The 115,343-nt window shown below is 48.9% G+C and carries 107 protein-coding genes (1 of these 107 running past the window's edge); 49 read left to right on the top strand and 58 right to left on the bottom strand.

The genetic code is table 11. The annotated features are described in order from the left end of the window. The 3 genes from ACFQRK_RS12045 to ACFQRK_RS12035 all read right to left on the bottom strand — a co-directional run. Window positions 1-375: the 5' portion of a plasmid pRiA4b ORF-3 family protein gene (locus ACFQRK_RS12045; RefSeq protein WP_379006919.1), read on the bottom strand. It extends 207 nt beyond the left edge of the window; only the first 375 of its 582 coding nucleotides appear in the window; its start codon is at window positions 373-375; its stop codon lies beyond the left edge, outside the window. Window positions 376-485: 110 nt separating this feature from the next. After that, window positions 486-860 carry a type II toxin-antitoxin system VapC family toxin gene (locus ACFQRK_RS12040; protein WP_379006917.1) on the bottom strand — a complete coding sequence of 125 codons (375 nt, stop codon included), beginning with the start codon at window positions 858-860 and terminating at the stop codon, window positions 486-488. Further along, complete coding sequence (locus tag ACFQRK_RS12035; RefSeq protein WP_379006916.1) at window positions 854-1,069, bottom strand: hypothetical protein; 216 nt, start codon at window positions 1,067-1,069, stop codon at window positions 854-856. The genes ACFQRK_RS12040 and ACFQRK_RS12035 overlap by 7 nt, the downstream gene beginning before the upstream one ends. 280 nt (window positions 1,070-1,349) lie before the next feature. Here ACFQRK_RS12035 and ACFQRK_RS12030 point away from each other — a divergent pair, with 280 nt between their 5' ends. Further along, window positions 1,350-6,152: a RecQ family ATP-dependent DNA helicase gene (locus ACFQRK_RS12030; RefSeq protein WP_379006914.1), complete on the top strand. Its 4,803-nt coding sequence runs from the start codon at window positions 1,350-1,352 to the stop codon at window positions 6,150-6,152. 64 nt (window positions 6,153-6,216) lie between these two features. On the opposite strand, the gene ACFQRK_RS12025 is transcribed toward ACFQRK_RS12030, so the two are convergent. The 4 genes from ACFQRK_RS12025 to ACFQRK_RS12010 all read right to left on the bottom strand — a co-directional run bounded on the left by ACFQRK_RS12025 (window position 6,217) and on the right by ACFQRK_RS12010 (window position 10,041). Continuing rightward, complete coding sequence (locus tag ACFQRK_RS12025) at window positions 6,217-6,663, bottom strand: type II toxin-antitoxin system HigA family antitoxin (protein ID WP_379006913.1); 447 nt, start codon at window positions 6,661-6,663, stop codon at window positions 6,217-6,219. Between the two features lie 5 nt (window positions 6,664-6,668). Beyond that, window positions 6,669-7,001: a type II toxin-antitoxin system HigB family toxin gene (locus ACFQRK_RS12020; protein WP_379006910.1), complete on the bottom strand. Its 333-nt coding sequence runs from the start codon at window positions 6,999-7,001 to the stop codon at window positions 6,669-6,671. Between the two features lie 73 nt (window positions 7,002-7,074). Beyond that, on the bottom strand, window positions 7,075-7,350 hold the full coding sequence (locus ACFQRK_RS12015; RefSeq protein ID WP_379006908.1) for a hypothetical protein: 276 nt from the start codon (window positions 7,348-7,350) through the stop codon (window positions 7,075-7,077). Between the two features lie 234 nt (window positions 7,351-7,584). Further along, window positions 7,585-10,041, bottom strand: coding sequence for an ABC transporter permease (locus ACFQRK_RS12010; protein WP_379006906.1), 2,457 nt, complete (start codon window positions 10,039-10,041; stop codon window positions 7,585-7,587). A 390-nt stretch (window positions 10,042-10,431) separates the two neighbouring features. Between ACFQRK_RS12010 and ACFQRK_RS12005 the strand changes: the two genes are divergently transcribed. Next, a complete protein-coding gene (locus ACFQRK_RS12005) occupies window positions 10,432-12,279 on the top strand; it encodes a patatin-like phospholipase family protein (protein ID WP_379006904.1) in 1,848 nt (615 codons plus the stop codon). Window positions 12,280-12,371: 92 nt separating this feature from the next. On the opposite strand, the gene ACFQRK_RS12000 is transcribed toward ACFQRK_RS12005, so the two are convergent. Together ACFQRK_RS12000 and ACFQRK_RS11995 are read right to left on the bottom strand one after the other, a co-directional pair. Then, complete coding sequence (locus ACFQRK_RS12000; RefSeq protein ID WP_379006902.1) at window positions 12,372-12,800, bottom strand: DoxX family protein; 429 nt, start codon at window positions 12,798-12,800, stop codon at window positions 12,372-12,374. A gap of 19 nt (window positions 12,801-12,819) precedes the next feature. Continuing rightward, window positions 12,820-13,245, bottom strand: coding sequence for an SRPBCC family protein (locus tag ACFQRK_RS11995; RefSeq protein ID WP_379006900.1), 426 nt, complete (start codon window positions 13,243-13,245; stop codon window positions 12,820-12,822). 240 nt (window positions 13,246-13,485) lie between these two features. Here ACFQRK_RS11995 and ACFQRK_RS11990 point away from each other — a divergent pair, with 240 nt between their 5' ends. Genes ACFQRK_RS11990 through ACFQRK_RS11980 form a run of 3 tightly spaced genes read left to right on the top strand, consistent with a single transcriptional unit; the run spans window position 13,486 to window position 17,069 of the window. Continuing rightward, window positions 13,486-15,048 (top strand): RNA-binding domain-containing protein, encoded by a 1,563-nt coding sequence (locus tag ACFQRK_RS11990; RefSeq protein WP_379006898.1) that lies wholly within the window; start codon window positions 13,486-13,488, stop codon window positions 15,046-15,048. Continuing rightward, on the top strand, window positions 15,045-16,124 hold the full coding sequence (locus ACFQRK_RS11985; protein WP_379006896.1) for a serine hydrolase domain-containing protein: 1,080 nt from the start codon (window positions 15,045-15,047) through the stop codon (window positions 16,122-16,124). Before ACFQRK_RS11990 ends, ACFQRK_RS11985 begins: the two co-directional genes overlap by 4 nt. 33 nt (window positions 16,125-16,157) lie before the next feature. After that, entirely contained in the window at window positions 16,158-17,069 is a 912-nt protein-coding gene (locus ACFQRK_RS11980; protein WP_379006894.1) for an alpha/beta fold hydrolase, read from the top strand. A 147-nt stretch (window positions 17,070-17,216) separates the two neighbouring features. Here ACFQRK_RS11980 and ACFQRK_RS11975 read toward each other — a convergent pair whose 3' ends face one another. Then, entirely contained in the window at window positions 17,217-18,491 is a 1,275-nt protein-coding gene (locus ACFQRK_RS11975) for a hypothetical protein (protein ID WP_379006892.1), read from the bottom strand. A 517-nt stretch (window positions 18,492-19,008) separates the two neighbouring features. Here ACFQRK_RS11975 and ACFQRK_RS11970 point away from each other — a divergent pair. The 9 genes from ACFQRK_RS11970 to ACFQRK_RS11930 all read left to right on the top strand — a co-directional run bounded on the left by ACFQRK_RS11970 (window position 19,009) and on the right by ACFQRK_RS11930 (window position 29,260). After that, window positions 19,009-19,260: a hypothetical protein gene (locus ACFQRK_RS11970; protein ID WP_379006889.1), complete on the top strand. Its 252-nt coding sequence runs from the start codon at window positions 19,009-19,011 to the stop codon at window positions 19,258-19,260. Between the two features lie 315 nt (window positions 19,261-19,575). Continuing rightward, window positions 19,576-20,157 (top strand): RNA polymerase sigma factor, encoded by a 582-nt coding sequence (locus ACFQRK_RS11965; RefSeq protein WP_379006887.1) that lies wholly within the window; start codon window positions 19,576-19,578, stop codon window positions 20,155-20,157. Window positions 20,158-20,227: 70 nt separating this feature from the next. After that, the gene (locus ACFQRK_RS11960) at window positions 20,228-21,076 is read left to right on the top strand and encodes a phosphodiester glycosidase family protein (RefSeq protein WP_379006886.1); all 849 of its coding nucleotides are present in this window, start codon (window positions 20,228-20,230) and stop codon (window positions 21,074-21,076) included. Window positions 21,077-21,098: 22 nt separating this feature from the next. Then, on the top strand, window positions 21,099-22,250 hold the full coding sequence (locus ACFQRK_RS11955) for a FecR family protein (protein ID WP_379006884.1): 1,152 nt from the start codon (window positions 21,099-21,101) through the stop codon (window positions 22,248-22,250). Between the two features lie 250 nt (window positions 22,251-22,500). Then, window positions 22,501-25,800, top strand: a complete 3,300-nt coding sequence (locus ACFQRK_RS11950) for a SusC/RagA family TonB-linked outer membrane protein (RefSeq protein WP_379006882.1) — start codon at window positions 22,501-22,503, stop codon at window positions 25,798-25,800. Between the two features lie 18 nt (window positions 25,801-25,818). Beyond that, window positions 25,819-27,099 carry a RagB/SusD family nutrient uptake outer membrane protein gene (locus ACFQRK_RS11945; RefSeq protein ID WP_379006879.1) on the top strand — a complete coding sequence of 427 codons (1,281 nt, stop codon included), beginning with the start codon at window positions 25,819-25,821 and terminating at the stop codon, window positions 27,097-27,099. A 20-nt stretch (window positions 27,100-27,119) separates the two neighbouring features. Continuing rightward, entirely contained in the window at window positions 27,120-28,025 is a 906-nt protein-coding gene (locus ACFQRK_RS11940) for a phosphodiester glycosidase family protein (RefSeq protein WP_379006876.1), read from the top strand. 129 nt (window positions 28,026-28,154) lie between these two features. Next, window positions 28,155-28,733 (top strand): YdeI family protein, encoded by a 579-nt coding sequence (locus tag ACFQRK_RS11935; protein ID WP_379006874.1) that lies wholly within the window; start codon window positions 28,155-28,157, stop codon window positions 28,731-28,733. Between the two features lie 44 nt (window positions 28,734-28,777). Continuing rightward, entirely contained in the window at window positions 28,778-29,260 is a 483-nt protein-coding gene (locus ACFQRK_RS11930) for a hypothetical protein (RefSeq protein WP_379006873.1), read from the top strand. 13 nt (window positions 29,261-29,273) lie between these two features. On the opposite strand, the gene ACFQRK_RS11925 is transcribed toward ACFQRK_RS11930, so the two are convergent. The 6 genes from ACFQRK_RS11925 to arr all read right to left on the bottom strand — a co-directional run bounded on the left by ACFQRK_RS11925 (window position 29,274) and on the right by arr (window position 33,802). Then, window positions 29,274-30,149, bottom strand: a complete 876-nt coding sequence (locus ACFQRK_RS11925; protein WP_379006870.1) for a lysophospholipid acyltransferase family protein — start codon at window positions 30,147-30,149, stop codon at window positions 29,274-29,276. A gap of 1 nt (window position 30,150) precedes the next feature. Beyond that, window positions 30,151-31,071 (bottom strand): DUF6268 family outer membrane beta-barrel protein, encoded by a 921-nt coding sequence (locus tag ACFQRK_RS11920; protein WP_379006868.1) that lies wholly within the window; start codon window positions 31,069-31,071, stop codon window positions 30,151-30,153. A gap of 129 nt (window positions 31,072-31,200) precedes the next feature. Next, the gene (locus ACFQRK_RS11915) at window positions 31,201-31,956 is read right to left on the bottom strand and encodes a LytR/AlgR family response regulator transcription factor (RefSeq protein WP_379006867.1); all 756 of its coding nucleotides are present in this window, start codon (window positions 31,954-31,956) and stop codon (window positions 31,201-31,203) included. Next, window positions 31,953-32,960, bottom strand: a complete 1,008-nt coding sequence (locus ACFQRK_RS11910; RefSeq protein ID WP_379006865.1) for a sensor histidine kinase — start codon at window positions 32,958-32,960, stop codon at window positions 31,953-31,955. The genes ACFQRK_RS11915 and ACFQRK_RS11910 overlap by 4 nt, the downstream gene beginning before the upstream one ends. A gap of 103 nt (window positions 32,961-33,063) precedes the next feature. Continuing rightward, complete coding sequence (locus ACFQRK_RS11905; RefSeq protein ID WP_379006990.1) at window positions 33,064-33,333, bottom strand: flavin reductase; 270 nt, start codon at window positions 33,331-33,333, stop codon at window positions 33,064-33,066. 55 nt (window positions 33,334-33,388) lie between these two features. After that, on the bottom strand, window positions 33,389-33,802 hold the full coding sequence (gene arr / locus ACFQRK_RS11900) for an NAD(+)--rifampin ADP-ribosyltransferase (RefSeq protein WP_379006987.1): 414 nt from the start codon (window positions 33,800-33,802) through the stop codon (window positions 33,389-33,391). Window positions 33,803-34,563: 761 nt separating this feature from the next. On the opposite strand from arr, the gene ACFQRK_RS11895 reads away from it, so the two are divergent. Then, a complete protein-coding gene (locus ACFQRK_RS11895) occupies window positions 34,564-36,123 on the top strand; it encodes a hypothetical protein (protein ID WP_379006863.1) in 1,560 nt (519 codons plus the stop codon). 183 nt (window positions 36,124-36,306) lie between these two features. Further along, window positions 36,307-36,663: a bleomycin resistance protein gene (locus ACFQRK_RS11890; protein WP_379006862.1), complete on the top strand. Its 357-nt coding sequence runs from the start codon at window positions 36,307-36,309 to the stop codon at window positions 36,661-36,663. Between the two features lie 81 nt (window positions 36,664-36,744). Here the strand turns inward: ACFQRK_RS11890 and ACFQRK_RS11885 are convergent, their stop codons facing one another. The 4 genes from ACFQRK_RS11885 to ACFQRK_RS11870 all read right to left on the bottom strand — a co-directional run bounded on the left by ACFQRK_RS11885 (window position 36,745) and on the right by ACFQRK_RS11870 (window position 39,741). Further along, window positions 36,745-37,407, bottom strand: coding sequence for a hypothetical protein (locus ACFQRK_RS11885; RefSeq protein WP_379006861.1), 663 nt, complete (start codon window positions 37,405-37,407; stop codon window positions 36,745-36,747). A 9-nt stretch (window positions 37,408-37,416) separates the two neighbouring features. Beyond that, window positions 37,417-37,923, bottom strand: coding sequence for an RNA polymerase sigma factor (locus tag ACFQRK_RS11880; RefSeq protein ID WP_379006859.1), 507 nt, complete (start codon window positions 37,921-37,923; stop codon window positions 37,417-37,419). Between the two features lie 62 nt (window positions 37,924-37,985). Beyond that, window positions 37,986-39,041 carry a ribosome small subunit-dependent GTPase A gene (gene rsgA / locus ACFQRK_RS11875; protein ID WP_379006857.1) on the bottom strand — a complete coding sequence of 352 codons (1,056 nt, stop codon included), beginning with the start codon at window positions 39,039-39,041 and terminating at the stop codon, window positions 37,986-37,988. 298 nt (window positions 39,042-39,339) lie between these two features. Continuing rightward, window positions 39,340-39,741: a VOC family protein gene (locus ACFQRK_RS11870; protein WP_379006855.1), complete on the bottom strand. Its 402-nt coding sequence runs from the start codon at window positions 39,739-39,741 to the stop codon at window positions 39,340-39,342. Between the two features lie 162 nt (window positions 39,742-39,903). On the opposite strand from ACFQRK_RS11870, the gene ACFQRK_RS11865 reads away from it, so the two are divergent. The 3 genes from ACFQRK_RS11865 to ACFQRK_RS11855 all read left to right on the top strand — a co-directional run bounded on the left by ACFQRK_RS11865 (window position 39,904) and on the right by ACFQRK_RS11855 (window position 41,854). Continuing rightward, entirely contained in the window at window positions 39,904-40,215 is a 312-nt protein-coding gene (locus ACFQRK_RS11865; RefSeq protein ID WP_379006854.1) for a hypothetical protein, read from the top strand. Continuing rightward, window positions 40,188-40,859: an ATP-binding cassette domain-containing protein gene (locus ACFQRK_RS11860; RefSeq protein ID WP_379006851.1), complete on the top strand. Its 672-nt coding sequence runs from the start codon at window positions 40,188-40,190 to the stop codon at window positions 40,857-40,859. Before ACFQRK_RS11865 ends, ACFQRK_RS11860 begins: the two co-directional genes overlap by 28 nt. A gap of 98 nt (window positions 40,860-40,957) precedes the next feature. After that, a complete protein-coding gene (locus ACFQRK_RS11855) occupies window positions 40,958-41,854 on the top strand; it encodes an alpha/beta fold hydrolase (protein ID WP_379006848.1) in 897 nt (298 codons plus the stop codon). Here the strand turns inward: ACFQRK_RS11855 and ACFQRK_RS11850 are convergent. After that, complete coding sequence (locus ACFQRK_RS11850; RefSeq protein ID WP_379006986.1) at window positions 41,837-42,388, bottom strand: AAA family ATPase; 552 nt, start codon at window positions 42,386-42,388, stop codon at window positions 41,837-41,839. The two genes, ACFQRK_RS11855 and ACFQRK_RS11850, sit on opposite strands and share 18 nt — an antisense overlap. Before the next feature lie 152 nt (window positions 42,389-42,540). Further along, window positions 42,541-43,113, bottom strand: a complete 573-nt coding sequence (locus tag ACFQRK_RS11845; protein WP_379006847.1) for a DUF4142 domain-containing protein — start codon at window positions 43,111-43,113, stop codon at window positions 42,541-42,543. Between the two features lie 354 nt (window positions 43,114-43,467). On the opposite strand from ACFQRK_RS11845, the gene proB reads away from it, so the two are divergent. The 3 genes from proB to ACFQRK_RS11830 are packed head-to-tail and all read left to right on the top strand — an operon-like array spanning window position 43,468 to window position 46,084. Then, complete coding sequence (proB, locus tag ACFQRK_RS11840) at window positions 43,468-44,502, top strand: glutamate 5-kinase (RefSeq protein ID WP_379006845.1); 1,035 nt, start codon at window positions 43,468-43,470, stop codon at window positions 44,500-44,502. Window positions 44,503-44,511: 9 nt separating this feature from the next. Further along, window positions 44,512-45,759: a glutamate-5-semialdehyde dehydrogenase gene (locus ACFQRK_RS11835; RefSeq protein WP_379006843.1), complete on the top strand. Its 1,248-nt coding sequence runs from the start codon at window positions 44,512-44,514 to the stop codon at window positions 45,757-45,759. A 22-nt stretch (window positions 45,760-45,781) separates the two neighbouring features. Then, on the top strand, window positions 45,782-46,084 hold the full coding sequence (locus tag ACFQRK_RS11830; RefSeq protein ID WP_379006842.1) for a hypothetical protein: 303 nt from the start codon (window positions 45,782-45,784) through the stop codon (window positions 46,082-46,084). A gap of 69 nt (window positions 46,085-46,153) precedes the next feature. On the opposite strand, the gene ACFQRK_RS11825 is transcribed toward ACFQRK_RS11830, so the two are convergent. Beyond that, window positions 46,154-46,969 carry a hypothetical protein gene (locus ACFQRK_RS11825; protein WP_379006840.1) on the bottom strand — a complete coding sequence of 272 codons (816 nt, stop codon included), beginning with the start codon at window positions 46,967-46,969 and terminating at the stop codon, window positions 46,154-46,156. Between the two features lie 330 nt (window positions 46,970-47,299). Between ACFQRK_RS11825 and ACFQRK_RS11820 the strand changes: the two genes are divergently transcribed. Beyond that, complete coding sequence (locus ACFQRK_RS11820; protein ID WP_379006838.1) at window positions 47,300-47,899, top strand: O-methyltransferase; 600 nt, start codon at window positions 47,300-47,302, stop codon at window positions 47,897-47,899. Here ACFQRK_RS11820 and ACFQRK_RS11815 read toward each other — a convergent pair whose 3' ends face one another. Next, window positions 47,900-48,271, bottom strand: coding sequence for a DoxX family protein (locus tag ACFQRK_RS11815; RefSeq protein WP_379006836.1), 372 nt, complete (start codon window positions 48,269-48,271; stop codon window positions 47,900-47,902). A 176-nt stretch (window positions 48,272-48,447) separates the two neighbouring features. Between ACFQRK_RS11815 and ACFQRK_RS11810 the strand changes: the two genes are divergently transcribed. The 4 genes from ACFQRK_RS11810 to ACFQRK_RS11795 all read left to right on the top strand — a co-directional run bounded on the left by ACFQRK_RS11810 (window position 48,448) and on the right by ACFQRK_RS11795 (window position 50,513). Beyond that, complete coding sequence (locus tag ACFQRK_RS11810; RefSeq protein WP_379006834.1) at window positions 48,448-48,825, top strand: winged helix-turn-helix transcriptional regulator; 378 nt, start codon at window positions 48,448-48,450, stop codon at window positions 48,823-48,825. Between the two features lie 170 nt (window positions 48,826-48,995). Continuing rightward, window positions 48,996-49,580 carry a dihydrofolate reductase family protein gene (locus ACFQRK_RS11805; protein ID WP_379006833.1) on the top strand — a complete coding sequence of 195 codons (585 nt, stop codon included), beginning with the start codon at window positions 48,996-48,998 and terminating at the stop codon, window positions 49,578-49,580. An 8-nt stretch (window positions 49,581-49,588) separates the two neighbouring features. Then, complete coding sequence (locus ACFQRK_RS11800; RefSeq protein ID WP_379006830.1) at window positions 49,589-50,047, top strand: VOC family protein; 459 nt, start codon at window positions 49,589-49,591, stop codon at window positions 50,045-50,047. Window positions 50,048-50,075: 28 nt separating this feature from the next. Next, on the top strand, window positions 50,076-50,513 hold the full coding sequence (locus tag ACFQRK_RS11795) for a PH domain-containing protein (protein WP_379006829.1): 438 nt from the start codon (window positions 50,076-50,078) through the stop codon (window positions 50,511-50,513). 390 nt (window positions 50,514-50,903) lie between these two features. Here the strand turns inward: ACFQRK_RS11795 and ACFQRK_RS11790 are convergent, their stop codons facing one another. The 5 genes from ACFQRK_RS11790 to ACFQRK_RS11770 form a co-directional block, all read right to left on the bottom strand. Then, entirely contained in the window at window positions 50,904-51,233 is a 330-nt protein-coding gene (locus tag ACFQRK_RS11790) for a YiiX/YebB-like N1pC/P60 family cysteine hydrolase (protein WP_379006827.1), read from the bottom strand. Next, entirely contained in the window at window positions 51,230-51,565 is a 336-nt protein-coding gene (locus tag ACFQRK_RS11785) for a hypothetical protein (RefSeq protein WP_379006825.1), read from the bottom strand. The genes ACFQRK_RS11790 and ACFQRK_RS11785 overlap by 4 nt, the downstream gene beginning before the upstream one ends. 54 nt (window positions 51,566-51,619) lie before the next feature. Then, entirely contained in the window at window positions 51,620-52,480 is an 861-nt protein-coding gene (locus ACFQRK_RS11780) for an NAD(P)H-binding protein (RefSeq protein ID WP_379006823.1), read from the bottom strand. Window positions 52,481-52,667: 187 nt separating this feature from the next. Beyond that, window positions 52,668-52,916 carry a hypothetical protein gene (locus ACFQRK_RS11775; protein ID WP_379006822.1) on the bottom strand — a complete coding sequence of 83 codons (249 nt, stop codon included), beginning with the start codon at window positions 52,914-52,916 and terminating at the stop codon, window positions 52,668-52,670. A gap of 802 nt (window positions 52,917-53,718) precedes the next feature. Beyond that, window positions 53,719-55,083: a Gfo/Idh/MocA family protein gene (locus ACFQRK_RS11770; RefSeq protein WP_379006819.1), complete on the bottom strand. Its 1,365-nt coding sequence runs from the start codon at window positions 55,081-55,083 to the stop codon at window positions 53,719-53,721. A 149-nt stretch (window positions 55,084-55,232) separates the two neighbouring features. On the opposite strand from ACFQRK_RS11770, the gene ACFQRK_RS11765 reads away from it, so the two are divergent. Both ACFQRK_RS11765 and ACFQRK_RS11760 read left to right on the top strand, forming a co-directional pair. Beyond that, window positions 55,233-55,775: a lipocalin family protein gene (locus ACFQRK_RS11765; protein ID WP_379006816.1), complete on the top strand. Its 543-nt coding sequence runs from the start codon at window positions 55,233-55,235 to the stop codon at window positions 55,773-55,775. 180 nt (window positions 55,776-55,955) lie between these two features. Beyond that, window positions 55,956-56,399 carry a DUF6265 family protein gene (locus ACFQRK_RS11760; protein WP_379006815.1) on the top strand — a complete coding sequence of 148 codons (444 nt, stop codon included), beginning with the start codon at window positions 55,956-55,958 and terminating at the stop codon, window positions 56,397-56,399. 135 nt (window positions 56,400-56,534) lie between these two features. On the opposite strand, the gene ACFQRK_RS11755 is transcribed toward ACFQRK_RS11760, so the two are convergent. Both ACFQRK_RS11755 and ACFQRK_RS11750 read right to left on the bottom strand, forming a co-directional pair. Next, window positions 56,535-58,298: a RagB/SusD family nutrient uptake outer membrane protein gene (locus ACFQRK_RS11755; protein WP_379006812.1), complete on the bottom strand. Its 1,764-nt coding sequence runs from the start codon at window positions 58,296-58,298 to the stop codon at window positions 56,535-56,537. Window positions 58,299-58,326: 28 nt separating this feature from the next. Beyond that, window positions 58,327-61,557, bottom strand: coding sequence for a SusC/RagA family TonB-linked outer membrane protein (locus ACFQRK_RS11750; protein ID WP_379006811.1), 3,231 nt, complete (start codon window positions 61,555-61,557; stop codon window positions 58,327-58,329). A 329-nt stretch (window positions 61,558-61,886) separates the two neighbouring features. Between ACFQRK_RS11750 and ACFQRK_RS11745 the strand changes: the two genes are divergently transcribed. Next, the gene (locus tag ACFQRK_RS11745) at window positions 61,887-62,510 is read left to right on the top strand and encodes a GyrI-like domain-containing protein (RefSeq protein WP_379006809.1); all 624 of its coding nucleotides are present in this window, start codon (window positions 61,887-61,889) and stop codon (window positions 62,508-62,510) included. Here ACFQRK_RS11745 and ACFQRK_RS11740 read toward each other — a convergent pair. Continuing rightward, window positions 62,490-63,101 (bottom strand): alpha-ketoglutarate-dependent dioxygenase AlkB family protein, encoded by a 612-nt coding sequence (locus ACFQRK_RS11740; protein ID WP_379006807.1) that lies wholly within the window; start codon window positions 63,099-63,101, stop codon window positions 62,490-62,492. The two genes, ACFQRK_RS11745 and ACFQRK_RS11740, sit on opposite strands and share 21 nt — an antisense overlap. 28 nt (window positions 63,102-63,129) lie before the next feature. Further along, window positions 63,130-63,606 carry a DedA family protein gene (locus ACFQRK_RS11735; RefSeq protein ID WP_379006805.1) on the bottom strand — a complete coding sequence of 159 codons (477 nt, stop codon included), beginning with the start codon at window positions 63,604-63,606 and terminating at the stop codon, window positions 63,130-63,132. Between the two features lie 17 nt (window positions 63,607-63,623). Here ACFQRK_RS11735 and ACFQRK_RS11730 point away from each other — a divergent pair, with 17 nt between their 5' ends. From ACFQRK_RS11730 to ACFQRK_RS11685, 10 genes are all read left to right on the top strand, one after another. Continuing rightward, the gene (locus ACFQRK_RS11730) at window positions 63,624-63,824 is read left to right on the top strand and encodes a hypothetical protein (protein ID WP_379006803.1); all 201 of its coding nucleotides are present in this window, start codon (window positions 63,624-63,626) and stop codon (window positions 63,822-63,824) included. A gap of 51 nt (window positions 63,825-63,875) precedes the next feature. Next, window positions 63,876-64,379, top strand: a complete 504-nt coding sequence (locus ACFQRK_RS11725) for a DinB family protein (RefSeq protein WP_379006802.1) — start codon at window positions 63,876-63,878, stop codon at window positions 64,377-64,379. 148 nt (window positions 64,380-64,527) lie between these two features. Further along, window positions 64,528-65,130 carry an RNA polymerase sigma factor gene (locus ACFQRK_RS11720; RefSeq protein ID WP_379006800.1) on the top strand — a complete coding sequence of 201 codons (603 nt, stop codon included), beginning with the start codon at window positions 64,528-64,530 and terminating at the stop codon, window positions 65,128-65,130. 88 nt (window positions 65,131-65,218) lie between these two features. Then, complete coding sequence (locus ACFQRK_RS11715) at window positions 65,219-66,451, top strand: FecR family protein (RefSeq protein ID WP_379006798.1); 1,233 nt, start codon at window positions 65,219-65,221, stop codon at window positions 66,449-66,451. Between the two features lie 265 nt (window positions 66,452-66,716). Continuing rightward, window positions 66,717-70,037 carry a TonB-dependent receptor gene (locus ACFQRK_RS11710; protein ID WP_379006797.1) on the top strand — a complete coding sequence of 1,107 codons (3,321 nt, stop codon included), beginning with the start codon at window positions 66,717-66,719 and terminating at the stop codon, window positions 70,035-70,037. 18 nt (window positions 70,038-70,055) lie between these two features. Then, window positions 70,056-71,690 carry a RagB/SusD family nutrient uptake outer membrane protein gene (locus tag ACFQRK_RS11705; RefSeq protein WP_379006795.1) on the top strand — a complete coding sequence of 545 codons (1,635 nt, stop codon included), beginning with the start codon at window positions 70,056-70,058 and terminating at the stop codon, window positions 71,688-71,690. Between the two features lie 9 nt (window positions 71,691-71,699). After that, window positions 71,700-74,729 (top strand): PVC-type heme-binding CxxCH protein, encoded by a 3,030-nt coding sequence (locus ACFQRK_RS11700; RefSeq protein ID WP_379006793.1) that lies wholly within the window; start codon window positions 71,700-71,702, stop codon window positions 74,727-74,729. Window positions 74,730-74,749: 20 nt separating this feature from the next. Further along, entirely contained in the window at window positions 74,750-76,069 is a 1,320-nt protein-coding gene (locus tag ACFQRK_RS11695) for a neutral/alkaline non-lysosomal ceramidase N-terminal domain-containing protein (RefSeq protein WP_379006791.1), read from the top strand. Window positions 76,070-76,077: 8 nt separating this feature from the next. Then, on the top strand, window positions 76,078-77,334 hold the full coding sequence (locus ACFQRK_RS11690; RefSeq protein ID WP_379006788.1) for a polysaccharide deacetylase family protein: 1,257 nt from the start codon (window positions 76,078-76,080) through the stop codon (window positions 77,332-77,334). Between the two features lie 58 nt (window positions 77,335-77,392). Then, on the top strand, window positions 77,393-77,977 hold the full coding sequence (locus ACFQRK_RS11685; RefSeq protein ID WP_379006785.1) for a YdeI family protein: 585 nt from the start codon (window positions 77,393-77,395) through the stop codon (window positions 77,975-77,977). Between the two features lie 47 nt (window positions 77,978-78,024). Here ACFQRK_RS11685 and ACFQRK_RS11680 read toward each other — a convergent pair whose 3' ends face one another. The 8 genes from ACFQRK_RS11680 to ACFQRK_RS11645 form a co-directional block, all read right to left on the bottom strand. Then, window positions 78,025-78,267 carry a hypothetical protein gene (locus ACFQRK_RS11680; protein WP_379006783.1) on the bottom strand — a complete coding sequence of 81 codons (243 nt, stop codon included), beginning with the start codon at window positions 78,265-78,267 and terminating at the stop codon, window positions 78,025-78,027. Between the two features lie 20 nt (window positions 78,268-78,287). Next, a complete protein-coding gene (locus tag ACFQRK_RS11675; protein WP_379006780.1) occupies window positions 78,288-78,929 on the bottom strand; it encodes a hypothetical protein in 642 nt (213 codons plus the stop codon). A gap of 28 nt (window positions 78,930-78,957) precedes the next feature. Continuing rightward, window positions 78,958-80,967 (bottom strand): TonB-dependent receptor plug domain-containing protein, encoded by a 2,010-nt coding sequence (locus tag ACFQRK_RS11670; RefSeq protein WP_379006779.1) that lies wholly within the window; start codon window positions 80,965-80,967, stop codon window positions 78,958-78,960. A 113-nt stretch (window positions 80,968-81,080) separates the two neighbouring features. Further along, entirely contained in the window at window positions 81,081-81,797 is a 717-nt protein-coding gene (locus ACFQRK_RS11665) for a LytR/AlgR family response regulator transcription factor (RefSeq protein WP_379006778.1), read from the bottom strand. Next, window positions 81,794-82,819 (bottom strand): sensor histidine kinase, encoded by a 1,026-nt coding sequence (locus ACFQRK_RS11660; protein WP_379006776.1) that lies wholly within the window; start codon window positions 82,817-82,819, stop codon window positions 81,794-81,796. The genes ACFQRK_RS11665 and ACFQRK_RS11660 overlap by 4 nt, the downstream gene beginning before the upstream one ends. Window positions 82,820-82,864: 45 nt before the next feature. Then, window positions 82,865-83,023, bottom strand: a complete 159-nt coding sequence (locus tag ACFQRK_RS11655) for a hypothetical protein (protein ID WP_379006774.1) — start codon at window positions 83,021-83,023, stop codon at window positions 82,865-82,867. Window positions 83,024-83,051: 28 nt separating this feature from the next. After that, entirely contained in the window at window positions 83,052-84,230 is a 1,179-nt protein-coding gene (locus ACFQRK_RS11650; protein WP_379006772.1) for a PepSY-associated TM helix domain-containing protein, read from the bottom strand. A gap of 3 nt (window positions 84,231-84,233) precedes the next feature. Then, complete coding sequence (locus tag ACFQRK_RS11645) at window positions 84,234-86,648, bottom strand: TonB-dependent receptor domain-containing protein (protein WP_379006770.1); 2,415 nt, start codon at window positions 86,646-86,648, stop codon at window positions 84,234-84,236. 146 nt (window positions 86,649-86,794) lie between these two features. Between ACFQRK_RS11645 and ACFQRK_RS11640 the strand changes: the two genes are divergently transcribed. From ACFQRK_RS11640 to ACFQRK_RS11620, 5 genes are all read left to right on the top strand, one after another. Next, on the top strand, window positions 86,795-87,055 hold the full coding sequence (locus tag ACFQRK_RS11640) for a DUF4342 domain-containing protein (protein ID WP_379006768.1): 261 nt from the start codon (window positions 86,795-86,797) through the stop codon (window positions 87,053-87,055). Window positions 87,056-87,094: 39 nt separating this feature from the next. Then, complete coding sequence (locus ACFQRK_RS11635) at window positions 87,095-88,099, top strand: SMP-30/gluconolactonase/LRE family protein (RefSeq protein ID WP_379006767.1); 1,005 nt, start codon at window positions 87,095-87,097, stop codon at window positions 88,097-88,099. A gap of 176 nt (window positions 88,100-88,275) precedes the next feature. Next, window positions 88,276-88,689, top strand: coding sequence for a response regulator (locus ACFQRK_RS11630; protein ID WP_379006765.1), 414 nt, complete (start codon window positions 88,276-88,278; stop codon window positions 88,687-88,689). Continuing rightward, window positions 88,686-89,027, top strand: a complete 342-nt coding sequence (locus ACFQRK_RS11625) for a hypothetical protein (RefSeq protein ID WP_379006763.1) — start codon at window positions 88,686-88,688, stop codon at window positions 89,025-89,027. Before ACFQRK_RS11630 ends, ACFQRK_RS11625 begins: the two co-directional genes overlap by 4 nt. 20 nt (window positions 89,028-89,047) lie before the next feature. Next, the gene (locus ACFQRK_RS11620; RefSeq protein ID WP_379006761.1) at window positions 89,048-90,106 is read left to right on the top strand and encodes an ATP-binding protein; all 1,059 of its coding nucleotides are present in this window, start codon (window positions 89,048-89,050) and stop codon (window positions 90,104-90,106) included. Here the strand turns inward: ACFQRK_RS11620 and ACFQRK_RS11615 are convergent. Then, complete coding sequence (locus tag ACFQRK_RS11615) at window positions 90,103-91,074, bottom strand: Gfo/Idh/MocA family protein (RefSeq protein WP_379006759.1); 972 nt, start codon at window positions 91,072-91,074, stop codon at window positions 90,103-90,105. The two genes, ACFQRK_RS11620 and ACFQRK_RS11615, sit on opposite strands and share 4 nt — an antisense overlap. Window positions 91,075-91,132: 58 nt before the next feature. Continuing rightward, window positions 91,133-93,196 carry a helix-turn-helix domain-containing protein gene (locus ACFQRK_RS11610; RefSeq protein WP_379006757.1) on the bottom strand — a complete coding sequence of 688 codons (2,064 nt, stop codon included), beginning with the start codon at window positions 93,194-93,196 and terminating at the stop codon, window positions 91,133-91,135. A 203-nt stretch (window positions 93,197-93,399) separates the two neighbouring features. Here ACFQRK_RS11610 and ACFQRK_RS11605 point away from each other — a divergent pair, with 203 nt between their 5' ends. From ACFQRK_RS11605 to ACFQRK_RS11590, 4 genes are all read left to right on the top strand, one after another. Next, complete coding sequence (locus ACFQRK_RS11605; protein WP_379006755.1) at window positions 93,400-93,996, top strand: ankyrin repeat domain-containing protein; 597 nt, start codon at window positions 93,400-93,402, stop codon at window positions 93,994-93,996. Then, on the top strand, window positions 93,996-95,051 hold the full coding sequence (locus ACFQRK_RS11600; RefSeq protein WP_379006752.1) for an acyltransferase family protein: 1,056 nt from the start codon (window positions 93,996-93,998) through the stop codon (window positions 95,049-95,051). Before ACFQRK_RS11605 ends, ACFQRK_RS11600 begins: the two co-directional genes overlap by 1 nt. A 116-nt stretch (window positions 95,052-95,167) precedes the next feature. After that, window positions 95,168-96,043, top strand: a complete 876-nt coding sequence (locus tag ACFQRK_RS11595) for an AraC family transcriptional regulator (RefSeq protein WP_379006750.1) — start codon at window positions 95,168-95,170, stop codon at window positions 96,041-96,043. 46 nt (window positions 96,044-96,089) lie between these two features. Next, window positions 96,090-96,848 (top strand): phytanoyl-CoA dioxygenase family protein, encoded by a 759-nt coding sequence (locus ACFQRK_RS11590; protein ID WP_379006749.1) that lies wholly within the window; start codon window positions 96,090-96,092, stop codon window positions 96,846-96,848. On the opposite strand, the gene ACFQRK_RS11585 is transcribed toward ACFQRK_RS11590, so the two are convergent. The 15 genes from ACFQRK_RS11585 to ACFQRK_RS11515 all read right to left on the bottom strand — a co-directional run bounded on the left by ACFQRK_RS11585 (window position 96,845) and on the right by ACFQRK_RS11515 (window position 115,158). Continuing rightward, window positions 96,845-97,921 (bottom strand): dipeptidase, encoded by a 1,077-nt coding sequence (locus ACFQRK_RS11585; RefSeq protein WP_379006747.1) that lies wholly within the window; start codon window positions 97,919-97,921, stop codon window positions 96,845-96,847. The genes ACFQRK_RS11590 and ACFQRK_RS11585 overlap by 4 nt on opposite strands. A 5-nt stretch (window positions 97,922-97,926) precedes the next feature. Continuing rightward, complete coding sequence (locus tag ACFQRK_RS11580) at window positions 97,927-98,907, bottom strand: 3-hydroxyacyl-CoA dehydrogenase family protein (protein ID WP_379006745.1); 981 nt, start codon at window positions 98,905-98,907, stop codon at window positions 97,927-97,929. Window positions 98,908-98,919: 12 nt separating this feature from the next. Then, complete coding sequence (locus ACFQRK_RS11575; protein ID WP_379006744.1) at window positions 98,920-99,660, bottom strand: SDR family NAD(P)-dependent oxidoreductase; 741 nt, start codon at window positions 99,658-99,660, stop codon at window positions 98,920-98,922. Between the two features lie 195 nt (window positions 99,661-99,855). Beyond that, window positions 99,856-100,743 (bottom strand): AraC family transcriptional regulator, encoded by an 888-nt coding sequence (locus tag ACFQRK_RS11570; RefSeq protein WP_379006743.1) that lies wholly within the window; start codon window positions 100,741-100,743, stop codon window positions 99,856-99,858. A gap of 71 nt (window positions 100,744-100,814) precedes the next feature. After that, complete coding sequence (locus ACFQRK_RS11565; RefSeq protein WP_379006741.1) at window positions 100,815-101,588, bottom strand: 3-hydroxybutyrate dehydrogenase; 774 nt, start codon at window positions 101,586-101,588, stop codon at window positions 100,815-100,817. Between the two features lie 11 nt (window positions 101,589-101,599). Further along, complete coding sequence (locus tag ACFQRK_RS11560) at window positions 101,600-102,376, bottom strand: SDR family oxidoreductase (protein WP_379006739.1); 777 nt, start codon at window positions 102,374-102,376, stop codon at window positions 101,600-101,602. A gap of 28 nt (window positions 102,377-102,404) precedes the next feature. Further along, window positions 102,405-103,325, bottom strand: coding sequence for a Gfo/Idh/MocA family oxidoreductase (locus ACFQRK_RS11555; protein WP_379006737.1), 921 nt, complete (start codon window positions 103,323-103,325; stop codon window positions 102,405-102,407). Then, window positions 103,322-104,275, bottom strand: a complete 954-nt coding sequence (locus ACFQRK_RS11550; RefSeq protein ID WP_379006736.1) for an aldo/keto reductase — start codon at window positions 104,273-104,275, stop codon at window positions 103,322-103,324. Before ACFQRK_RS11550 ends, ACFQRK_RS11555 begins: the two co-directional genes overlap by 4 nt. 11 nt (window positions 104,276-104,286) lie before the next feature. Beyond that, window positions 104,287-105,081: an HpcH/HpaI aldolase/citrate lyase family protein gene (locus ACFQRK_RS11545; protein ID WP_379006733.1), complete on the bottom strand. Its 795-nt coding sequence runs from the start codon at window positions 105,079-105,081 to the stop codon at window positions 104,287-104,289. Window positions 105,082-105,138: 57 nt separating this feature from the next. Continuing rightward, window positions 105,139-106,383: an MFS transporter gene (locus tag ACFQRK_RS11540; protein WP_379006731.1), complete on the bottom strand. Its 1,245-nt coding sequence runs from the start codon at window positions 106,381-106,383 to the stop codon at window positions 105,139-105,141. After that, on the bottom strand, window positions 106,373-107,275 hold the full coding sequence (locus tag ACFQRK_RS11535) for a hypothetical protein (protein ID WP_379006730.1): 903 nt from the start codon (window positions 107,273-107,275) through the stop codon (window positions 106,373-106,375). The genes ACFQRK_RS11540 and ACFQRK_RS11535 overlap by 11 nt, the downstream gene beginning before the upstream one ends. Window positions 107,276-107,358: 83 nt before the next feature. Further along, window positions 107,359-108,138, bottom strand: coding sequence for an SDR family oxidoreductase (locus ACFQRK_RS11530; protein WP_379006728.1), 780 nt, complete (start codon window positions 108,136-108,138; stop codon window positions 107,359-107,361). A 21-nt stretch (window positions 108,139-108,159) separates the two neighbouring features. Continuing rightward, window positions 108,160-110,322, bottom strand: coding sequence for an exo-alpha-sialidase (locus tag ACFQRK_RS11525; protein WP_379006726.1), 2,163 nt, complete (start codon window positions 110,320-110,322; stop codon window positions 108,160-108,162). After that, on the bottom strand, window positions 110,306-111,787 hold the full coding sequence (locus tag ACFQRK_RS11520) for a RagB/SusD family nutrient uptake outer membrane protein (protein ID WP_379006723.1): 1,482 nt from the start codon (window positions 111,785-111,787) through the stop codon (window positions 110,306-110,308). Before ACFQRK_RS11520 ends, ACFQRK_RS11525 begins: the two co-directional genes overlap by 17 nt. Before the next feature lie 44 nt (window positions 111,788-111,831). After that, window positions 111,832-115,158 (bottom strand): SusC/RagA family TonB-linked outer membrane protein, encoded by a 3,327-nt coding sequence (locus ACFQRK_RS11515; protein WP_379006721.1) that lies wholly within the window; start codon window positions 115,156-115,158, stop codon window positions 111,832-111,834. Window positions 115,159-115,343: the final 185 nt, after the last annotated feature.

Below are 115,343 nucleotides of genomic sequence, written 5' to 3'. Positions count from 1 at the left end.
TTTACCGCCCAGACAGTAAGCCGTATGGATATCTTTATCGGTAATTTCCTCCAATACGACTTGATGCTGCCAGTGGTCACCGAAATCATATACGTACGTAAACTTATCGTTCACTTTGCGGAAAATGGCACTGATTTTTATTCGACGGGCATCTTTTACCGGCATCTCGTCATTGGGGATTCCGATACCATCTGGGTCGTTCAACCCATGTTTGCCGAATTCAAAAAGGTGGCTATTCTCCCAACCGAATGCGGCTTGGATAGCCATGTGAAGCTGATAAAAATTAAAACCAGCGGGAACGACAATCCGGCGCCAAACGCTCGGCCTGGTTTCCAAAAGCGTGATCTTTAGTTGAAGTGTTTTGAAGCGGGGCATGGCATTTCCTCGATAGCAGCGCAAAAATATATTATGCAAGGCATATTGGAATCAGTATTTCGTCCTTTTCTTTGGCCAATACGGAGTCGCCGTTCGTGGCGCAAGCGGCACTATCGTAGTATTTTCAAGTCGTCGATACGTTTAAAATGCTTTTTGTTCAGGGTTACAATAGGGAGATCGTGCACAAGGCAGGTGGCTGCGATAAAGATATCACGGAATTCAATCATCTGATTCCTTGTACGTAATACATGGTATATTGCTGCTGCTTTCCGAGCAACATCATCAGTAAACGGTAGAATGGTGAAACTTTCGGTGATGACAGTTACATCTTTCTTTTTCTCGGGTGTCGTAGCTCCCATATGAAGTTCATATAAGGTGACGGCTGATAAAAAGACTTCAGCGCTATCGGCTATTTTATAAAGGGTGGTTGACAGTTTATCCTTAGCCCTTAGATGTTCGATAAAAATCCCGGTATCGGCTACCATTGGGGAGGTGTGAGGTTGTCAAATGCTTGCTTGCTATCCTCAAAAACCTGAAGGTCCTTATCCGACCATACGGATACATTGGCCAATTTTGACCTAACCTCCGATATATTCTTTTTGCCAGGCGATTGAAATACCACCCCAAGCTCTTTGAGTAGCTGCTTTACCAAAGCGCTTTTTGTTTCTGGGATATTGATGGTCAACTTTTCCATAATTCAAATTTACGAATATTTTATGATAATCGATAAGACATGTCAGTTCTTACAACGATTCGGAGAGGCTTTAGCATTGTTTTGTGATATCCGATTATATTGGGAACACCAATTATTCTCCTCCACTACTCTTGCTATCTTGCCTTGCAGCGGACCTCCATAAACTATTTGCCTTTTTAATAGACAGCGATTGGAATTCCCAAAAAAGATTATTTTTCGTACTTTCAAGCCGTGGAATACATTTATACCGATGAATTTCCTAGCCAAGTTATTCGCATAAATGAATCGAATTGCATTTATCGATATAGAAGTTGAGCCAACCAATGGAAACATTCAGGATATCGGCTGCGTAAAAAACGACGGTAGTCTATTCCACCGAAACTCGCTTACTGCATTCGCTCAATGTATAGAAGGTGCTCAATTTGTTTGCGGCCACAACATCATTAATCATGACCTCAACTACGTTGGCCAGACACTCAGCGATGCCGGAATAAAGCCCGGGGCGGTCATCGATACGTTATTCCTCTCTCCCCTGCTTTTCCCCTCGAAACCATACCACGCGCTGCTAAAAGACGAAAAACTGCAATATGACGAGGCCAATAACCCGCTGAACGATGCGATAAAGGCAAAAGATTTGTTCTATGATGAGGTTGCTTCTTTCAATCAGCTAGATGAAGGATTCAAGGAGGTGTGTTATTTGCTATTGCACAACAAACTAGGATTCGGCGCTTTTTTTGATTTTTTAAACTACCAGATCCCGGTAACCTCAACCGAAGCCCGTATTCGGGAGCGATTCGGGGAGGTGATTTGCGAAAAAGTGGATCTGCATCAGCCTATTACGGACCAACCGGTGGCCCTCGCCTATTGCCTGGCGCTGATCCATGCGAACAGTCGCTATTCCATTACCCCCAGATGGGTCATAAAGAATTACCCCGAAGTAGAACGCATCATGTTCCGTTTGCGGAATCAGCCCTGCTTAACCGGGTGTAGCTATTGCAACCAGATGCTTGACGCGCATGGCGGGTTGAAAAAGTACTTCGGTTTCGATGCGTTCAGAACGTATGGTGGCGAGCCATTGCAGGAAAAGGCCGTAAAGGCGGCCATCAATAACCGATCGATATTGGCAGTTTTTCCCACCGGTGGCGGCAAATCAATCACATTCCAAGTGCCGGCATTGATGAGTGGCGAGACGTCAAAAGCGCTAACCGTGGTGATATCGCCGCTCCAATCACTGATGAAAGACCAGGTAGATAACCTGGAAAAAATAGGCATTACCGACGCGGTGACCATCAATGGCTTACTCGACACCATTGAGCGGGCAAAATCATTCGAGCGCGTGGAAGACGGTTCCGCATCCATGCTCTACCTATCGCCGGAGTCGTTGCGTTCTCGGACGATTGAACGGTTGCTGTTGGGAAGGAAAATTGCACGCTTTGTCATTGACGAAGCGCATTGCTTTTCTTCCTGGGGTCAGGATTTTCGGGTAGATTACCTGTACATTGGTGATTTCATTCGGTCGATCCAGGAAAAGAAGAACCTGGAGGACAGCATCCCCGTTTCGTGTTTTACCGCTACGGCTAAACAGAAAGTCATCGAAGATATCCGTGCCTATTTCAGCGAAAAGCTGGGGCTTGACTTGGAGCTGTTTACCTCGACAGCATCCCGGACGAACTTGCAATACCAAGTGTTTGAAAAGGGTGACGATGAGGAGAAATACCAAGCGGTAAGGGACTTGATTGAGGAAAAAGACTGTCCGACGATTATTTACGTTTCGAGGACAAGGAAAGCCTACCTCCTCGCCGAGCGCCTTACGGCTGATGGGTTTAGTGCAAAACCTTATCACGGCAAGATGGAGGCACAGGAAAAGACCGCCAACCAGAATGCGTTCTTGGCGGGGGAAGTGCCAATCATGGTAGCCACGTCGGCGTTTGGGATGGGCGTTGACAAGAAAGACGTGGGCCGGGTAATCCATTACGAGATTTCTGATTCGTTGGAGAACTACATCCAAGAGGCCGGAAGAGCTGGCCGTGACGAGAACATCGTGGCCGATTGCTATGTGCTCTACAATGAAGAGGACCTCGGAAAGCACTTCATCCTGTTGAACCAAACCAAGCTTTCGATCAAAGAGATACAGCAGGTTTGGAAGGCCATCAAAGAAATCACCCGATTTCGCTCCACGGTTTCCAACTCGGCATTGGAGATTGCACGCAAAGCGGGATGGGATGATAACGTGGTCGAAATTGAGACGCGGGTAACGACGGCCATTGCGGCGCTGGAGGACGCCGGATACCTGAAGCGTGGCCAGAATATGCCGCAGGTATTTGCGAACAGCATCCTAGCCAAAAGCGCACAGGAGGCCATCGATAAAATACATGCATCACCCCGGTTTACGGAAAAGCAGAAAGAAACGGCGGTTCGTATTATCCGGAAGCTTTTCTCTAGCAAAAGCAGGAAGCAATCGACCGACGACACGGGCGAATCGCGGATCGACTATATCAGCGATCACTTAGGCATTGTAAAAGAGGAGGTTATTGCCATCATCAACCTACTGCGGGAGGAAAAAATCCTCGCAGACGGAAAGGACCTCAAAGCGTTTATCCAAAAAGGCGAAAACCAATCCCGTTCAGAAGATATCGTGAAGGCGTCTTATAAGATCGAGCGTTTCCTTCTTTCACATATGGATGAAGCCGAAAAGACGATTCATTTAAAAGAACTCAATGAAGAAGCTCAAACGACGGGAATAGTCGATTCGACAACCGATAAGATAAAGCGGGTTATCAATTTTTGGGCAATCAAAAACTGGATTAAAAGACATCACCTTTCCTACTCACGAAATCACGTGGCTATTCGCTGTCTGCTCCCGGTAGATATCCTGGAAGACAGATTAAGGAAGCGGTATGAGTTGGCCATTTTCATGGTGAAGTTTCTGCATGAACGAAGCCTCTCGGCGGACCTGGCAACCGAGAACGGGAAAGAAGAAACATTGGTGGAATTTTCGGTACTGGAACTGAAAGAGGCGTTTGAGTACTCGATTGCTGGCTTCGGCACAAAAGTGACCGTAGACGATGTTGAAGACGCGTTGTTTTATCTTTCGCGAATGAGTGCGATAAAAATAGAAGGTGGCTTTTTGGTGTTGTATAACCGGCTAACCATCGAACGCCTCGAAACCGACAACAAGAAGCGCTACACGAAAGATGACTACCAGCGGCTGGATCAATTTTACGAAAACAAGGTGCACCAGATCCATATCGTGGGCGAATATGCGAAAAAGATGATCAACGATTATCGCGATGCGCTTCAGTTTGTGGAAGATTATTTTCAGTTGAACTATAGCTCTTTTTTACGGAGGCATTTTCCGGGAAGTAAGGCCGATGAGCTCAAAGTGAAAATGACACCTGCTAAGTTCAGGCAACTTTTCGGGGAGCTCTCCCCTACGCAATTGAAAATTATCAAAGATAATGAAACGAAGTACATCGTAGTGGCGGCGGGGCCAGGCAGTGGCAAGACCAAGTTGCTGGCGCACAAACTTGCGTCGTTATTGCTGATGGAAGATGTGAAGCACGAGCAGCTCCTTATGCTTACGTTCTCACGAGCGGCGGCGACCGAGTTTAAAAAACGGTTGCTTAAATTGATCGGTAATGCGGCCAATTTTATTGAGATAAAAACCTTCCATTCGTATTGCTTTGACCTGCTGGGTAAAATGGGCAGCCTAGAAAAATCAGATATGATTTTGCAACATACGGTAGACAAAATCCGTAGCGGCGAAGTGGAGGCCAGCAGGATTACAAAGACCGTGCTGGTGATTGATGAAGCGCAAGACATCAACGCCGACGAGTTTAGCTTGATCAAAGCGCTGATGACTAAGAATGAAGATATGAGCGTGATCGCCGTGGGCGATGACGACCAGAACATTTACGAGTTCCGTGGCGCAGACCCCCGATTTCTTCAACAGTTCCTTCAGTTGGATAACGCCATTAAATATGAGCTCATCGAGAATTACCGGAGCCTGCAAAACCTAGTTGGGTTTTCGAATCAATTCGTGCAGCGGATTGGCCAACGGATAAAAAGCACACCTGTGGTCGCAGCTCGAGCAGAAAACGGAAAGATCAAGTTGGTGCGTCACCAAGGCCACAACCTGATCATGCCCTTGGTAAACGACGTCCTAGACACGGGCTTGACCGGCACCACTTGCGTACTAACGAAGACGAATGACGAAGCATCGCAGATAACGGGACTACTATGGAAAAACGGGCTACGGGCAAAGCTGATTCAAACCAATGATGGGTTTAATTTATACAACCTTGCTGAGGTAAGATACTTCTTGGCGGCATTAAATATGGCCGACGATACGTTTTTGATTAGCGACGACAGTTGGTCAGCCGCCAAACGGTCCGTAGCCGATCGGTTTAAGAACAGTACGCAATTGGAGGTTTGCATCAACCTGATCAGCGATTTTGAGGCGACCAACCCGAAGCGGAAGTATCGGTCGGATTTAGCCGTTTTTATCCGTGAATCTAAACTCGAGGATTTCTTAAATCAAAACGGCGAAACAATCTTTGTGTCAACGATCCACAAGGCGAAGGGAAAAGAGTTTGACCATGTATTCATCATGCTCGAACGGTTCATCCCTACCACCGATGAGACTAAGCGCCAGCTTTATGTGGCCATGACAAGGGCCAAGCGGAATCTCACCATCCACGTGAACGCTGATTTCTTAGATAGCATGACCGCAGAAAATTTGGAGAGGGTGATGGATAGGAACCACTATCCGCCGCCGGAAGAACTGGCTATGCACCTCACTTACCAGGATGTATGGCTCGACTACTTCATCAACAAACAGCATTTCGTTTCCCAACTGGTGAGTGGTGATAACTTAATCGTCAGCGGCAACGAATGTTTAATGCCCAATGGGCAACCTGTGTTAAAATTCTCCAAGAAATTCCTCGATCAGATAGCGGCAAAGCGCAAAACCGGCTATGAGCTGAAAGCCGCCAAAGTGAACTTCGTGCTCCACTGGCGAAAAGAGGGTGCTGAACAAGAAATTAAAGTTGTTTTACCGGAGGTGCTGTTTGAGCGGACATAACAATATAACATGGACATACCAATCCGATACCGACCCGCGGGCAACGGGGCCAATCCACAACGGGTTATGGGGCCAGTGACTGTCGAATTTCCTTTGTGAAATTCATCACACTCGCATTTTTGAAATGGCGGTTCTCCGGGACATGGAGTTTGTAGGGCCTATTAAATGCTTCTTGGGCCAGACTAAAGCGGTTGGCCAACTTGCGTATCACTTCTTTGGAAAGTCCTTTTTTGTAATTCAATATATCTGAAACGTATCCTTTGCTGACACCCAAATAATCAGCCAAGTCCTTAGGCCGCAAACCATGATCTTTCATAAGCGATTTCAATAATTCGATAGGATCTATTTCCGTGAAACTATTGTTTGCGGCATCGTAATGCTCAATTAATAATGTCAGCAACTCCACTTCTTCGGAATCGACGGGATCACTCTCAAGCAATGTTTCCAACACGTTACAATAGGCATCATATTGTGCTTTGTCTTTAATAACGCTATATTTCATTGTTGCCATAGTTTCTAATAATCGTTTATTGAGTACTGTGCGCCCGACCCACATAATTTATCGTATTCAGCATGCGTACCTATCCAACATATGAACACGTGAACTTGTGTTGCTCCGAACACGTATTTACAGACCATTCTATAATTATTGCCGCCAATATCAAATACCACCCTGTTACTACCGTTCCCCAATAGGTCTGCGCTACTGAATGTATGTTTTATATCCTGCGGCGACTTCCAATACGCATATTTAATCTTTCCCAACCAATCCCTTAATGAAACCCTGCTTCTGGCATGTAAAGACGCGAATTGTTCTATAGTTTGTCTTTTTATCAAATGTACGCGCATATGATACACAACAAAGGTACAAACAAAAGTTCACAAAAAGAGAACCAACCAAGTTTTTGCTTTAAAAAACACATCACTCCTCCTCGCGGCTATACTCTTCCCAATAAAATGCGGCGCCTTCCGCATCAAGTGTCTTATAGTATTCGAGGAGATTGATAAACACCGTCTCTCCTACTCCAATCGTGACCAGCGATAACAAGGTTTCAAGATAATACTCAATAGATCGCTTATCTTGGCTTTGTCGTTTGATTATTCGGTTAACATCGGCTTCGATTGCAGGTAAATGATGCGAAAGGCTTGCTTTGAATTTGGATATCTCGTTGGAGATATCTTTTACTAAATCGTCCATACGGTTAAGGTATATTGGTATTTCAGTTGGTTAACGCGACAAAGATACGGAAAATTTGGAACGTATCTACTGATGAAACGGTTTCCTGTTTCAACCAACCCTAGCGAGATTAGAAGAGAGAAGACCGTTGTTCCAAAATTAGGTCTGTAATGGCAGATAATCCTAGGAACAGTGACGATCAATATTACGACACCCTAAAAAAAGGGGTTGTATATATTTAATATCTGGTAAACGTTATTCGGCCCGTAAACTCTTTACCGGTTTGGTTACCGCGGCTTTAATCGCATGGAAGCTGATCGTTGCCAGGGCAATGATAGTTGCTGCGAATCCGCCAGCGGCGAATAACCACCAGCTGATGTTGATGCGGTAACTGTAACCTTGTAGCCACTGGTGCATGTAATACCAGACAATGGGTGTAGCAATTGCCAGGGCAATTGCGATGAGTACCACAAATTCTTTGGTAAACAGATAGATGATATTGCCGACATTGGCACCCAATACTTTACGGATACTAACTTCTTTGATCCGCTGCACGGCCATGAATGAAGCGAATCCATACAACCCAAGACAGCTGAGGAAAATGGCGATTGCTGCAAAAATTATATACAATTGCGCAAGCTGATTTTCCTGTTTGTAGAAACTCTCAATTTTCTCATCCAAAAACCGGTATTCATAAACATAATCGGGAAACGTTTGCTCCCATATTTTTTCAATGGATTGCAAGGTGGAAGCCATGTTCGCGGTTGAAAGTTTGATGGAAGCCTGGCGGTACATGGTCGCATTCGTAGCAATAAGCAAGGGGGCTAAGCTCTCATGCAACGGCCTGTCATTAAAATCTTTCAACACGCCAACCACCGGACATTTGATGACACCACCCATGATGCTTATTTCTTTGTTCAGGATATCTTCCGGCTTTTTAAGACCCAAACTTTTCACGAGCGATTCATTCACCAGGAATTCGATTGTCGGACCCGAAGGTTTCAAATTTCTCCCGGCTACCAATTGTAATTGATAAGTGGGCACATAGTCTTGGTCGGCGAATTTGACGATCGCCTGGAAATCTTCATCTTGTAATGCGCGATCAAATCTGAAATTGGTAAACCTGTTATTTTCATCTTCGACCGGGGTGTTGGAGTTGAAACTCACTGCCTGCACACCGTCTGACAACAACTGCTGTCTTAAATAATCCGTCAGCTTACCGCCGGTACTATCCGGACGAAAAGGCACATTTACGATCGCATCTTTATCGAAGCCTAAGGGTCGATTCATGAAATAATTCATCTGCTGTAAAATAATGAGTGTTCCAATGATGAGTGTCTGAGCGATGACGAATTGGAACACGATCAACCCCCTCCGTAATGAAATTCCCTTTGCTGTATTGACCGCGAGCTTACTTTTTAACGCTTTAACAGGATTGAAACGCGACAAAACAATGGAAGGATAAAATCCTGCAAGTGCAGTTACGATCACGATAACCGTTAAAAGAAATACGATGATTGCCGGACTGTACCATTTGAATGAAAGCGAAAGTTCTAAAAGTTGATTGATGTAAGGCACGCTGAGAACGGTAACAGCTGCGGCAAATAATACGGAAATGGTAACGATCAAAAATGTCTCGCCGATGAATTGGATTTGCAATTGAAATTTGTTGCTCCCGAGAACTTTTCTTACGCCCACCTCTTTTGCTCGATTAACGGCTTGTGCCGTAGATAGGTTGATAAAGTTTATGCAGGCAATAAGCAGAATGAAGGCTGCAATCAGCCACAATACATTCAGAAGTTGATGACTGATTGTTTGGTTGCTGTAGTTCCCCGCTTGCGAATCGTAATGCACATCACGTAAGGGCTGTATAACATAGTTGTCCTGCTTGTCGGCCGATTGTACTTTTCGGGCGTATGTGCTTAATTGCTGATTAAAATCGTCGGCGGAAATATTGGGTGGCAACACTACATAACAACCAAAATCAGGTGCGGACTGATTCCAGCCGGGTTGTTGAAATCCGTGTTGTGCATCGCCCGTAAAACCTGTTCCATAGGCAACCACCAGTTTCAGCTGGAAGTCTGTATTCGTCGGTATGGTCGCGAGAACCCCTGAAACCTTCAGCGTTATTGCCGAAAACTGGAACAATCCGGCACCTATATTATAGTATCCCGTCATTTTGAGACTCTTGCCCATCGCTGTTTTCCAGTCGCCGAAATAGGTTTCTGCTACCTCTTTTGTAAGCAAGACATTATTGGGGTCTTTCAACGATTCATACGACCCTGCGATTAAAGGGAAATCAAAAATGCGGAAGAATGAAGGCGATGTATAGAATACGCCGCTTTCCTCTTTGAAATTTTTAATAGGCGTCCCGCTTCCGTCCATTACTTGTAACTCATCATTGTGGCTTGCGTATACGGGGGCCACGTGTTCTAACTGTGGGAATGCCGTTTTCAAGCCTTCGGGCATCTGGAAAGGAACGTTTTTCTCGTACGTGATATTTCCGGCATCTGCATGGTGAGCTGCTGTCAACACACGATAGATGCGGTCTTTCTTTGCATGAAAATTTTCGAAGCTTGTCTGGTATTGGATAACGATAAAGATCATCATACAAACGGCGATACCAACAGCCAATCCTGCAATGTTGATGAGTGTGTAATTCCGGTTGCGGATCAAACTCCTGAATGCGGATTTAAAATAGTTCTTTATCATGGCTTTCGTCTTGTCGTCTATCGTTATGCTACTTTCAGATCTTCTCAATAAAACTGCCAGATAAGTAAACTATTTATATTCAAAATGTTGTGAATTTTTTATCCGATTAGGTGTTCGTATTCGAACACTAGTTGCTCGTATTCGGACAAAAAGGTGGTTCGACGTCCCGTACCAGACAAGTTCTGGCAAATGAAATATTGCTTCTGGCATGCCAGGACTACGTTCGGGGTGGGCTATCGAGGTGGCTACGCCCTATTGAAACGTACGGGTAAGCGATAGAAATATCGCCGGTATATTTTCTACACAAACTTGCTGACATAAAGATATTTAACTATCTTTAGTTTGTTGTATTCGTAGCTATTTCAATGCTGACCCTTTGTTTCTGTACCCATGGCGAAGAAAAACACAGTCTCCGATCTGCCGCAGCACAATCCCTTCCAAAGCATTGCACTCGCATTTTCGGGTGGTGGTTTCAGGGCCGCCGCTTTCTCCTTGGGAGCCCTTAGCTATCTGGAACATTTAACACTGGAAGGCGTACCGCTCACAAAACACATCGGCTACATAAGTTCAGCCTCCGGAGGTACAATTACTAATCTGCTTTACACCTCGGCCATGCACAAGGGTGTCTCGTTCGATGAGTTTTATGAAAAGACCAAGGCAAAGTTAAATGGAGAAGACTTGTTGGAGAATGTCCTTTCCGTATTGAATGACGACAGATACTGGCGGAAAACCGGCGACGAAAAACGCCGGAATCTGATCAATTCCTTTGCAAAAGTCTATGATGATGAATTCTTCCACGGGGAAACGATGGAGGTGTATGCCACCAAAAAATATGTCAAGAAATTTGAGATATGTTGCAATGCGACCGAATTCTACCGAGGCCTCTCGTTTAGGTTTAAAACCGACGGCACAAAAAGCTGGTACCAGGTAATCGGCAATAAATACCTGAGATTTGATGATACACGGATAGACTGCTTTCAAAAACTGAAACTCGCCGACGTCCTAGCGGCCTCATCCTGCTTTCCAATGGGGCTTGAGCCGATTATCTTTCCGGAAGACTTTACCTATAACGATGGTAATAACAAGGTTCTTACCTCACAGGAACTTCGGGAAGCCATAGTATACAGTGCTTATAACGAGAAGGAAATGCATTTGTCTGACGCTGCGCATCCCCTTCAAATCCGTTCATTTGGATTGATGGATGGCGGGATTACCGACAATCAGGCACTAAAAAGCCTGATGCTTGCGGATGAAAAACGGAGGCGGAAACAGAAACCCGATCCATTCGACCTGATGATCGTTACGGACGTTAGCAGCTACTTTATGGATTATTACAAAGTACCGGATCAGAAAGGGGAAAAAGGATGGCGGGGAAAAAGCATTGACTACTATGTTAACCTGTTTCAGAAGGCGGTTAGGTATCCACTGCGTATTCAGAATAGTGCACTGGCAATCGCGATCGCCTGCTTCGCGGTTTCCACGACGGTTGAGAGCCCTTACGCCTGCTATCCGAGCTTGGTTCTCGGTGGAATGGCAACGGCGGTTTTTATGATGATGTGGACGGTCCGAAAATGGCGGGTTACGCGGGAGATTCTGCGGCAACCGGAAAAATTTGACCCACTCAAAATCGTCCGGACGGCCCTTCCCGTGCAATCATTTTCCGACCGGATTATCAACAAAATAATGGATTATTTGAGGCTCACCAAACTTAATGTATTGGAACAGATGCTGAAAGCGCGGATTACTTCCGTGATGAGCATGGTGCTGGATGTGAACCTGAAGCAGGTTAGGCGGCTTATCTATGAAATGTTCTATAACGATGAACGCTGGGAAGACCGGCGCGTGTCAAATTTTATTTATGAATTGAGCGCCTATAATCTTGCGAGCCGTTCCAACCGGTTTAACAATCCCAAGCGCTTGGGTTGGAAAGCGACCGAGGAAGATAAGGCCCTGCTCTGTGAGAATCTGGATAACATTACGCCGATAGCTGAACGGGCAAGAAAAATGGGTACCACCTTATGGTTCGATAAAGAAGACAGGGACAATGATCAACTGGCCAATATAATCAAGACAGGCCAATTCACGACCTGTATGAATTTACTGGAATACGTCATTTCTTTGGAACGCAAAAAGGTAGGCTTGGAAAAGAACCAACTGGACAACGTGCTGATGATCAAAGCGCAATTGGTCAGGGATATTAATTTATTTAAAAGTGATCCAGGTTTTTTATTCCAGTAAAAACGTGAGTGCCTTTTTGCAATCACCCGCAAAGGTGATAAGAATAGCACTCACGTTTATGCTGCTCCTGGAATCCGGTTTTTCGTTTCCCGCTAACGGTTCCCACTAACGGCCAGTTGGTACGGATCAGTTGTTTGATAGTCAGTCTTACCACTCGGTACAAGTTTCCGGCTATACACATACGAAATAGCCAAAATGCCCAGTATCACGAGCGGCAACAACATAAACCCGATAATCTGATCAACGGCTGCGTGACTGATGAATGCAAAGATTAAATTAAAGGTGAGCCCTGCATATGCCCATTCTCTTACTTTGGCGGGCGCGCTAGGAATCGAAATGGCCAAAGCGCCTAGTACTTTGCATATAATTAGCGCATAGGCGAAGTAGTCCGGATAACCTAACGGCCTTGTACCGACTGTCGCCTGGTCTGGAGCAAACAGCAGCGAAACGAGTGGCATTACTCCTTCCCAAAGGAGGATGATGATAGTTGCGATCCAAAAGATGATTCTGTTCTTTTTCATGACTGTAATTATTTAATGATTAATTATTTGTTGATTCAACATATTTCACAAAGTTGTCGAGAATAGCTTGCCATCCCTGCTTCTGGAATTCAGGGTCGTTTTCGGTTTCAGGGTCGAAAATGGTCTGAATGTTGGTCTTGCCATCCTGCTCCGTAAACAGGGTAGAAACCTTCCGGCCATCGGGCATGGTGTAGGCAATTTCCTTGTGCAATTCCACGTGGTCATAAATGCCTTCGAAGTCAAACCCGAAACTGCCGTCCTTGGCTTCCATCCTATTCTTAAATTTACCGCCTGTTCTCAGGTCGTTCTCACTGGCCGGGCAATGCCAGCTCGGATCAGGGGTATTCCATTGCATAATATCGCTTGGTGTGTTCCAGGCTTTCCAAACGTTTGCGACGGGAGCATTTGCTGTTGCCTCTACCGTGATTCTTTTTTCTTCTGTCATGGTTAATGCGCTTTATGTTTATCAATTTGTTTACGATTCAAAGGTACAGCAGGGGAGAAAAAAGCGGCTGTTGTGAAAACGACAACTTCAGGGGCTGATTACGACAAAATAACGGTCACGTGAAGCCGGGGGATAGTTCATGTCCACTACTTACGTATTCATTTCAATTAAAATTGATAAATTTGGGCCGTCGACATTCAATAAACACCTAAGAGAAAACCTTAAATTAATCAGTTGCGCATGCCCTTGCACATTAACATACAAGACCTTATAGCTGGGAGAACAGTCGAAAGCGATCGGATCGAATACAAAAAAGGCTGGAATCCTGGCTCCATCTACCGGAGTATTTGTGCATTTGCCAATGACATTGAGGACATTGGCGGTGGCTATATCATTGTAGGCGTCGAAGAAAAAAACGGAAAGCCTGTATTGCCACCTATCGGGGTAGACGATGAGCAGATCGACCGAATCCAAAGGGAAATGGTTGGATATAATAACTTAATCAATCCGGTCTACTTCCCCAAGGTTGAAATTGAAGAGGTCGATGGCAAAAAAATCGTTGTAATTTGGGCGTTAAGTGGTACAAACCGGCCATATGAAGTACCCGAGGAGATAAAAGCGAAGGACAAACGGCACCAGTATTATATTCGCGTGATGTCCAGCACCGTGAAGGCCAATAAGCAACAACGCGAGGACTTGATAGCGCTAGCCAATAAGGTGCCTTTTGATGATCGACCAAACACATCTGTCAGTGCTGACGATATCTCGTTTACGTTGATCAAAGAACATTTGCGGCAAACCAAAAGTCGCTTGCTGGAATGGGTAGACGACCGCTCCAAAACAGATATCCTTTCACAGATGGAGTTGCTTTCCGGACCGCCGGAACGGTCACACCCCCGAAATGTCGCGTTGATGATGTTTACCGATAACCCGGAAAAGTATTTTCCGTACAGCCGGGTAGAAGTGGTACATTTCCCAAATGGTGCTGACGACCCGACGTTTACTGAAGCCCCTGCCATTACTGGACCGGTACCGCAGATAATCCGCCAAACACTGCTTTATTTAAAGACTGCTGTTCTTCAGGAAAAGATCAGGAAAATACCCGGCCAACCGGAAGCCGTTCGAATATGGAATTATCCTTACACAGCTTTGGAAGAGATTGTGGCAAATTGCCTGTACCATCGGGATTATCAAACGAGGGAACCGGTCGAAATCCGTGTGTATCCTAACTTTATTGTATTTCTTAACTACGGCGGCCCTAGCCGGAACTTTGATCCTAACAAAGTGCAGACTGGTCCACTCTTTTCGCGTCGTTACCGCAACAGGCGGCTTGGCGACTTTCTGAAAGAACTGGATTTGACAGAGGGCAAAGCAACGGGCATCCCTATTATTAAAAGGGCGCTTATAAACAATGGATCGCCCGAAGCTAAATTTGAGACAGATGAAGACCGGTCTTATTTTCAGGTAATACTGAAAATACATCCTGACTTTTTAAACGATAAAGTTGAGGGAGCAATTGAGGGAGCAATTGAGGGAGCAATTGAGGGAGCAATTGAGGGAGTTACAAAACGAGTTAAAGAAAAACTGACTGCCGTGTTATCAATTATCGCTGCGAACGAAGGAAAACGGACTCCAGAATATGCACAAATTACCGGCATAAATGCGAAAAGCCTAGAACGGTATATCACCACACTACGAAACGCGGAATTGATTTTCTTCAGTCAGAAAGCAACTCAAATAGGTGGATATTATTTGACCGATGAGTTACGCTCAAAACTCAGTAATGCAAATAATCAAGAATGAAAGCAAGGCACAACCGCTGGAAAGCTCACGTTAATAAACCGCTAAAAGCACTGGCGTTTATGTTGCTATTTACAATTAAGGCCTTGGGTCAGGTTTCCAATTATGACGACAAGCCAATCAGTATGGCAAAATTAGAGCAAACCATAACGCATGCGATGGACTCATTGGGTGTTCCCGGAATGTCCGTCGCGATCATCAATAAAGGAAAGGTTGTTTATTGCAAAGGATTCGGTTTTGCGGATACAAGCAAAGAGAAAAAAGTAACTGCCACCACATTTTTTGAAGCCGCTTCCCTATCAAAACCGGTATTCAGCTACTATGTGCTGACACTGGCTAAAGAAGGAAAAATTGATTTGACCAAGCCGCTCTACAAATACCTGCTGGAACCCGATATTGTAGACGACCGCTATAAGAAGATAACCGCCGAGATGGTGCTGAGCCATACGACCGGTTTACCAAACTGGCGCGAAACACCAAAAATGGAGTTGGCTTTCGACCCAGGGCAAGGTTTCGCCTATTCGGGAGAAGCTTATATGTACCTGGCAAAAGTTGTGGCTAACCTGAAAAACACAACCCTTTGGCGGCTTGATGAAAACTTTCAACAGGAAATAGCCCATCCCCTTAAACTGAAAGATTTCCATTTTGTGATTACCCCAAAAGTCGGCGCTAAACTGGCAGTCGCTTACCAAGACGGTGAACCGGTGGAAGATACACGCGATCGATCAATGTTTGATCCTGCAGGTGGTCTGTATGCTAACGCACCTAACTTTGCAAAGTTTCTGATCGCCTTGATGAACCAAAAGGAGTCCTACAGCGAGATGTTTAAACCGTTCATTCAACTACCGGCAGACGATCCGCTCAGCAGCCTCTTCGGAATTAGTGCTTGGACGCTTGGATTGGCCGAAATTAAAATCGGACAATCAACCAATTTCTGGCACGGGGGGAACAACCTGGGATATACGTCGTCTTTCATGATCGATCCGACTAAGCAGTTTGGTTATGTATTCTTCACCAATGCTGATCAATGCAACGGAATGAAAAAAGTGTTTGAAACCATATTGTGGAATAGGGATTGAAAGACCAAGTTTAGATTATTAAGAAACACGTTTATGAACCGTATACAGTCTTCAATTGTTTTATTGCTCATCTGCGTTGGAATGGGTGCTCAAGGCCAATCAAGAATAAATGATTACCTGACGACCGATGATGGCACAAAGTTATTTGTTAAAAAATCCGGCAACGGGCCAATCTGTATTTTTATTCACGGAGGCCCGGGAGCCTGGAGTAAGTCTTTTGAAAGGTTGAAGGGGGAAAATTTGGAGACGAATCTGTCGATGGTATATTACGATCAACGAGGGTGCGGCCGTTCACAGAAATCTGCAAGTGGAGATTATTCCCTGGAAAGAATGGTTAAGGATATTGATTTAATTCGCAAGCACTATGGCGCGGCAAAAGTGTATTTGATGGCCCATTCGTTTGGAGGTATTCTAGCTTTAAATTATGCGCTGAGTCATCCTGACTGTGTTGAGAGGTTGATCCTAGCAAATTCAACGCTCAGCATGCGTAATTCTTTAGAAGGTCAGATTAACTATATAAATAGTCTTTTAAAAACGGACTTTGCTGTGCCTGCCAGTACATCCGCTTCATTAATGTCAACATTTCTTAAAGCGAAGAAAGCGCTAGCTCAAAGGGAGTTCGGCTATAAAATGCTTTCAGATAGTAAAATGAATGTTGACAAGGTTGACGAAATTGACAGCCAGAATCCCAGTGATTATGATTTTTCCAAACACGTCTTCTCGATAGATGATTACTGGCAAGATTATACACCGATGACCAAACAGGTTAAGTTACCGGTTTTGATAATCACCGGCGAGAAGGATCATTCCATTGGAGAAAATCATTATTTATTGTTTCATTTTATAAACGGGAATGTCCGGAAAATTAACGGCGGACACATACTGTATTATGAAAAGAACGAGGAATTTATCCATTCTGTTTTTGATTTTATAAGCGGAATTTAAACCGGTACCTTTGCATTAACAGCACACGCCACGCTACACATAACAACAGCGTCCCAGGGCGTGTCTTTTGCTTTTTAGTTTGCATACCATCATCAGGTCTTGGTTTGAATCGCGAACGCTACCAATGCTTCTACGTATCGCAATCACCTATGGGTATTCTTGTATCCAACGAAATCGAGTGCCTATCAAAGGAAACGATTCCAAGTCGCGCCGCCGAAGCTTAATTTCGACAGAATCCAGCCCCATAGTTCCGTGTAGTCGCAACAAATCTGATGCCTTTTCAAACTGCAAAATTGACTGCTTTGTGGAGGGCCAGGCAGTGACTGTCAGTGAGCGCGCTAAGGTGTCCCATACTACAGGATAATAAGCAATGGAGTCGTTCATCAGTTTAACATGGACGTGATCCGGAAAATCCGTTATGAGCTGGCGCCAACGAATGCTATCCGTTGTGAGCGGTGCGAGGGTATCACCGTTAACTATGAATTGGGTCACATCGTAAATTCCATATAAGGGCGACCGTTCCCGCCCATCGCCGGAGGTCTTCGTACGCTGGAAACAACCCGCCACATTTCCAATAACCACGGTTGTAATAAATAGTATTTTGACTACTATGGCAGTGTTTCGCAACCACCGCGTTTTCAAAAATTGCCGTCGCTTTATGGCCTCGGTCGGCTTATTCAAAACGAGCATGCGTGTTAACCGCTCTACATCGGGGAGCACTAAAAAGATGGTCATGAAAAATAGAACGGATGAATACAGCTTAACAGGTACGTGAAATGTAAGATTCATCACCACCACATTAAGCATTACTACCCCACCAATCAGTGCACCAAGTGTCATTGTTCTCCGAAAAAACAACAATATACCGGCAATGACCTCCGCCATGCCAACAAACGCACTGAATACCGGTGAGAAACCCACATAAGACCAAGCAAGTCCCATCGGCGTTTTGTTTCCAAAAGGTTCCACCAGCTCAAATAATGTGGGCGATGGCATCTGCAGATGAAATACCTTGATCATGCCGTAAAACATGAATACCGAGCCGAGGTAATATCTCACCCATACTTGTACCCAATAATAACCGACAGGATAGGACAACCGACGTCGATCTAAGAAACTCCAAACGGCTGTAGTGAACAATGCCAGCACGGTGACAATCAACAAAAATACGTAATCATACATTTTGTCACCACCATCATTAAAGTGTGTGATTGGCTGCGGCAGATTTAAAACGTGGTTGCCTACCCACACGGCAATCGCATGCCAGGCTTTCGAATATCCTTGTGCCAAGACATGAACACCGGGCACCTTGTCAAACGGAAATGGTAAAATATATAAGGACAGAAATATAGCAGCAAATCGGAAAGCAATACGGTGAAAGAGCGACCAATGGTCTGCTTGGTTTACGGGTGATTGGGTCATATACGTCGTCGGACTAAAGTAGACAAATGATTATAAATGGTTTCCACGATAAAAATAAGATTCTTTGAGTTAATTCCTAAACACTTTCCTGTCGAGACAGGAATCACCTCCAATGAGCTGGAGCCATCGATCTTCGGTTAAATTTGCTAGTCGTAAACCTTAGGCGGAGGTGAAATAGTGGGACGCCGGGTGTTAACATATCGCATAAACAACGGCATTAACTAACAAGAAATCCTCAGCAATTCAAATGGAAGGCAAACTTGGCCTTCATCTGGCCGAAAACCAAGTTATTAAGTAGCTTCACTTTTACGCGGTTGTACAATGAGCAAACGTATCGACCATTGCCTGGTAACCACTGGTGTTGCCGATTGCAACACTACCTTTTGTGGTACGATAAGACCTAAAAACTGGGGCTTATCGCCCTTCATTTGGGTAAACGGACATAATTTGAGAGCGGTGAGCTGGAGAAAAGATAAGGTTTTTTTGTATCTTTGGCTAGGAAGCTAGATTTAGAGCTATGGGAAAAATCGTTAATAAAAGATCGCCATCAAAGGAAAGGTTTGCCATGCGCAAAGCAGCAAAAACGGCTTCGTTACGAGCCGGCAGAATTTCTAAAGCGCTGGACCTACCTGTTCAGGTTATTATAAAAGGGGACTTGATTGAGAAAAACTCTGATGGCTCGATAAAAACAATAAAAAAAATAGAAAGATTACCAAGCAACATCAAGCTTAAAAAAGGATCTAAACTATGGCTAAAGCCAAAAGGCTAAGAGTGTTGCTTATCTGTTTGATAATTCCGGAGAAACAATGCTATTAATTGCGGAAATAACAAATAGTCAATTAACCACCTTAGTCGAACAAAACCAACTTCCCAACTGGTTTATTGAATACGTCATCAACAAACTCTCATAGCTATCGGCCGCTAATCTCCGCCTTTTTTGGAGATGCTAATCGAATAAGCTAAAGTTATAAGCTCATCTTCAATTTGAGATTATTCACCGATATAATTAAACTTTTAGTAATATTGTCCTAACAGTTAGTAGGGAGACATTTGGTAGTTTTGCTCCGCATAATTTTACCCGTTCATGGCGGCGATCTCTTACAAGTCATGCAGTGATAGCGAATTGATAGGACTCATCTTAGAGGATGATCATGGTGCTTATCTGGAAGTTTACGAGCGCTATTCGCCGCGGCTTTATTTCCATGCTTGCAAAAGGGTGGCCGACCGCGATGATGTGAAAGACCTGCTGCAAGACGTGTTTTCTGCACTTTGGCACAACCGGCATGCATTATCGCCCGAGAGCTCATTGGGTGGATACTTATATGCAACCCTTCGATACCGGGCCATCAAACTGATCGTGCAAAAAAAAGCGACAACGGGTTATTTCGAGGCGCTTTCAACAGACATTCCGGATCCTGTGCATGCCGATGACCGCGTCCGGGAGAACCAGCTTGGTCAATTGATCGAAGAGGAAATCGTACAACTACCGCCGAAGATGCAAGAAGTGTTCCGGATGAGCCGCCAGCAGTACCTGTCGCACAAAGAGATTGCAGATGAGCTCGGATTGTCGGAAATGACCGTCAAAAAGCACGTAAACAACGCCTTGAAAGTACTGCGCCAGAAGCTGGGCACCCTGCTGTCACTCGCTTATTTCCTTTTTTTCTGATTTTTTTCACTTTCGTTTACGCCCTGCGGGGCGGTTTAGGTACTATGCTAATAGACAAACAAAAACGTACGTGGAAAAATACTTATACAAAACGGCCCTCTTTTTGGGCGCGTTCCTTTTCTTTCAGACGGCTGCATGGGGTCAATCCCTTGATTCCGTTGCGGTAGTTCAAAAAGAATGGACGGTTACACCCATCAAGAAAGGCATCGTATGGAAGCAGGGCCATTTTGATAACCTCTTCGAAAGCCAGCAGGAAATCAACTTTGTAGAAATTGACCTCCGGAAACACCGGAAACGGATCTTGATGGCCGCTGATTCCGTGCAGCTCAAGACGGCCGCTCAGTTTGCAGGGGAAAACGATGCGCTGGTTGCTATAAACGGGGGATTCTTTGACATGGAAAATGGCGGCGCATGGGATTACATCAAAGTGGCAAACAGGGTGGTTAACCGCACAAAAAAAGCAACGGACCGGGCAAACGCTGTCCTGCTGATAAGCCGTAAGGGGATGGAAATCCACCCGGCAGCTGCCATCGATTATGAGAACCACAAGGCGCCCAACGTGCTCCTTTCCGGTCCGCTCCTGATCCATCAGCAGCGCGAGGCGGAGCTGGGTGCGAACGCATTTAACGCCAACCGCCATCCACGGAGCGCCATAGCGGTGACTTCTGACAAGAAATTGCTCTTGATAGTGGTAGACGGCCGGAACCGAATGGCCGAAGGGATGAACCTGCATGAGTTAGGCTGGGTACTGCGTTGGCTGGGGGCGAAAGATGCGATGAATCTGGACGGTGGAGGCAGCAGCACGCTCTATGTGAAAGGCGCGACTGAAAACAACGTGGTAAACTACCCTTCCGATAATAAGCGGTTTGACCACGAGGGATTGCGCGAGGTAGCAAACATCATTTACCTGAAGGATTAACCGCACGCAAACCGGAATACGCATGGATGCACACAAGAAGATGGAGCAGCTCTTACACAAGTACCTTTCAGGTACCTGCACACCTGATGAGCGTCTTCAGGTGGAACAGTGGTACCGCCAACTGGATCTACCGGGGGAGCTGCCTTCCATGGAACAAATGGAAAACGACCTTGCCGAAGTTCGGGAGCGGTTACCCCGCAAGCGGGTGCAACGCCTCGTTCCGTGGTATCGCTACGTCGCTGCAGCTGCCGTCGCAGCGGTGATGGCGATAGGGGTTTATGTTTACGTTTTCCAATCGGAACCGTCGGGCACCGAATCCGAGGTGGCGGCCACGTCTTTACCAGACGACCTAGCTCCCGGGGGAAACCGGGCGATCCTGCAACTGGCCGATGGGACGGAAATTGTACTGGACGAACGGCCCGACGGCACCGTTGCTCAAGAGGGCAAGCATGCCATCTATAAACATGCAGACGGTGAATTGGTGTACCAGCCGAAACCTTCCGGAGTGGATCGCGACGCGCCGGTTTTTAACCGCTTGCAGACGCCGCGTGGCGGACAGTATCACCTGGTGCTGCCCGACGGTACGCACGTATGGCTGAATGCAGCATCGACACTTACCTATGCCATCAGCGGTGCGACGGAGGAACGACTGGTGCAGCTGGAAGGGGAAGCGTATTTTGAGGTCGCCCGCGATCCCGCCCGCCCCTTCCGGGTGGCCTCGCGCGGACAGGTGGTGGAAGTATTGGGCACCCATTTTAACGTGAACAGCTACCCCGATGAACCGATGGTACGGACTACGCTGGTGGAAGGGGCGGTGAAGGTGAGCGCCGGAACGGACCAAGGTCCGGTGGTGCTGGCACCAGGCGAACAGGCGCTGGGCGCAGCAGGCAACCCACTGAAAGTAAAGAAAGTGGACGTAGCGCAGGCTATGGCCTGGAAAAACGGCAAATTCAACTTTAACCATTCGGATGTGGCGACCGTCATGCGGGAGCTCTCCCGGTGGTATGATGTAGACATCACCTTCGAGGGAGAAAAGCCCAATATAACATTGTCAGGCGAAGTATACCGCAACACCAACGCCTCAAATGTGCTGGATATCCTGGCTTTCTACGACCTGGATTGCCGTATCGTGAACCAGCAGGGCATCAAACAGATTATCGTTCGAAAGAAATAACCCAATAATGTATAACCCAAAATGTGAAATAATGAACTAACAAACAGACACAACCACAGCGTCTCAAAATAAAAACGCCTTCTGATGCCGGTCAGAAGACGTATACGTTTGAGCCGAAGATTCGAGTAACTGGTATTAATCAAAAATTACTAACCCAAACATTACAAAAGTAATGAAATTAGCATGTCATGCATCGACCAAATCATCAAAATGGTCGCCTCCACAAAAATTTGCAAAACTCAGCTTTATTATGAGATTTCAATTGATCGTCGGTTTACTGCTCTCGTTGTTCGTCCAGGTAAGCGGTTCGACCTATGCGCAGCGGGTGTCACTCCAGGTGAAGAACACGACGTTGTCCGATGTGTTTGAACAGGTAGCCAAGCAAACGGGTTACGTGTTCCTCTACGACGACCGGAGTTTTACCGAAAAGAAAATCAGCCTGGCGGTACAAAACGCACCGGTGGAAGAGGTGCTGGAAGCTTGCCTGAAGGGCCTGCCCATCTCCTATAAGATCGTCGAGCGGAACATCCTTTTCAAACAGGACGGAAGCAAGCGCAGCCTGCCTGCCACCGCCCAGCAGCCCGAACAGGTGACGGGCCGCATTACCGACTCCCTCGGAAATCCATTGCAGGGCGTAACGGTGATGGTGAAAGGTACCTCTCGGGGGGCCACGACCAACGCCGCGGGAAACTTTCAGATCGATGCTTCGAGCGGCGACATCCTGGCTTTTACCCTAGTGGGGTATCAGCGTCAGGAAGTAACATTGGATGGACAAACGAACCTACAGGTTGTCCTAAAAATGGATTTTTCGGACCTGGAAGAGGTGGTTGTTATCGGCTATGGCCGGCAGAAGAAGGAAGACCTGACCGCCTCAGTGGCTTCCTTCCGGCCCACCGAAGAAAATGCGCGCCCGGTGTTAGGTCCCGACCAGCTGATCCAGGGCCGCATGGCGGGCGTTCAGGTAAGCGGCGGCTCGGGCAGCCCCGGTACGGCCAACCGGGTGTCCATCCGCGGAATCGGCTCGCTGAGCGCAACCAACGAACCGCTGTACGTCATCGATGGGATTCCGCTGGTGAACCAGAATGCGGCGCTGCTGAACTTCGGTGAAAACATGAACCCGCTAGCCTTACTGAACCCGAACGACATCGAATCGGTGGAAGTGCTTAAGGATGCTGCCTCGTCGGCGATCTACGGAAGCCGCGCCACCAATGGGGTGATATTGATCACTACCAAATCCGGTAAGGCCAACCAGACGAAATTTGGTGTCGATGCGTTCACGGGCGTGTCCGTAGTGCCGAATACCGACAAGATGGAAATGGCCGATCCGGATCTCTACCTCTCGGTGATCAACGAGGCCATCGACAATTTCAACACGCAGTATGGATACACCCCGGGGGCGTCCAACTACATGGAGCAGAGGGAAAATCCCTTCCCCGGCGAGCCGGGAACGGACTGGTTTGACCTGATTACGCGTCCGGCAAATACAACCAGCGTTTCCCTCTCCTTCACGGGCGGCACCGATAAGACGAGCGTGTACCTCTCAGGAAACTACCTCAGCCAGGAAGGTGCGTTTATCGACCAGAAGTTTACCCGCTACACGGGTAAATTGAACCTGACCCACAAGCTGTATAAGTGGCTGGAATTCGGTGCGAATACCACCTACAGCTATTCAAACAACAAGCGCGTGCCTGGGTCGAACCTTGGAACCACCATGATGGGACGCTCGCTCCTGCAACGGCCGTTTGACCGTCCGTTCAAACCCAATGGCGACTATTACCTCGGAGGTACGGACGAGCTAATCTACCACAACCCCTTCCAGATTATCAATGAACAGGATATCTCGCTGGATAACTACCGCTTTTTAGGATCGTTCTTCGGACGCGCAACGATTACCGAGGGGCTGGTGTTCAAAACCATGGTGGGTACCGACCTGACCTACACGCTGGATAATATTTACTATGCCGAAAACCACCCCTACGGTACGGGCATCGGTGTGAAGTATGACAACCGCCGGTTTACGCCGAATGTGCTGTGGGAAAATACGCTGAACTACAACAAATCGTTTGATAAGCTGAACGTAGACGGACTGTTGGGCTACTCGTACCAGAAAATCAACCTTTCTACGTCTAACATCGAGGGCAGCGGGTTCCCCTCTCCTTCGTTTCAGCAGCTCTCGGTGGCCGCCTCCATCCTTGGGGCGGGAACGACCGTTACGGAAAGCGCCTTGATGTCGATCTTCGGACGCGCGAACCTAGCCTGGGACAATAAATACCTGCTGAGCCTGTCGCTGCGGGCCGACGGCTCGTCGAAGTTTCATCCTGACAACCGGTGGGGGTCGTTCCCTTCGGTTTCTGCCGGCTGGAACATCTCCAATGAGCCGTTCTGGCAGCTGAGCGGTACCACTGCGAAAGTCCGCGCGAGCTACGGCGAAACGGGAAACCAGGATGGCATCAGCAGCTATGCGTACCACGCGCAGATGAGCGGCGGGCTCAACTACGACAACAAAAGCGGCATCGGCGTGAGCACCAATGGCAACCGCGACCTGACGTGGGAAACGGCACGGCAGTACGGTGCGGGCCTGGACCTTGGTTTCCTGAACGGCAAGCTGAACGTTACCGCCGATTATTTCATTAAGAAAACGGACAATTTGCTGTACAGCAAGCCCGAGCCGGCGACGTCCGGCTTTACGTCAATCATCAGCAACATCGGATCGATGGAGAATAAGGGCTGGGAGTTCTTGGTGAATGCAAACGTGCCGTTGGGACCGGTACAGTGGTCGTCCGATTTTAACATTTCCTTTATCAAAAACAGACTTACCTCGCTCATCGGCGATGAAGCCCTGTTGATTGGGGCCAATATGACCCTTCAGGTGGGTCAAGAAGTGGGCAGCTTCTATATGTATAAGCAAACGGGCATCTACCAGTCGGACGAGGAAGTCCCCGAATCGCTCTATAAAAACGGCGTACGTGCAGGGGATGTCATCTACGAAGACTTGGACGGCAACGGTGCGATCAACGTGTCGGACCGCCAGATTGTCGGTACGGCCAACCCGGATTTCTTCGGCGGCTGGAACAACAGTTTTTCCTTTAAGAACTTTGACGTTGCCGTCTTCTTCACCTATTCGTATGGCAACGAAATTTATGCGAGCTACCGCACCAATACCGACCGGCTAGGAAGTGGTTTTATGAACATGACCCAACGGGTGGCCAATGAACGGTGGACCGGGCCCGGGACCAGCAACACCACGCCGCGGGCTATTTATGGAAACGCCTGGAATACGCAAAACTCTTCCCGGTTCTTAGAGGATGGATCGTATATACGGCTGCGCTCGTTGAATGTGGGGTACACACTGCCGACGGAAGTGGCTGCGAGACTGGGCATGAACCGGCTGCGGGTTTACCTGCAGGGCGATAACCTCCACCTGTGGACGAACTACCGGGGGTACGACCCCGAGGTGACCAACAATTTCGACCCGCAGTTTATCGGTCAGGACAATTTGATTCTGCCGCAACTGCGGAGCTTCAACGTAGGGGTAAATATTGGTTTTTAACAAAAAGCTAAAGAGACAATGTACAAGAAAATAACAATAACCAACGTCTTGGCAGTGCTGATGTTGGGATTCCTATCTTCCTGCACGGACCTGGATTTTTATCCGCATACATCCGTTGCTCCGGAATCCGTAAGTGAACGCGATATGGACGCTTTGCTGCACGGTATGTACAACGCCGTTCAGAACAACCAGGGACGGGAGTCCTACATTATGTTCGATCTGGTGGGCGGAAACCTGATCGGGGCTTCCGGCGGCAGCGAACTGGCGTTCATCCGCAACATCATGCGGACCGACTTCGGCCTGGTGAACAACAACTGGAGTGGTTTATACCAGTCGCTGTACCAGGTGAACAACGTACTGAGCATCATGGCCGATCAACCAGCGTCTGAGAAGCGTGAGCGCATGGAAGGTGTAGCCCACTTTTTTAGGGCTTATATCTACTATAATCTGGTGACGCGCTGGGGCGACGTTCCGCTTATCCTGGAAAACACCACCGAACGGGTATCACGCGATCCCGCCGCCCACGTGTGGCAGCAGATCGAAGCCGACCTCGCCGTTGCGCTTGAGAAGGCCCCGACCTATGAAGGGGACTATTACTACGTGTCGCGGCAGGCGGCCCAGGCGCTTTTGGCGCGTGTCCTGATCGGCCAGAACAAGATGGAAGCGGCCGCACAGGCGGCCGAGGCGGTCATTGCGCTGCCGACGTTTTCGCTGGACCGATTTGATAAAATCTTCCGCCGCCAGCAGAACCGGGAAGAGATCTTCAGCTTCAAAAACCTGACGGAAGAATCCACAATTACCCTCAGTACGCTTTTTTATACCTATGCGCATGACGTAAGCGGCTCATATGTGTACAAGCCGACCGATGCGGTGATGACGCTGTTCGATGAAGGGGACAACCGGAGAGACATCAGCATAGCCACCGTAAGCGCCCTCAATGTCATCAATAAATACCCGAGCGGGCAAACCGGAACGGACCCCTTCCCGGTCATCCGCCTGGCGGAAATGTATTTAATAGCTGCCGAGGCGAAAGGACTGGAAGGTCTCCCTTGGTTGAATCAGCTTCGGGAAGCGCGGAACCTTCCGGCGATCCATCCCACTACCGAGACGGCCTACCAAGAGGCGGTGGCCCTCGAACGCCGGCGGGAGTTGCTTGCCGAAGGATTCCGCTGGTATGACCTGGTGCGGACGGGCAAGGCGGTGGAGGAGCTCGAAATCGAGCCTTACCGGACCTTATTCCCCATACCGGATTACGAGCGTGAAGTAAACTCGAATCTCACTCAAAACGATGGCTATTAATTTAATTAACCGTGCTAGACATGAAAAAAAGTAATCAATGGTTTCTTATTGCTGCCCTTTCGGCAATCCTCTTTGCCGGATGTGAGAAAACCGAGCAGAAACCCATACAAATTTTAGATCATACGCGCAGCGAACTGACCGTTCGCTTGCAGGAAAACAGTGGACTGGTCCACCGCGTTTACCGCGACACGACGATTGAGCTGTCGACCGGTGTTTCGGAAACCCATGTGCATTTGATGGATGTCAACGGGCACAGCCTGCGGATTTTCATCCTGGAGGCCGACATGAACCAGCCGGCGGTTAAGCTGCACCCGCTTACACCTTTCGGCGAGGATGCGTATGCACGGCAGACCGTCCCGGAAATGGTCAGCTATGCAGAATCGGAGGGCCGGGTGCTTTTCGCAAGCAATGCCGACTTTTTCAACGGATCCACCGGCGAACCGCGGGGTATCGTCTACAAGTCGGGCGTGCCCATCCGGACGATTATACCGGCTGGCTGGACATTTTTTGGTGTTAGTAAATCAGGTGAGTTAATGATCGGCAACGATGCGGACTACGAACGGGAGAAAGCCAACATCTATCATGCACTGGGTGGCAACCAAACGCTGGTAAAAGAGGGAGAGCCCGTTATTCATACCGATAACACCATCGAACCGCGCACCGCGGTGGGGTATACCGCCGATAACCACGTGTATTTTATGGTAGTGGATGGTCGCAAATACGACTACTCCTACGGCATCAGCTTCACCGATCTGGGGCAATTGATGCATGCCCTGGGCGTGACGGAGTCCATCAACCTTGATGGGGGTGGCTCATCCACGTTCCTTGTCAACGACTCGGCGGAATCGACCTACAAAGTACGCAACCGCACTTCGGACGGGGCGCCGCGGGCGGTCGCCAACGGGTGGGCGATTATCACGGAATAACGAAACAACCAACGCATGGCCCAACGAGTGCGGAAGATTCCGGCTCGTTGGGCCTTTATTTTTAACCTTTTCCTTCCATGACACACGGTTGTCAGTAATCTGCACTATTTTTGTTGAAACGCAAAAATAATGGCACTGGAAGAACACGAAACATTGTACGCTGCCTCCAGCGCGGAGTGGCGGGAATGGCTGCACGAAAATCATACGAAAAAGCGGGGTGTTTGGCTAATTCAATATAAAAAAGATTCCGGTAAGCCCACCGTATCCTGGAGCGACGCGGTGGACGAAGCTTTATGTTTCGGCTGGATCGATAGCATCAAAAGGAAACGCGACGACGAAAGTAGCGTACAATTTTTCAGCAAACGCAAACCGACAAGCACCTGGTCGAAAATTAACAAGGAAAAGGTAGACCGGCTAATTGAAAAAGGATTGATGACGGCTGCCGGTCTTGAATGCATCGAAAAGGCGAAGGAAAACGGAACGTGGTGGCAGCTGGATGAGGTGGAAACATTAAAAGTACCCAAGGATTTAGCCGCCGCCTTCAAGCGCCATCGCGGTGCGAAAATCTATTTTAACGGGCTAAGCAGGTCTACCCGCAAAGCAATATTGCAATGGATCGTCCTTGCAAAGCGCCCCGAAACCCGCGAAAAGCGAATTGAGGAAACCGCAGCGTTGGCAAGCCAGCAAATGAAACCCAAACAATTTTAACAAGTCATCCAACGACTATTTCAGCTACATAAAGAAAAAATCTCATGAAAAAACGGAATTTCAGCTTCTCTTTATTTCTTCTCTTTATATGTTTAATATCCTTTATTGGTATAATAACAATTGCTTCCGATAAATCAAACGCGAAGACGATGGAACACTTGGAGGTAAAAAATGAAGAAACGGATTTTTTAAACCATTCAGTAAGTCAATACCCATGCAATGACTTAAAGATTGAATCTTTGGCCCTAGACAGTTTATTCGACCAGATTGTGAAGCGTTATGAGGAGGATATCGCTTTTATTCAGAAAATAAAGACGTCTCAGGAATTGTGGAATAAAACAACTGCTGCCAATATAGCAGCGATTTTCCCCAGCGGTGAGCCTTCAGAATATGGCAGTTCCCAAACCATTTGTCATTGTACTTTTTTGCTAAATGAAATAAGAGCAAGAAGACTTTTTCTAAACACGTGGATGGAAGGAGTTCCTGAGGGGGATGTTTGCCGCGGTTCAAGGGAATTAAGGAAGTAATACAGCTATAAATTTATCTTTTCCATCGTTTATGCGTCCACAGCCAGCCGTATGGTTCCTCGCGGATATTTTCCGTCAGCAGGTCTATGTACTTCTGGGTGATTTCGCCGTCGCCCATCGCTTCGGCTTTGGCACACAGCGGCACACAGACTATTTTGTAATTCCCTTTTGACAGCTGCGTGATGTGTAGGTAGATCACGGCCGTCCGACCTGCGCGGGCCAGTTTTTCCATACCCGAAAAAACATAGGTTTCCTGGTTCAATAGCGTAAACCGGTAGTTCTCCTCTCGAATGTGCGGGCATTGGTCGGCAAGAAACAGGTAGACCGCGGGGCCTGCATCTTTCGACAGCATGTGGCGAATCACGGCAGTTCCAGACATTAACTTCATGCCGAAACGGGACCGGAGCTTCACCATCAGCCGGTTGATCGTTGCCGACCGGAGGGGTTTGTAAACGGCATATATCTCGTGGCGCATTTTATGGGGCATCACATTCAGCATCTCCCAATTGCCGCAATGCCCCAGACAGGCAATCACATTGCGTCCGCAGTTGATATACCGGTCGATCAAGTCCAAATTCTCGAATATGATTTTCCTCTCCAGTAGGTCTATCGGCGCAGAGACGCCTTTTATGATTTCAGCAAAGTAGGCGCAAAAGCACGCGTAAAACTTTTTAACGATGGCGTGGATTTCGCCATACCGCTTATCCGGAAACGAACGCGCCACATTTTGGATGACCGTTGTTTTCCGGTAGCCTATGAGGTAATAAGCAAAGAAAAACGTAAAAGAAGCCATCGCATACAGCCATGCGATGGGCAGCAGGCTTACAACGTAGGTAATTCCATAAACGCCCCAATAGGCAACGTTCCGTAAGGTTTGCTTCAGGTTCATCTTAAAACTTCATTTTTAACCCTACTGACGCATAGGGGGAGGCCGAAAAATGATAGTCATTATCCCCGGCAAACACCCCCTTCAAGGTTCGGTCGCTGTAGGTTGCCGGGCGGAACAGGTTTAGCCCTGCCATCGCCGTTATCGACAGCCCGGTTTTGCCAAGCGTTAATTCGGGACGAAACCCCGTAACGATGTATTGATGCGAGAAGATTACGTCTTTGCCGTCCTTGGTAAGCAAAGCAACCTGCCCGTTCATTTCAAGGGCATACGATAGTTTGAAGCGGTCATTGAAGCCGTAGCCTGCCGACACATCCAACCCCTCCACCAGCTCAATCGTTACGTCGAATTTCCCGTCATGCCGCCAGTTGATGTAGACGGCCGGAAACACCATCGGATACCCGAGGGAACTGTTTATCGCCACACCACCGCCAATATCGAGGTTAGGGTTCAGGTGGCGGATAAACACCACGCCCCCGCTTCCAAGCACGTTTTTAAAGCCGATTCTGGAAAAATCGGTCGTGGGTGTAAATATCCCCGCTCCTACGCTTGCCCGCATCGACCACTTATTGTTCAACGGGCGCAAGTGGTAAACGCCCAGCTGTAGGTTCGCGATTTCGGAGACCATGTGCTGCGAGAAATTTTGGTTCTTTAACGAAACGTACGCGGCACCAAGCCCGACGCCCCAGGCGGTCGGACGGTTGTTTGCATTTAATTTCATCGACAGGGGCATACTGAATGCACCCTGATAAACCATCGCCGAGCCCTTGGCGTCACCGATTTTTTCCCGCGGCTTTTCACCGGGAGGCAGGTAATAGTACCCAGAATTTCCAATGTACTCCGTCTTGAAAGACAGCTGTTGTGCCCTTGCCCCCAGACCCAGCAGCATACATAATGCGGTTACGGATAATGTTATTGATTTCACGATTAATACTTGCTTTGATTTCAGCACAAAGGAACGGCGACGGGAGCGACGCTTAAAGCCATAAACGACAGGCTTCAGTATTTACCGAATGAAATGCAGCGTTTAGGGAATCGGATTTTCTGTACCGGGTTATTCCACGATCCCGTCCATCCATTTCAGGAAGTCTGGAACGCGGACGCGGCTCACCAAAACCTCGTGCGGGCATTCCGGTGAAAAGGAAAGCTTCAGTCTGCTGTTGAAGTGTTTGGCGACGTTTTCTATCGCTTTCACATGGCCGATGCAGTTGCGCGATACGCGGAAAAACAGCCGATGATCGAGCTGCTGTGCCAACTGGTCTAATGTATAATTAATGATGTACCGCCGATCGTTGAATGTGTGGAGGAAGACCACTCCGTCTTCGCTATAAAAATGGGCAATGTCTGTGGTTTCGATATAATGGTAATTTTCCCCCTTGGCTATCAGGAAACGGTTTTTGGTTTTGAGCGGCAGGAGTTGTTCAACATTCCGGGGACTGACCTTATCCGGGTGGATAGGAAAGATGGTTTCAAATTTGGTCAAGGCCGCATCCAACTCCTGCTCGTCGAACGGTTTTAACAGGTAATCGATGCTGTTCAGTTTGAACGCTTTGATGGCATGCTCATCGTAAGCCGTGGTAAAGATCACCGGCGTGGTCACTTTCACGTGGTTAAACACCTCGAAGCAGTTGCCGTCTGCAAGGCGGATATCCATCAAAATTAGGTCAACGGCAGCTGCTTTCAAAAACCCGATGGTCTCAACGACCGTCTTGGTATGGCTCTCCAACTCATAATTGGGGCGCAATTTTGTCATCATACGCTTCAGCTCTTCGTAAGCAAGCGGCTCGTCTTCTACGATCAGGTACTTCATGACTGGATATAGGGGATTTTTACCATAAATACATGTTCGGTATGCGCCACGTTGACTTCTTTACCATACATTTTATACTGCTTGGCCAGGTATTTCAGTCCGACGCCGCCTTTATCCGCAGGAGTTGACGGCTGGATGTTGTTTTCAACCGTTATGTAGTCACTGTCGATCGTAATTTTTATGTGCAGCTTTGATTCTTCCGTTGCGCTATTGTGCTTGAAAGCATTCTCGATGAGCAGTTGCAGGGTGAGGGGAATAACCCGATGCTGTTCACAGGCCGCTGCTTTATCCACCATAAACGTAAACGCGTTTTCAAACCGGGTCCGCATCATAAAAATATACGCATCCAGCGCATCCAATTCCTCCGCGATCGACACGACCGGCTGCTGGGTAAGGGAAAGCACATACCGGTAGGTCTTTGAGAGCGCTTTTGTAAACTTGTTGGCGCTGTCCGGATTGATGTAGATTAACGAAGACAACACGTTCAGCGAATTAAACAGGAAATGCGGGTTTATCTGTGCTCTGAGTGTTTCGTGCTGAAACAACAACACCTTCCGTTTTGCGATTTCGGAATCGGCTATGGCTTTTTGCTCGGACTGGAAATAATGAATCAATTCAAATACCAACAGAATAGGAATATTGGTGGTCATGGCAAACGCAAATTTGACGAGGAAAGAAGGCATTCCGGCTTGGGGAACGAGCAATACTTCGTAGATCAGGTAATTAAAAATTCCGATTAACATCAGGGATATTACCGTTATACCGACAATGTCTGCCACAATGCGGTAAAATATATTTTTGGAATAGGGCAAATGTTTATTCAGAAACATCAACAGCCCGTAGTCTGCGATGCACATAGCCAGGATGACGATATAATGAGCGGACAGCTGGATGTGAAAATTATGCCATAGCTCTTCTTTCATCAGGATAATGCTGAAAAGCATTTGACACAACGCATAAATCAGTGTAGCGAAAAAGAAGATGAGCAGCCGCTTTATATTCATTTGCTTCGTTGAGCCGATCTTCAAAAGTAAACTTTCCTAAATAAGATTTACCAAAATCTGCCCGGGTTTCTGATGAACTTCATTTTTTAAGGGATGAATTTAGTTATTTAGTTATCTCTTTCCATTTGGTCATTCTGGCTTTTAAATCGATTGTTCGACCATCCACGCTGAAGGTTCCGTCACCTTTATGATGAAATATCCTTTGTTCTTTTCTTTCAGCGTTGGTCCACGCCTTTACCGCCGCAACGACAAATAGGTTGTATTTTCCGGATAATTGGGTATCTACAACTTTACATTCAATATTAGCAAGACATTGTTCTATCAGCGGTGCTTTGACCTCTTCCGCGGGTAAGCTATTTAAATTTGTATGAATCGTCGAGTTGGTTCACAAGTATTGCGGCCGACTCTTTAAAAGATAAGCTGAGGGATTAATTAATAATCTCCCCTTTGTTTTTGGCCAGTTTATCCCGGAATTGCCGTATGGCCTCTGGCGTTTGCCGCACCCATTCGGTTACTTCACCAACGACTTTCATGGGCGATCTGGTTCGGTAGGAACGCGTGGGGTTGCCGGGAAATTTTTTATCCGTAACGTTCGGGTCGTTTTCAAATGTACCGGTTGGCTCGACGATGTAAACACGTTCGGGTCCATCACCATTTGCCAACGCAGCGGCAAACCCTGCCCCGTTAACCATGGCGGTGAAGTAAATGTGGTTCATGATGACGCCGGGGTGGTAGTTAGAAGGGCGCCCCGCGGTCAGCAAATCACCCATTTTCAAATCGGCTCGCGTTCCATGATAAAAGGGGCCATTGTCAGCCGGTTCGTTGGCAAACGTAGCAGCCAGTTCATAGTACTTCTTTGCCTGGCCAGGATCGCCCAGCCCTTCATAACATTTGGCAATGTGGGTGTAGAGCGAGGCGACAGCACTGTGCACGGAGCCATCCTTTATGGCTAGGGCGAACCGTAAAGCAGTTTCGTACCATTGCAGCCTATCGGCATTGTTTTCCTGGTACCGGGCTACATAATATGCGGCAATAAATTTTTCGAGGTCGTCGGTGGCTTCGTGCCAAGCCTGGAGGAACAGCCGACTTGCCTCTTCTGGGTTTCCGCCTTCGGCCATGTCCATGCCTTCAAGACAGCGTCTTACAACGGGATTACTCGGATTAAATTCCATGGTTGTTTTTTCGTGAAACACAAATGTAGGGGCATCTTTTTAAAGATGGGAACGTTTTGGACAATAATTGCAACGGCAAAATAAAGCCTGCGAACACGTCGTTTTAATTATAGCGGCTGTCCAAAGTCTACGCTGCCACAGTCACAATGCCCGATGGCTGTTAGGTGCTGGCCGTTAAACTGATGTGTGTCGCGATTAAAATCCCCAAATTGTTTCGGTACTTCCCAAAAAAACATATACCGCCTCTTAGACTTGTACACCATCCACCCGTATTTGACTATTATTAAAAATATTTTCCCGCAGTTTAACAGGGAAACGGCATGTCTGCATGTGAGGTGTAAATAGGTGGTACAAATTTTGGCGTTCGCCGGGCATACTTATTTTTTAACCACCTCACCGCTAATTTGCTTGAGAAAAAACATTAGTTAGACATGATTAAACGATTGACCGCATTTCACGGATTTTATGTAGTTTCTTTCTTCTTTTTTTTAGGATTTTTAAGTTCATGCGCCAAGGACGAGCTTGTCGCCGGCGTAGACGATGAGAAGCTTGACGCAACGATAGCCTCGTCCGCAGGCTTATCTTCGGGTTCAGCGGGACCGTTCCTGTACGGCTCCAATATGGGGTATTACTCAGGTTGGTCCGATCAGCAGCTGGCTCAATTGCTAATTGGCAATCAGAGCAAGAATATTGCTGGCGCCGGGGTAAACAGCCTGCGTCCGGCAATGTACGATCATTTTGTGCAGCGATGGGGCTACGACATCCGGGCAGGTGCTTTTGAAACCTACCGACAATTGGGCGGCAAGGACCATACCATGTATCTCAGTGGACCTTCCGACGCGCACAGGGAAAAGACCAAGTACTGCAATGGCGTGCAGTCCAAAACCTTCGCTAACCTGTATGAACCCATATGGTCATCACCCGGAAAGGTGAATGCTAAAAATTACTACGCCAATTACGTTTACCATGTAGTAAAGACCTATGGCTCCTATGTAAAGTATTGGGAGGTTTGGAACGAACCGGACTATACCAACAACTGGTCGGCCAGCCAAACCTGGGCCAAATCAGACCCCAATCCCTGCGACCTGCGCAACTTTGCCGCGCCCATCCAGTCCTATGTTCGCATGCTTAGAATCACCCATGAGATCGTTAGGCATCTGGATAAAGATGGCCTGGTCTGCGTAGGTGGCCTGGGTTATCCCGGTTTTCTGGATGCGATATTGCGCAATACCGATAACCCCAATAAAGGAAGTGTAACTGCCAATTACCCCAAAAAAGGCGGACAGTGGTTCGATTGTCTGAGTTACCATGTATATCCGATGTATTATTTAGGTAGCAACCGCAACTCAGACGCAGCAGCTGCAACGGTAGTCCGCTTTAAGAACGACTTTCAGGCCGTACTGGATAAGTATTCCTATAACGGCAAAACTAATCCCAAAAAAGCTTTTATTGTCACAGAAACCAATATCCCCCGTAAAGCTATCGGCAACTACGTTGGAGGCAATGAAGTGCAGCGAAACTTTTTGATCAAGGCAGCAGTCACCGCGCAAAAGGCGGGTATCAATGGGCTGTACGTTTATTGCCCGGCTGAAAGCAAGCCACTGTCCCAAGCCACCGATCCCTATCAGGCGATGGGCTTCTACCAAAACCTATCATCCAGTCCTTACAACGCCACGATAACACCTGGTGGTATAGCGTGGCGCACCGTTAGTAATCTTTTAAAAGACCGGCGATACGATGCGGCCGCAACCGCTCAGTTGAAATTGCCATCCAATATAGACGGTGGAGCTTTCTATTCTTCGGCTAATAATGATTACGTCTGTGTATTGTGGGCCAAAACCAGCGGCACATCAGAAGTCGCGTCGGCGCAGTACACCTTCCCGGCAATGTTCAATATCAAAACACTTACGCAAATCAATTGGGAAAATAAACAGACCAAAATATCCAATACCGTTCGATTAACAGGATCGCCGGTATTTATCAAACTTTAACGTCTGGGGCAATGGCTGTATGGCGCTTTCTTTTGATGGAATTTATTTTGCCGAAGTGCCGCGGTTTGCTGTTAAGTATATCATTCAGCAGGGTGAGAGCCCTCATTTAGCCGATTTATTGATTTCGAGCGGGATTCTCAATAGAAAATATCAGTTTTGCACTTACCCTTAAATGAAATCGATATGCTTAACGACATCGTCCCCAAATTACCCATGCGCGATAAGGCCAAAACACTGGAGTTTTATATCAATCTGGGTTTTCAGGTATTTGGAAGTCCCGACTACGACGACTACCTCATGGTGCAGAAAGACAACATCCAGATCCACTTTTTCAAATTCGAAGCACTTGAACCGAAAGAAAACTACGGACAGGTTTACATCCGGACCGATGATATCGACGGGCTATACCGATCGATGCTCGAAAGAAACCTGGCCATACATCCAAATGGATCGCTGCAGGTAAAACCCTGGGGACAGAAAGAGTTTTCCATGCTCGATCCGGACAGCAATCTGCTGACATTCGGACAGACGATGACCTAGTGGGCGGCGCAATATACTGCCGCCCATTAGTGTTCTTCATTTAGTAAAACGGGCTTCTTTCCGACGGCACGTTCATTCGGCCTAAACGGAATCCCGGAAATCCTTGATAGCCTTGATGTGTTCTTTTATCTCTTTAATTTTGTCGAAATAGCTTTTCTTATACATGAAATAGGAGATCACCACTGCCAGCACAACGGACAAAACCAATCTTGGTAGGATATCAATCAATTGCTGGAATTGATAACCATCGATTAACAGGTAGAGGGAAACCAGGCCAAAGGGAATGGATGACAAGCCAATCAGCCGCTCTCGGGTAACCAGTAACTGAAATCGATCCATTTTAATTGCGAAGTCGGTGAGCGAATCTGCCGCCAGGTCTATCTGCTTTATTAAGCCAATCTTATAAATCGCTGTACCAATTTTGGCAAGCATACTGAACAGCAAGATGATGTATCCGGTCATGGCCGGGATAGCCGAAAAAGCCCGGTCTGTCAGGGACAGAAGCGCGACAAGCAGAATGACCACAAACGAAAGACCGATGTATTCGTCTCTTAGAATCGTGTTAAGGTACCCTCTTGATTTATCCGAAGCAGCGCGCTCGGCATCTTGTTCGCCGGGATAAGCAATGGAAAGCCGTGTCTGTTCCTTTTTGGAGCGCGTTATGGTGCTTCCTCCCTCCTCTTCCGAAGCAGCGGACATGGCATGCTGCGTTTGCCAAAGTTTTTTCATTTCATCAAGTTCCATCGTTTGTTCTTATGCGTTATTAAGCACGGCGGCTTGCTTCCTTAATTTTTCTTTTATGCGTGCTAGCTTGGTACCTACATTCCTTTCGGAAATACCGAGCATCTCCGCTATTTCGCGATAAGGATAGTCGTCCAAATAAAGCACGACCAACGCTTTCTCCATCGCGGGCAGTGACGCAATCAGCTCATACATCATTTCATACTTTCCATCTGCGCTAACCGGGGCCGCGGCGTGTACATCCGGCACTTCGGCCACGCTGGTCACAATGTTTCTTTTGCTTCGCCGCTGAAAAGTAATCGCGGTATTCAGCGCGATCCGATAAAGCCATGTGCTGAATGACGCTGCCTGGCGGTATCTCGGATACGCGCTCCATGCTTGCAACACGATCTCCTGGAACATATCCTGACGTATGTCGGCATCGCTCTCATATACCCGGCACACTTTATAAATCAACCGTTCGTTGGCCGCTATCAAGCTGAGGAAGTCGTTCGTATATGTTTCGGTACTTGCTGGCATTCCGTTGCTGCTATATCCCTATTAGTCGCGAAAGCTAATGAAAAATCACACGTGGGGTGAAATTAAAAATCCGCTTTACGTTGTTTTACCTCTTCCAAGATTTTCGAAAAGGACTTTTCTCTTTTTCGCTTTTCATGTTCCGAAGCCGAAAAATGCCAAGCCTCTTTACGAAGTTTTATATAGCTTTCGTAGATCTTACGATCCAGTGTCCCCTTATTTACTGCCTCCAAAATCGCACAGCCCGGTTCGTTGATATGTTCACAGTCCTTAAAACGACACGATTCAGCAATATCCGAGAATTCCATTATTTCGGTAAGCGAGTCTGGATCGTCAATCGCCAACCCGAATTCACGGACGCCAGGCGTGTCAATCAAAATGCCTGAATTATCCACCAATACCATTTCTCTCCGGGTGGAAGTATGCCGTCCCTTTCCTGTGGAAAAGCTGATATCGGAAGTAGCCAATGCGGGCCGTTCACAAAGTGCATTTACGAGCGAACTTTTCCCGACACCTGAAGAACCGACGAATATAACGGTTTCGCCCCGGCTAATGGATTCCCGTATCTGGCGTATCGTTTGGGGTTGGTGAATGCTAGTAAAGTATACCGGCATCCGATGAACAAGGTGTCCGATCGCTTCGTCGACGGACTCCTTGTCAAAGCTTAAATCCGCTTTGTTAAGCACCAAGATGGGCTCGATCCCTGCCTCAGCTATCTGAACCAGGAAACGTTCTATCCTACGGACATTGAAGTTTCCGTCGAGGCTTTGTACAATAAATGCTTTGTCGACATACGAGGCAATAGCTTGCCTATCTGCCACCGTACCGTTTTTCTTGCGATACAACGTCCGCTCCCGGCTTAACATCTCAACTATAATTCCTTTGTCCTCATCAAAGGCCTGAAAAATCACCCAATCGCCGACGCAAGGCAATTCAGATGTCGATTTTCCGAACAGTAGGCTACCAGTCAGCTCACATTGGAAAATTCCACCTTCGGAAACCACTTCGTAGCAGGTGCGATGCACAATGGCTATTCGCCCATGAAACAACGCCTTATGTATTGATTTTTGTTTTTGTTGGTCCAATCTGTTATTCCAACCGTACATTTCTAAATTGGTCATGGCTTTATAGTTAAGCATGAATAATGTATTATCGTAGCATACACTTTCTTTGTCAGAATGCTACTTAGTATGTTCTGGCGTCCGGATTGCCGGGTTATTGCCAAACGAAGACAACGAACCCTTTGTATCGCACGCTTTTTTTTTGAATTATGCTAATAAAAGATTTTTCTCAAATAGGATTATTCGAGAAGAAAGAAGGGACAATCTGCACAGTATTATACAGATTGTTTACAGTACAAGATCCGAGTTAAGTGGAGTATTAAACATAAAATCACCCGTTAATTCGACAAAGGTAGAACTAATAAATCATATTGTCCATAAGCAGCACGTTAAATTTATGTCCGTCAGGGTCAGCAAATGCAAACCCATAATACCCAGACTCGTCCCTGCGTAATTTTTGAAAGATCTCACCGCCAGCTTCTCTTACTTTCGCTTCAAATTCCTGCACTTCCTTTTCCGTCTCTGCAGAAAGCGTAAATACAATTTCATCCGTTTTCGAGCCCGATGGGAAATACGCGTCTATTCCAGTGCCTTGTTCAAAAAAATGGATAACAAATTTATTTTCGCCAAAAAAGAAACTGGCAAGTTTAGGGTTACTTTGAGGCGGCGTGTTGGGAGTAAAACCCAATTGTGTGTAGAAGTCATTTGTGCGTTTCGCATTTTTCACACTAAAATTTGCCCAAATAAATTTCGATTTCATATTGCCTCCTTTAGTCGCATTATGCGTATCTCTATGAAACGATAGCTACGGTTTGTTTAGTATTTCGCCCAACGATATACCCTCCAGCTAGACCAGCTCATGAGGGTTAGCGGCTATCAACTTTTTTGACTACTTTTAAGCCATCAGGAAAAATAGTTCAAATTGCTTCTCATCGTACTACGCCATTTTAGGTTCTTGATTGCCATTAACTTCCTCTGTAGTATCGCCCTATTGGCCAACGCATTTTCCGGTATTTCGGCAACCATGGCAATCCCGCTCATCGTAATTGCAAAGATTATCGGATATGGGCTCTCCATCCTGATTGAAAAATGGTTTTATGCGAAGCAACGTGAATACTATTTCAAAAACATTGGTATTGCATATTGCCAATTGTTTGCCCGCTTATTTGCGATTGATACGATTACATTAATACTTTTGGCGTCCGTATGGCTAATGGTCAGGAACTTTTCATAGATAGCGTTGCTTGCAGGTTTGGCAACCGAACGGTTCTCAGCGGGGTGCACATTGCGTGCAAGCCCGGCGAGGTTGTCGGGTTGCTTGGCAGAAACGGTTCCGGTAAATCGACACTATTAAAAGTGATCTTTGGCACCCTTAACGGCCGTTACAAATACTGCCTGTTGGATGGCGTCCGCTTCACCAAAGGATATCGCACCCGGGCAATCGCTTACCTTCCCCAACACCCCTTTATTCCGGCCAATACCCGTGTACGCTCGGCATTGGAGCATTTGGCACATACGTATCGGCAAGATTTGCTCGCTATCGGCAGCATCAGGGAGAACCTGGATGCCCGCATGCACGAACTTTCCGGCGGTATTCGGCGCATGATCGAAGCTTTGTTAATCATCTATACCGATGCGCGGTATGTGTTGCTTGACGAACCGTTTTCTAATATCGCTCCACTGTATATTGATGAACTGAGTGACCACATGAACCGATTAAAGGCAACCAAAGGATTTATCGTTACCGACCACTATTACCAACGGGTTCTGGATATCAGCGATCGGATGGTGCTGCTCAACAACGGCTGTAATTACCGTATTGATAAACCCGAAGATCTCTATACATACGGCTACATCCCTGCTTCTGCGTTTGAGTGATTAATGGAAACGCGGAGTTTCCGATTCAGACACGCGCGACAAAACCCTCGCCAAACAATTCCAAGAAGAGAATTGTTTCTTTTGAGAATTTACCGCGTATGTCAAGGCAAATCTACAACAGGACCATCAACGTGGATGGAATTAATCTTTTCTACCGCGAGGCCGGAGATGAAAAAAATCCCTCACTACTACTGCTGCATGGGTTCCCGACTTCATCGGTTGTCTTCAAAAATCTGATGATCGCGATGTCTGACGAGTATCATCTGATTGCTCCGGATTACCCGGGGTTTGGCTTCAGTGAATTTCCCGTGCCGGATGACTTTGATTATACGTTCGGAAACTTATCGGTGTTGCTGAACAAATTTACCGAAGCCATCAACCTACATCGGTTTTTTATCTTCCTTCATGATTACGGTGCGCCGATCGGGCTTCAACTATGCCTAAACCACCCCGAAAAAATTACGGGTATAATCGTTCAGAGCGGTAATGCACACCGTGAGGGTATGGGTCCGGAATGGGACGAATACATTGAATATTGGTACAACCCAACGCCTGAAAAAAAGGAAAAGCTGATTAAGTTCTTAAGTGCAGAAGGTATCAAAAATCAATACTTCGGCGGACTTCCCGAAGATGTATTACCCAGGGTCAGCCCCGAATTGTGGATGCTTGATTGGGAGTTTCTGAGGAGACCGGGGAATATCGAACGGCAGTTTGAACTGAACTGCGATTTCAAAACTCACCTGGAAATGTTTCCGGTTTACCAGGAGTATTTCCGCAAACACCAGCCACCTGCTCTGGTTATGTGGGGGAAATATGACATATTCTTTTCAGTGAAAGAAGCTCCTTGTTACAAACGTGAACTGCCCGAAGCACAAATCCACATTCTGGACGGAGGGCATGACATTCTGGATACCCATTTTGACGAGGTACTGATGCTGATAAGGAATTTTGTAATTGCCAAAGAAAACCAATGGGGGTCAGGGGATTGCCAGTAAGGAAGATTTCCTTTCAATCTCAGTTTTTAAGATGGAAGCACTTTGTTCGATGGATTGATTTGTGGTGTCAATGATGTTCGATTCATAGCGCCCCAGATTCGTAAATTGCTCCCACATTCTTTCCACCAATTCAGTGTTGGTGTCCTGGTCCAATTTGGGACGATTGATGGCTCGCTTCAGGGTTTCTTCTTTTGCCGCTCGCAAGATCAGGTAATGTACTTCATAATTATCTCGTACGGCTTCCAGCCACGGCGCTAAAAACCAGGGACCAATAATTCCGTCAACAATCACGTCGAACCCGCCGCGTGCAAAACGTTTTGCTGCTTCCAAAAACGCTTCGATTACAATTAAGTTTTGTTCTGCTGATTCCGGTAAAAACGGAGGTATTGCGCCCTTACGGATATACTGGTAGAAATCATCGGTGTGCATATGTACCGACTTTGATCGATCGGACGATTGGGCAACTATTGATGCCAGGGTACTTTTACCCGTCCCCGGTGAACCAGTAATAATTACGATTCTGCCTTGCTTCATAAACATCCTATGTTTGGACCGAAAAATGAAACCACGAATTTACAACTTAGGGTGTATTTCACCATCGTCTCGCGTAAATGCGGGATAATTTTTAATGCAATGGAATGAAATAGGTGTTTGAATCTATCTTATTGAATGGAATGGAAATTTTATCACCGTGTGGATACAAGGGTATGCCACTCGGCGTATTCATACAGGGATTGGCGAGGTGCCGCAACTCGAAAGGCTTGGTAGATGGAATCCTCTCTTAACATCAACAATTTCGCAGCCGCCCATTGGCGCAATTCGCCGTCCGATACGCCGTCGGGACCAATAGCCTGTTCAAACAACCGGATGGCGTTACGGTGCCAACGCGCCATTCGCTCGGTATATTTCACATCAAATGGCTCCCCTACCGGAGCAACCAGTCCCTCAAGCATAAGCTGCTCGTTCTCCTGCAGCATGTCGGGTACGTCCAGGCCTTTTAAAGCTGCCAGTTCGGCCAGTTCCGTACATGCAGCGCCGTAGTCCGACGCCATCTGCGCACCACATGCAACGACACTTTCATCTGTTCCCTGGGCGTAAGCCTGCCCACCGGCTTCAATCTCAAATTGGAGATTGCTCATGGCTAACACCACAAATTCCTGGTCCTGCATGCGGTCCATTTCATCGCAGCTATCGTTCAGACCTAACGCTAGCAATCCGCATGGCACCAGTAACGAAAGTAAAGTTGTTGTTCTGACCATCTTGAATCATTTTGCGTTTCTGCCATCGCATCCAATGGCTGCCTGTTACTTTACGAACAAATGACCTGCCATTTTGTTGTCGCGAATAGTGGATAATTACTTCCGGAATGAAGCTAATGAAGACTCGTCGGTCGTTGATCCATCGATAACCACATGTGAATTCATCACGGAACCGATAGTTAACGAAAATAGAGAACATTGGATGGCTTTATCGAATCCATCGGGTATCCAAACATCGATAAGGTGCGAACGCTCCGTCTGAGAGGTTCGACAGGAGTAATCTTTGTACACGCGGGTACAAAAACTCGCTGGATTACGCTAAAATTTGCGAAATTAGCAGACGTTTTCCATATCATGAAAAAACCCATCATCGTCATTAAATTTGGCTCCGCGTCGATAACGACGTCAGACGGAGCGGTCGACGAACAAATTATCGTGGAAATAGCGCGGCAGACGGCCAAACTGCAGGAACATTACAACATCGTACTTGTGTCGTCCGGCGCCGTGGCGGCAGGAAAAGCCTACATTCCGCGCTACAAGGGAACTCTGCCGGAGCGCAAAGCAGCCGCAGCAATCGGCAACCCGCTCTTGGTCGGCATCTATGCCACGTATTTCAGGCCGTATAAGATCTCCCTGGCACAGAGTCTCTGTGAACGGCAGCATTTTGCCAACCGTGATCAGTTTCTCCAGTTGAAGAATACCTACGAAACCCTGTGGCGCAACCATATCATCCCCATTGCGAATGAAAACGATGTGGTAAGCAACAAAGAACTGAAATTTTCCGACAACGATGAGCTGGCTACCCTCATTGCCGTGGGATTCGGCGCCGAAAAAATCCTGTTCAGCACATCGGTGCCGGGTGTATTGGATGCTGCCGGACAGGTCATCAGCGAAATTCCGGTCATCGACAAACAGGCCCTGTCGTTGGCTAGAAAGGAAAAATCAGCAGTAGGCCTTGGCGGCATGACCTCCAAGCTGAATTTCGCAAGGATAGCCAGCCAACTAGGTATCGAGGCGGTCATTTTCAGCATGCGTACCGAAGACGCTATTCTGAAGGCCGTGGCAGGTGCTACCGGTACCCGTTGCCGCGCACAGCCCAAGAAAATCTCATCCCGTCACAAGTGGATGGCCACCGGCAGCATCATTTCCGGAAAAGTAAAGGTTGATAAAGGCGCCTTGGAGGCATTGAAAAAACGGCGGAGTCTACTTGCTGTTGGGGTCACGGAAGTGATCGGCGGCTTTACAACCGGTGAGGTATTCCAAATCGTGGATGAACAGGGCCTTGTACATGCCGTTGCCAAATCCAAGATGGAATCAACGGTGATCGAAAACACGACAAACAAAAAAAATATCGAAATTGCGCATGCGGACGACATCGTCCTCTTATAACAGCAACCGATGAATAGTATACATCAACAATTGATACAGGCACGCCAAGCGAAGAAAGCGATGGGCATGCTGACATTGTCCCAGAAAAAGCAGCTATTACAGGCTATTTCTGAGCTACTGGTCGTCCATCAGGATGCCATTATCAGTGAAAACAAAAAGGACTTGGATCGCATGGATCCCCAAGATCCCAAGTACGATCGGCTGAAGCTTACCGCTGATCGCATCCAGGCATTGGCAGACAGCGTGATCGACGTAGCCAACCTGGACGACCCTACCGGTAAGGTATTGCTTCAGAAAACCCTCGAAAACGGCCTCCAGATCGAAAAACGGTCGGTGGCGCTCGGCGTGGTGGGCGTTATTTACGAGTCACGGCCTAACGTAACGGTCGACGTCGTTGCCCTGTGCATCCAGTCGGGCAATGTTTGCCTGCTGCGCGGCGGTTCGGACGCCTGGTTTACCAACAACCACCTCGTATCACTGATCCGTCAAGCTATCGAGACAGCGGGTATCAATCCGGATATCGTGCAACTGCTTCCCACAGCCCGTGAGCTGATGGGCGAACTCCTCACGGCTAAGGACTACGTGGACATCCTGATTCCCCGCGGATCGCAGGCATTGATCGACTACGTTAGGGATCATGCCAAAGTGCCGGTTATTGAGACCGGAGCGGGTGTATGCCACACATATGTAGATGGAACCGCCGACCTCGATAAAGCCGCCCGCATTGTTGCCAACGCCAAGATTTCGCGTCCATCGGTCTGCAATGCGCTGGACACCGTATTGGTAGACCAACAGGTTGCCGGCCCGCTACTCTCCAAACTGGTTCCCTATTTTGCCGCCCATCAGGTGGAGGTTTACGCCGACCCCCAAGCTTTCCAGTCGCTCGAGGATGCAGGATACCCTCACCTGCAGCATGCCACCGAAGATGATTTCGGCAGGGAGTTTCTGGATTTGAAGTGTTCCGTCAAAGTGGTTGAAGGACTGGAGGATGCACTGGATCATATCGCAACGTACTCTTCGAAGCATTCCGAGTGTATTGTGTCTACCGATCCGGCACATATTGATACGTTTTTGCAAACTGTAGATGCCGCCGCGGTGTATGCAAACGCATCTACCCGCTTTACTGACGGTGGCGAGTTTGGCCTGGGCGCCGAAATCGGCATTTCCACACAGAAGCTTCATGCGCGGGGTCCATTTGCGTTGGAGAAGCTCGTTACCGAAAAATGGGTGGTGAAGGGCGACGGGCAAATCCGTTAGGAGCAGAAGTTATGGATACGGCATGATATACATCACCCAGTTAATTTACATAAAGAAAGGCCAAGAAAAGGTATTCGACGAGTTTGAGCAAATCGCCATTCCGTCAATCGCAACCTACAACGGACGGCTATTGTTGCGGGTCAGACCTACGGATGATGCCTTTGTAAGCACCGAAATGGGCAGGCCTTATGAAATACACCTGGCTGAGTTTGACAGTATTCAGGATTTTGAAAACTTCATGCGGGATGAGGAACGCAAAAAATTCCTACACCTAAAGGAACAGTCGATCGAATCGTCGATATTAATCCGGGGAATGAAAATTTAGTCTGCCGCCCCACCGTAAACAACTCTTCCTTCAACGAATCGGTTGATCAAGCAGTACGCAGAATCGGGACTATCTATTGAAATACTCAAGTAGTTCATAGCTTCCATCCGCATACTTTGAGAGCAATTCTTTCAAGTAATACTTATGTTGTACGCCTGTTAACACGACAATTCGTTTGCCTTTATGTTCGTTGGCATGCCGCAAAATATTGATCGCCATAGAATTATTCCTCAAATCCCAAAAATTACACCATAGTTGATATCCTTCCCTGTACGAAATCTTTTCTCCATCGGGCTTTGTAACATACCGGGTCAAAAACAGGGGTTCTGAATTTGATATTTTCGGGACCTCGTGGTGTTGAATATTTTGGCGATAACGATTTAGATTCTCGAAAACGACACCATTTAATGTCTCAATATCCGTCTTCGCAAATGCTTTTAATGCATGATTCGCTTCCAAATATTTCGCATAAATCTTCATATTTTCAGGTTGTAAGGCCTTTTCTTTGTACAGGCTATCGATCAGCCTGATGGTCAACGCATCGGTGGGTACCATGCCATGGTCTAATCGAAATTGATTCCGCCCTTCAAACTCGAAGGGAAGATTCAGCGTTTGCGGATATTTTTTGATGTATTGTAGGGTTGCCGTTTGTTCATTGGAAGTAGGCCGAATTTCTTTGGTGTACTCAGCGATTTGTTTACTGTCATTTTCCTGCAGTAAAACATCAGGCCGAATTTCGTCCAGAATAGCGAAAAGCATTTTGGGCGTAAGTACCGACGAGGAGTCGTGCACGGTCCCAATGAGATAAACGGAAGCCTTCTCATTGGATTGGCCAAACGAAAACAACCCTAAAAAAGTAAGGATAAAGAGGTATAAAATGCGCATGTATATTTTCAAATTCTGTGCTCCAAAAGTAAAAAAAACCGTACTTAACCCGAAGAACGCACGACGATTACCGCAATAAGCCGAAAAGCGTTATTGCGAGGCCGTATCGAAAGGACGCAGATACGGCATCGACACCTGTTGGGCACATATTTCCCACGTGTTTCCCACGTATCTCCCACGTATTTCTCGCCTTTCTTTTGTGGGAATGGCCCGGGTAAATTGTTGAGCATCCCCGGGAACAACCTGTAGATAGCTACTCCGTGACCCGACGAAGCTTGGGGTGTTACGGAAGTCCGTGGACGCTATAAAGAAACGAAATAATAACCAAATATGTTTAAGTTTGCCGGTATCATGAACGATGCAATAACCCAGCGTTTGCCAAAAGCATACAGCGACATCGCCGAAGAAACACGCCGGCTCGGATTTACCATGCCTTCAGACGTACAGACCTGTGCTTTGCTGCGCACACTGGCTGCCAGTAAACCTGCTGGAAGGTTCCTGGAGCTCGGCACGGGCAGCGGGCTTTCCACCGCTTGGATCCTTGACGGTATGGATCGAGAATCCACCTTGGTGTCTTTCGATCACGATGAAACCGTATTAGCCGTTGCCCGAAAGTATTTGGGCGATGACGAACGCCTATCGTTGGTCTTGTCCGACGGCGCCGATTGGGTACAAGCAAATGAAGGGCAATCATTCGACTTTATCTTTGCGGATACCTGGCATGGGAAATACCTGCTATTGGATGAGGTGCTGGCGATGCTCAGCCACGGTGGTCTGTATATCGTGGACGACATGCTGCCCCAACCCAACTGGCCAGAGGGGCATCAGGAGAAAGCGCTCGCATTCATCGAGTACCTGGAAAGCCGTGATGACCTGTGGGTCGTGACACAGCATTGGGCAACCGGCATGATCATAGGCGTGAAAAGATGATCACAGAATGATCCTGAAGTTCTTATCGGTTGCCAGCAGCGCGACCGACAGGATGCACATAATTAACGAATTATAGAAATGATCGTATTCCTGATGGGCCATATGGGCGGTAAATGCCCCAATGGCAAACGGAAACAAAATCAATATCCCCACCGTTTTTAACGGCGGTTTATAAATCCCAACCACGATCAGTATAACACCGATCAATTCGCCTATACCAATCAGAATAGTCCAGGTCTTATTAAAACCCAGCGATTGCATGCTCTGCATCATCGTGGTCTTCTGAAAAACTTTAAATAACGAAGCGTACCCAAATACATAAAGATAGTAGGCAAAGCTGATCCAGTGTACGAGCGGTTTGATAATTTCCATTTTCTTATTCTTTTTTATTAGAAAATAATTGCTTTTAATGGTCTAATAGAACCTGCATTTTCATCGCCTTTTTCATCAGGCGCTGACATAGCAGGTTTCTTCGGCACAAATATCTTTATTAACTTGCACGCATAACAGAACCTACAAAATTGTAGGATACTGACAAAAAAGTAAGTATGGGTGAAAGAAAAGAAAATTCGACCAACAGCGTCAACGAAATGTATTGGAAGGAAAATTGTGGCATCGCCTTTACGCTTTCGATCATTGGCGGAAGATGGAAAATAAGTATCCTGTCCTACCTCTTGAACGAAAAAAAACTCCGATACAATGAATTAAGAAAGCGACTGGTTGGGATTTCCGAGCGGATGCTGATTTCAAAATTAAAGGAGCTGGAAAACGATGGGCTCATCAATAGGATCGTTCATCAGCAAGTTCCGCCTAAAGTCGAATATGAACTGACCGGATTGGGCCATTCGCTCAAGGACATACTGGTTTTGATGGATCGGTGGGGTGAGGACATAGCACAACTATCTAGACGTAGCACAACCACCTAATAACCAGCCGCCAAAATTTAAAGGCCCGGCAATTACAAATTGTCCCGGATGCCCCCTCCAATTGTCACTTTTGCACTAATCGATTTCGATTTTTGAACAGTACCTTTAACAAACTGCGAAGCATTCATGAATGCCGCTAAAACGGACAATAGAGTAATAATCACTTTCCAATGAAAAAACTCATTTTGCAGGAATTTATGTCCCTCGACGGCTTTTGCGCCGACCGCGAAAAGACAACGGGATTTTTTGACGGCACATATCACGCCCTTGAAAAAGACGTGGATGTACATCAAGCGACGCTTATGGATAGCATAGACCTTATCCTGATGGGCACCGATACTTACCACTTATTTTCTTCATTTTGGCCGTTTGCAACCGGTGAAGACCCCAAAGTAACCGCAGGGATGAACAGTATCCCCAAAATCGTTTTCTCAACGTCCTTAAAGGAAGTACAGTGGGGAAGCTATGGAAATATATCTTTGGTAGCAGGCGATGCGGTAACCCATATTAAATCTTTGAAGGAAGGTAACGGGAAAAACATGATTATGTGGGGAAGCATTGCCTTAGCCCAATCCTTGCTGAAAGCAAATTTATTCGACGAGATCCAGCTGATTGTCGCCCCGGTCGCTATCGGAAAAGGATATAAGCTGTTTCCCGAAGACGTCAAGCTCTTTCCGTTAAAATTTATTCGGAGTAACGTGTTTTCGGAGGGCACAACACTGCAGATCTACGGTACCGCACCAACAAATAATTGAGGAAATACATGATGACTAAAAGTAAATTGTTGCGAATGGACAACGTCGGCATTGTGGTTGAATCCCTCGATGAAGCCATTTCTTTTTTTACCGAGCTTGGTCTTAAACTCGAAGGGCGAGGTATCGTAGAGGGTGAATGGGCGGGGCGCGTCACCGGGCTGGGCAACCAACGTGTGGAGATCGCGATGATGGTTACCCCCGATGGCCATAGCCGACTGGAGATTTCACGGTTTCTCTCACCACCTGTGGTCGCCGATCATCGGAATGCCCCGGTGAATGCCCTCGGTTACCTCCGCGTCATGTTTGCTGTGGAAGATATCGATGAGACGCTGGGTAGGCTCCGCCGTTTCGGCACGCAGCTCGTGGGTGAATTGGTTCAATACGAAAACTCATATCGGCTCTGCTACATCCGCGGTCCGGAAGGGCTCCTCATCGGGCTTGCGGAACCGCTTTTTTCCGATACGTAATTGCTGTATTTTTTGTATCTTGCTCTTGATGCAAAAATATCAGGCAAAAATAGATTTGGCACTTTTTATTCCCGTTGTCGGACTCATGTTGGGCGTCACGCTGATGACGGTTATTTTGCCCCTGAATGAGGCGGATCCAAGAGCCGCCTATACCTCGTGGGGGATTGCTTTGCTCATGCTTCTTTCCACGATTTTTTGCGCCCAGTTCTTTTTAGCCACCCATTACCTCATCGATGGCCAGGCGCTGATCGTTCATGCGGGACCGCTTTATAAGAACAGGAAAATAGATATCGCTTCCATCCGGAAAATCACGAAAACCCGAACCTTCATCAGTGCGCCCGCGCCTTCGCTGGATCGGCTCGAAATTTTTTATAACAAGTTCGATAGCATCGTGATTTCACCAAAAGACAAAACAGCATTTATTACGGATCTGCTAAAATTGAATCCGGCGATTGAGGTGGCATAGTTAAAATAAAAAAATAACCCCAGCTCCTTTCTGAAAAATGAGCCGGGGTAAATCATCTTTCCCGGGAAAAAGATGTCGCCCCCATGGGATCGGGGACTATCAACCTAAACCTAGGCCGAATATAAGCATAACAACTTAACCGCGCAAGTAATTAATTAACAAAACAGAAAAAAAATGAGCAAGGCCAGTCGGAGTGGTCAGTGCTCGTTACACGTTATCGACCGATGGCGATTTAATACCGATTCTATGCAAGATATCTGCCATGAATGATTTTTTTACTTAACAAAAGTACAGGCTGAACACCGGATGCGACGGTGTGAAATAGACAATACAATGGGGCGGTCTGGACAATCTAGGGTCGGGACAATCTAGACTCCCGGCAAAGGTACATCAATCTGAATAATGCAACCGCCCCACGATCGACAGCTTGTCGCTCGCTGCCAACCCATTTGGATTGCAACCGAGCTGTCCTTCCGGCACGGGGATGCCAAGCGCATCATAAAAACGAACCCAATACGCATCAAACTCCTTCGTCTCCGGATCTTTGAAAGTCATCGGCTCCAATTCGAAAAGATGACATTTCCTAAAAGCCCGTTCCACTAAATCCGAACAATATACCGAGCTGTCATTCAATACATAAGACCAATTATACGGCTTTCCCAACCATTTCTTTGCCTCGGCGATGGCATCGGGAATGCACGGCTGATAATTGCTTTTCAATCTGAAAATGAACAACCCGCGACGTTCGGATGAGGACGCTGGATGTAATCGCCGATCGGTTCCCGTAGGGTACCTTTCTCCCCGGTTGCATGGATCAGGTAGATACGGCCGTGAAACACTTCCACTAAAGCTACATGGTCGAAAGCCTTGCTCGTTTCTCTTTGGGTAACCCGGTTAATCGCCCCGGAAAGGTCTTCGCTTTTCGCGCCCACAAATAAAAGATCCCCGTTTTGAAGTTCAATGTTGCAGCGTTGGGTCGCTTGCGGATAGGCCAGGGCCTGAACAACCGAGAACACAAGTGCAAGTGAAATTCGTAAAAGTATCTTTGCCATCCCGCAAAGATAGAACGGCCCGCACCATAAAGTGGCAAAATGCGAAAAAAGCTTTCAGCGTACAAGGTTCGGATCCCGAAGATATTGCGCCAACGATGTCGGGAGTTTTACGGCATCATCCGGTCGTTCCAGTGCCGTCCTTCCGTCGATCACCGCCTGGGTCATGTCTGCAAGATTGGCTGCTGTGTTTTCGGTAAATCCGACCGATAACAGATTTTCCTGCCATTTTTCCCGGGGAATGGATTGGGCGGTCACCGTTTTATTAAACAGTGTTGAAAAGGCCTCCGCAACGTCTTCCGAGCTGTAAGGCCGTTGCCCAATCAACTCATAAACTGCGTTTCCTCCGAATGATTCTCGGGCCATGACCTTGGCGATGAATCCGGCCAGATCAATAGGCGAATGCATTTCAATTTTCAATTTTCCGGGGAAAAACGTCGGAAGTACCCCATGCTGTTCCATAGTTTGCCAATAGGCCAACCAGTTGCTGAAATAATACGAAGGCCGGATAAATACCTTGTCGGCATCGAGATCGGCGAGCCCCTGTTCTAATATGCGCGACATTAAGATGTTTCCGGTGCATCCTTCCACATGCGCCCCCACACATGACAGCGCTACCACTTTTTTGATACCCGTCGCTTGAATGGCCTTCCGGTAGTTTTCGACAATGCGTTCGGTCTCACCAAGGATATCATTCGAGGTGGGATCTTCCGGTGTCAGGACGAAAACTGCCGATCCTCCCTGGAATGAAGCAATAAGTTGCTTGACATCAAATAAATCAGCCGCCTTGGCCTCGATGGATTTGTCGGCCACTTTATCGGGGTTCCTGACCACGGCACGTACAGGGAAACCGTCTTTTTTGAGTTCCTTAAGAAGATTTGAACCGACCTGTCCGGTTGCGCCTACAATAATATTCATACGTCTTGAGTTTTCATGTTAACAACACAAAGCTAAGACGGGTTTGTGACAACCTTATGGCAAGACTCCGCGACCCACCGGACAGTTCGTTCAGTTTCCGCTAGCTAGCGGCGCAGGGCGAACCCGGCAGCATTGACCAAATGGAAAATCCGCGGCGACCGTAGCGACCGCGAATGACTCGGGGCAGCTACCCCGGGCTTTGGTCGGACGGCTTTATGGTAAGCACCACGTCCGTAAACCAACGTAAACGCACTGTGCAGGTGAAATCTTTCCCAAAAAATTCGGCTACCTGAAAACGCACATCCGATTCCAGCGACGCTTCGTCGTCACCTCTGGCAATGAGCCCGACATTTCCCTCTATCGCCGTAAGACCGCCATCGTCTGTTTTATACACAACAAATATCAATTCCTTGATATTATTCCAAAATTTTTTCATCTTGTTTATCTTAATCTCATTCATCCGCCGGCAAGCATGACAATCCGTTGCCACACCGGCACGGAGGTTAGGCCTGGCGTTGATCGATTTTTCAACGTGCAGGTATTGCAGCCCATCGTTGCAATCGCCGCAAAAAACTAGTTAATAGAATTCTTATATAAAACGAGTGTAATCCGGGGGAGCCCGCAGGCCGATGGAAAGTAGAGCAAGGTTTTGAAGATAAGGTTTCGACTGTACGGGGGGTCGGCGACGACAAACTACAAACGGTAGCTGGCCGAGACTTATCCAATCCGCTATGAAAGTTGTATGGGGCAGCTGTTGCTTGACAAATCGTAAGATATGGCTGGCGTGTGAATACGCATGGGAGTGGTTAGCATGGGCGTGATTTTCCAATAGCCGGTCCAGGATACCTCCCTCACAATTATCACAAACGAAGTGATTGTGTGTGTGCGCCGTTCGTTCATGGAGATGGTCATGCGGAAAAGTATCATGCCCGATCATGAACAACATAATCAGCAGCATCAACATCACCTTTATCCGTTTTAACGCGCCCATTTCCCGAGCAAAGATACCTACGTTATCCGTTTATTTTCTCAGAATTTTTCCATCGACCTTCCCTTGGCTAGCATCGCCTGTCTTCGATGTCTTTTATACGATAACACAGGTGACGCCGGAAAATTTCCGGCAGATCATTTCATCCACCTCCGTCGTTGTACGGCCTTTCTTTTCTGCTCTGGATAAAATGCGGGTCGGCACGCGCAAAAGACATTGGATAAACCTCTTCGCATTAGTCATCAACTCGTCAACCATTCCCATATGGATGCCTCCAAGGTTTCCGATAGGGTCTCCTCAGCAACGCTGTCGCTTCCGGATCGCCAATGCATATTTTCTGCTGCGGATCATAAGTCAATGGCCGGTTCACCTGCATGGAAAGGTTCGCAAGTATGCAACTGGCCGTTGAGATGTGCCCTTCTTCGATATCCGCAACCGGCAAATGATCATTTTCAATCGCCGACAGGAGGTCCAGCATGTGCCGCCGCGTTGCGGGGGCGGTATGCAGCTCGATGCGCGACTCGTTAAGATCTTCCGGAAACTCGGTTTTCTCATACACGACATCTTTCGCAATGCGATCGCCTTTGCCAGTCGGAATAAACTCATACTTCATGACACTTCCTTTGAGCGTGCCTTTATCACCGTAAATCATAAATGCCCATGGATAGTCGGCATCTGTTGGGTTGCCCCAGGTGCGGTGCTGCCATATGCAATTTAATTCATCGTACTCAAAAATGGCGGTCTGCGTATCGGCAATTGTTGATTTTCCACCTTTCTGAACATAGATCCCGCCCGTTGCATGGATCCGTTTTGGCCATTTGAGCCCCAACAACCAGCGTACCGTGTCAAACATGTGAACGCACATATCGCCTGTGACTCCGTTGCCGTATTCCATAAAAGTCCGCCACCAACCTCCATGTGGTAATCCATCGTAAGGCCGTAAGGGAGCGGGACCGGTCCACATTTCATAGTCAAGAAATTCAGGAACGGGCTCCGCAGGCGGATTCCCATTTCTTCGCATGTGGTAGTAGCAACACATCTCAACGTGTGATATCTTACCGAGCAACCCCTTGTCAATCACCTGCTTTTTTGCATCGATCAAATGAGGGGTACTTCGCCTTTGCGTGCCTATCTGTACTTTTCGGTTGTATTTGCGCGCCGTGCTAAGGATAGCTTCTCCCTCGAGCACATCGACGCTAACCGGCTTTTGCAGGTAAAGATGTGCTCCGGATGTCATTGCATCAATGGCCTGTTGCGCATGCCAATGGTCGGGCGTTCCAATGAGGATAAGATCGAATTTATGGTCTGCAAGCATCTTCCGATAATCGCTATACAGCTGGGGGATCTTCCTTGAAACCTGCCGCTCGCTGATCAGCTTTCCAGCTTCTTTCAGGTGATTTCCGTCCACATCGCATACGGCGACTACTTCCACATCACGGACCTGGATGAGCTTGAAAAGGTCACTTTTCCCATACCAACCAGCTCCGATTAACCCCACCCGCAAGTTACTGCATGTTCCGGCAAATGTTAGTCCCTTGGCTTGCAGGGCCGATAATGTCAAAACAGCGCCGGCGCCCTGAATGAATGTTCTGCGGTTCGGATTAAAATTTACCATAATCTATCGGTTCATTATTTTCTGGGGAAAACTAAGAACGAAGATAAGGTTTATTTCGCGATTTCGTGGGCGTACTGTCAAACTATCGACAACGAAATCTGTTACCCTAGGTAAGATTGAACGTAGTAACACATTAACGAACGGATAGCATGAAAATTGACAATAGAACCTATTGGTTAGTGGGGGCGGGATTATTGGGTGTTGCTTTGTTTTCTACTTGCGGCAGCATTCCCCGGAAAGCAAAACCCATCAACCATTTTGAGCTCGACCGTTATTTGGGCACATGGCATGAGATAGCGCGTTTTGACCACCGATTTGAAAGAAACCTGAACAACGTGACGGCCAGGTATAGCCTCAATGACGACGGAACGGTCCGAGTGGTAAACAGGGGCTTCGACACCGTAAAGAATGCGTGGAAATCTGCAACGGGAAAAGCTAAATTTAGAAAAGATAAACAGACTGCAGCGCTCAAAGTTTCTTTCTTTGGGCCTTTTTATTCAGGCTATAACGTCATTGCCATCGACGCCGATTACCAATATGCCCTGGTTGCCGGCGAAAGCCTCAAATACCTCTGGATATTGTCAAGGACAACCACCATACCACCCGATGTCAAAAAGGATTACCTCGAACGGGCGAAGGAAATAGGCTACGACACCTCGAAGCTCATCTGGGTAGCACATAACAAAGACTAACATCTGACATAGGGTTGTCAAATTCCGTCCTAACTTCGCCGGCCACGAAACAAAAGAAAATCACGGCCCTGTCTTTTGGATGGATCGATGAGATAACTGCACTCGCCGGCCAGTATAAAAAACCTAAACAATTTTAGTTCTTAAGCGTATGGTAATAAATTAAAATAGGTTAGTCACATCATGAGAACATTGGCCATACTTCCGTTTATTTTACTGACATGCTGCCAGCCTGAAAAAAAATTCGATTTTCTGGTCGGTGAATGGACCCGCACCAATGAAGAGGCGGGGGAACAGACCATTGAGACGTGGAAACGGCTGAACGATTCAACGTATATAGGCCATAGTTACATCTTGAGCGGAAAGGACACCGTGTGGCGGGAAAAGGCTATCTTATCGCCGATTGCAGGTGTGTGGCATTACCAGGTCAGGTTAATGGAAGAAATTGAAGCAATCAACTTCCGCGTGGTCGAAGCGGATGGCCGATCTTTCATCTGTGAGAACCAACACAATGCATTCCCCAAAGTTATTAGATACTGGAAAGACGGCGAGAATCTACAAGCCGAAGTATCCTATAATGATTCATCCGTTGCCTACCTTTTCGCGCGAAAGCAAGAGGTTCAATGAAACTATGGAAAAACATTTTGCAATATTTCATCCGTCGTATACAATAAGCACACCATCCGTGCGTTTATGAAATAGGTTTAGGTTGATAAGAGAGGTCCGGCTACCCCAAAAACGCCGGGCCTTTCGTTTTTGGCACTATTCAAGCGTCGGATTAAACGTACCCCCCCAATTCGCATTCTGCTCAATTTTAGGATTCCGGTCGATGACGCTCTCTTGGATGGGAAAGAAATAATACGTTTCCGGTACCGAATTCACACGGACACCAGACAGCGGCACCTGCAACAGCCGGTATTTGAAATCATCTTCCTGTAACGCATAGGTGGATGCTTTTGTCCGGGCTTCGGTGATAGACATCTCTGTCCCGTCCGCTTCTACGGCAATCGCCTCCACCCCATGTTTCGTTGTGCCATCCAAGCGGTCGAGCATACGTAGCCGCCTTAAATCCCAGAAGCGATGGCCTTCAAAACAGAATTCAATATTCCGCTCTGCCAAAATCGCCTCCCGCATTTCGGTTCTTGAAGAGGCCTTGATACCGTAGTTGCCATCCGCACCGGGCTCGATCCCCGCCCGCTGGCGAATTTGCTTCAATACATTCATTGCCTCATCCATCCTGCCGGTTTCATTGGCGGTCTCTGCGTAGTTTAACATTACTTCTGCAAAACGCATCAATACAAAATCCACGTCGTATTGCTGAACTTCTCCTTGCGTAAGCCGCAATAAACTGTTCTTTTCTATAAAAAATCCGCTGTACCGATCCAGGTTTGTGGAGTTTACGCCAGCGCGTGGATTGACGCCAAAATCGTCGAGTTCATGCGCTACACCCAATGCGGTATACTGCCGGCGACCGGTTTTTCCGGAGACTTCATACAGTTTTCCATTCCATACCACTGATTTCTCGAAGCGGGGATCCCGATTTTCCCAATAGCTTTGTAAGAACTCGTCCTCTGTCTTGTAGTAATCACTCGTTGGGTCATCAAATGCTTTTCCATCTTTCATTGGAAACATTTTGACATACTCCCACGTAGGACAGGCATTCGCAGCACCGCGGCTTTCCGAACCGGGCCGTACCCCGTGGTCCCACACAGCGACCTTATTGGGATAAGCGTTGATTACGGCAAAGACGACTTCCGGGCCGCGTTCTGCCAATGCGATATCCTCATAATTGTCCGCTAGGGTATAACCGTTGGTCCCTAACGCATCGTAAGCTTGTTTATTGACGTCATAAGCGGTTTGCCAATCCGCATTATTCCAGGGATTGGACGGATGAAATTGCGGGGATGCCCGATACAGCAACACTTTGGCTTTAAAGGCCAGCGCAAACATGCCGTCTATCTTTCCGTAGTCGGCCGAGGTTTTCTCGATCTGCTCGGGCAGTTTCGAGATCGCGTCATCCAGATCGCGAAGAATCAATTCAAAACACTCGGCTGTCGAATTGCGCGGCACATAGAGGTCGTCTTCGTACCGATCCTGCGGGATCGTCACGTACGGCACTCCTCCATGATACATCACCATCTGGAAATAGGCATATGCACGCATAAATAATGCTTGCCCGGTTATGTTATCTTTTACCGACTGGTCCAATGACCCAGCATTCACATCCTGAATGGCTTGGTTAATCAGGCGAATGCGGTTGTAGTCCCACGACTTGTACTCATTATTTGAGATGGTAATCCGGTTGGGATAAAAGTGGATCCCGATGAGCTGCTCGCTACGTTGTTCGGCTGTCGTACTCCAATTGCCAAACATTTCGTAAACATTGGCCATGTACGCGTTCGCTAAGTTCGGGTCGTTCCAAACTTGTTCGGGATCATAGCTGGTTAAATCGTCGATATCCAGCACATCTTTACAAGAGGCAAACAGACCTCCGACGCTAATCAGTATATAAATTATCTTTTTCATCTTTATGCATTTTCTTTTTCAGTATTGTTTAGAAGCTGACATCCAATCCGAAAGTGAACGTCTTCATCACCGGATAAGAGTCGTAGTTTTCTTGTTCGGGATCGTGAAATTCGCGCATGGCCGAAAGGAAAAACAAATTCGTCCCGTTGAAGAACAACTGGGCATTGTTGAGACGCAAGGCAGACATCCAGCTTTCAGGCAGCGTATAGGCCACATTCAGCGTCCGTAACCGCAGATACGCTCCATTCCGAATCCAAAAGGAAGAGGCGCCGGTGCCCGACTCGAACCAATTCTGCCCGATAGGTCTTGGGTATTTTGCGTCGGGATTTTCTGGTGTCCACACGTCATCCGATGCCCATATCGGATAATAAGGACGTATCGCCCCGCCGTGCTGCCGCATACCCGGCCCTTCTTGATTGCTGATAATGCGGTCATAAGCCATCACCCCTTGAAAATGTGCCTGCAGGGCAAAACTTCGATAACTTATGTCGAACCCGAATCCGTAATTGATTAAGGGCGTTGCTTTGGTAGACAGCAGTTGAATGTCGTTTCCATCAATTTTCCCGTCGGCCCCCGGCGCAAATCCATCGCCGCGCACGTCTTCAAAATACAACCCACCCAGGTACGGATTACGCCCGTACTGCGTGAAACCCTGCTCCAGCAATTCGTCCAACTGTTCTTGGGTACGGATAATGCCCAGTGCTTTCAGCCCGATGATCCGCTCGTGAGGCAATCCGATACGTGACTCAAAATGACGATTCCCTCCGGGCGCATAGGCGGCGCTTTCGTCATAGACATCCCAACGGTCTTTTGCATAACCGAGATTCGCATTTACGGTATAGCGGACTTCATTGTTGGCAGCCAGTTGATCGTTCCATTGCACGGTAAACTCTCCACCTCGCCAAGATCGCGCGGCATAGTTTTCCGGAGCCAGGTCTTGTCCGTAATTATCCGGAACGGAGACTAACCGGGGTCCGAGAATATTGGTTTCCTCTCTTAAAAACACGTCGAGCGCAGTGGTCAGCTTACTGTTAAAAATCCCCACGTCCAATCCGGCATTATAACTGGTGGAGGTGGCCCAGGTCAGGTTCGGGCTGGGCGTCGGGCCGGGTGCAATCGCACCGTAATAACGGTCGCCGAACATGTAGCCTCCGGAATTCACGTAACGTTCGGTAAAGGAAAACGCCGGTATCCGGTCGTCCGTACTGATCATAAGATCGTTACCCGTCGTACCATACGAAGCACGAAGCTTCAACTCGTTAATGGCGGTTTCGGCATTCTGAAAAAATGCCTCTTCCGAAATCCGCCAGGCCGCGGAAACAGAAGGGAAAAATCCCCACCGCTGATGCTCTGGAAACAGCGTATTCCCATCGTACCGAAACGAAAATTCAGCGATGTACCGACTATCATAGTTATAATTCACCCGGCCGATGAATGATTGCCTTGATCCAATTTCCTCCCAGCCATCTGCCTCCCGGAACTGCCGATCCGTTGGGTAAGCAAACATTTGATCGTAATTGGTAATCGGATTTTCGCCCCGTGCGTAAGCGGCAAACAATCCGTCTTCCGCTTGTTCGAAAACCGCCAAAGCATCGATCGCATGGTTGCCAAATGTGCGGGTATAATTCAGAAACCAATTGAACTGATAGGCCCAATTGGTATGGATTTCATAGTCGAGAAAGGGTTGGTTCTGACTGAAATTAAATGTATTGGTCCGGTTGGGGTCAGGCGCAGCCGGAATAAACCGATTGCCATCCGGATCGGCAGGAATGAACTGGTAATTGGTTTGGAAGGTCAGGTATTTTTTCCGCATATAGTCCTCTCCGAGGTAGCTGCCAACCACCTTTGTAGACAAACCGGGCGTCACCTTGTCAAGCTTGATATTCACTGACAAAATGGGATTGAATTGCCGCTCCCTGGTTTTGATGTATCGATCGCCGATGACCTGGTCGATGACGCTCCAGGCCAGCCAGCTTCCCATGGGAGTCTGTACGGGGTAGTTCGTTACATAGTCCGCCGGGGTACCGTCGGCCTCCGTGTAGAACGGATAGGTCTTTGGCCAGTTGAAAGTAACGCGGTATAAGTCTGAAACGTTATAATCGTCGTCTCCCGTAAACGGCCAATAGAACCGGTCGCCGTTTTGCTGGTAGGCGGAGAGATTCAGATCAATGGAAATGCTTTCATTGATCTTCGCCGATACGTTGCTGCGCAAATTGAATTTGCCGTGCTCCAGTGATTTGTAGGATCCCTGCTCGCCCCGGTAACTCAACAGGGAGTAGTAGGTAACCCGCTCAGATCCGCCGTTTACACTGAGCGATTGCCGGTGACTCACGGGATTGCGCCAAATAAAATCATGCACATTATAACTCCGGTTGCGGAAATATTCAAATTCTTCGTCGCCGTTGGGTAACGGCGTGCCATTAAACGTTGCCACACGATTCTGATAAATCAATTCATCAGTCGCGGTAGTCAAATCCGAAAGCAACGTCATGGTGGGCTGCCCCAAGGTATAATTGGATTGAAAATTAAACGTGGGCTTTTGCTGGGTCCCTTTCCTGGTGGTAACCAGCACCACGCCGTTTCCGGCCCTTGAGCCGTAAATCGACGCGGTAGCCGCGTCTTTTAAAAAGCTCATCTGGTCCACTTCAAAGGCTTCCAGCGCGTCGAATGCTGCTTTATCGCGCACAACGCCATCAATCACGTATAGTGGCTCGCCGAAACCTCCGCGGATCCGGATACTCGACGTTGCTCCACTTAATCCCGAGGTATTGGTAACGTTGACCCCCGGTGCCCTGCCCGCCAACGTGTTGGAAAGATTGGAAGGCGATATTTTTGTAAGTTCCCTGGCATTCACCGCGGATACTGCGCCCGTTAAATTTGATTTTTTCTGTGTACCGTACCCAACGACCACCACTTCTTCCAAGTCCGTTGCTCCCGCTACAACCAACGTCTTAACAATTGGATCGTCGTTTTCAACGACGTGGGTTGCCGGCTCATATCCCAGAAAGGTGAACGCAAGCGTATCACCGATGGCAGCAACGAGCTGGAAATTTCCATTTTCATCCGTTACGGTCTGGGTACCGCCCGGCTGAACGGTTATGGAAACGCCCGTGAGCGGCTGGCTGTTTTCATCCAGTACGGTACCCCGGATGGGTTCCTGGGCGAAACTTGGTGAAAGGCCGCTGATGAAACATACCGCTAATGCGGCGACAAAACCCGTTACGCAACGTGGTGCCGATTTGTTTAACAAACTTCTCATGATAAATTGATAAATTGATTATAATACACGCCTAGGCATCGCGCCGCTCCACAGGTGTCCTGCTTCGGGCACAAATCGCCCATAAATAAAACATCGATTTTTTCAATTAGCAGTTCTAATCTGGTAATAATCAGCAGCAAATGGCAAGCGCCCCTGTTGCTTAAACCTCGCTGGATGGGCTAACGTGATGGCCACTCCAGCTACGAATAACCGAAATTGCTAACAGTGCTCCGGCGAGAAAGTTTCCCTTATTTGAGATTTATCGAGAGCCACCTGCCACAAGGTTGTCACCTGCATCGATTTATTTCGCTGGGAAAACAGCAATAAGCATGGAAAAATTAGACTTAACGAAGCTGTATACGTCATATTACAGCGCCAAGACAACGCCAGAACTCGTGGATATTGAACCCGCAAATTTTCTTTCGCTGGTTGGCAAAGGGGATCCATCCGGTCCGTTGTTTTCCGAAAAATTACAGGCACTCTACGCAACGGCCTATTCCATAAAGTTCAGGTGTAAAGAATTCGACAAGGATTTTGTTGTTCCGAAACTGGAATGCCTTTGGTGGTATGATGAGCACCGATTCAACCACTTCTCGATGTCGGACGCGCCCGCGAACATACCCAGGAGTGAATGGGAATACCGGCTCCTGATCCGTATGCCGGAGTTCGTCACCGAAAATGACGTGCAAAAAGGAATTGAAACGGTAATATCAAAAAAGGCGCCGACATTCGCCAGAGATATCGAATTCTATCGGATGACCGAGGGTAAATCCATACAGATGCTACACATCGGCCCTTTTTCTATGGAACCCCAATCGCTGGCGCGGATCGCGGAATTCTCCGAGGCCCGTGGACTGAAACGGAACGGCGTACACCATGAGATCTATTTGTCTGACTTTCGGAAGACAGCTCCGGAAAAATTAAAGACTATTCTAAGGGAACCGGTCAAGTAGGGTCGATTTGCGGAATGTCAGGTTTATCCGCGGTCTCATGGGAGTGGCAGATTTGGCAATGCGGTGCTCCCAATAACGCTGTAGGTCACCTTTCATCAGCAGCAATGAACCATGCTGCAATCGGATGGAATAACGTAGGCGGTGATTTTCCTTTTTCCGAAAATCGAAGTCGCGTTCCTGCCCCAGGCTGAGCGAGGCAATCTCGGTCTTATGCCCGGGTACCGTATCTTTATCGGCATGCCAGGCAACCGAGTCGTTCTCATCGCGATAAAGGTTTAACAACACGCCTTGAAACGTGCTGCCGGTTGCGCGTTCAACTTTTCCCTTCAGTTCCCACAGTTCAGGAATCCAGGGGACGGGCGTCCGTACGTCGCCATCACGTATTGGCCGGTCACCATACCAGGCGGTAAGCCTCGGGGTAATGATCTCTTTATCGTATAAAACCGCCTTATGCTGCTGCCAAGGCACATGATTAAGTAGAAAATCCAAAAGTGCATCTGCTTCCGACTCGGCTAAAAACCCGGGAAGATACGCCATCAGCTCCTTCGGTAAAAGCAAATGCGCGCTATCATCAAATAATTTGTGTTGCATCCCACAAATATAACTAATAAAATTAGTATTATTTGCGTTGCATCTCCCGGATGATCTTGATTGCGATTGGCACGGAAACAACTAAGATGATAACCATAACCACATAGTGGAGGTAGGGACGCAAAAACGGCATACTTCCGACAAGGTAACCTGCGGTTGCAAACGAAAGGATCCAACCGGCAGAGCCTATCAAAGCAAAGAGTACAACACGGCTGAATTTTAGCCGAATGACACCGGCTACGATGGGGCCAAACGTGCGGATCAATGGAAAAAATACGCCAATGGATAAAGCTAAGGAACCGTATTTATGATAAAAGTTCTCGGCACCCGTTAAATGCTGTTTCTTGAAAAATCGTGAATCTGGCCTGCGATATAAGAGCGGACCGGCTTTGTAGCCTATCAGGTACCCGGTAACATTGCCCAGCAGCGAAGCGAGCACGCCCAAGCTGCATAATGCGAAAAAGCTATGCGCAAACTGGCCGCTGGCAATTAAAACTCCTGCCATGAAAAGAAGCGCTCCGCTTGGAAGAAAAAAACAGAAAAAGAGTCCGGTCTGCGCGTAAATTGCCAAAAGAACCAGCAGCAATCCACCAAATTGGATTAACGCTTCAACATCAAACATCCAAATTTATCGTTGTGTATCCTGCTGCCAAAGATAGGAAATTAACCCTTCCCATCGGCGCCCACGCTTTTTCAGTGTTGCAAAAACCGGATAAAAAATAACTAAATTAGCGGAAGCTTTCTAAAGGTTCCACATTCAAATTTAAACGCATTATGATATTACAATCTTTAATTGCTGAATTCGAGCAAGAAGTAAACAGCACCCGGAAATTACTACAAGCTGTGCCTGAAAAAGATATCCATTACAAACCTTCGCCGATTTCCTGGACCATGGGTGAGCTGGCGCAGCACATCGCCACCATTTATTATTGGTACGTAGGAACGCTCACTCAAGATGTTTACGACCTGGCTGCAGATCACCTGGATCGCGGAGCGCCGGAAGACATCCATGCAACGCGCGAACTCTTTGAGAAAAACGTTGAAAAGGCACGGACAGCGCTGAATGCAATCACCGACGAAAACTTACAAGAACCTTGGACCATGAAAGTGGGCGATCGTACCGTGCTCGGCCCGATGCCCAGGGGTATTGTCGCCCGCAGCTTTCTGTTCAATCATATTTACCACCATCGGGGCGAAATGATTGTCTATTTGCGTGCCACCGGCAATAAAGTACCTGGCCTTTACGGTCCGACTTACGAGGAAACGCCGGGTCAGTGACCTTGGCTTAGCGCGTACGTTGCTCGGGCATTGGAGGTACCGCCGTGAAATGCTTCACCGGTAATTTTGGTAAAGCGCTTACACCGTATTGCATTAAGTTTTGTGTACTGGGAGTATTTAATCGGAATTGCTATACTTGTTCTTACCAATGGAGGATACGTGCTTCGATCAACTCAAGCTAGGCGATGAGCGGGTGCTTTCGGCTTATTTTAACCGCCATGGCCGGGCACTGCTGCTATTTGCGTATAGGATAGTGGCCGATGCGTCATTAGCCGAGGAGCTCGTACAAGATGCGTATGTGAAATTGTGGGCCGCACGACATCGCTTGGAGAGCGATGCACATATAAAATCGTTTTTATACCGTACCACCCGAAATGCCTGCATCGATCATTTAAGGAGCACCGATTATCGCATGCAGGCCGTCTCTGGCGAATCCTTGGCAGAGAACAGCATTCAAACAGACAGTGACCTCCTGGCCCGGATGATTCATGCCGAGACCTTGCAGCTGGTTTATGCAGAGGTAAAGAAATTATCACCCACGCAGCAGCAAGTCTTCAAGCTTACCTTTGTGGAAGGGTTAACTACCGAGGAAATATGCTCGCAACTGGAAATGACGGCCAATGCGGTCTTTATTGCGCGTTCAAAGGCCTTGGCGACATTAAAAAGGGTGTTTAAAGATACGGACCTCTTCCTTTGTCTGACCTTTTATGCGCTGATGGAAAGGTCGGCCGACTTCCCTACCCTGACCTGAGTCGCCCTCCGCAAACAGCCGAATGTTTTTTAAAAAAATATGGAAAGGTTTCTTTGATTTTATCGTAATACCAATCAAAAAGGCCAGAATGCGTACCGGACAAGACATTGAGCACCTACTTCTACGTCGTTTACAAGGCATAGCCACCGCCGAAGAAAACGAATTCATCGAAACCTGGGCGAATGAGTCTGCCGAAAACCGCGTGATCCTGAATCGCTTGGAAACCAAACAAACGCTTCGTGAAGATTTGGGGGTATTGTTCGATCTGGTAGACACGGAAAAAGGTGCGGAACGGCTCCAACGCATGGAACTGCACATACGTCAACACACGGAGAAACAATATGCTATCCGGACCAGAAGGTGGTTGCCGTATGTAGCGGCAGCGGTTGTGCTGACGCTGGCAACAGTTGCCTGGATGCTCAGGGAAGATCGCGTTCCGGACCGGCGGTCTCAAATCGACCTCGCACAACGCATTCAACCGGGAGGCAACCGGGCTACCTTGACCCTGGCCGATGGCCGCATGATCAATCTCAGTGAAAACCAAGATGGAATCGTTATTGGCGACGAAGGCATTACGTATCTCGATGGTACCGGCGTAGGGCTGACAACCACCCAGGGGCCGACCGACCGAGAAGCAGCCTCCCTATCCGTCTACCAGCTGGAATTATCAACGCCACGTGGCGGACAATATCAAATAACGCTTCCGGACGGCACGAACGTATGGCTTAATGCCGAATCGACGTTACGGTACCCAAGCAGATTCAGCCAACGTGAACGTATGGTGGAAATTGCGGGAGAAGCTTATTTTGAGGTTGTAAAAGATCACAACAGACCTTTTAAGGTCGTAAGTCGAGGGCAGACCGTTGAGGTTTTGGGGACGGAATTCAATATCGCCGCTTATCCCGATGAACAGAATGCCAAAACAACGCTGGTAGAAGGAAAGGTTAACGTTAGGCTCAACTCTTCAACGCCAAGCCGGGATCACGCGCCACTGACATTGCTGCCCGGACAACAGGCAACGGTCGGCGCATCGTCGTTGCGCGTTGACAAGGTAGACGTGAACCAATATGTACTTTGGAAAGACGGATTCTTCTATTTCAATGGCCATTCGCCGCAAGAGGCTTTTACCCAATTGAGTCGGTGGTACGATTTTGAACTGGTCTATCGCGGCAGCATACCCTCTGTGCAATTCTTCGGAAAGATTGAGCGGAATAAGTCGTTAGGCTCCCTACTAAAAATACTCAACAAAGCGGGACTGGAGTTCGAAGTTGTCCCCAAAGGAAATAAAATTCAACTCGTCATCGGACAACAGCACCAATAATACCAATTAACCAACACGATTTACTAACCACTGAAATGAAAAGAACCATGAAAATCGCGCCCGAATAATCTGAAAACCCCCATTAGGCAGATAAAACCGGACGGTGCTCACTACACCATCCGGATATCGTCTGGATCGGATAGTCCGTATGTGGATACACGGCTATTAAAATAACGTTTTACCATCCAAACAACACAAAGATATGAGTTTTTCATTAACTGTGAAGAGGGACGCCTGTCCCTTTAGATACCGGTTTATTCTAATCATGAAATTAACGGTTTTTTTTACCGTGGCGTTGACACTGCAAACAATCGCAGAAACGTATGCCCAGCGAATCACACTGAGTGCTCGCAATGCGACACTGCAAGAGGTGATGAACAAAATCCAGCAACAGCAGGGGTACTCGTTTTTCTTTCTGGGAAATCAAATTGCCACGACGCGGATCAGCGTGAATGTGAAGCAAGCGGATTTGTCGGAGACGATGGACGCCATCCTCAGCAAAAAAGACCTCGACTGGTATGTCGAGGATAAAACGATTGTCATTACGCGGTCCAGTAAGCGCACGTATCATCAAACGCATACTCCCCTCAAAGTCGGCCAACAGCATACGATTACAGGCCGTGTGAGCGATCACGACGGCGAGCCGCTGGAGGGGGTAACGGTACGGGTTAAAGGAGCGGATGTGGCCACCACCACGGATTCCGACGGACGCTATGCGATTGCTGCGCCAACCGACGACGCTACGCTCTCCTTTTCACTTATGGGTTTCAAACCCTCGGAATTGCCGATTGCTGGCCAAACCGTCATCGATGTTTCGCTGGAAGCGACTGTCAGCGACCTCGACGAAGTAATCGTGGTGGGATATGGAACGCAGAAAAAAACCTCGGTGACCGCCGCCGTGTCCACCATGAAAGCGGAACAAATAAAAAATGTACCCACCGCTAACCTCAGCAATAATTTGGGAGGAAGGCTTTCGGGTGTCATTGTAAAACAGGGATCGGGAGAACCGGGGCGCGATGGTTCCAATATTTTCATCCGCGGAATTTCGACGATGGGGGCGAACCAGCCGCTGCTGATTGTGGATGGTATCCCCCGTAATTTCCAGCAACTGGATCCCAATGCGATTGAGTCTTTCACCGTGTTGAAAGACGCCGCCGCAGTGGCCCCATATGGGGTCGCAGGCGCAAACGGCGTAGTGCTGGTTACCACCAAAAAGGGACAGTCAGGCAAAACAACGATTGCCTACAACGGTTACGTTGGCTTCCAGAATCCCACGACCCTGCCCAAGTACGTGAATTCGGTTCAATTTGCCATGCTAAAAAATGAGATTGCAAAGAGCGAGGGCTTACCCCTGCCCTATTCTGAAGAAGCACTCCGGAAATTTGCCGACGGCTCAGAGCCAGACGTTTATTCCCCGGATTACGCGCTTGATTTTGTCATTACCGACAACTCGCCCATGACCTACCATAATTTGGAAATGACCGGAGGAACGGATCGCATCAAATACTACGCAGGCCTGGGCTATTTATACCAACAGGGAATGTGGAATACGGCCTTTTCAAACCGCTACAACCTGAACCTCAATATCGAAGGTAAAGTCAGCGATTACACGACCGTCTCCCTGAATCTGAATGGAAGGATAAATAACGGAAATTACCCAAATTCGGACATGCCGGCAAATGCTACCGCGCGGATCATGGAACTGATCGGATATGCACACCCGGGATTTGGGCCCATGGTTTTCAGCAATGGGATGTATGGACGCCATGCGATGGGTGCCATATTTGGAAGCGGCTACCTGAGAGACCGTTCAACCGGAATATTCACGCAATTGAACATTGAACAACAACTCCCTTTTCCGGGACTGAAACTGAGGGGTACGATTGCATACGACCCTACGTTTACCAACGTCAAAGGCTGGGCTACTCCGGTACGATTGGCAACGATCGATACGAGCCAGGAACCGCATGTTATAACCAACGGTATTTTTGGCGAAACCAAACCGTCAATCAGACACAATGCAGGACAAACCCAGCAGTTCACCTACCAAGCTGGATTGGACTACTTGAAATCCTTCCGGTCACATCAGGTAAGCGTGCTAGGATTGTTTGAAGCCCGAGCCAACAATTCCTGGAGCTTAGGGGCTACACGACGGAACTATAGCCTTTCCATCGATGAAATCGATATGGGCAGTTCGTCTTCCGCCGATATGACTACCAGTGGCACGTCGGCACAAGCGCGTCAGATTGGTTTGGTATATCGCGTAGCGTATGACTATGCGGGGAAATATTTGGTGGAAGCGAGTGGCCGATACGATGGGCACTATTTCTTTGCTCCCGAGAAAAGATTCGGTTTCTTCCCCGCTTTTTCAGCTGGATGGCGGCTTTCGGAAGAAAATTTTCTGAAAAACAAACTATCTTGGCTGGATAACCTAAAAATACGGGCCTCTTACGGCGAGGTGGGCGCATTGGCCGGGAGCGCATTTCAATACCTGAGCACGTACAATGTGAGTGGGCCGGGATACAAACTGGGAGGCAACGCGGTTCAGATTGTCAGTGAAAGGGCAGAGCCGAATCCCAACATTACCTGGGAACGGGCAAAGAAAACGGATGTGGGACTGGAAATCTCTCTTTTGAACAACCTCATTCAGCTTGAAGCCGACTATTTCTATGAAAAGCGTTCCAATATGTTGGTGGCTCCAGATGTGGTCACACCCCTGGAATATGGCATAGGCTTAAGCCAGGTCAACGCCGGGATTATGGAAAACAAAGGATTTGAGCTTGCCATGGGATTTAACTACCGTCCTAACGACAACCTGTTCTTGCAAGTCAACGGTACGTTCACTTATGCAAAGAACCGGCTACTTCAGACGTTTGAGAACACGGTGACCTATAACAATCCCAACCGCAGAAGGACAGGGCGCCCGTTAGGTACCCAGTTCGGCTATCATGCCCTTGGCTTTTTCCAACCGGAGGACTTTGAAAGCGATGGTACCCTCAAACCCGGGATCGCAACCCAACCCTGGGGAGCCGTGCAACCGGGAGACATTCGCTACGAGGATGTGAATGCGGACGGGCGGATTGACGTCAACGATGAAGTGCCTATCGGCGACCCAAACCAGTCGCCCCGCATTATCTATGGCCTTTCCCCAACGCTTCGGTATAAAAATTGGTCGATTGAAGCCTTGTTTCAGGGGGTGAGCAAAACAAATCTGTACCACGGTTCTGCCATGATCTGGGCGTTTTTCAACGGCATGAATGCCTACGAAGAGAATCTTGACTATTGGCGACCGGATAACCGGGATGCGAAACACCCCAGATTGACCGGTTCACCAACGGCCAATAACACACAAACGTCCTCGTTCTGGATGAGGGACGCAAGTTACCTGCGATTGAAAAACCTAACATTGGGTTATCAGCTGCCGGAATCGCTGGTCAACAAAATCGGGTTCCAACAGGCCCGCCTCTACGTTTCCAGTCAAAACATGTTTACCTGGACAGCGATGGTTTACTGGGATCCCGAGTCCAATTATAACACGTATCCGCAACAGAAAGTAATTTCTTTCGGCGTTAACCTCAGTCTATAACTCATTAGGGAAACGATCATGAAAACAACCATAATTAAGTTACTATCCGTAATCCTAGCGCTAACGGTACTGAATGCCTGCAGCGATTTTCTGGAAGTCACGTCAAAAAGTCAGATAGCCAATGATGCATTGTGGAGCTCTTCGGGGAATGCCGATCTGTTTTTAAACAATGTATATGCCGGACTGCCGGGTCCGTTTACGACTGACGACCCGGGCGAAAACTGGACGGATAATGCCATGGCCAGCAGGGTTGGGCCCACAAGCCGGAATTTGATGGCATTATCCCAATACGCGCCAAACAATTCACCCAGTCAATGGGGGCACTACGCCAACATACGGCGAGCAAATCTTTTTATCGAAAACGTGACCGCTTCCACACTCCCGGACGATTGGAAAAAACAACGACTGGCTGAGGCGCGCTTTTTAAGGGCGTATTACTACATGTTACTTTGGATGTACCACGGGGGCGTACCCATCGTTACTGATGTCCTGAATATGTCGGAACAGGGAGATGCCGTTTTCAGACCCCGGAATACAGCGGAAGAAACGTTTACGTTCATCACCGACGAGTGTTCGGCCATCGCAGGCGACCTACCGTTGAGCTCGGATGCCGGAAGAGCAACCCGCGGAGCAGCGCTGACACTCAAAGGGTGGTGTGAATTGGTCTGGGCCAGTCCCATTTACAACCCGGGAAATGAATCGGCTCGCTGGGAAACCGCCGCCCATACCCATAAACAAGTCATTGATTTAGACGTTTACAGCCTTTTTCCCGACTATAATGCCCTGCATTTTGAAGAGAACAACAACAATGTGGAAGTGATTTTTGACAAGCAGTACCTAGGGGGAACGGCGCTCGGGAGCAGTCGAGAGGGACTCCAGGGTCCCTGGATGGTAGGAGGCATCCAACGTTCATGGGGGAATGTGAACCCAACCCAGGAATTGGTAGATGAATATGCAATGGCCAATGGACTTCCCATCGATGACGCCGCTTCGGGATACGATCCGCAGCATCCTTATGAAGGCAGGGAAAAGCGGTTCTATCAGTCGATCATTTACGACGGAAGCGAATGGTTGGGATTCGAGATGGTCATGAAACAAGGCGTAGGAAGCCCGAATGCGACGGATCTGAGCGATATCAATGAAGCCACAAATACCGGGTATTCATTGCGAAAAGGCCTAAATCCGAATTATGCAATCAATGGGCCGAATCAGCAAAATAGCGGTAATTTTATTATCTTTAGGTTTGCGGAAGTACTCCTAAGTTATGCCGAGGCGCAAAACGAGGCCTTCGGACCGGATGAGTCGGTATACGCCGCAGTAAACAGCGTGCGGGAAAGATCCGAACTTCCTCCCCTTCGGGAGGGGCTGAGCAAAGAGGCCATGCGAACGGCAATTCATCGGGAACGGAGAGTCGAACTTGCTTTCGAAGAGAAACGCTGGTATGATCTGATACGGCTTCGTTTGGCAGAGAAGAACTTAAATGGAACGTTGCATGCCACCGTGATTGAGCGGAAAGGAAGTGAATGGACCTACAAAAACGTTCCGGCACCGGGAGGCCAACGTTCATTTGATCCCGCTAAAAACTATCTGCTGCCGATTCCGCAGGATGCCATCGACCGAAATCAGCAGCTGATTCAAAATCCGAATTACTAATTGTTCTTCATGAAGTCGAAATACATTTTACTCATTGGCAGTCTCATGGCGATCGTGAGCACGGGATGCCAGAAACAACCCGCGACCGTTCGCGGCCTCTCACCCGAAGAATCCCTGGCCACCTTTGAGGTTGCGGAGGGCTTCCAAATTGAACAGATCGCAGCTGAACCTCTCGTCTCCGATCCGGTCGACATGGAAATCGATGAATACGGGCGCTTGTATGTAGTGGAAATGCACGGATACCCGCTCGATAAGGAAGGATCCGGCAGCGTTAAACTTTTAGAAGACACGGATGGCGATGGAAAAATGGATAAAAGTATCGTTTTTGCCGACAATCTGGTCCTTCCGACCGGCGTTATGCGCTGGAAAAAAGGCATTCTGGTATCCGACGCGCCCGACATATGGTATTTTGAGGATACCGACGGCGATGGCAAGGCGGATGTAAAAGAGGTGATGTTAACCGGATTTGCCCTTGCTAATCCACAGCACAACGTGAACAACCCGTTGTTGGGACTGGATAACTGGATCTATTTGGGGCACGAACCCGCGGCAACGGCCAAGGTGTATACCGATTATTTCAGTGACCGCGGAAGCGACGTATATTTTCCGGCCCATGCTGACGGTCCGAAACTTCCGGAAAACGCCTTGGGACGCAGTGTACGGTTTAATCCCGACAAAGTCTTGCTAGAGAACCTCTCGAGCCAGACCCAATTTGGGCATACCTTCGATCCCTGGGGCCGCCGTTTCCTGGTCAGCAATGCCCATCACATCTATCAGGAGGTGTTCAAAGACCGGTATCTTCGGCGAAACGAGGCGCTTTTGATTTCCAATACCATCGAGTCGATCTCGGATCACGGCAATGCGGCCGACGTGTATCCCATTACCAAAAATCCGGAACATCAATTGCTGACCGACGTAGGGGTTTTTACCGCAGCCTGCGGTATTACCTCGTATACCGGAGGGCTATTTCCGTCGATATACGATCGCGTCACCTTTGTTGCCGAACCTGTCGGAAATCTGGTGCATGCCGACGTGCTTCGTGACCGGGGGGTTACCTTTACCGCCAGCAGGCTTTTTGAAAAAAAGGAGTTCCTGGCGTCTACCGATGCTTGGTTTCGGCCAGTAAACCTGTACGTCGGTCCCGATGGCGCTTTGTATGTCGTAGACTATTATCGGCAAATTATTGAACATCCGGAATGGATGGCGGACGATGTTGCTAAATCCGGAGCCATCTATAACGGAATCGATCAGGGAAGAATATACCGCATCACGCCAAAAGGAACCCCCAAGCTGAATTGGAGTAATCGCCTCAAGTTGGGAGATGGTCACCTGCAGGAGTGGGTAGACCACCTGGCCAGCCCAAATGCTTGGTGGCGTGGCCATGCACAACGTTTGCTGGTTGACCGAAAAGACAAAGCCGCCATTCCGCTGCTTGAAAAACTCGTGGGATCGGCCGAAAGCCCGCTAGCCCGCCTTCATGCCCTATGGACGTTACACGGCATGGATGCATTAACCAGCGAGGTATTGATACAGGGCCTTCATGACACGGAGGCTGGAGTCAGGGAGAACGCCATTCGCATGTCGGAAGATCGTTTCCTTATGAAGAAAAGCGCCGAAACGGACCGGGTGGTTGCCGAACTGATCAAACTCAAAAATGACAGTTCGCCCAAAGTCCGGTTCCAGCTGCTGGCTTCCCTCGGCTTTGTCGACACCCCCATCGCCGCAAAAACAAGGAAAGATCTGCTTTTCGAAAACCTGGACGACAGATGGATGCAGATTGCAACCCTATCAGCGACCCCCTTTGGCGAAGATAATCTTTTGGAAGAGGTGTTACAAAGATCCCGCCCGGGAGACACGCAATATGCCTCGCTCATTGAGCGGCTTAGCAACCTGACGGGGGCTACCGGAAATATGCCTACCATCAAATTGTTAATCAATAGGGCGCTGGTGCCGGGCAACACACCGCATTGGGCTACCGCGGCTTTGGCAGGTCTGACACAGAGTCTAAGAAATCGGGCGGCAGACAAAAACACGCTGGCACCCGAACGGGAACGGCTGCTTGCCACTGCGCTCAACAGTCCGGACGCCGCACTTCGCCGTTCCGCGATGAACCTCCTGCGAGTGATTGGCCTACCGGAAAACGAAGGGACTGCCGACGCAATAGCGAAGGCAGTGGCTAACCTGCAAAATACTGCGTTGGACGCGGAAAAAAGGGCGGAAAGCATGGAATTGCTAACCATCAGCGGTCCGGAAAAGTATGTGGAAATCCTACAAAACCTGATTACGCCGGCAGAGCCTATCTCCGTGCAATCCGCCGCGCTTAATGCCCTTAGCAGCATTCCCGACACTACCGTTTCCGGCTTTCTCATAAAAAGGTGGGCCAGTCTTACGCCAAGCCTCCGGGAACAGGCTATCGGCACGTTCTTGGGCAGCGAACCGCGAATTTCGCAGTTGCTTGATGCGCTTGAAGCGGGTGTCGTCGACCCATCGGTAATCAGCTGGCCCCGGCAGGTCGGCCTCATGGCCAACGGAAATGAACACTTGCGAAACCGGGCGAGAGACTTACTAGCCGATAAAAATGCGTCCCATCAAGAGGTGATCAAGACCTACCAGGAAGCGCTTACCTTGACAGGAAATCCCGAAAACGGAAAGCAATTGTTTGCCGTCCATTGCGCCATGTGTCACCAGATTGGCGGTAAAAACGGCGTCTTCTATGGCCCTGATCTGGCTTCCATCCGGAATAGACGTCCGCAGTCAATTATGGCTGATATCCTCAATCCGAACCTCTCCATTGCGGACGGATACGACATCTGGAACATCGAACTGAAATCGGGTGAAACGCTACAAGGGCTGATTGCCAGCGAAACACCGTCGGCCATTACCGTGCGAAATTACGGAGCGGTCGAACGTGTAATCTCGAGAAACGAAATCCATGCATTGACGGCAATGGGGGTATCCGTAATGACCGCAGGCTTCAATCAGCTAATTGACAAACAGCAAATGGCCGACCTGCTGTCCTACCTCAGACAATCCGAATAAAACGTTTAACCGTAAAAACCATGAGACCAATTATCTGGAACTACACCAAATCATTGCTCGCCAGCAGCTTCTTCGGCTTGCTTGCACTGACAGCCCATCCCCAGGCATTCCGGGCGGCCGTCAGCAAAGTTAACATCACGCCTCATACCTCCCAGCAATTGCTGGGTTATGGCGCGAGGAAATCCACAGGGGTAAATGATTCCATTTATCATCGCGTGGCCGTGTTGGACGACGGCAAAACACGCTTTGTACTTGTGTCATCCGATATCTGCCTGGTGGCGCCTTCCGAATACGATAGGGTTGCGGAAAGACTAGAAAATGAATTGGGAATTCCGCCGGAAAATTTCTGGTGGTCCCTGACCCATACACATTCTGCACCGGAAGTCGGCCCCCCGGGACTGCCGGAAGCGTTTCTGCCAAATCGATACACACATCAATACGACACCGCCTATACCGAAGAAACGGAAGCCCGGTTGGTGCGCGCCGTAGCGGACGCTGTTAACCAATTGGAACCTGCTCGACTGTCTGTCGGCTGGGGTCATTCGAATGCGAACATCAACCGCCGCGCAAGAGATGCCGAAGGGAAAACCTATCTGGGTCTTAACCCAGACCTGCCGGTAGACCGGCGTATTGGTATGCTGCGCATTGAAAGGCTCGATAATTCTCCCATCGCGATCATTGCCAACTACGCAATGCACGGCACCGTGATCGGTGGCGAATGTACGCTCATCAGTGGGGATGCCCCGGGGATCGTGGCGGATTATGTCGAAAAAAAGTCAGGGGCAATGATGCTCTTTATTAATGGGGCCGCAGGCAACATTGCCCCTATTTATAGCACGCAAGCCGGCCCGTCCCGGCTGAAAGAATTCGAACCGCTGTTGGGTGACCGCATCCTTGAAGCCAATGCGAGAATGACCGCATCGAGCCCGAATGTCGCCCTCGATCCAGGAAAGACCACGGTAGGGACGCCGCGCAAGAAGGGGCTGAAGTGGCCGGATTACATGAAAAAATATACCGGTAGAAACAGCACAGGTACAGAGATCGTTAACCTGCCCATACGCTTTTTAGCGATTAACCACGATATCATGATATGGAGCGCTCCCCTGGAGTTATTCTGTGAAATCTCGAACGAAGTGCGCAACCGGTCGCCATTTCCCTACACATTCTATTATGGTTATACCAATGGATGGCTGGGATACCTGATGACCGACGAAGAGATTCCCTTAGGGGGTTATGAAACCACGGTAACGCCGTTTGAACCCGGTGCAGGTACGGATGTAATCAATGCGGTGCTGGGATACATCGAGGGAGCAAGCAATCGAAGCATATTAGATCAATAAAAAAACCTATGAGACGATCTTATCTACAGACTATCGCACCCGGGGCCGGGTGGGTAATGTTCCTGGTGACAATTTTAGAACCGTGCGTGGTCACCGGACAGGAAACGTTCCCCTGGCCGGAAGGAAAAAAATTTGCAATTAGCCTTTCGTTTGACGATTCGCGTTCAACAAATTTAACGTATGGTATCCCCCTGCTCGACAGCCACGATATACGTGCTACGTTCTACGTGCATCCCCAAGTGGTCAATGAGAAATTAGCGGAATGGAAAGCAGCGGTAGCTCGGGGACATGAAATCGGCAACCATACGCGGGTACACCCTTGCAGTGGCAACTTCCTTTGGTCGCGGCATAAATCTTTAGAAGAATATACGTTGGCAGACATGGAGGAAGAGTTGGCAGCGTGTAATCGGGAAATTGAAAATTTACTCGGGGTGTCCCCACAAAGTTTTGCGTACCCGTGCGGACAGACTTTTGTTGGCCGTGGAACCGGAAAGAAAAGCTATGTACCTCTGGTGGCATCCCGTTTTACAAGCGGAAGAGGATGGCTGGATGAAGCTCCTGCAGATCCCCTATATGGTGATCTTGCCGAGCTAAGCGGTATGAAGATGGACGATATGGACTTTGACGAATTGATGCCCATGATTCGCTATGCACGGGAAAACAATCTATGGCTTGTCCTGGTTGGGCACGACACACAACCGCAACCTACCGGACAAACTACGAGATTGACCTTTCTCAAAGATTTATGCGAATACATCCAAGCCAACGGGGATATTTGGGTTGCACCGGTAGGTGAAGTAGCCAGTTATATCGAAACGACCCGGACAAATGGCCGGCTTTTGAAGCACGAACTCCCATCCATTCAGGCGGATTTAGAAGGAACCATACACTTGAAAGCATCCTCAGGTAGGGGCCTGGGGCCAAAAATCGAATACATGCCGGATTGGAAAGCCTTTGGGTGGTGGACGAATCAAGATACCGTTAGCTGGCGTATCAACGCCCCTGAGGCAAGGACTTATCAGATCGAAATGGACTGGTCAGTATCCGACCAGGAGGCGGGCAAAACCGTTCGCGTACTTGTCGACGGCGAAGCGCAAACGGTAACCATCGGAAAAACGGGTGGATGGGAAACGTTTAAACGGGAAGTCGTCGGCACAATACGGATAAACAGCGGAAAGCACACCTTGACTATCGTGCCGGCAGACCCCGGTCGCGAGGGACCGTTGATGGACCTGCGGCAGGTTCGCCTCATCCCCGTGCTGTAACCGCTCGTGGCTTTGTTTTCCTGATTTTGTCTATCTTGGTCTGTTTAATAACAATCACATGACGACAAATCCGAAAGTTGACTGGTTTTTTAACGAGGATACGCCGTGGCAGAAGGAATACGCCGCGCTAAGAAGAATCATCCTCGATTGCGGACTGACCGAAGAGCTGAAATGGGGCCAGCCTTGTTACACATTACAAGGCAAAAACGTCGTCCTTATTCACGGATTCAAGGAATATTGTGCGCTGCTTTTTTTCAAAGGTGCCCTGCTGAAGGATGACCCAGGGATATTAATCCAGCAAACAGAAAACGTACAAGCCACCCGTCAGATCCGGTTTACCGATGTCCGGGAAATTGTTGAGTTGGATAAGACACTGAAAGCGTATGTGCATCAAGCGATTGAGGTAGAAAAGGCGGGCTTGAAAGTGCCTTTGAAAAAGACGTCAGATTTTATCGTGCCGGAGGAATTCCAAAAGAAATTGGACGAAATGGCTACCCTCAAAGCGGCCTTCGATGCGTTGACGCCCGGCAGACAAAGGGCTTACATCTTTTATTTTTCGCAGGCAAAGCAATCCAAAACCCGGGAATCAAGAATTGAAAAATACATCCCCAAAATATTAGCCGGGAAAGGGCTTGAGGATTAAAAAAGCCGTCTCATTTCCTATGAGACGGCTCCTGCTACCATACCGCTTTACCGAGTGTCCGGCTGCTCAACACAGATGCCGCCGAATCGCCCATCGCTATCCCGATGGACCAATTGCCGCATGAAAAAAATGTTTGCCGCTACAAACAGTACGATGATTAATATCGCTGCCACCCTCGTTAGCCGGGTCAATGATCTTTTCTTCGAAAACCCGCCAAAGACATAGCCGAGGATGAAGACCATGCTAGCTGCGAACAGCAGCCGCACGATGATAATAAATGGGAAAAACATGGTTGTACGTTTTTATGTGATCAATCGTTTATTAACTCCTTGTTTTCGCGAGCCCCCCAATGGGGCTGAACACCCGGCTTTTCCTTGGCAAGCAATGCCAGACTTTTATGGGCGAGTTCTTTTGCCAGGCGCTTGTCGCCGCCCCACATCTTCGGTGTGTGGTACTTATTCCAAGCGTCTACATAGACGGCACGGGGATTGTCAGCGTCGAGCTTCAATGCCAACTCAAGGTATTTACCAGCCGTGGGGCCGTACTTACGTCCCATGGTCATTGGATTGATGAACACCTTCGTGCGGTATAGCAAGCTGGCAACTACATAAACTTCAGCCAGCTCCTTCCGCTGGGTTGCACTGTCAATACGTGATCGGGCTTCTTTCAATTGCTCGAGGCCACGGTCGCTGTAGCGTTCAATACGGTCGCCTTCTTTTTCGAGCAGGAAGCCGATGTTGGCGTCGCATAATGCCGCGTAATACGGTGGCAACCATTGATTGTCGGTCGCTGAAAGCGCCGCGAATTGCGATTCCAATACCTCGTAGTCAGCCACGGTAGTGGCGTTATCCAATTTAGCGACCAGTTGTTCCAGGGTGCTTGCGCCGCCCCGATCCTGGGCGAACCCGCTGACCGGAATCAGCGCGACAAGCATGATGATTACTTTTTTCATTGCTTTTGTGATTTTGTGATAATGTGAACTAAAGAAGTTGGTTATCCATGAAGTCGTCTCTGCGGTCCACCCCCCAATTCATGAACACGCCGATGTAGTAGTAGCGGGGTGCCGGCAGGGTGATGGCCTGCCGGTATTGTCCGTCGGTACTGTACTGATACCCGAAGACCTGTTTGGTGCCCAACAGGTTGTTTACGCCCATGCCGATACCGGAGAAGTTTTTCAGCTTAGACCGCTTGAAGAAACTGGTGAGGTAGGCCACGTGCAGATTCACCACGCTATAGGGCCGAGTCGTGCCTGCATGCCGGATCGATGAGGATTCCGGTCCCGGTGATGGCACGATATCGTAAAAGGGTCTTCCCGATGCGAAAGTGTACGACACGTTGATGTTGGTGGAAAGGGCCGGGAAAAATTTCTTGATTGCCAACGTGCCGGTATGGGGCGCCGCAAAAGTGGGCTTTAGCAGCGCTGGATAATTCAGAAACTGGCGCTTGGTATCGATATACGTATACGTAATCCAGTAATCCAGGTTGGCAAACGTCCGCTTATCACGGAAAAAGAATTCGAGACCTTTGGCATCGCCCGCGCCGGATGTCGCCAGGATGGGTTCGGTCCGTAACAATCCGTCGTACCGTTTATAATAGGCTTCCGCCCGGAAAAACCGGTTGCCACCGTTATAGGTGTAGTTGACAAGGTAGTGGGCCGCCCGCGAGAATCCCAATTCCGGATGATCGTACAGGTAGATCGATGACGGCGCTTGATAAAAGATGCCATATGCTGCGTTCAGCTGGCCGTCCGGCCCCAGCCGGTAACCCAGGCTAACACGTGGGGCAAATGCCCAGCGCTGCAGAGCCGATGAATGTTCGACACGCCCACCGACCTTGGCCCCCAGGCGTGTGGTAAGGTAAACGTCCCCCTCCGCAAATGCCGAAGTAAGCTGATCCGTGAATCGGATGGGACGGTCTTCCCAAGTCCCCGTTTCCCGGGTAAAGAAATGTTCCGCACCGAAACGGATGGCTTGATTGCGGGCAAAGCCTTTCGAGAAAACCGTACGCAATTGGGCGAAGTGCTCATCCCGATCGGAGTGGCCAGCCTGATCCGAACGGATGGACGTACGCAGGAAACTGTATCCGGCGCTGGCATCCATTTTCCAGTTATTGCCGAAGTAGCGAACCAGATTCAGGTTGTTGTACGTATTCCGACCCCGCACGAAATACGCTGAGCGGCGGTTTGGATCATCGACATCCGGCTGGGTCAGTCCTACTTCGCTGCCATTCCAGTTGGTGTAGAACTTCAAGATTCCCCGCTCGTTTGTTTTGATCCGAAAGTGAGCGTCGCCCTGCAAATAGCTGGGGCCGGCGAAATATTCCGGGCCCTGCGGAACGATCGCGTTGTACAACCGGTGATTGCTATATGCCAGGTTGATTCCATAGCCGCTGTTGCCGTCGTTCGCACGCCGCTGGAACCCCAATCCACTATTCGCCGGAAAGATACTGAAGCTGGCTTCGGTCGCCTCGGGAATGTCGATGCTCTCCAGAATCAGCGCGCTGCTCATCGCCTGGCCATAAAGGGCTGAATAGCCCCCGGTACTGAACAGGATCCCTTTGAACAAAAATGGATCAATGCGGGCATATTGGGGGATGCCCGGTACAGAAGGATAATTCGGGTTCTTCACCAGAATGCCGTCAATGAATTGCTTGGTTTCCTCTCCCGTGCCACCACGTACAAATAGTCCCTCTCGTTCGCCGATCTGCTGTGCACCCGGCAAAGCGCGGAGCGCCTGCGACAAGTCGTTGTTGCTGCCTGCAACGGTCACTGCATCTATCGGTGTAAGGGAAGCCCCTTTCGCCTTGTCACTCGCCTCGAAAGTACCGGCGCTAACCTGTACCTCTGCCAATATTCTTGGCTTTCCCTCGCTGACGGTGCTATCGCGCTTCTCGCTACGCTTGTCCTTTGGTCGATCCTGAGCCACCGCCCCCTGGCTTCCTATCAGGAAGATCACGACTGAGACGAGGCTGATGATTCTTGGTGTTTCCATCGCGTTGTTTCATTTGATTCCGTAACAAAGCTAGGATGCACATCCATCCGATTTTGGATGTGTAGACCAACGGGCCGATTGCCGCGACAAACGGTTGAGGTGTGTAGACGTGCTTAGTTAGTGGATGGCCGGACGATGCGCTCTACCTGCTCCCGATAGGCTTCGCCGATAGGAAGCTCGCGTTCCCCGAGATAGAGGGTGTCCCGCTTGATCGCGGTGACGTGCGGAATGGAAACCAAAAACGACTTATGTGTGCGGATGAATGGCGCGGCAGCCAAGCGCTCCGCCATTGATTTAAGGGTCATGCGCGTCAGCACAGGCTTATCGCTTGATGCCAAGTGAATCTTCACATAATCCTTGAGCCCTTCAATGTACCGGATATCCGCGACAACAATTTTTACCTGGGCGTACTCGACGTTGACGAAGAAAAAGGGATCAGAACCGGGCGCCGCGGAACGTGCGTTACCTTGCCGGGATTGATGGCGTTCCAGCGCCCGGTTGCAAGCTTTGAGGAACCGATCGAAGGCATAGGGTTTCAAAAGGTAATCGACCACGTCCAGATCAAACCCTTCAAGTGCATATCGTTCATACGCCGTCACCAAGATTGCTAAAGGGGGGTGCGGAAGAGAACGAAGGAACTGCAGTCCGCTAAGCCCCGGCATTTGGATATCAAGGAATATCAGGTCAACGGATGCCTCCTGAAGCACATTGATGGCTTCCATCGCGTTTTTACAGCTGCCCACCAATTGAAGATACGGCACCTTCCGGATGTTATCCCCCAAAAGATCCCGGACCAGTTTCTCATCGTCTATGGCCAGGCACCGCATCATGACAGCACAAGTTTAAGGGTAACCTCATACCAACCTTCCCGCTCGCCGATTGTGAGCCGATACGCACCGCCGTACAAAAGATCCAGTCTTTTTTTTACGTTTGCCAGGCCAATTCCGGAATCCCGGTCCTTGCTGGTTTCGGCCGACGGGGGGGCTATCCGGTTTCTGACGTTAAACACCAGTTGACCTTGCTGCTCCGATAAGTGGATGGCAATCTCGGGGTGCTCCAGGTGGCTGGTACCATGCTTAAAGGCGTTTTCCACAAAAGGGATGAGCAGCATCGGCTCGATGAGATAGTGTTGTCCCGCTTCGGGGGCCAGCTCGATCGTTGTCGAGACATCGATGGTGTCGTCAAAGCGGAGTTGTTGCAACCCGATGTAGTTGCGCAAGTAGGTAATCTCTTTGGAAAGCGGCACACGCTTGCCCTCCGTATCGTAAAGCATATACCGCATCAGATCAGAAAGCTGGATCAATGCGGGTTCCAGCAATTCAGATTTCTTCCGCGCCAGCGCTACCAGATTGGTCAGCGTGTTAAACAAAAAATGCGGGTTGATCTGCGAACGGAGGAACTTCAGTTCAGTAGCCAACCGTTCCGCGCGTTCTTCTTTCTGCAGGCGTTCCCCGCGAATGTTGTCCAGTATTTTGCGATAAACGATGCTGATGGCAAAAAAAACGAAGCTTGGTGCGAAGACGATGCGATAGGTAACCGGGTTGGCCAATGCCTCGGAAAACCAGCGATCCAGGATGGCGTATTTGAACACCAAGGAAAAGCCCACTAACATAAGGGACGATAACACGTACAGCCACCACGTACGTCTGTTAAAGAATTGCGGAAAAAGTACGTAGGCATTGACGTAGAATATCACCGCATGGATAAGACCTGCCCAGGTAAAAAAAACACCTCGAATAGAGCCAATCGCATACCCGGTGCCAGGGTCAGCAATGAAAAATGGAAAGAAAAGGATGGCCGCCCATACGATGGCATGGAAGAAGAGAATGATGTATGGGAAAGATATCCGCATGCGTTAGGACAAACCTAACGAACTCGCTGTTCAAATGCAAACATACTAACGACGGCGTGATGGGGTAAAAAAAGCCCATCCGTACTTCACCATGTAATATACCGGGACAGAAAGGGTGATCCACGAGAGACCATGCCAAATCCCCGTACCTATGATGGCCAGCAGCAACCCCGCGATGGTAATGGCAAATAGCAACAGCGGCATACCCCAAAGGGTTAACCAGGTATTTTGTTTACGGGTTGGCATCTTCCTGTAGACTGGATAAGGTAAGCGATTCAGCCTGTTGAATAACCCGCTTTAACTGCGCGGCACGCGCCTTGCGTCTGGCGAACCATAAATACAGTCCGGAGATCAAAACAACAATGGTAAGCAGGTCAAAAACCACCCACAAGATTTTCATGGGTATACCCCCATAGTCGCCGAAGTGGAAAGGCTGGGAGATAAAGATGGCTTTCAGGTACCAGGGCATATCACGAATATCGGTAAGCTGACCGGTTTTGGCATCGATAAGCGCTGGCTTGATAATGCGTGAAGTCAGGGGCGTGTTGCCGATCATATACACAGCATAATGATGCTTACTGGAGTACAGTGTACCTGGAAATGCCACAAACGACACATCCATTCCCGGGGCGGCGGCCCGGGCGGTATCGAGTGCTGCTTGCAAAGAAGCAAATTCACCCGTTACCTTGGGTTGATCCTTATATTCGGCCACCATTTCGGCAAGCTGCCCGTCGCGCCATGCTTCCAATGCGGGGTCGGCCAATGTGTTGATGACGCCGGAAATGCCCACCACAGACGCCCAGGCAAGCGTGACAATGCCCAACAGGTTGTGGAGATCAAGCCAACGCAGCCGCCGGGACTTTTCCGTGCGGATCATTCCGAAATCAAACCGCTTCATGATCGGTCCATATAATACCACCCCCGAAATCATCGACAACATAAATAGCACGCCCATAAACCCGAGAAACAACTTCCCCGGAATGCCCGCCAGCATTTCGACATGCAGGTAATACATAACCAGCATGAAGTCCATCTCATTGGGTGCCGCTTCCAGCACCCGGGCGGTATATTGGTTCATGGTGAGGTAGTGGTCGGCCTCAATCGGTGCTTCGGCCGAGTCGGCCAATGTCAGAAACAATTGCCCGGGATGATGGTCTTCATCCCAAAACGCATACTTTGCCGCTTTGCCTGGTAATTTCTCCATCGCCGCGCTGAGTATGGCATCGGCCGAAAGGCGTGGTGCCCCCTCATGCGGAGGCGTCGCCTCAATGTCATCGTGCAAAAAATGATCTATTTCTTCGTAGAACACGAGTGGCAGTCCCGTAATGCAAAGCATTAACAGGAACAGCGTACATACCAAACTGGTCCATTTATGAACGTGGAACCATCGATTAATTGTCTGTGCCTTCATGGGTTAAAATTTATAGGCTACGCTGGCAGCAAAATTGCGCCGCTTTTGCGGATTGACCGACCAGTAACCCACGTAGTACTGCTCGTTGGTCAGGTTATTCAAATTGGCCGTAATCCGTATGCGTTCACCGTTATAGAACAAACTAGCGTTGACCAACGTATAGGCCGGAAGATAAAACACGCCGGTCATGCTGTTGTCAATCACCTTATATCGACTGGCACGGTTACCTCCAAGACCGATACCGTAATTTTTTAGCTTTCCCTCCGGGAACCGATAGGTTGCCCAAAAATTGGCCAAATGCTGCGGCCCTTGCCCGCCTGGGCTTCGCCCGGGCTCGGAATAAAAATCTTCACCATTGCCGGTGATCACGTTGGTTTCGTTGTAGCTATAGCCTGCCAGCAAACTCAGCCCCTGTATCGGATTGGCGTTCAGGTCGACCTCGACCCCCCTGCTACCCACCTTGCCGCCCTGCACCGAGTTATTCGGGTTGGTTGGATCGGGATACACGCGATCCGACACCTGGATGTCGTAAACCGACACGGTGCCAAAGAGTTTATCACGAAACAGATTGGCCTTCACGCCATATTCCCACTGGTTGGCCTGCTCAGGTTTGAACGACTTAACTTCCAGGAAATTGCCGTCCGCGTCGTATACCGATTGAGGGTCTACGTTAATAAACGCATTGAGGTAATTGACGAAAAGCGACAACTTATCGTGCCAGGGCTGGTATACCAATCCCAATTTCGGCGATAGGGCAAATTGGTCATAATCGTCATCCACTGTGCCTTTTTCGCCCCTGGAATCAAAATAGTCGGCCCGGAGGCTCACCATGGCCATGAGACCGGGGGTCACATTAAGTACATTGGAGAAGTAGGCACCGTAGGAGCTATTTACGACGTTACTCTGCGTGTTTTCCAACCCCCCTAGCAGGTTCTCGATGGAAGCTTGCGTAAGGTATACAGGCGGCAATTCCTCACCCGTAAACGGATCGGTGTAGTCCACATCACCCTGCGGCGTTACACTACGCGCCCAACCCCACCCCGAGCCGTTGTCGATGGCATTGCGGCGGTAATAGTCCAAGCCCACCAACAACCGGTTGCGCAGGTTACCGATCTTGAAATCGCCGTTGAAATTTTGTTGAATCGTGGTCGTATACAGGGTGAACTGTTCTTTGTGGAAATACTGGCTGAAGTAATTATCGCCCGCCACATCATCCCATATATAGGTATAATAACCGTTCGACTTGACCGTTCCCCGCGAAACCACCGTCTGGGAAGTCCATTGATCTGACAGCTGATAAACCATTTGCGCCTGCAGATTATATCTTGGGTTCTTGATGGTAATGTCATTGCTGGTGAATGACAGCGTCGGATTGAGGTTAAGTTCTTCAATGGTGCGGAAGTCAAGCGGACTCAATCGATCGGAGTGGAAAAACACCGGCGCTACCGACCGCTCCTCTTCTAAAATTTCAGCCATGACGTTGAAGGAGAGCCGGTCATTGACTTCATACGCGACCGTAGGAGCGATGAAAAACGACTTTTTGAAGCCCGCATCCTGGAAACTTCCCTCCGAATGGTAGGCCGCATTGACACGCGCCGTAATTTTCTCCGTTTTGCTTAAAGGCGTGTTGATATCCGCAGTGATCCGGTTTAAACCATAACTTCCAAAATTATAGGTCACCTCGCCGCCAAACCCGTCATACGGTTGTTTGGTAATTGTGTTGATAAGCCCGCCGTAACTGTAAAAGCTCCCGCCAAACAGGGTACCTGAAGGTCCCTTGATTACCTGGATTTCCTCCACATTGGCCGGATCCAGGTTACCGCTCGCCCATCCCGGCAGTCCGTTGGTTAAGGCCGGCTGTGCGTCAAAACCCCGTAGGGCAAAATAGGCTGCACCATCGCCTGCACGACCCGTGGCTTCCCAAGTGCGTGTAATTCCCGGAATATTCCGAAAGGCATCGTCATACGCAGTCACTACCTGCTGCTTCATCACTTCAGCGGATACGGAATGGTATACCTGCGGGTTCTCAAGATTTTTGAGCGGGATTTTAGCCACTTGGGTGTTACGGTTTGGCGACCGCTGTGCAGAAACGATCACCTCCCGCAATTGAGCCTCGTTTTCAGCGAGCACAAAATTAACAACCGTTGTCTCCCCCTCGCGGATCCGTACCGTTTGTTCCTGTGTCTCCAAACCGATGAAAGAAGCCACAATAACCTGCGTTCCTTCCCGTACATTAGTAATTTGGTAGTTACCGTTTGCGTCGGCAGTTGCGCCTCTATGCATGCCTTTAACCGCAATATTTACAGATTCTGCAGGACGGCCGTCTACGGTATGCACGGTGCCGTTGATCGTACCGGTTTGTGCCCAAGTCCCGATAGAGAGGGATAAAAAAAGAATGGTAACGTAATATTTGTTCATATACTGTAGTGGGTCCGACAAAAATATGTATATTTATATCAAATCTAAATAAAAATTTAGTGTATGCTTGAATGGTTACCAAGCTCCACTTACGAGATGAAATTGACGGGAAGAATATTTATCTTTGCTATAAGAATGGAATCCGTATGAACAAAGAATCATTTTTCATAAACGGGGAAGAACTCCTGAAAAAGATTAAAGAGATTATTGCCGAAGGTAATGTCCGGAAAATTAGTATTTCCGACAAATCCGGCAAAGAAATCATGAGCTTCCCGGTAACCGTCGGCGTGGTGGGAGTTTTGCTGGCTCCTCTTTTTGCAGCCATTGGCGCTCTTGCGGCCCTTGTTACCGAATGCACCATTACCGTAGAACGTGAGGAAGATACCGAGGCCCCACCCGAACCATAGCCTTACTAGCGGACATAACGAAACTAAACTGCCCTACTGATGAATTGGCTTTTCACTCCCCTCATTCTGATCTTAGTAATGGGTTGCAACAACCCTAAACCCAAACAGCAGCACCCCACCATCGGCAGCATCGAGCGCCTTGATCCGGCATTGGACGCCATTGTTGACACCAATGCCAAAGCCGAAATCATTGCCGAAGGTTTTGAGTGGAGTGAAGGGCCCCTATGGGTGGAAGATGAGCAAATGCTACTGTTTTCCGATGTTCCGGCAAATACCATTTACAAATGGACAGAAGAAGACGGAGCGGAAGTGTATTTACAGCCAAGTGGTTATACAGGTACGGAGCCCACTAAGAGCAAGGAACCCGGCAGCAATGGACTTCTGCTCGACCCGGAGGGCAATTTGGTCCTTTGCCAGCATGGCAATCGGCAGCTAGCCAAAATGGATGCCCCGCTGCACCAACCGAAAGCGACTTTCGTTACCCTGGCAGAGCGATACGATGGCAAACGCTTTAACAGCCCGAACGATGCGATATACAGCCGTACAGGCGAACTGTTTTTCACCGATCCGCCTTACGGCCTGCCCGCACAGAACGATAGCGATCCGGCCAAAGAGATCCCATTCAATGGGGTTTACAAGGTGACGCCTACCGGCGAAGTCGTGTTGCTGACCGACAGCATCTCAAGACCCAATGGTATTGCATTTTTTCCCGGCGAGAAAAAGATATTGGTAGCAAATTCCGATCCCGCTGCCGCCGATTGGTACGTACTGGACGTCAGCGGATCGCCGTCAACGCCTACCCTGTTTTACAGCGCAACCCATGAACGTGAAGGATTGAAGGGGTTACCCGATGGGCTAAAAATTGACACAAAGGGAAACGTGTTCGCCAGCGGGCCCGGTGGGATCTGGATATTCAACGATACCGGCAAGGTGTTGGGAAAAATAAGATTGGATGAGGCTGCATCCAATGTGGCTTTATCAGCGGATGAAAGAACAATTTACATAACGAATGATCGGTATGTATTGCGGGTGAAATTACGGTAACCCGCTTTTAGTGTTTGGCATCAAACGCCCCCCTTCCTTCCTTGCCGATCGACGGCATCATCTAGCTCTCCTTTGTCAGAAATCCACTACATTATCTGATTATCAAGCCGTTTAAACTTGTATAATTACCACACGTTTCTACCTTTGCCGTCTGTTATGAGACGGGAACAGGTTATATGAATCTGAGCATATTTATTGTTGACGATGACGCGATGCTAGGGGAGATACAAAAGACGTTGGTAAAATCAGCCTATCCACTGAATGATCCCATCGTTTGCCGTGACGGCTTCAGCGCACTTGAACATATTGAACGGGAAGCGGTCGCAGGCAAAAAAATACTTCTACTGCTCGATATACACATGCCTCGCATGGATGGATGGGGCGTATTGGATTCAATCTGCAACAAACCTTATAGCAAAGACGTTTGGGTAATCGTCAATACCTCATCCGACGAAGTTGCTGATGAAGTGAAATCTAAATTATATGCGCCAGTCATTGCTTTCAACAAAAAACCGCTGACGAAAGAAGCGTTGTGCAAGCTGATGGCGCAGGAGCCGTTGGTATTATTTTTTCAAGGAGTATCCCTTTGAGCGCAGGCAAAACATACGGAATTGACATTAGCTTTGAAGAGCTTAAGCTACCCGTTTTCCACGATGTATTGGTGCTGGCAAAAAACGCCGTACAGGGCAAACATGGGTTGAGTAGATCACTGGATTTACTTGCACCGGGTGTCTTCCAGTCTGTAGATACCGAAATAGAGAGTGAAGGAATAGAAGCGGTGTTTGTAAACCGGAAACTACTTCGGAAACTACCCGTCGAACAGCTCATGCAAGTGTTGCATAAGCATGTGTTCGCGAGTGTCGGTGAAGGTGAACTCATACAAGTGGATATGAAGGTGCGGATTTCGATGTATAATATTAACGAATAAACCGAAGACACACCTGAACGATGAACATAACATCACTCATAACCAAGCAATATACGTCGCTCGACGCATATACGGGCGTAGGTGTTGCCAAAGAATTGTTGCGCACACAGGATGCGGTGGTGGTATTGGAAAACAACAAACCGATTGGAATCGTGACTGCCGCGGACCTCGGCATGAAATCGCACCAATTGATAATCGATTGCTTTCGCAGCAGACCCGTGGCAAATTGCACGGATTCCATCAATACGGTACTCAACTTAATGCAGTCAACCGGAAATACGGTGCTTCCGGTCAGCTGCCAAGGTAGCTTTTGCGGCCTGATTAAACAGTCTGACATTCTCTTCCATCTTCATGCAAACCATGAAAAACAAAATGTCGCCTTGTTGGCAGCAGCCCATGATCTACGTAGTCCCCTAGCAACCATAAGCATGTTTGGGACACTGTTGAAAGCCGACCCTGCACTGAGCAAACATCAATACCTGATCGATAAAATTGCCGAAACCTGTGACTATGCACAGATACTTATTCAAGATATTCTTACCACAGAACAATCCCACGGCGAAACAATTGTCCTGGCCGACGAGAATTTAGATGAGCTGGTTGAAGCTTGTACGACTTCGCTTTCGGACAAGTTTGAGGGAAAACAACTTGTCTTGTCCAAACAGCTGCTGTCAAACAAAGTTATTAAAGCCGATCGCCTGAAGTTGACAAGAGCCATCAGCAACATCCTTTGGAATAGCATTAAATTTACCCATCCGGGCGGAGTGATCAGCGTATCAACCCGGGAGGCCGACGACGGCCGGGCACTGATCGTGGTCCAGGACACCGGAATTGGCGTTCCAACAGCAATGCAAGAAAGGATATTTGACAAATTCACCAAAGCGAAACGGCCAGGTACTGCTGGAGAACCGACAACTGGATTGGGACTTTACCTAACAAAAACAATCATTGAATCACACGGTGGCACGATTAACATGGAAAGTGACGGACGGACCGGCACCCGCTTTATCGTCTCACTTCCCGCCGAAGGTTATTCGACAACCCACAAACCGACACGCAATTATTACAACAATCACTAAATTCCGCGAACAAAGCCGTCCATTATCTTCATTACTTCACAACCTTCCTGAACGCTGCATGGATTAGACCCCTCGCCCCGGAAATATGCTACAGTCGCAGCAATCATGGGCTGCTGTACATGGGCGAGTGCTTCGAATGGAACGTGTCGGATACCGTCTTTGCAAACCAACTCAATCGGTCGATTGCTGAAAACGGAAAATGACAGCCGCCCCTCGGAACCGACCACTTCACATATGTCCAGGTCTTCCGCCACGTTAAACGCCCATTGTCCGTTGAACAGGATATGGTTTTGAAATAAAATCTGGCCGGACACAGCATCGGCTGCTTCATAAAGCCCTGCCTGATTGCAGGCAAAGCCGCTGCTGAACACCGCTTTTCCAAAAAAATAACACATTAAATCGAGTTGATGGGGAGCCACATCGTGGAACAATCCGCCGCCCGACTGCGTCGGATTTAACCGCCATTGCATACGTGGAGACCGCAAGGTTTCGGCTGACAGCGGTTGTTGATGGTATCGGAGGTTGACAACCCTGGGAATGCCGATTTGAAAATCAATAAGCTCTTTTACCTTTTTGAAATAAGGCTGTTGCCGCCGGTAATGCGCCACGGTGAGTTTCCCTTGATGCGCCTGCTGCAACCGCACCAGCTCTGTTGCTTCGGTACCGTTCAATGTCATAGGCTTTTCGAGATACACGGGCTTTCCGGCTTGGAGCGCCGCCGAAGCATAACGCAGATGTGAGTCGGGCGGTGTCGCTATGTAGATTGCGTTGACTTCCGGATCATTGATAAGTTCATGTGGGTCCGAATACCACTTGGGCACTCCATGCCTTTCTGCATAATCCCTCGCCTTCGCCGCATCCCGACGCATAACCGCAACCAAATCCGAATGTTCGATTTTCCGGAAGGCAGGGCCACTTTTTACCTCTGTGACGTCACCAACGCCTATAATTCCCCATTTTATTTCCATCTGCTTTTAACTTACTTAACTACCGTTTCGCAACCCGGGGTCAGTAGGCCCGCCAAGCCTACAGTAACCCTTTCTCCTCCAATGTTTCCCTGATTTTTTTATTCGCATTCCAGAATTTCGTTTCGATCTCGTCGAATACGGCTTTGAAAGCGGGGTTGTCCTTAAAACGCGCCACCATGATATCTTCTTTAAATAATAGAACCCAATATTGATAATTGTCTTCCTTTGCGAACAAACGGAGGTGATCGATCATGTCGGAGGCGTTCCCCCGGTAGGCATCATACAATGCCAGGTGCATATGTTTGTAAATCGATTGATCATGATCCGCGAATTTTTTGAATTGCGAAAAATGATGCTCCGATTTTTCCCGATTGCCTCGCTTCGACCAAAGAATCGCCATATCAAGGTCGACCGTATGGAAAAAATTCAGCTTCTGTTCTTCTCGCAATCGAAGAAACCGTTCATAATAACGGAAGGCAGCTTGGTCATCTCCCGTGTGGAAATACAGTTTTCCCAGTTCCTGCAGGATGTTCATTTGACTCGAATCTTTAGCCAGTTGGGCCAATAATAGTTTTTCTGCCTTTCGGGAGTCGCGGTATTTCGCATACACCACAACGGCTCTAAGCCACGCAGCATAGGGGTTTTCCGGATCGTACGCCAGCGACTGCTCTACATACCGCAGCGATTCATCCACAAACCCGGTTTGCACCAACGCGTTACTCAAGTGCAAATAGTTATAACTCGCTGCGCTGCTGTCTTGCGCCGCGGGATCCAACCGCATGCCCTGAAGCGCGTATTCAAGGTATTTCGCCGTATTGGGAACGTACCAGTTGTAAAAATCTGAGAGGAAACGAAGAACCAACGTCGAGTTGGGGTTGTACGTTAAGGCCTTCTCCAGATACGGAATGGCGGACGCATACGCCTTTTGGTTAACGTAGTGCAACCCCTTGGCAAATAAACTCTCCGCGGACGTGGGACTGCACAGCAATGCCTTGTCGGCATAGCTGCCGATGGAATCGACGTATTGGGGTTGTTGCTGAAACACATCGAGGTAGTGATACGCAATTGCTGTCACCGCATACGCCAGCCCGAATTCACGGTCACGTCCGGTCGCCTGTTTAAGGAGTGCAATGGCGGTTTCCAAGTTCGCTCTTCCTCCCTGCCGCATCAATTCGGCCGCTTTCAAAAAAAGGTCGTAAGCTGCCAGATCGGTTGTCGGTATTTGCTCGATCCGCTTCTGCTCTTCCCACGTGACAATCGCCCGCACCTCCCTGGCAATCTCCTTGGCGATTTCCTGCTGCAGCTGGAAAATATCGGTTACTTCGCGTTCGTATTGCCGGGCCCATAAATGACGGTCCTGCTGCGCATCGATCAGCTGAATATTTAGGAGTATCCGATTACCGATCTTCTGTCCACTTCCCTCCACCACGTAATTGACCTGAAGTTCGCCGGCCAATTCCGGAATGGATTTAGCCGTGTGCCGGTATTTCTCGGCAGACGTGCGACTGACCACCCGAAGGTCTTTTATCTGCTGCAAGTTATTCAGCGTAGATTCCATCAACCCGTTGATCAGGTATACATTGGTTGAGTCATTGCTATCATTCTTAAAGGGCAATACGGCAATGGATTTTTCGGGTGCCGCAGCGGATGTGGAGCGGCCGGCTCGGTAAATGGCGAACCCCAGCGCGACTGCGAGCACCGTAACGGCAACCGCTATAATCCGGGAATTGGCCTTTCGTTTCACCGGCATATCGGCTGTCGGCAACGTTTCGCTTTCTACCCTTTTGCCTACTTCGCCCGGCGGATAACCGTAAAATTCGCGAAAACATTTGATAAAATAGGACGTGCTGCTGAACCCTACCGCGTGTGCCACCTCGGAAACCGTGGATCCAGTATCATTCAGCAATTCCATACCGCGCTTCAAGCGGACCTCACGGATGAATTGGCTAGCTGATTGGTGAGTGGCGTGTTTGATTCGACGTAGCAGGTTTGACCGGCTCATGTGCATTTTGTCGGCCAATTCAGACACACCGAACTGCTCATCCGATACGTTTTCCATCACCACGGCGGTCACTCGGATGAGGAAATCACTGTCGACAGAATGGGAACCGGATAGGGCCATTTAGCTTGGTGTTTAACAGACAAAGATAGTCGTTGTACGCACATTTGCGCCATAATTTATACCCATGCGTCATAATTTTTATTTGCCTTATCAAATTTGACACATTTTTCCGCATAACTCATTTTCGGGATTCCTGGGTTGGCAGACCTTTGTATTGTCCGATCGACGGGCGAATTATGGTAACATTTAAAATCAATAAAATCATGAACATCCAACGCATCAATCTATTTAACCAAGCCACCAGCTGGATATTGGCGGCTTGCATGGCTTTCGCGACTTCCTGCGGAGGCAAGGGAAACTCATCACAGCAGGCCGAAGCGCATTCAAATAAGGCGCCCGTGGATGCCCCCAAGATCGACATCCATACCGCCGTAGTCAGCGGCAACGAAGACGCCCTTCGGCAACATATTGCGGCCGGCTCGGATATCAATGCCAAGGATCCCTTCGGCGGGTCCAGTCCGCTGATCACGGCAGCCGTTTTCGGCAAGGCAGACCTGGCCAAGATACTCATCGAAGCCGGTGCCGACCTCAACTTCCGTAACAACGACGGGTCCACGCCACTCATCAGTGCGGCATTCTTTGGCCGACCGGAGATTGTCCAATTGCTATTGGACGCGGGTGCAGATAAAAGTATCCGTAATAAATATGGCGCAACCGCTTATGAATCGGTCATTACGCCATTTAATGAGGTAAAAAGCACCTACGATATGATGGGTAAAGCGTTGGCTCCAATGGGACTCACACTCGATTATAGCTACCTGGAGACGGTCCGTCCGGAAATCGCTAAAATGCTGCAATAATGGAACGCCGCTACGATATCGACTGGATCAGGGTCATCGCCATCGGACTCCTTATCGTGTACCATGTGGCCATCGGATTCCAACCCTGGGGTATGATGATCGGGTTTATCAGCAATGACCAGCCCTGGCAATCGCTGTGGATGCCGATGACGCTGCTGAATGTCTGGAGGATTCCTTTGTTGTTCTTTGTATCCGGCATGGGTGTCTACTTCGCGCTTCGAAAACGGACCTGGGGCCAACTCGTGCAGGAACGGGCCAAGCGGATCTTGCTCCCGTTCCTGTTTGGTATCGTAGCGATCGTGCCCTTGCATGTTTACCTCTGGCAGCGCCATTATCACTTCGCCACGAGTTACGTGCCCGGGCCCGGACACCTTTGGTTTCTGGGCAATTTATTTAGCTATGTCCTCATCTTATCACCCGTCTTTTATTACCTGAAATTACAGGAAGGCCGACGGTTGGCACATTGGGCGGAAAGGATCATGCGAACGCCGTTGGCGTTGCTTCCGGTGTTCGCATTATTCATTGGCGAAGTACTTACGCTACGCCCCGTCCCGTTTGAGATGTATGCCATGACTTGGCACGGATTTTTCCTTGGACTGCTCGCATTTTTCTTTGGTTTCTTTTTTGTGTGGTGCGGTCCTTCGTTTTGGGATATGCTGCTTCGGTGGCGGTGGGTATTCCTGACCGCCGCCTGCGGACTTTTCGCTGTGCGGCTGGTACTTTTCCAGCCCTTAACTCCTAACTATTTGCTATCCATTGAGTCCAACTGCTGGGTTCTGAGCATTTTCGCCTTTGGCTATCGCTATCTCAATCACCCCAGCAAGGCCTTGGGGTACTTAAGTAAGGCTGCCTATCCGATCTATATCCTGCACATGGTTTTCCTATACTTAGGGTCATTGCTGATCTTCCCGCTTCGTATGGCGGCACCCGTTCAATTTACAGGAGTTTTGTTGTTTACCGTAGCAGGATGCCTATTATCGTATGAGCTGATCCGGCGTGTGGGGTTCCTGCGGCCTTTATTTGGGCTGCCCTGGATCCGCAAAAAGCCGAGATAACGCACACGTTACAATATTTTCGAATCCTAATACTATTTTGCGATTATACTGACCAGCCATTGCTTTCATGATGGGAAAAAAGTAAATTAGCATCACTAACATTACTGGCCCGCATTATGAAAGCTGTAGAATACCGTTTGCCCAAGGAGTTTGATAAGTCATTTATCGTATTCACAGAAAAGGGACCTTTTTTCCCTTGTCCCTGGCATTATCATCCGGAATATGAATTTGTTTTGGTAAACAAAAGCACAGGTAGACGCATGGTTGGCGATCATATTGGGCATTTCGACGAAGGGGATCTGGTCTTTATGGGACCTGCGTTGCCCCATGTATGGGTAAACGACGCTGCATACGTACAACGACAGACCAAGCAGGAAGCCAACGCAGTGGTCGTACATTTTGTAGAAGACTTTCTCGGTGAAAATTTTCTCTGTCTGCCTGAGATGGAGCCACTGAAAAAAGTGCTGGATCTATCCAAACGCGGACTGGTTATACACGGCAGAACCAGGTTACAAATCAATCGCTTAATGAATGGGATGATCGGTGAAAGCGGACTGAAACGCTTATCTTCGCTTTTTGCGATCTTCGACATCCTTGCCCATAGTGCCGATTACGAACCGCTGGCCAGCCCGAATTATATGCAGCACACCAAGGGTTATTATTCGGATCGGTACAGCAAAATCACGGATTATATCCTGCGCAATTTCCATCGCGAAATCACGCTCAATGAAGTAGCCTCCGAGGCCAGCATGGCCACCACCACATTCTGCAATTTCTTCAAAGAGCACTATCGGATGACCTTTATCGAATACCTCAACACCATCCGCATCGGGCATGTATGTAAGTTATTGGCGGACAGCGACGAAAACGTGGTAAATATTGCGTATGAATGCGGGTTCAATAATTTAGCCAATTTCAACAGGCAATTCAAACGACTGAAAGGAATGTCTCCAAGCGAGTACCGGCGAATGCTGGAATTGAAGTCGGCGTAGCAGGCGCTGTCGAACCTTGGTAAATTTGATCAAAACAGCATCCAGTATGGACACAAAGATAATCAAAGAAACGTTCGAGCGCGATGGTTACGTGCTGATCCCGGGGTTTCTGGATACCGACGAAGTCACCGAAATCATCCAGAATTTCGAGCGGGTTATAGCGCATGTCACGCCTAACATGCCCCGTGAAAAGGTATTTTTCGAAGACGAAACCGACCCTTCGACATTAAAGCAACTAATCGATATCGATCGGTATGACCCGTTCTTTAACGACATTCTGAATAAGGGCAAGTTTAAAGATATTGCTGGCTTTTTGTTAGCAGACGACGTAATAGGTAAAACACTCGAGTACTTTAATAAGCCCCCACGGATTGGAAAACCCACGCCTCCCCATCAAGACGGTTATTACTTTATGCTGAAACCTTCGGTTGCGGTTACCATGTGGATGGCCCTTGAACCGGCAGACGAAGAAAACGGGTGCGTAAGATACATCAAAGGATCGCACCTTACCGGCATGCGGCCGCATGGACGAACGACGACATTAGGCTTTTCCCAACAGATCCTAGATTACGGATCGGCAGATGTTGATAAAGAAATCCCGATCCGGGCAAAGCCAGGCGACCTGCTGATCCATCATTCGCTAACCATTCACACGGCGGGGAGAAACAACAGCACAACACGTTCCCGGAAAGCATTGGGTTTAATTTATTTCGGGGTGTCTGCCAAAGAAGATGTGGAAGCAAAAGCCGCTTATCAGCGAAAACTCCAGGAGGAACGCATCGGGGGCAACGCCCTAACCGGTTAGGCCGGCAGGTTCTTGCGCAGAAACCTCAGCCAGTTGCCGTGAAAAATCCGTTCAATATCGGCCTCGGAATAACCACGATCCGCTAAAATATCGGTTAGTCGCTGCAGCCCGGTAATGTCGTCAAGGTCATAGGGAGATTGCTCCGTGCCATATCCGCCATCCAGGTCGCTGCCGATCGCAATGTGATGGGCATTGCCGGCAAGATCACAGATGTGGTCAAAATGATCGACAACATGGGCCAGTCGGACACCGGTTGCCCTGGGGTCCGAAACGCCCCTTTCCCAAAGATTATGTAGCATCCACGCATCAAAAACACCGCCAATGACCGCATCTCGACGAATAAGTTCACGGATTTGATCGTCCGTGAGTTGTCGTTGATGTGAGACGAGCGCCCGGCAATTATGGTGGCTCGCCCAGACAGGACCCTGAAAAATATCGAGTGCCTCCCGAAATCCCTCATCGGTCAGGTGAGTCACGTCCAGGATCATGTTTAACCGATCCATTTCGCGAAGCAATTCCTTTCCGGCCGGTTTGAGCGGCCCAGACATCCCCGTACCGGGTGCGTATCGCCCGTCGCCATAATGCGCAGGCCCGACCGCCCGCAGTCCATAGGCGTAAGCCGTTTCCAAATACGAGAGATCGATCAGTGAATCCGCCCCTTCTAAACTCAGGATATACCCGACAGGCTTATCCTCATTTGCCCTCGTTTTATCGCTCCATAACGACATATGGGCGTCAAGTTCAGCCACGTTCGTAATCTGCACCATTTCGCCCGCTGCTTCCATGGCGCGGTACCAAGCTAATTGACCCTGCGTTTGTGCCCAAGCTTGCTCCGGCGAGTTCCAACCATTCAGCGGACTTCCGGGCGCAACGTATCGAGCAATTTGAGTGGCAACCACCAGCCCGATTTCTCCTTTTCTCAATTCCGGCAGCGATACCGTACCTTTTCCGCGATCGGGCTTGTCGTTGAGCGCTGCTTCGCGTTGCCGGATGGCCTGTACAGGTTTCCTCAGATCCCTATTCCACTCAAGGGCATTCATGGCTAAATCCAGATGGGCGTCGACCAATAACATGACAATTATTTTTTTTCAGAGGCTAATTTCTTTTTTACGATGTCAACCGGGTATTTCAGTGCCAGCTCCCGTATTTCGTAGCTGAAAGCGGTGAATGTTTCCTCCCACATCCGGGCTTCTTCTGGCGTATAGTCGTAAAAACCTTTTCCGTTCGCGACGCCCTTGCTTCCTTTTTTCATGAGTTCCTTCATCAATTCTGGCACCTCCGTACGGTTATTAAGCGTCGGAAATAAATCCTTCATGACGTTCCCATAGGCGTCCACGCCGGTGAGATCCATCCATCGAAATACGCCTACCAGCGTCATCCAATATCCGGGATTATTGCGGCACGCCCGGTCCACATCCTCAATGGTTGCGTAGCCGTTTTCGACGAGATAAAAAGCTTCGCGATACATCGCGTACATCAGTCGATTCGTGATGAATCCACGGATGTCTTTCCGAACCAAGGTTGGCTCCTTGTTCCAAGAGTGCGCCAGCTCATAAAGGTATTCGCCCTGAGATACATCACTCTCATCACCGCAAATGATTTCCAGAAAGCGGGTTGTGTGTGAGGGTTCAGCCCAATGCAAACCTAAAAAACGCTGCGGTATTTTCGTCAGCTTTTGCAGATCGCTGATGGGAATGGCCGATGTATTACTGGCGAGGATGGCATCCCCGGAAATATGCTGCTCAACTTTTTCGTAGACACTTCGTTTAATGGCTTCATTTTCCAAGGTACATTCAATTACCAGTCGACACCCCTCCAACAGCCGATAATCCTCAGTGATGATCAGGTTTTTTAGGTATACCCCCGCTTTTTCTTTACAAATACCTTCCTGATAAGACCGTTCGAGGTGCTTTTTGATCCGTTTTTCAGCATTATCCAGATCCGATGAAATGGGCGCTACTGCTTTTACGGGATGTCCCGCCATCAGCAGACATGCCGAGATGCTTGTACCCATCAACCCCAATCCAACGACGCCAACTTCTATTTCGCTTGTGTTCATAAGGTGGTAACTTTAGTAGGTAGCTCGTCCGCCGGATAAATCGAAGGCAAAACCGGTCGTAAAGCTGTTTTCCGGAGAAACGATGTACATAGCCAGGTTTGCCGCTTCCTGTAACGTTCCACAACGTTTCATAGGAATTTTGTCCGTCATATAACGCACTTGTTCGTCGGGCATGCCATCTACCAAAGCCGTCCGGATGACCGCCGGGGCCAGGCAATTAACGGTAATTCCCGTTTCCGCATACTCTTTGCCCTGCACTTTGGTCATGCCGATTACCGCTGCCTTCGACGCAGAATAGGCCAACATGCCTGCATTACCCTCTTTGCCCGCGATTGACGCGATATGCAAGACACGGCCATAGCCACGTTTCAGCATTTGAGGAAGCACGTACTTAGCCATCAGGAAACTGCCAAAAAAATTAACGTTAAATACGTTATGGAGATCGTCCGATTCGACTTGATGGCTTTGGATGTTTGTTTTTCCCGTGATGCCGGCACTGTTTACCAGGATATCAATCCGTCCATACCGATCGGCCACCTGGTTGACCATGGCTTCAACCGTTGCTTCCGCAGTAATGTCTCCCAAAAGCCAAGTCACCCGGTCGGATGATGGATCTTCACCATCAAGCCTCCCCGGTTGCTTGTCAATCAGTGCCAGACGAACACCGGCCGCAGCTAATTGCCGGGCAATTGCATTTCCTATGCCAGAGGCGGCTCCCGTAATAATCGCTACCTGATCAGAAAACTGGGTCATATGATATTGTGCATAGACAAAGATAAGCACGTCACCGGAAGCAAATATGCCACTTTTCTATTGAATGATAACACTATCTTCTACTCCTTCACGTCCCACCAGAGCCGGGTGCTCACTTTATCACGTCTAGGCCCCAATAGCCCTCATATCAACAAACACACGCAAGTACATGTCTGCCAGGGAGGCAACGTTTGATTACATGGCTTTCGCTTCGGAAGCTACCTCGATTAGCTTTCTGTATTCGCTGGGTGTCATCCCTTTGATCGCCTTGAACCTTCTGTTGAAATTTCCCAGGTTGTTGAATCCACTGCGGTAGGCCACTTCCATGATGTTGCGGCTAGATTCGGTTAAAAGCTTACAAGCATAGCCGATCCTAACGGTGTTTACGTATTCTATGAACGTCATCCGGTAATGATCTTTAAAAAAAACACAAAAGGTTGCCACGGCCGTGTTCGCTACCGAAGCGATTTCTTTCAAGGAGATTTCACGATCGAAGTTCCTTAGAATGTATTCCGTAACCCGGTCGATCCGGTTTGAATGATCCAACTGGGTACGTTGGACATACCCCGGACTTGAAAGCACTTCATATTCCGATGTTTGCACGAGTATATCGAAGATGCGGAATAAATTGGCCAGCCGTTGAATACCGTTCATTTCCAGCATCTCTTCCATAAGGGGGGCGATCCGATCCCGTGCCTGGTCGCGTATGTGCAAGCCCCGATTCGATGAACCGAGTACCTGCCTTACTCCCTCCATTTCGGGTATCCGAAAAAATTGATCTCCCAGAAAGTCACGTTCAAATTGAATGACGATCGCGTTTGCCTGTTGCGGCGCTGCACCCTTTATATAGATTTCATCGTTAACCCAGACATGTGGCAGGCAAGGCCCCATAAAGACAAGATCTCCCTCGCTGAAATGTCCGATGTGGTCACCTACCATCCGCCTGCCCGTACTCTGCGTAACCAGCACCAGTTCATATTCGGGATGATAGTGCCATTGGTTAGGAAAAAAGGGTCCCTTTTCCTGAAAAACGATAAAAGATTTATCATAATCCTGGGGCAATCGCTGTTCGATGATCTTCATAATTCATCCGTTGGTAGCACAATACTACTACTTTTCTGATGAATCACCCACGAACCCCCCGCCCTATTTTTCTACTGCGCCGTATATCCGCCGTCAATCACGACGGCCTGACCGGTGATTCCCTTTGCCTGATCGCTGACTAAAAAGGCCACATAATCCGCTATTTCACGGACATCAAGCAATCGCCGTTGCGGCACCAGTGGGTAAATAACTTCTTCCAAGACACGCTCAAGGTCCACGTTCCGTTGCTTGGCGATATCGCCCAATTGATTTCGAACCAACGGGGTATCCACATATCCGGGACAGACGGCATTCACGGTTATGCCGTGTGATGCACCTTCCAAAGCCGCCACCTTCGTCAATCCGATCACGCCGTGTTTCGCACTGTTATAAGCTGCCTTGCCTGCAAATCCTACCAACCCATTAATGGATGCCATGTTAATGATCCGACCGTGTCTCTGCGCCTTCATAATGGGGAAAACACATTTGATGGCATAGAACGGTGCGGTTAGCATCAACTTTATCAACTGTTCAAACCGGTCGGAAGGGAAATCCTCCAGCGACGCTACATGCTGCATACCCGCATTATTAATCAGCACATCCAGTCGGCCGTACACATCCGTTACGCGCCTGATAACGGATGTCAATTGGCGTTCATTGGTTACATCGCATCCGAATCCGGTTGCCTGATAACCCTGTCCCGCCAACGCGGCTGCCTGCGCCGCAACCGCCGATTCGTCCCGGTCGACAAGGCCCACCGCATACCCGGCCGCGGCCAGGGTTTTTCCGAGCTCAAGTCCGATGCCACTTGCTCCGCCGGTAATGATCGCTATCCTGCTACTCATCGTTCAGCAAATCACGCATTCAGTCCGCCATCCATCAAAATATTCTCGCCGTTGATATACGTTCCGGCATCTGAAGCCAAAAGTACGACCAGCCCCTTGATATCATCCGGGTTGGCCATCCGGCCCAAGGGGACCTTTTTGCAATAGTTCTTCAGAAATTGTTCCGGTTGATTATTAAACAATCCGCCGGGGCTAATGCAATTGAAACGGATGTTCCTGCCTGCGTGCATTTTGGCCATGTATCGGGTCAGATTGATCAAACCTGCATTATGAAAGAAATAATCGGGTGGCAGATCGCCCATGTCAGTACCTTCGTAATTGGATAAATCGGGACCTTTCATCCCCATCATGGAGGCGATGTTAATGACGCTGCCGCCCCCCGATTGAACAATCAGATCCGTCATTTCCCGCAGCAGGTAAAACATTCCGGTTGCGTTATCCCGCATGGAAACTTCAAATTGCTCCAAAGGTGCCCGATACCCTTTCATCGGGCGTGACACGGCATTGTTTACAAATCCGTCCAACCTTCCGAACCTCGCCGTGATTTGCTGTTTTAACGCATCCACGGTTTCGGGGATGGCTTGATCGACGGACATCGCGTGCACGTCATAGCCCATCCGGCGCAGTCCATCGGCGGTGTTTTCTGCTCGTTGCAGATCCCGGGAGGTTGTAATCACGGTCGCATCGGCTTCGGCAAGCCCTTCTACTATGCACTTTCCGTAATTGCCCGAGCCGCCGGTGACGACAATTACTTTGTGCGTTAAACTCAACAGTTCTTTAACATTCATGACATTTCCTTAAGATAGTAACATCGCTTTAGGATAGTAACATACGTTTTCCGTCTTGCAAACGACTTTCGTTGGCCGCAATGATGACGTTTATGAGCGAATAGGTGTCTTCAAAACGTAGACGTGGTGCACCGTCTTCCACGGATCGGACAAATTCGATGAGGTTGTCGCGGAACATCGAATAGGAATTCCGGATGTCTACGAGTTTCCAATGGTTACTGCCAAAAAAAGACACCTGAAAGGTTCCGGAAATGGAATTAAATAGGTGAAGCATAATATCCGGCCCTTCCACCGTCTGCACGTGGACGATTTCTCGATCTAAGGCACCGATATGTTGTACGCTCAACGGTTTCACGTCGCCCATTACGGCAAACACGGCCTCTAACAAATGAATACCATACTTTTTCCAATCCTTCTTCCCTACCGCCGTAATCAGCTCAATCTCGCCTAACGCGGCCAACTCCTGTTTGGCAACGCGGCATTCATTGGCGTATCGCATCGATGAGCACGACATGACAAACCGGCCCTTTTGAACCTGATCCGCAAACCATGCCAGGTCTTCGCGGGAATAGGCCAAGGGCTTATCGATAAAAATGGGAATTCCCGCGTCGATAAATGGCTTCGCCATCGCCACGTGGTTTTCCGGATCATCCCGCCCCAAGATCACGGCATCTACCTGACCGACCATGTCTTCCAACCGCTCTACGATGGTGGCAATACCCGATGACTGTGCAATGCTTTCAGAAATGGCACGCTCCTGGCACCACACATGCGTCACGGTGGCACCGGGAATGCCGAGCGTGTCCCTATTCGCTGTTAAATAAGCAGCCACCGCCGGGTATCCCACCCGACTGATTTCCGATCCGTCAAAACGTCCATTGATGATTGAGGACCAAGAATAGGGGTGCGCGTTCCCCGCACTCATCCCAATAATACCGATGCGAATCATAACCAACCTTTTTTATCCCATTCTGCTAAATTCAGGAATGCGGGATCCGGATACGCCAAGGTCCGGGCTTCCTTCAACAGCGCCTCGTCCATGTCGGGGCCGCTCACTGCGTCCAATGCGTCTTCCAAATACTCCTTTTTGTCGATGCCCACCAAAACAGCGGATACTTCGGGATGAGACAGCGCAAATTGGGTCGCCAATTGAGGCAGATGCGTGAAACCAGCGCGTAATAGGCGCCGGTACTTACCGAGGTGTACCTCCACATCCTTGAGTGCCGGATGCAGCCTGGGCATCCGGTCGCTGAGCATGCCCCGCATCAGCACTGACCGGACAATGACACCGATTCCTTCGCGGGCTGCATCCGTAAAGTATGTGCCTTGGCTTTGATCCATCAGATTGAAAGGCAACTGCACGGCGTTCCACTCCTTACAATGGATCGCCAGCCTGGTTTCCTCGGTTTTATATACCGACACCCCGATGGCCCTAACTGTGCCCTCTTCGCGTAATTTTGTAAATACGCGCAGCAGGTCTTCATTCGCCAGTAAATCCAGGTCGGCATAATGAACCATATACAGATCGATGTAATCGGTACGCAGTGCTTGCAAGCTTTCCGTGAGGGACGTCCGCACTAGGTCATTTAGTGTTGCATAAGTGGGAATCCGTCCGTCCGGTTGTTTCAAATGCCGGCATTTTGTGGCAAACACGACGTGTTCTCTTTTACCGTAAAAGGCGCTACCCATAATGCGCTCGCTTTCGCCATAAAGCCTCGCGGTATCAAAAAAATTAATCCCTTGGTCCAGCGCGTCCCATAACAGCCGGACCGCTTCACGCTCACTTAGCATATCCGCCTCGCTTTTTACGCCGATCCCATAAGGCATCCCGATTTCCACGCCACCAAAGGCGATTTCGGAAATCTGAATATTCGTATTACCCAATGCTCGTTTCCGCATGACGACGTTGTCTAGTGTTCCAGGTATGACTTTCCTTGCCTTCCGTTTTGGCCAAACGCATTCGCGATGTCCTGGCAGTAATTTTTTAGTCCGACGACATCGGCACCGACACTTACAAAGTGATACCCCATATCCACCAACTCCCTCAAATTGGCCGACGTGCCGACGGTGGCCGCGTATTTTCCGTACCGATTGGCCACTTCGGCTACCCGCTTCCGGGTTTCAATCAGTAACGGATGATCCCATTGCCCGGGGGCGCCGATTCCCTGACTGAAATCTCCCGGTCCAAAAAACAGCATATCGAATCCCTCCAATTGGGCGATTTCCTCCAGCTCATCCAATGGCTCCGGATCTTCAATTTGCAGGACTACAAACCGTTCCCGATTGGCAGATTCCAAATACGCGTTGAAATCCAGCGCGGTATAAGCTCCGTCGGCGTTACCCCCGTCTATCGGCCGCCTCCCAATGGGATGAAAACGGGTCATGTGAATCACTTTTCTGGCGTCTTCTACGCCCATGACGTGCGGCACAAGGATACCCGTTGCATCCATTTCCAAGGGTTTCACGTAATCGCTGTATGCGCCTCTGGGCACACGAACCATCAAATCGGTATCCTGGGATTTGGTCGCCCAAACGTGCGAAGCGATCACCGACCAATCTTGACCGATGTGTTCCAAATCTACCCATACGCAGTCAAAGCCTGCGATCGCGGCGATTTCGGAAACCTGGGCATCCTTCAGATTCACCTTAAAGCAACTGGCGGTGTCACCCGCCCGTAATTTATTCAGTACCCTGCTTCTTCTCATCTAGTTAACTTATTATTTATGAGCCTAAATTTTTCTCTTTCGTTAATAAACCTAACCTTATTCATCGGCCGGTCTCGCTTTCGGCTTCAGCCGGAACAGCAGCAGGGCGCAAACCACCATGCTCAGGGCGGCTAGCTGGAAGATCAACGTAAGATCTACGTGTTTGTCCCGTAAAGCCCCTGCTATATAAATTCCGATTCCACCGATGACGCAGCTGCACAGATTTAAAAAACCATAACCTGTTGCAAGGTAGCGTTTATCCGCAATCATGCCTAAAATGGGCATCATGTTGGCGTCGATAAATGGCCGCGTCAATGCATATACCAGGAAGCCGGCAACCGTTGCCCATAACAGCAGGGTATAACTCGCGATAAAAACGGCCGGTACTGCGATGAGAAAGCCGATCGCAGGCAGCCACATCCGGGCCCGGACGTTCGTTCTGGACCACCAATCGGCCAGCGCACCCCCGCCGATAACGCCAACCAACATGGCCGGAAAAAAATAGGCCGTGGAATACACGCCCGCTTCGGTTTGAGATAAATCAAACCTTTCTTTGTAAAAAGTTGGCAGCCAGCCGTTCACCATCCAACTGATCGCACCGGATATTCCCCAGATGAGCAGGACCGTAATAAACGAAGGGTTCCCAAACAACTGCTTCAGCGCCACCTTCAGGTCCGTCTGGCTTTTTTGCGGCGCAACGGGTGCGTTGCCGAACGTTGCCTCCTCGATGACGGCTTTCCGGTCGTGCAGGAGAAACACCAATATCGCGGCGTATCCGATTCCGACAATTCCAAAAATACTGAACGCATAATGCCAGCTGTGGGTTTCGGCCAACCAGCCACCAATGAAACCCAGGCTTTGCCCTACCATGACGCCGGCCACATGAACGCCCGTCGCCGTAGACCTCGTCTTCCCCGTGTGCCAATCCATGATCAACGCCATTGCAGCGGGCATGTAACATGCTTCACTGATGCCCATCAACGCCCTTGCGGCCAGCAGTTGTTCAAAGGAGGTGGCCAAAGACGTCAACCAAGTGACCAACGACCAAACGAATAAACTGCCAATGATGACCTTGCTGCGGTTAAAGCGATCGGCCAGATAACCGGCTAGCGGACTTGCCAGCCCATATACCCAAAGAAAGACCGATGTCAACAACCCAAACTCCGCATCGGTCATGGGAATGACTTCGATGATGCTCGTCCGCATCGTGGTGATGGTCATCCGGTCGAGGTAATTGAGGCATCCGACAATGCACAACAACCCGACCAATAGCCAAGGGTAATACGCTCGTTTACTGATCATCTGCCTCCTCCTTAGCGAACCTGCCTGTCACTTTCAATACCGCATAGGCTGCAGTTGCATGGATATCCGGATCGTACTTGGGTCTATCGACATCGCTTACCTTTTGATACAATCGAAACAAGGCCTCCTGATCGTCCGCCTCCCCCCGTTCGGCCAGCCCATGAAGAAGCTGCTGCAATCCGGCAGGAACGTCATCCATTGATAGAAGCTGATTTTTTAGGGAGGAAACCTGCTGATTCCCGGTAAAAGGCGCGGTCATCCAAGCGGTAGCAAGCACATTGGCGCGCATGGCGACTGGCATTTCCATGATCTGGTCAAGCTGGGGTAACTGCGCCCAGTCGCGCTGTGTAAAGGGCTTGAGGTAACGAAGGACGTAGGACAGCGTCGGAACGAATTCCAGTTTGCCTTGTTCATTTAGTTGCCGGAGCAGCGACAGACAGGTGTCCCTGACCCTGTTCAGCCCGATGTCTGGATGATAGGCGGCATTCCATAACTTGTAAACGGTGAAAGCGTCAATACGATCGGCCTGTATTCCCGTAATCCAATCACGGTGCACATCCACCGGTATACGCAGCTTTGCCAACGTTTCGATTGCGTGCAGCCGGTCTGTACACGCGGGGTCATCATAGACCGCCCGGATGCGGTCGGTCCACCGTTTCCGTTCTTCCGGTGTTTTGGCTGCCTGTGCCAATACCCGCCATATCCCAATCCGATAACGGGGTTGTTTGCCAAATTCCTTCTCCTCCTGCAGGAAAACGGTTCGTACTTCATCCACATACCGGTTCTCCCAGATCAGAAACTCGGCAACATGCACTTTCACCCATTCCGCTTGTGTATGGAGAAGTTCCCTTAGATCAGCTTTTGCATCCGGTTTCATAATGGATAGGGGCATGATTTGCGAATTTACTTCTTTTGGAATAATGAACATAACAACCAGGGCGAATGGCGCAAACACCCACGAAAAAGGCAGGATCTTCACCAGCATGTCCAGCCTCCGTCAACGACAATTGTCTGGCCCGTGATGTACGAAGCCGCATCCGACAAGAGAAACGCAACCGTTCCAGCAATCTCCGTGGGCTGTCCGATCCGCTTCATCGGAACACGGGCTTCGAGACGCTCAACAAAATCAGGGTGCTGGCTTTGGACCGTAGGATTGGGGAATGGCCCCGGCGCGATCACGTTGCACCGTACCTGATGTTCGGCCCAATGAACCGCCATGTATTTAGCCATATGCCGTATAGCGGCCTTGCCCACCCCATATTCAATCGGGTTTTTATTCATCGGTTTTTCATAGACCGACGGATAAGGCACGACCACGCCGTACATACTGGAGCACAATACGATGCTCCCTTTGCGCTGGTCGGCCATTGCCTGCCCGACCAATCGACTGATGTGGAAGACCGCCGTGATGCCGCCGCGGTTGGCGTCATCGAACTCGTCGGCGGTAAGGTCTTCGAATGCCTTGCTCGTGGAAGCATAGGTTAAGTTCACCAATCCGTCCGGACAACCCTTGGACGTGATTTCCTTCGCCACAAATGAAGACACCGCATCCAGGTCCGTTGCATCCAGGCTGACGGGCACTACATTTTCTTCCAATGCGTGCGCATCGACAAAGGCTTGTGCCCGATCCGCCAGATCGATGCACAACACCCGCGCGCCCATTTCGCTCAATAGCGCGACCACTGCACTGCCTAAATAGCCGGCTCCGCCCAGTACCCAAACCGATCTGCCGCTTAAACTAAATAATTCACTCATACCGTATGGATCCAGAAGCGGTTATTTGTCCGCGTCAATTTCGATGATGGTCCCGGCGATATGCCGTAACCCATTTTCTTTATTGAAATAATACACCACCAGCACGCGGTTTTTATCCAATTGTACCGGCCAGGTATAACCCAGATCGCCGTTTCCGCCATCGGTCCGCAACACGATCTCCTTCGCCGTGTCCCAATCGGTACACTCGGCGTTCAATATGCGTGCCCGTATACCAAAGGGTTTATGCCGATATCCATAGGTCACCAAAACGCGGCCATCGGGTAATTGCAACGCATTCAATGGGTGCCCCTGAAACCGCATCGATTGCCAATGGAAGGTTTTCCCGCCGTCGGTCGACCGGGCGATTACGGCTTGGTCATCAAACCCGGCTGTGCGCAGAAAACCCACAATGTCTCCCTTGGGTGTTTCGATGACAGACGCTTCGTTGAAGGAAACGGTGGGGTCTTTTGCCACCACTCCCGAATATTCCCAGGTCAGCCCCTTGTCCTTCGATACCAACAGGTAATTGGATGTTTTCTTCACACTGTCATGTGCCGCAACGATCCACAAGATACGCCCATCTTTCGCCTCATACAAGGCCCCCCGATTATAGGCGGGCACCGGTTCGTTAAATACATTATAATGCCGCTCTTGCGCAATATGAGGTGGATAGTAAGGCCCTTCCCAGGTTTTACCGCCATCGGTAGATCGTACCAGGTATCCACCTAAGAAGATAAATCCACCCGACTCAAAATACGGTTGCTTTACGTTGGCATCACCCCTCACGGTTGTCCATCCGTAACTTGCACAAAGCAGGGTCCCGTCCTTGAGTTGAAGCAGGCACGGATCCTGCGATCCGCCAAATGGATGCGCATAAATCAAATCCGGATCCGGTGTCCAGGTCTCTCCGTCTGTGGAACGTACGCCAACCAGGTAACTGTTGTGGTCTACGTGGTTGTTGTTTTGCTCGCCATACATCCTCCGGTTCGGGGCGCGCCGGAAAGCCACCAGCAATTCGCCGTCGGGTTTCTTTACCACCGATGGGAACGTGCTGTAAAATAGGGAATCCTGGTAGATAACCACATCTTTAACCTTACGTACGCCGGGGCCGACCTGCTCGCTCGGTTGCTTGGCTTTCAAATCGGCAAGGGGAATTTCGGTGAGATAGATCGAGCTTTTTCCCTCGTGGCTGGAATAATAGGCCACATGCAACGACCCGTCCCGGATAACCATTCCGGGATAACTGGAATCTCCATTGCTCGGTAGCGGGATGGTCTTTTTTACGTTGCCCGAAAGGTCCGTCACAAAAAGGGCTGTCTGCGCGGTTTGACCCGTATGTAACCGCGAGCCCATGATCAGCTCATCGTTCGTTAAGAACAAGAAATTGGGCCCGCCCAATCGCCATTTCAGCGGCGAGAAAGACCATTTGGTATAGGGATACGCGCTGGTAGCCAGCGTTCCCATCTTGTCGCCAGCTTCGCGCCGGATCATCACATACATTTTCCCCTGCGCATCAAACCGGATGGTGCTCTCATTGGGATTTCCGTCAATGGGGATCTGTGACACCTTCTTGTAGTGCTTGCCATCCCGGGTTGAAACCAGGTAAGCCTCCCACGGCGCGCTGTTCCGGTCGAGCGGAAATTTATATAAAACTCCGTATCCGACGCCGTCGTTCCACGTGACCCGCCAGATCCAATCAAGCCCCTCCGGTATGGCCGGATCCACCTGAGCCAACTCGAGCGGCGTAAAATCGGTGCCTGAGGGGTTAGAAAACGACACATACGGGCGCAAAGATTCGTAGCCGTTTTTCCATACGCCGGCAGCAATCGTCACGAGCATCCGTCCATCCGGCATGGACGACAACCTGGCTTCTCTGACGTCGATACCCTTTAATGCGTATTTTGCAACGGTTTCCCAGTTTTTTAAATCTTTCGATCGGATAATACGCACCTGACCATCGTTGTTCTGGTCGACGTGACTCGTTCCCTCCCGAAAGGTACAATAGTAATACCCATTGAAAAAATACAAATCAGGAAAGGCGTTATGCTTGGCTTTGTCCCAAATTTTCGTAACCTTGATTTCCGTCTGCGCGAATGCGCCTCCTACACCCAAGAGAACGACCCATCCAATCAAAAGTGTCTTTAACCTGCTAAGCTTCTTCATATCATTAATCTGTAGTTTCATAACCTGGATTTTGTCGAACCTTTGGCTCAACGCTCAGTACCGAGTTGGCGATCGGAAACAACTTGAGATAGTCCTTTCCCGACTGTGCCTGTAAGGTGGGAACCAATTCAAACGCCTTGTCAAAGCGCAACAGGTCCCACCAACGCTTACCTTCATACATCAATTCCAGTAATCGCTCCTTGAGGATCGCTTCGTCATTGGATTCCCGGCTTCCACTGATAAACCGGTGGTTCTCAAAGGCAGCCCCGTACGCGCGTTTCCTCACCTCGTTAATTTCATCCGAGGGGTCCTGTCCCAACGCGTTCTTAGCCTCAGCTTGCATCAACAGCACGTCGGCATACCGATACAAGATGACATCACTTGAAAAGACCCGGTTGCCGCCGACAATAACGCCCGATCCTTTCAGGGATACGTTCGTATAATACGTGCTGTCCCCATTTCCATCGTAAGTATATATTTCAAAAAACGAGGCCGCTCTTCTCGCGTCGTCTTCGGCAAACTGATCCCGGACAAGCTTTGTGGCCACCATAAGCCCTTGCCCACCCCCAACCGGCAACAGGAGCGCTTTTGCCTCCTCACTGATATTGGAGGGCACTGCGGAACCGATGATCCACATATGCCAGAAATAATTACCGCCTTCCAGGTCATTGAACCGGATGCTTGTGATCACCTCACGGTTGCCTTTATTGTTGTACTTAAATATATCGGCGAAAGACGTCAGCAGTCCGACATCGGCGGTACGCACGGCTTCACATGCAGCAAGTGCCGTTTGGAGATCGGCCTCCCCTCCGCCCATCGTTTTTGCGGTCCACAGAAAAACATCCGCTTTCAGCGCATTTACCCCGGCTTTTGACCACGCCCCGCGTTGGTCCCGAAAACCATTATCCGGAAACAGTTGCAATGCTTGCTCGATGTCACTTTTGATGAGTGTAAAAACCTCCGCTTTGGGCGAACGTTCTTTGATGGTCACAGCCGGATCGGCACTCTCAATCGGTTCGGTCCGGATAATCAGATCGCCCCATGTCTTTGACATGGTGAAATAAAGAAACGCCCGCACCGCATAGGCTTCCGCCAGTATTTGATTTTGTTCCGCCGTCGAAGCAAACTTGATCTGCGAAACATATTTCAGAATTAGATTCGCGCTGTTAATCGTTTTATAATATCCGGACCAATTGGGATGGCCGGGAACATCGGGCGTCATCGAATTGGTATGCAGGGTATAGGTCCCTCCCCCATAAACGCCCCCTTCATAGATCTCACTGCGTTGGTCGCCGGTCATAAAAATCGCTTCCGAGGTCGCCCTGAAATCCACATACATGCCATAAAGCGCACCGCGGGCATCATCTTCCGATTTCCAAAAAGAGCCGGTCGTAATGACGCTGGTTGGATCTACGTCCAGCGATTTTGAACAGGAGGTGATGCCTAAAATCGAAATGGCTCCTGCAACATATATTAATCTCTTCATCACTATGTCTATTTTTCTAGTAAATACTTCATTGAATTTATCAGCTAGAACGTGATATTGGCACTGAATATGAAATTCCTCGGCATAGGATAACGGCCGTTGTCACGTCCTCCCTCTTCCGGATTCAGCCCATCGTACTTCGTGAAATAGTACAGGTTATTGCCTGTGGCGTTTATCCGCAGCCCTGCCAATTTGATCCGGTTCACCAGCGCTTGGGGGAATGTATAACTTAGCGTCACCTCTCTCACACACAGAAAATCTCCCCGTTGGTAAAAGATGGAATTTCCGCGGTCAGTTACCCCGAAAAAGTTATTCCGTTGCGTACGTTCCCCGCCCCAATAGTACCGCGATTGCGTTGCCTCATCGCCTGGCTGTTTCCAAGAGTTTTCGTATTTATCCTTGGTGAATGTGCCGTCGGAATACCCGTTCATGTCTAAGAACAGCTTACCGTAATTGAAAATCGTATGGCCGGTGGTATAATCCATCCGCAAATACAGGCCTACGCCTTTGTAGGACAAGCTGTTGCTGAAACCTCCCGTCCATTTCGGATACGTATTCCCGATATACACCTGATCGCGGCTGTCAATCACGCCGTTCCCGTCGCTATCCAACCACTTCACATCCCCTCCGAATTGGGTCTTATCCGCGCCAACAATATACGTATATACGGGCGCATTCGCAGCTTCTTCATCCGTCCGGTAAATACCTATCTGCTTAAGCGTATATAGGTCACCTACCGTCCCTCCCTCCTGCAAACCGCCTTTCCATACATAATCCTGTTGTCCCTCGTCCCATACATAATCCCCGCCAACCCGATTATTTTCCACGCCATTATCCGGGAGCCTAAGAATTTTATTGGTCACTTTCGATGCATTGAAGGAAAGGTCCCACTGCCAGGCCGACGTAGCCGGCAATACGTTCGCCGACACCTCGAATTCGACGCCCTTGTTTTGTAAACTGCCCAAATTCGTCAATATGCTGGAGAAACCGGTTGATAATGGCAAAGAGAGATTTGTAATCAGGTTATCCGTTCGCCGAATAAAATAATCAAAAAGTATTCCGACACGATCGTTCCAGAGCCCCAAATCAGCGCCTATGTCATACGTTTTGGATTGTTCCCACTTCAGATCCGGGTTCGGTAACACCGAATTCTGAATGGCCGCGTTGCCATTGTACCGCGCTCCTACGCTGTAAGCGCCCTGCGCTAGAAAATCCGACAGTTCATTGATGTTTCCATTTACGCTTTCCGACGGCGGGGCAGGCGACATGTTCAAACTTGCCGACAATCCACTGATATTTCCGTTTACCCCATAACTTCCCCGCAACTTGAATCGGGAAATGACGTCTGGCACCGCCGCCCAAAAGTCTTCTTTATGCAGGTTCCATCCCAAGGAAACACCCGGGAAAATACCCCATCGGTAGTTCAGACCCAGATTGGATGCACCGTCGTAACGGGCATTTACCGACAAAAGGTACTTCTGATTGTAGTCATAATTAACACGGCCGAAATACCCGACAATCACCTGATCAGATATGAAGCTACTGATGGCAGTAGGTTCTCCCGCTGCATTCAATGTGGGAATCAAATCGGTGGAAGCACCGCGGCCGTAAGCGCGTAATCTGGAATTTTGGCGCGCATAGTAAGAGAATCCCGCTTTAGCTTCCAAATTGTGTGAACTTTGAAAGCTTTTCACATACGAAAAAACGGCATCGGCCTGGTATTGACGCCAGCGCGAGTTCGCAGCGGTAGCGTTGCGTGTGGTCACATAAGACGCGGGGCCATTCCAGAAAGCCGGTTGGAACGTATATCCATCGTTATTGACGCTGAACATCGACAATTGCGGATCAAATGTCAATCCGGGTGCAATTTGCCATTTCCCGCCTAAGGCAATGGTCAGATTGTCTACGGAATTCTTATCTACCAAGGTATTCATATGGTATAACGGGTTACCAATAGCAGAATTGGTCCCCGGAGCCAGCGATCCGTCTTCAAAATACACTTTGGCGGTTGGGGCCAGTCCGGCCGACCGATAAAAGGTCACGTCGGTTCCAAAGGAGGAATTTTTCTGACTGGCGTTCGAGAAATTCACCCGTCCGAAAACCGTCAGTTTATTGTTTACTTCCAGCTGGCCGTTCAGATCTACGTTATAACGCCGGTAGCCAGTGGTAATAACGGTACCCTCGTTATCCAGGTAGCCAGCGGCAGCGTGGAAATTTGCGCGCTCCCCACCGCCCGAAACCGATAAGTGGTGATTTTTTGAAATGCCGGTTTGGTAGGTAAGCGCCTGAAAATCGTTGTCTTGGAAAATCAGCGTTTTCGATGGATCTGCCGGATCCGGCATGCTTTGCCACCCTTGGCTAAGTTTATATTCATTCTCCGGCGTTAAATATTGGGTCGTGAACGCCGTACTATTGGTTAGATCGTTGCCTATGCCATACCCCATAGGTAATCCCAGCCGCTGCACCGCACCGTCTTTGGTTTTATCGGGCTCATTCACCGCACTGCCCCTATTAAGCTCCAAATATTCCCGGGCGCTAACCAAATCATACATTTTTCCGACCCGCGACACCGTGTGATCGTACGAATAGCTTACTTGCGCGCCACCGGATTTTCCGGATTTGGTCGTAATAATAACAACCCCGTTGGATCCCCTCGCTCCGTAAATTGCCGTGGAAGAGGCATCCTTCAACACTTGCATGCTTTCAATGTCGTAGGGGTTGATGTTATTCATATCCGTCCTGACAATGCCGTCGATGATGTACAACGGGGCCGCACCGTTCGGATTATTTATCGAGGTTCCCCCACGGACAATGACACGGGGTGCAGCACCTGGTTGACCCGATGTGCTTTGCACCCGGACACCCGACACAGACCCTTGCAATGCTGCCGCTGCATTGGCATAAGGAACGTTCTCCAACACCTTGCTATCTACTTTCGAAATTGCGGTCGTCAGTGTTTCGCGCGACTGTCTGCCATATCCCACGACAACGACTTCATCCAAATTTTGTCCACCTTCTTCAAGGACCACATCGATCGTACGCTTTCCATTGACGGGGATTTCCTGCGTGGCCATCCCTACGTAGGAAAATACCAATACCCCGTCGTCGGACGGTAGCTGAATCTCGTAAACACCGCGGTCATTCGTCGAGGTGGCGGCGGTTCCCGATTTCAAGTTGACACTTACACCCGACAAGGGTTCGCCCGCGCTGTTGGTGACGCGTCCACGTAGCGTGGTGGTCTGAGCTTGTACGTGCACGAAAGATAGCAGCATTGCTACCATAAAACACACTAAGCCCGGCGCTTTCCACCAAAGGGCGTATCCCCTTCCATGGCGCTCGCCTCCGTACGTTTTGATAGAATTCATCTTCATAACTACTGATTAATGTTAGCCTTTAACTTAACTACTTTGTTCGCATATTCCTGCGTTTGCCCGCTGATTGAGCGCAGGCAAATTCCCATACGTATCCCTCTCATTCAATATGCATAATTGGTTATTTGGTATTCCAAAGATAGGTAGGTGATCTGCGGCTGCCTACTATTTTTCTTTACATTAGT

It is taken from the genome of Parapedobacter sp. GCM10030251 (assembly GCF_042666505.1).
Taxonomy (GTDB): domain Bacteria; phylum Bacteroidota; class Bacteroidia; order Sphingobacteriales; family Sphingobacteriaceae; genus Parapedobacter.
The sequence above is the reverse complement of the archived record's forward strand: the minus strand, read 5'-3'. Positions and strand labels throughout refer to the sequence as shown.

Coding starts and splice junctions, on each gene's coding strand:
- ACFQRK_RS11785 (WP_379006825.1), bottom strand. CDS start 51,565: ATGGCAAAGATACTTTTACGAATTTCACTTGCACTTGTGTTCTCGGTT.
- ACFQRK_RS11775 (WP_379006822.1), bottom strand. CDS start 52,916: ATGAAAAAATTTTGGAATAATATCAAGGAATTGATATTTGTTGTGTAT.
- ACFQRK_RS11870 (WP_379006855.1), bottom strand. CDS start 39,741: ATGAAATCGAAATTTATTTGGGCAAATTTTAGTGTGAAAAATGCGAAA.
- ACFQRK_RS11585 (WP_379006747.1), bottom strand. CDS start 97,921: ATGTTATTGGTCGACGCCCATCTGGATTTAGCCATGAATGCCCTTGAG.
- ACFQRK_RS11710 (WP_379006797.1), top strand. CDS start 66,717: ATGAAATTAACGGTTTTTTTTACCGTGGCGTTGACACTGCAAACAATC.
- ACFQRK_RS11860 (WP_379006851.1), top strand. CDS start 40,188: ATGGCTAATGGTCAGGAACTTTTCATAGATAGCGTTGCTTGCAGGTTT.
- ACFQRK_RS11780 (WP_379006823.1), bottom strand. CDS start 52,480: ATGAATATTATTGTAGGCGCAACCGGACAGGTCGGTTCAAATCTTCTT.
- ACFQRK_RS11675 (WP_379006780.1), bottom strand. CDS start 78,929: ATGAAAAAAGTAATCATCATGCTTGTCGCGCTGATTCCGGTCAGCGGG.
- ACFQRK_RS11615 (WP_379006759.1), bottom strand. CDS start 91,074: ATGGAAATAAAATGGGGAATTATAGGCGTTGGTGACGTCACAGAGGTA.
- ACFQRK_RS11965 (WP_379006887.1), top strand. CDS start 19,576: ATGGCGGCGATCTCTTACAAGTCATGCAGTGATAGCGAATTGATAGGA.
- ACFQRK_RS11985 (WP_379006896.1), top strand. CDS start 15,045: ATGAAAGCAAGGCACAACCGCTGGAAAGCTCACGTTAATAAACCGCTA.
- ACFQRK_RS11935 (WP_379006874.1), top strand. CDS start 28,155: ATGGCACTGGAAGAACACGAAACATTGTACGCTGCCTCCAGCGCGGAG.
- ACFQRK_RS11695 (WP_379006791.1), top strand. CDS start 74,750: ATGAGACCAATTATCTGGAACTACACCAAATCATTGCTCGCCAGCAGC.
- ACFQRK_RS11690 (WP_379006788.1), top strand. CDS start 76,078: ATGAGACGATCTTATCTACAGACTATCGCACCCGGGGCCGGGTGGGTA.
- ACFQRK_RS11540 (WP_379006731.1), bottom strand. CDS start 106,383: ATGATCAGTAAACGAGCGTATTACCCTTGGCTATTGGTCGGGTTGTTG.
- ACFQRK_RS11925 (WP_379006870.1), bottom strand. CDS start 30,149: ATGAACCTGAAGCAAACCTTACGGAACGTTGCCTATTGGGGCGTTTAT.
- ACFQRK_RS11755 (WP_379006812.1), bottom strand. CDS start 58,298: ATGAAAAAGATAATTTATATACTGATTAGCGTCGGAGGTCTGTTTGCC.
- rsgA (WP_379006857.1), bottom strand. CDS start 39,041: ATGACCAATTTAGAAATGTACGGTTGGAATAACAGATTGGACCAACAA.
- ACFQRK_RS11890 (WP_379006862.1), top strand. CDS start 36,307: ATGCTTAACGACATCGTCCCCAAATTACCCATGCGCGATAAGGCCAAA.
- ACFQRK_RS11515 (WP_379006721.1), bottom strand. CDS start 115,158: ATGAAGATGAATTCTATCAAAACGTACGGAGGCGAGCGCCATGGAAGG.
- ACFQRK_RS11810 (WP_379006834.1), top strand. CDS start 48,448: ATGGGTGAAAGAAAAGAAAATTCGACCAACAGCGTCAACGAAATGTAT.
- ACFQRK_RS11590 (WP_379006749.1), top strand. CDS start 96,090: ATGGACACAAAGATAATCAAAGAAACGTTCGAGCGCGATGGTTACGTG.
- ACFQRK_RS11685 (WP_379006785.1), top strand. CDS start 77,393: ATGACGACAAATCCGAAAGTTGACTGGTTTTTTAACGAGGATACGCCG.
- ACFQRK_RS11520 (WP_379006723.1), bottom strand. CDS start 111,787: ATGAAGAGATTAATATATGTTGCAGGAGCCATTTCGATTTTAGGCATC.
- ACFQRK_RS11735 (WP_379006805.1), bottom strand. CDS start 63,606: ATGGCAGGAGTTTTAATTGCCAGCGGCCAGTTTGCGCATAGCTTTTTC.
- ACFQRK_RS12030 (WP_379006914.1), top strand. CDS start 1,350: ATGAATCGAATTGCATTTATCGATATAGAAGTTGAGCCAACCAATGGA.
- ACFQRK_RS11705 (WP_379006795.1), top strand. CDS start 70,056: ATGAAAACAACCATAATTAAGTTACTATCCGTAATCCTAGCGCTAACG.
- ACFQRK_RS11885 (WP_379006861.1), bottom strand. CDS start 37,407: ATGGAACTTGATGAAATGAAAAAACTTTGGCAAACGCAGCATGCCATG.
- ACFQRK_RS11630 (WP_379006765.1), top strand. CDS start 88,276: ATGAATCTGAGCATATTTATTGTTGACGATGACGCGATGCTAGGGGAG.
- ACFQRK_RS11550 (WP_379006736.1), bottom strand. CDS start 104,275: ATGCGGAAACGAGCATTGGGTAATACGAATATTCAGATTTCCGAAATC.
- ACFQRK_RS11950 (WP_379006882.1), top strand. CDS start 22,501: ATGAGATTTCAATTGATCGTCGGTTTACTGCTCTCGTTGTTCGTCCAG.
- ACFQRK_RS11665 (WP_379006778.1), bottom strand. CDS start 81,797: ATGATGCGGTGCCTGGCCATAGACGATGAGAAACTGGTCCGGGATCTT.
- ACFQRK_RS11855 (WP_379006848.1), top strand. CDS start 40,958: ATGTCAAGGCAAATCTACAACAGGACCATCAACGTGGATGGAATTAAT.
- ACFQRK_RS11750 (WP_379006811.1), bottom strand. CDS start 61,557: ATGAGAAGTTTGTTAAACAAATCGGCACCACGTTGCGTAACGGGTTTT.
- ACFQRK_RS11930 (WP_379006873.1), top strand. CDS start 28,778: ATGAAAAAACGGAATTTCAGCTTCTCTTTATTTCTTCTCTTTATATGT.
- ACFQRK_RS11650 (WP_379006772.1), bottom strand. CDS start 84,230: ATGAAGGCACAGACAATTAATCGATGGTTCCACGTTCATAAATGGACC.
- ACFQRK_RS11555 (WP_379006737.1), bottom strand. CDS start 103,325: ATGATTCGCATCGGTATTATTGGGATGAGTGCGGGGAACGCGCACCCC.
- ACFQRK_RS11915 (WP_379006867.1), bottom strand. CDS start 31,956: ATGAAGTACCTGATCGTAGAAGACGAGCCGCTTGCTTACGAAGAGCTG.
- ACFQRK_RS11575 (WP_379006744.1), bottom strand. CDS start 99,660: ATGACCCAGTTTTCTGATCAGGTAGCGATTATTACGGGAGCCGCCTCT.
- ACFQRK_RS11815 (WP_379006836.1), bottom strand. CDS start 48,271: ATGGAAATTATCAAACCGCTCGTACACTGGATCAGCTTTGCCTACTAT.
- ACFQRK_RS11535 (WP_379006730.1), bottom strand. CDS start 107,275: ATGCCCCTATCCATTATGAAACCGGATGCAAAAGCTGATCTAAGGGAA.
- ACFQRK_RS11955 (WP_379006884.1), top strand. CDS start 21,099: ATGGATGCACACAAGAAGATGGAGCAGCTCTTACACAAGTACCTTTCA.
- ACFQRK_RS11645 (WP_379006770.1), bottom strand. CDS start 86,648: ATGAACAAATATTACGTTACCATTCTTTTTTTATCCCTCTCTATCGGG.
- ACFQRK_RS11670 (WP_379006779.1), bottom strand. CDS start 80,967: ATGGAAACACCAAGAATCATCAGCCTCGTCTCAGTCGTGATCTTCCTG.
- ACFQRK_RS11660 (WP_379006776.1), bottom strand. CDS start 82,819: ATGCGGATATCTTTCCCATACATCATTCTCTTCTTCCATGCCATCGTA.
- ACFQRK_RS11970 (WP_379006889.1), top strand. CDS start 19,009: ATGGGAAAAATCGTTAATAAAAGATCGCCATCAAAGGAAAGGTTTGCC.
- ACFQRK_RS11995 (WP_379006900.1), bottom strand. CDS start 13,245: ATGACAGAAGAAAAAAGAATCACGGTAGAGGCAACAGCAAATGCTCCC.
- ACFQRK_RS11845 (WP_379006847.1), bottom strand. CDS start 43,113: ATGGTCAGAACAACAACTTTACTTTCGTTACTGGTGCCATGCGGATTG.
- ACFQRK_RS11595 (WP_379006750.1), top strand. CDS start 95,168: ATGAAAGCTGTAGAATACCGTTTGCCCAAGGAGTTTGATAAGTCATTT.
- ACFQRK_RS11945 (WP_379006879.1), top strand. CDS start 25,819: ATGTACAAGAAAATAACAATAACCAACGTCTTGGCAGTGCTGATGTTG.
- ACFQRK_RS12020 (WP_379006910.1), bottom strand. CDS start 7,001: ATGCGCGTACATTTGATAAAAAGACAAACTATAGAACAATTCGCGTCT.
- ACFQRK_RS11765 (WP_379006816.1), top strand. CDS start 55,233: ATGAAAATTGACAATAGAACCTATTGGTTAGTGGGGGCGGGATTATTG.
- ACFQRK_RS12025 (WP_379006913.1), bottom strand. CDS start 6,663: ATGGCAACAATGAAATATAGCGTTATTAAAGACAAAGCACAATATGAT.
- ACFQRK_RS11820 (WP_379006838.1), top strand. CDS start 47,300: ATGTTTAAGTTTGCCGGTATCATGAACGATGCAATAACCCAGCGTTTG.
- ACFQRK_RS11725 (WP_379006802.1), top strand. CDS start 63,876: ATGATATTACAATCTTTAATTGCTGAATTCGAGCAAGAAGTAAACAGC.
- ACFQRK_RS11700 (WP_379006793.1), top strand. CDS start 71,700: ATGAAGTCGAAATACATTTTACTCATTGGCAGTCTCATGGCGATCGTG.
- ACFQRK_RS11715 (WP_379006798.1), top strand. CDS start 65,219: ATGCGTACCGGACAAGACATTGAGCACCTACTTCTACGTCGTTTACAA.
- ACFQRK_RS11760 (WP_379006815.1), top strand. CDS start 55,956: ATGAGAACATTGGCCATACTTCCGTTTATTTTACTGACATGCTGCCAG.
- ACFQRK_RS12040 (WP_379006917.1), bottom strand. CDS start 860: ATGGTAGCCGATACCGGGATTTTTATCGAACATCTAAGGGCTAAGGAT.
- ACFQRK_RS11680 (WP_379006783.1), bottom strand. CDS start 78,267: ATGTTTTTCCCATTTATTATCATCGTGCGGCTGCTGTTCGCAGCTAGC.
- ACFQRK_RS11565 (WP_379006741.1), bottom strand. CDS start 101,588: ATGAGTAGCAGGATAGCGATCATTACCGGCGGAGCAAGTGGCATCGGA.
- ACFQRK_RS11560 (WP_379006739.1), bottom strand. CDS start 102,376: ATGAATGTTAAAGAACTGTTGAGTTTAACGCACAAAGTAATTGTCGTC.
- ACFQRK_RS11570 (WP_379006743.1), bottom strand. CDS start 100,743: ATGAAGATCATCGAACAGCGATTGCCCCAGGATTATGATAAATCTTTT.
- ACFQRK_RS11895 (WP_379006863.1), top strand. CDS start 34,564: ATGATTAAACGATTGACCGCATTTCACGGATTTTATGTAGTTTCTTTC.
- ACFQRK_RS11850 (WP_379006986.1), bottom strand. CDS start 42,388: ATGAAGCAAGGCAGAATCGTAATTATTACTGGTTCACCGGGGACGGGT.
- ACFQRK_RS12010 (WP_379006906.1), bottom strand. CDS start 10,041: ATGATAAAGAACTATTTTAAATCCGCATTCAGGAGTTTGATCCGCAAC.
- ACFQRK_RS12015 (WP_379006908.1), bottom strand. CDS start 7,350: ATGGACGATTTAGTAAAAGATATCTCCAACGAGATATCCAAATTCAAA.
- ACFQRK_RS11745 (WP_379006809.1), top strand. CDS start 61,887: ATGGAAAAATTAGACTTAACGAAGCTGTATACGTCATATTACAGCGCC.
- ACFQRK_RS11990 (WP_379006898.1), top strand. CDS start 13,486: ATGCCCTTGCACATTAACATACAAGACCTTATAGCTGGGAGAACAGTC.
- ACFQRK_RS11835 (WP_379006843.1), top strand. CDS start 44,512: ATGAATAGTATACATCAACAATTGATACAGGCACGCCAAGCGAAGAAA.
- ACFQRK_RS12035 (WP_379006916.1), bottom strand. CDS start 1,069: ATGGAAAAGTTGACCATCAATATCCCAGAAACAAAAAGCGCTTTGGTA.
- ACFQRK_RS11940 (WP_379006876.1), top strand. CDS start 27,120: ATGAAAAAAAGTAATCAATGGTTTCTTATTGCTGCCCTTTCGGCAATC.
- ACFQRK_RS11770 (WP_379006819.1), bottom strand. CDS start 55,083: ATGGTAAATTTTAATCCGAACCGCAGAACATTCATTCAGGGCGCCGGC.
- ACFQRK_RS11805 (WP_379006833.1), top strand. CDS start 48,996: ATGAAAAAACTCATTTTGCAGGAATTTATGTCCCTCGACGGCTTTTGC.
- ACFQRK_RS11825 (WP_379006840.1), bottom strand. CDS start 46,969: ATGCGCATTTTATACCTCTTTATCCTTACTTTTTTAGGGTTGTTTTCG.
- ACFQRK_RS11600 (WP_379006752.1), top strand. CDS start 93,996: ATGGAACGCCGCTACGATATCGACTGGATCAGGGTCATCGCCATCGGA.
- ACFQRK_RS11830 (WP_379006842.1), top strand. CDS start 45,782: ATGATATACATCACCCAGTTAATTTACATAAAGAAAGGCCAAGAAAAG.
- ACFQRK_RS11740 (WP_379006807.1), bottom strand. CDS start 63,101: ATGCAACACAAATTATTTGATGATAGCGCGCATTTGCTTTTACCGAAG.
- ACFQRK_RS11975 (WP_379006892.1), bottom strand. CDS start 18,491: ATGACCCAATCACCCGTAAACCAAGCAGACCATTGGTCGCTCTTTCAC.
- ACFQRK_RS11640 (WP_379006768.1), top strand. CDS start 86,795: ATGAACAAAGAATCATTTTTCATAAACGGGGAAGAACTCCTGAAAAAG.
- ACFQRK_RS11910 (WP_379006865.1), bottom strand. CDS start 32,960: ATGAATATAAAGCGGCTGCTCATCTTCTTTTTCGCTACACTGATTTAT.
- ACFQRK_RS11880 (WP_379006859.1), bottom strand. CDS start 37,923: ATGCCAGCAAGTACCGAAACATATACGAACGACTTCCTCAGCTTGATA.
- ACFQRK_RS12000 (WP_379006902.1), bottom strand. CDS start 12,800: ATGAAAAAGAACAGAATCATCTTTTGGATCGCAACTATCATCATCCTC.
- ACFQRK_RS11545 (WP_379006733.1), bottom strand. CDS start 105,081: ATGAGAAGAAGCAGGGTACTGAATAAATTACGGGCGGGTGACACCGCC.
- ACFQRK_RS11620 (WP_379006761.1), top strand. CDS start 89,048: ATGAACATAACATCACTCATAACCAAGCAATATACGTCGCTCGACGCA.
- ACFQRK_RS11635 (WP_379006767.1), top strand. CDS start 87,095: ATGAATTGGCTTTTCACTCCCCTCATTCTGATCTTAGTAATGGGTTGC.
- ACFQRK_RS11530 (WP_379006728.1), bottom strand. CDS start 108,138: ATGAGTGAATTATTTAGTTTAAGCGGCAGATCGGTTTGGGTACTGGGC.
- ACFQRK_RS11800 (WP_379006830.1), top strand. CDS start 49,589: ATGATGACTAAAAGTAAATTGTTGCGAATGGACAACGTCGGCATTGTG.
- proB (WP_379006845.1), top strand. CDS start 43,468: ATGAAAAAACCCATCATCGTCATTAAATTTGGCTCCGCGTCGATAACG.
- ACFQRK_RS11720 (WP_379006800.1), top strand. CDS start 64,528: ATGGAGGATACGTGCTTCGATCAACTCAAGCTAGGCGATGAGCGGGTG.
- ACFQRK_RS11795 (WP_379006829.1), top strand. CDS start 50,076: ATGCAAAAATATCAGGCAAAAATAGATTTGGCACTTTTTATTCCCGTT.
- ACFQRK_RS11610 (WP_379006757.1), bottom strand. CDS start 93,196: ATGGCCCTATCCGGTTCCCATTCTGTCGACAGTGATTTCCTCATCCGA.
- ACFQRK_RS11980 (WP_379006894.1), top strand. CDS start 16,158: ATGAACCGTATACAGTCTTCAATTGTTTTATTGCTCATCTGCGTTGGA.
- ACFQRK_RS12005 (WP_379006904.1), top strand. CDS start 10,432: ATGGCGAAGAAAAACACAGTCTCCGATCTGCCGCAGCACAATCCCTTC.
- ACFQRK_RS11525 (WP_379006726.1), bottom strand. CDS start 110,322: ATGAAACTACAGATTAATGATATGAAGAAGCTTAGCAGGTTAAAGACA.
- ACFQRK_RS11580 (WP_379006745.1), bottom strand. CDS start 98,907: ATGAACACAAGCGAAATAGAAGTTGGCGTCGTTGGATTGGGGTTGATG.
- ACFQRK_RS11605 (WP_379006755.1), top strand. CDS start 93,400: ATGAACATCCAACGCATCAATCTATTTAACCAAGCCACCAGCTGGATA.
- ACFQRK_RS11655 (WP_379006774.1), bottom strand. CDS start 83,023: ATGCCGCTGTTGCTATTTGCCATTACCATCGCGGGGTTGCTGCTGGCC.